Annotated in this window: 102 protein-coding genes, 1 tRNA gene, 1 pseudogene and 1 riboswitch (1 of these 105 running past the window's edge); of the genes and pseudogenes, 62 read left to right on the top strand and 42 right to left on the bottom strand. The window is 71.5% G+C overall.

Going from position 1 to position 113174, the window contains the following annotated elements; translation table 11 throughout:
* From ACZ63F_RS07085 to ACZ63F_RS07045, 9 genes are all read left to right on the top strand, one after another.
* On the top strand, positions 1 to 302 hold the 3' end of the coding sequence (locus ACZ63F_RS07085) for a cytochrome P450 family protein (RefSeq protein WP_469709495.1). The gene continues 952 nt to the left of window position 1, outside the view; 302 of the gene's 1254 nt are visible here — the last part of the coding sequence; its start codon lies off the left edge, out of view; the stop codon is at positions 300 to 302.
* Positions 303 to 523: 221 nt separating this feature from the next.
* Positions 524 to 1531: a transglycosylase family protein gene (locus ACZ63F_RS07080; protein WP_469709493.1), complete on the top strand. Its 1008-nt coding sequence runs from the start codon at positions 524 to 526 to the stop codon at positions 1529 to 1531.
* Positions 1532 to 1725: 194 nt separating this feature from the next.
* Positions 1726 to 1900: riboswitch (cyclic di-AMP (ydaO/yuaA leader) on the top strand.
* Positions 1901 to 1904: 4 nt separating this feature from the next.
* Positions 1905 to 2594 carry a transglycosylase family protein gene (locus ACZ63F_RS07075; protein WP_469709491.1) on the top strand — a complete coding sequence of 230 codons (690 nt, stop codon included), beginning with the start codon at positions 1905 to 1907 and terminating at the stop codon, positions 2592 to 2594.
* 467 nt (positions 2595 to 3061) lie between these two features.
* Positions 3062 to 4348, top strand: coding sequence for a phosphopyruvate hydratase (gene eno / locus ACZ63F_RS07070; protein WP_351957329.1), 1287 nt, complete (start codon positions 3062 to 3064; stop codon positions 4346 to 4348).
* A 126-nt stretch (positions 4349 to 4474) separates the two neighbouring features.
* Complete coding sequence (locus tag ACZ63F_RS07065) at positions 4475 to 4951, top strand: FtsB family cell division protein (RefSeq protein ID WP_351957330.1); 477 nt, start codon at positions 4475 to 4477, stop codon at positions 4949 to 4951.
* A gap of 29 nt (positions 4952 to 4980) precedes the next feature.
* A complete protein-coding gene (locus tag ACZ63F_RS07060) occupies positions 4981 to 5505 on the top strand; it encodes a DUF501 domain-containing protein (RefSeq protein ID WP_469709489.1) in 525 nt (174 codons plus the stop codon).
* 198 nt (positions 5506 to 5703) lie between these two features.
* On the top strand, positions 5704 to 6645 hold the full coding sequence (locus tag ACZ63F_RS07055; protein ID WP_457695461.1) for a Ppx/GppA phosphatase family protein: 942 nt from the start codon (positions 5704 to 5706) through the stop codon (positions 6643 to 6645).
* 441 nt (positions 6646 to 7086) lie between these two features.
* Positions 7087 to 8466, top strand: a complete 1380-nt coding sequence (locus tag ACZ63F_RS07050) for an NAD(P)/FAD-dependent oxidoreductase (protein WP_093502015.1) — start codon at positions 7087 to 7089, stop codon at positions 8464 to 8466.
* Between the two features lie 207 nt (positions 8467 to 8673).
* Positions 8674 to 9972: a class I SAM-dependent methyltransferase gene (locus ACZ63F_RS07045; RefSeq protein WP_469709486.1), complete on the top strand. Its 1299-nt coding sequence runs from the start codon at positions 8674 to 8676 to the stop codon at positions 9970 to 9972.
* 110 nt (positions 9973 to 10082) lie between these two features.
* Here ACZ63F_RS07045 and ACZ63F_RS07040 read toward each other — a convergent pair whose 3' ends face one another.
* Entirely contained in the window at positions 10083 to 12611 is a 2529-nt protein-coding gene (locus ACZ63F_RS07040; RefSeq protein WP_469709484.1) for an ABC transporter permease, read from the bottom strand.
* Positions 12611 to 13375, bottom strand: a complete 765-nt coding sequence (locus ACZ63F_RS07035; protein WP_469709944.1) for an ABC transporter ATP-binding protein — start codon at positions 13373 to 13375, stop codon at positions 12611 to 12613. The genes ACZ63F_RS07040 and ACZ63F_RS07035 overlap by 1 nt, the downstream gene beginning before the upstream one ends.
* 448 nt (positions 13376 to 13823) lie before the next feature.
* On the opposite strand from ACZ63F_RS07035, the gene ACZ63F_RS07030 reads away from it, so the two are divergent.
* From ACZ63F_RS07030 to ACZ63F_RS07015, 4 genes are all read left to right on the top strand, one after another.
* A tRNA-Leu gene (locus tag ACZ63F_RS07030) sits at positions 13824 to 13906 on the top strand.
* A gap of 220 nt (positions 13907 to 14126) precedes the next feature.
* Positions 14127 to 14360 carry a hypothetical protein gene (locus tag ACZ63F_RS07025; RefSeq protein ID WP_469709483.1) on the top strand — a complete coding sequence of 78 codons (234 nt, stop codon included), beginning with the start codon at positions 14127 to 14129 and terminating at the stop codon, positions 14358 to 14360.
* Positions 14361 to 14489: 129 nt separating this feature from the next.
* A complete protein-coding gene (locus ACZ63F_RS07020; RefSeq protein WP_469709482.1) occupies positions 14490 to 16010 on the top strand; it encodes an MDR family MFS transporter in 1521 nt (506 codons plus the stop codon).
* 63 nt (positions 16011 to 16073) lie between these two features.
* Positions 16074 to 16229, top strand: a complete 156-nt coding sequence (locus ACZ63F_RS07015; RefSeq protein ID WP_469709481.1) for a hypothetical protein — start codon at positions 16074 to 16076, stop codon at positions 16227 to 16229.
* Positions 16230 to 16304: 75 nt separating this feature from the next.
* Here ACZ63F_RS07015 and ACZ63F_RS07010 read toward each other — a convergent pair whose 3' ends face one another.
* From ACZ63F_RS07010 to ACZ63F_RS07000, 3 genes are all read right to left on the bottom strand, one after another.
* Complete coding sequence (locus tag ACZ63F_RS07010; RefSeq protein ID WP_469709479.1) at positions 16305 to 16892, bottom strand: TetR/AcrR family transcriptional regulator; 588 nt, start codon at positions 16890 to 16892, stop codon at positions 16305 to 16307.
* Positions 16893 to 17154: 262 nt separating this feature from the next.
* Positions 17155 to 17415, bottom strand: a complete 261-nt coding sequence (locus ACZ63F_RS07005; RefSeq protein WP_351957339.1) for a hypothetical protein — start codon at positions 17413 to 17415, stop codon at positions 17155 to 17157.
* Positions 17416 to 17562: 147 nt separating this feature from the next.
* The gene (locus ACZ63F_RS07000) at positions 17563 to 17964 is read right to left on the bottom strand and encodes a helix-turn-helix domain-containing protein (RefSeq protein ID WP_469709477.1); all 402 of its coding nucleotides are present in this window, start codon (positions 17962 to 17964) and stop codon (positions 17563 to 17565) included.
* Positions 17965 to 18195: 231 nt separating this feature from the next.
* Between ACZ63F_RS07000 and ACZ63F_RS06995 the strand changes: the two genes are divergently transcribed.
* The 6 genes from ACZ63F_RS06995 (at position 18196) to ACZ63F_RS06970 (ending at position 23878) form a co-directional block, all read left to right on the top strand.
* Positions 18196 to 18411 carry a hypothetical protein gene (locus ACZ63F_RS06995; protein ID WP_150134605.1) on the top strand — a complete coding sequence of 72 codons (216 nt, stop codon included), beginning with the start codon at positions 18196 to 18198 and terminating at the stop codon, positions 18409 to 18411.
* A gap of 75 nt (positions 18412 to 18486) precedes the next feature.
* The gene (locus tag ACZ63F_RS06990) at positions 18487 to 18705 is read left to right on the top strand and encodes a hypothetical protein (protein WP_351710579.1); all 219 of its coding nucleotides are present in this window, start codon (positions 18487 to 18489) and stop codon (positions 18703 to 18705) included.
* Positions 18706 to 18793: 88 nt separating this feature from the next.
* Positions 18794 to 20707 carry a zinc metalloprotease gene (locus tag ACZ63F_RS06985; RefSeq protein ID WP_469709474.1) on the top strand — a complete coding sequence of 638 codons (1914 nt, stop codon included), beginning with the start codon at positions 18794 to 18796 and terminating at the stop codon, positions 20705 to 20707.
* A gap of 44 nt (positions 20708 to 20751) precedes the next feature.
* Positions 20752 to 21426: a hypothetical protein gene (locus ACZ63F_RS06980; RefSeq protein ID WP_469709472.1), complete on the top strand. Its 675-nt coding sequence runs from the start codon at positions 20752 to 20754 to the stop codon at positions 21424 to 21426.
* Between the two features lie 220 nt (positions 21427 to 21646).
* Complete coding sequence (locus ACZ63F_RS06975) at positions 21647 to 22825, top strand: 4-hydroxybenzoate 3-monooxygenase (protein WP_469709470.1); 1179 nt, start codon at positions 21647 to 21649, stop codon at positions 22823 to 22825.
* A gap of 195 nt (positions 22826 to 23020) precedes the next feature.
* Positions 23021 to 23878 carry a Bax inhibitor-1/YccA family protein gene (locus tag ACZ63F_RS06970; protein WP_469709467.1) on the top strand — a complete coding sequence of 286 codons (858 nt, stop codon included), beginning with the start codon at positions 23021 to 23023 and terminating at the stop codon, positions 23876 to 23878.
* Positions 23879 to 23960: 82 nt separating this feature from the next.
* On the opposite strand, the gene ACZ63F_RS06965 is transcribed toward ACZ63F_RS06970, so the two are convergent.
* Positions 23961 to 24191, bottom strand: coding sequence for a DUF4287 domain-containing protein (locus tag ACZ63F_RS06965; RefSeq protein WP_093502087.1), 231 nt, complete (start codon positions 24189 to 24191; stop codon positions 23961 to 23963).
* Positions 24192 to 24309: 118 nt separating this feature from the next.
* On the opposite strand from ACZ63F_RS06965, the gene ACZ63F_RS06960 reads away from it, so the two are divergent.
* A complete protein-coding gene (locus ACZ63F_RS06960) occupies positions 24310 to 24621 on the top strand; it encodes a hypothetical protein (RefSeq protein ID WP_469709465.1) in 312 nt (103 codons plus the stop codon).
* Positions 24622 to 24769: 148 nt separating this feature from the next.
* On the opposite strand, the gene ACZ63F_RS06955 is transcribed toward ACZ63F_RS06960, so the two are convergent.
* The 3 genes from ACZ63F_RS06955 to ACZ63F_RS06945 all read right to left on the bottom strand — a co-directional run bounded on the left by ACZ63F_RS06955 (position 24770) and on the right by ACZ63F_RS06945 (position 28425).
* A complete protein-coding gene (locus tag ACZ63F_RS06955) occupies positions 24770 to 25552 on the bottom strand; it encodes a hypothetical protein (protein WP_093502091.1) in 783 nt (260 codons plus the stop codon).
* Positions 25553 to 25845: 293 nt separating this feature from the next.
* On the bottom strand, positions 25846 to 27066 hold the full coding sequence (locus ACZ63F_RS06950; protein WP_351961818.1) for an acetyl-CoA C-acetyltransferase: 1221 nt from the start codon (positions 27064 to 27066) through the stop codon (positions 25846 to 25848).
* A 306-nt stretch (positions 27067 to 27372) separates the two neighbouring features.
* On the bottom strand, positions 27373 to 28425 hold the full coding sequence (locus ACZ63F_RS06945; protein ID WP_352365410.1) for an SGNH/GDSL hydrolase family protein: 1053 nt from the start codon (positions 28423 to 28425) through the stop codon (positions 27373 to 27375).
* 150 nt (positions 28426 to 28575) lie between these two features.
* On the opposite strand from ACZ63F_RS06945, the gene ACZ63F_RS06940 reads away from it, so the two are divergent.
* Positions 28576 to 29967 (top strand): cystathionine beta-synthase, encoded by a 1392-nt coding sequence (locus tag ACZ63F_RS06940; RefSeq protein ID WP_469709462.1) that lies wholly within the window; start codon positions 28576 to 28578, stop codon positions 29965 to 29967.
* A 377-nt stretch (positions 29968 to 30344) separates the two neighbouring features.
* On the opposite strand, the gene ACZ63F_RS06935 is transcribed toward ACZ63F_RS06940, so the two are convergent.
* Complete coding sequence (locus ACZ63F_RS06935) at positions 30345 to 31214, bottom strand: helix-turn-helix transcriptional regulator (RefSeq protein ID WP_469709461.1); 870 nt, start codon at positions 31212 to 31214, stop codon at positions 30345 to 30347.
* A 147-nt stretch (positions 31215 to 31361) separates the two neighbouring features.
* Here ACZ63F_RS06935 and ACZ63F_RS06930 point away from each other — a divergent pair, with 147 nt between their 5' ends.
* On the top strand, positions 31362 to 32123 hold the full coding sequence (locus ACZ63F_RS06930; protein WP_469709459.1) for an SDR family oxidoreductase: 762 nt from the start codon (positions 31362 to 31364) through the stop codon (positions 32121 to 32123).
* Positions 32124 to 32145: 22 nt separating this feature from the next.
* On the opposite strand, the gene ACZ63F_RS06925 is transcribed toward ACZ63F_RS06930, so the two are convergent.
* Together ACZ63F_RS06925 and ACZ63F_RS06920 are read right to left on the bottom strand one after the other, a co-directional pair.
* On the bottom strand, positions 32146 to 32559 hold the full coding sequence (locus ACZ63F_RS06925) for a hypothetical protein (RefSeq protein ID WP_469709457.1): 414 nt from the start codon (positions 32557 to 32559) through the stop codon (positions 32146 to 32148).
* A 72-nt stretch (positions 32560 to 32631) separates the two neighbouring features.
* On the bottom strand, positions 32632 to 33255 hold the full coding sequence (locus tag ACZ63F_RS06920) for a carbonic anhydrase (protein ID WP_469709455.1): 624 nt from the start codon (positions 33253 to 33255) through the stop codon (positions 32632 to 32634).
* 886 nt (positions 33256 to 34141) lie between these two features.
* Between ACZ63F_RS06920 and ACZ63F_RS06915 the strand changes: the two genes are divergently transcribed.
* Positions 34142 to 34786: a ScbR family autoregulator-binding transcription factor gene (locus ACZ63F_RS06915; protein ID WP_469709453.1), complete on the top strand. Its 645-nt coding sequence runs from the start codon at positions 34142 to 34144 to the stop codon at positions 34784 to 34786.
* A 121-nt stretch (positions 34787 to 34907) separates the two neighbouring features.
* On the opposite strand, the gene ACZ63F_RS06910 is transcribed toward ACZ63F_RS06915, so the two are convergent.
* The 4 genes from ACZ63F_RS06910 to ACZ63F_RS06895 are packed head-to-tail and all read right to left on the bottom strand — an operon-like array spanning position 34908 to position 38186.
* Positions 34908 to 35837 (bottom strand): ABC transporter substrate-binding protein, encoded by a 930-nt coding sequence (locus ACZ63F_RS06910; RefSeq protein ID WP_469709451.1) that lies wholly within the window; start codon positions 35835 to 35837, stop codon positions 34908 to 34910.
* A 9-nt stretch (positions 35838 to 35846) separates the two neighbouring features.
* Positions 35847 to 36509 (bottom strand): ABC transporter permease, encoded by a 663-nt coding sequence (locus ACZ63F_RS06905; RefSeq protein WP_469709449.1) that lies wholly within the window; start codon positions 36507 to 36509, stop codon positions 35847 to 35849.
* Position 36510: 1 nt separating this feature from the next.
* Positions 36511 to 37152, bottom strand: coding sequence for an ABC transporter permease (locus tag ACZ63F_RS06900; RefSeq protein ID WP_352365390.1), 642 nt, complete (start codon positions 37150 to 37152; stop codon positions 36511 to 36513).
* Positions 37149 to 38186 carry an ABC transporter ATP-binding protein gene (locus ACZ63F_RS06895; RefSeq protein WP_352365388.1) on the bottom strand — a complete coding sequence of 346 codons (1038 nt, stop codon included), beginning with the start codon at positions 38184 to 38186 and terminating at the stop codon, positions 37149 to 37151. Before ACZ63F_RS06895 ends, ACZ63F_RS06900 begins: the two co-directional genes overlap by 4 nt.
* A 141-nt stretch (positions 38187 to 38327) precedes the next feature.
* Between ACZ63F_RS06895 and ACZ63F_RS06890 the strand changes: the two genes are divergently transcribed.
* From ACZ63F_RS06890 to ACZ63F_RS06880, 3 genes are all read left to right on the top strand, one after another.
* On the top strand, positions 38328 to 39836 hold the full coding sequence (locus ACZ63F_RS06890; protein ID WP_469709445.1) for an aromatic amino acid ammonia-lyase: 1509 nt from the start codon (positions 38328 to 38330) through the stop codon (positions 39834 to 39836).
* Positions 39833 to 40675, top strand: a complete 843-nt coding sequence (locus tag ACZ63F_RS06885; protein WP_352365384.1) for a MurR/RpiR family transcriptional regulator — start codon at positions 39833 to 39835, stop codon at positions 40673 to 40675. Before ACZ63F_RS06890 ends, ACZ63F_RS06885 begins: the two co-directional genes overlap by 4 nt.
* Positions 40676 to 40770: 95 nt before the next feature.
* Positions 40771 to 41373 (top strand): hypothetical protein, encoded by a 603-nt coding sequence (locus ACZ63F_RS06880; RefSeq protein ID WP_469709442.1) that lies wholly within the window; start codon positions 40771 to 40773, stop codon positions 41371 to 41373.
* Positions 41374 to 41380: 7 nt separating this feature from the next.
* Here ACZ63F_RS06880 and ACZ63F_RS06875 read toward each other — a convergent pair whose 3' ends face one another.
* The 5 genes from ACZ63F_RS06875 to ACZ63F_RS06855 form a co-directional block, all read right to left on the bottom strand.
* Positions 41381 to 41755 carry a roadblock/LC7 domain-containing protein gene (locus ACZ63F_RS06875; RefSeq protein ID WP_293994087.1) on the bottom strand — a complete coding sequence of 125 codons (375 nt, stop codon included), beginning with the start codon at positions 41753 to 41755 and terminating at the stop codon, positions 41381 to 41383.
* Positions 41756 to 41771: 16 nt separating this feature from the next.
* Positions 41772 to 42272, bottom strand: a complete 501-nt coding sequence (locus ACZ63F_RS06870) for a roadblock/LC7 domain-containing protein (protein WP_352365378.1) — start codon at positions 42270 to 42272, stop codon at positions 41772 to 41774.
* A 31-nt stretch (positions 42273 to 42303) separates the two neighbouring features.
* Positions 42304 to 43095, bottom strand: a complete 792-nt coding sequence (locus tag ACZ63F_RS06865) for a transcriptional regulator (protein WP_469709437.1) — start codon at positions 43093 to 43095, stop codon at positions 42304 to 42306.
* Positions 43092 to 43481 carry a hypothetical protein gene (locus tag ACZ63F_RS06860; protein ID WP_046731666.1) on the bottom strand — a complete coding sequence of 130 codons (390 nt, stop codon included), beginning with the start codon at positions 43479 to 43481 and terminating at the stop codon, positions 43092 to 43094. The genes ACZ63F_RS06865 and ACZ63F_RS06860 overlap by 4 nt, the downstream gene beginning before the upstream one ends.
* Before the next feature lie 172 nt (positions 43482 to 43653).
* On the bottom strand, positions 43654 to 45045 hold the full coding sequence (locus tag ACZ63F_RS06855; RefSeq protein WP_469709435.1) for a type III PLP-dependent enzyme domain-containing protein: 1392 nt from the start codon (positions 45043 to 45045) through the stop codon (positions 43654 to 43656).
* A gap of 130 nt (positions 45046 to 45175) precedes the next feature.
* Here ACZ63F_RS06855 and hutU point away from each other — a divergent pair, with 130 nt between their 5' ends.
* The 4 genes from hutU (at position 45176) to hutI (ending at position 50815) form a co-directional block, all read left to right on the top strand.
* Positions 45176 to 46840, top strand: coding sequence for a urocanate hydratase (hutU, locus tag ACZ63F_RS06850; protein ID WP_382724490.1), 1665 nt, complete (start codon positions 45176 to 45178; stop codon positions 46838 to 46840).
* Between the two features lie 215 nt (positions 46841 to 47055).
* Positions 47056 to 48258, top strand: a complete 1203-nt coding sequence (locus ACZ63F_RS06845) for an allantoate amidohydrolase (protein ID WP_469709432.1) — start codon at positions 47056 to 47058, stop codon at positions 48256 to 48258.
* The gene (locus ACZ63F_RS06840; protein ID WP_469709429.1) at positions 48255 to 49595 is read left to right on the top strand and encodes a formimidoylglutamate deiminase; all 1341 of its coding nucleotides are present in this window, start codon (positions 48255 to 48257) and stop codon (positions 49593 to 49595) included. The genes ACZ63F_RS06845 and ACZ63F_RS06840 overlap by 4 nt, the downstream gene beginning before the upstream one ends.
* Before the next feature lie 44 nt (positions 49596 to 49639).
* Entirely contained in the window at positions 49640 to 50815 is a 1176-nt protein-coding gene (gene hutI / locus ACZ63F_RS06835; RefSeq protein WP_390640053.1) for an imidazolonepropionase, read from the top strand.
* 129 nt (positions 50816 to 50944) lie between these two features.
* On the opposite strand, the gene ACZ63F_RS06830 is transcribed toward hutI, so the two are convergent.
* The 3 genes from ACZ63F_RS06830 to ACZ63F_RS06820 all read right to left on the bottom strand — a co-directional run bounded on the left by ACZ63F_RS06830 (position 50945) and on the right by ACZ63F_RS06820 (position 53839).
* Complete coding sequence (locus ACZ63F_RS06830; protein ID WP_469709427.1) at positions 50945 to 51073, bottom strand: hypothetical protein; 129 nt, start codon at positions 51071 to 51073, stop codon at positions 50945 to 50947.
* A gap of 48 nt (positions 51074 to 51121) precedes the next feature.
* Positions 51122 to 52654, bottom strand: a complete 1533-nt coding sequence (locus ACZ63F_RS06825; protein WP_469709425.1) for an RICIN domain-containing protein — start codon at positions 52652 to 52654, stop codon at positions 51122 to 51124.
* Between the two features lie 291 nt (positions 52655 to 52945).
* Positions 52946 to 53839, bottom strand: coding sequence for an RNA polymerase sigma factor SigF (locus ACZ63F_RS06820; RefSeq protein ID WP_457695420.1), 894 nt, complete (start codon positions 53837 to 53839; stop codon positions 52946 to 52948).
* A gap of 305 nt (positions 53840 to 54144) precedes the next feature.
* On the opposite strand from ACZ63F_RS06820, the gene ACZ63F_RS06815 reads away from it, so the two are divergent.
* From ACZ63F_RS06815 to ACZ63F_RS06790, 6 genes are all read left to right on the top strand, one after another.
* Positions 54145 to 54567, top strand: a complete 423-nt coding sequence (locus tag ACZ63F_RS06815; RefSeq protein ID WP_352365364.1) for an STAS domain-containing protein — start codon at positions 54145 to 54147, stop codon at positions 54565 to 54567.
* A 176-nt stretch (positions 54568 to 54743) separates the two neighbouring features.
* Positions 54744 to 55262: an ATP-binding protein gene (locus tag ACZ63F_RS06810; RefSeq protein ID WP_351961794.1), complete on the top strand. Its 519-nt coding sequence runs from the start codon at positions 54744 to 54746 to the stop codon at positions 55260 to 55262.
* Between the two features lie 283 nt (positions 55263 to 55545).
* Positions 55546 to 56226, top strand: coding sequence for an LPXTG cell wall anchor domain-containing protein (locus tag ACZ63F_RS06805; protein ID WP_469709422.1), 681 nt, complete (start codon positions 55546 to 55548; stop codon positions 56224 to 56226).
* Between the two features lie 28 nt (positions 56227 to 56254).
* Positions 56255 to 57115 carry a hypothetical protein gene (locus tag ACZ63F_RS06800; RefSeq protein ID WP_469709421.1) on the top strand — a complete coding sequence of 287 codons (861 nt, stop codon included), beginning with the start codon at positions 56255 to 56257 and terminating at the stop codon, positions 57113 to 57115.
* A gap of 83 nt (positions 57116 to 57198) precedes the next feature.
* Positions 57199 to 58212 carry a hypothetical protein gene (locus ACZ63F_RS06795; protein WP_469709943.1) on the top strand — a complete coding sequence of 338 codons (1014 nt, stop codon included), beginning with the start codon at positions 57199 to 57201 and terminating at the stop codon, positions 58210 to 58212.
* A 2-nt stretch (positions 58213 to 58214) separates the two neighbouring features.
* Positions 58215 to 59528 (top strand): hypothetical protein, encoded by a 1314-nt coding sequence (locus ACZ63F_RS06790; protein ID WP_469709419.1) that lies wholly within the window; start codon positions 58215 to 58217, stop codon positions 59526 to 59528.
* Between the two features lie 136 nt (positions 59529 to 59664).
* On the opposite strand, the gene ACZ63F_RS06785 is transcribed toward ACZ63F_RS06790, so the two are convergent.
* A complete protein-coding gene (locus tag ACZ63F_RS06785) occupies positions 59665 to 61161 on the bottom strand; it encodes an oligopeptide:H+ symporter (RefSeq protein ID WP_469709418.1) in 1497 nt (498 codons plus the stop codon).
* A 489-nt stretch (positions 61162 to 61650) separates the two neighbouring features.
* On the opposite strand from ACZ63F_RS06785, the gene ACZ63F_RS06780 reads away from it, so the two are divergent.
* On the top strand, positions 61651 to 62328 hold the full coding sequence (locus tag ACZ63F_RS06780; RefSeq protein ID WP_016436346.1) for a response regulator transcription factor: 678 nt from the start codon (positions 61651 to 61653) through the stop codon (positions 62326 to 62328).
* Between the two features lie 125 nt (positions 62329 to 62453).
* Positions 62454 to 63725, top strand: coding sequence for an ATP-binding protein (locus ACZ63F_RS06775; protein WP_352365355.1), 1272 nt, complete (start codon positions 62454 to 62456; stop codon positions 63723 to 63725).
* A 7-nt stretch (positions 63726 to 63732) separates the two neighbouring features.
* Here ACZ63F_RS06775 and ACZ63F_RS06770 read toward each other — a convergent pair whose 3' ends face one another.
* Positions 63733 to 64236, bottom strand: coding sequence for a GtrA family protein (locus ACZ63F_RS06770; protein ID WP_469709416.1), 504 nt, complete (start codon positions 64234 to 64236; stop codon positions 63733 to 63735).
* Between the two features lie 217 nt (positions 64237 to 64453).
* Here ACZ63F_RS06770 and ACZ63F_RS06765 point away from each other — a divergent pair, with 217 nt between their 5' ends.
* The 4 genes from ACZ63F_RS06765 (at position 64454) to ACZ63F_RS06750 (ending at position 68552) form a co-directional block, all read left to right on the top strand.
* Positions 64454 to 65593: a 5-(carboxyamino)imidazole ribonucleotide synthase gene (locus ACZ63F_RS06765; protein WP_469709415.1), complete on the top strand. Its 1140-nt coding sequence runs from the start codon at positions 64454 to 64456 to the stop codon at positions 65591 to 65593.
* Positions 65590 to 66111 (top strand): 5-(carboxyamino)imidazole ribonucleotide mutase, encoded by a 522-nt coding sequence (gene purE, locus ACZ63F_RS06760; RefSeq protein ID WP_351961786.1) that lies wholly within the window; start codon positions 65590 to 65592, stop codon positions 66109 to 66111. Before ACZ63F_RS06765 ends, purE begins: the two co-directional genes overlap by 4 nt.
* A 21-nt stretch (positions 66112 to 66132) precedes the next feature.
* Complete coding sequence (locus ACZ63F_RS06755; protein WP_469709413.1) at positions 66133 to 67311, top strand: dipeptidase; 1179 nt, start codon at positions 66133 to 66135, stop codon at positions 67309 to 67311.
* A gap of 143 nt (positions 67312 to 67454) precedes the next feature.
* Positions 67455 to 68552: a membrane dipeptidase gene (locus ACZ63F_RS06750; protein ID WP_469709411.1), complete on the top strand. Its 1098-nt coding sequence runs from the start codon at positions 67455 to 67457 to the stop codon at positions 68550 to 68552.
* On the opposite strand, the gene ACZ63F_RS06745 is transcribed toward ACZ63F_RS06750, so the two are convergent.
* Both ACZ63F_RS06745 and ACZ63F_RS06740 read right to left on the bottom strand, forming a co-directional pair.
* Entirely contained in the window at positions 68553 to 68942 is a 390-nt protein-coding gene (locus tag ACZ63F_RS06745; RefSeq protein WP_469709409.1) for a VOC family protein, read from the bottom strand.
* A 13-nt stretch (positions 68943 to 68955) separates the two neighbouring features.
* Positions 68956 to 69315, bottom strand: a complete 360-nt coding sequence (locus ACZ63F_RS06740; RefSeq protein WP_469709407.1) for a VOC family protein — start codon at positions 69313 to 69315, stop codon at positions 68956 to 68958.
* A gap of 411 nt (positions 69316 to 69726) precedes the next feature.
* On the opposite strand from ACZ63F_RS06740, the gene ACZ63F_RS06735 reads away from it, so the two are divergent.
* On the top strand, positions 69727 to 71172 hold the full coding sequence (locus ACZ63F_RS06735) for a DUF7405 family protein (RefSeq protein ID WP_469709405.1): 1446 nt from the start codon (positions 69727 to 69729) through the stop codon (positions 71170 to 71172).
* Between the two features lie 186 nt (positions 71173 to 71358).
* Here the strand turns inward: ACZ63F_RS06735 and ACZ63F_RS06730 are convergent, their stop codons facing one another.
* On the bottom strand, positions 71359 to 72702 hold the full coding sequence (locus ACZ63F_RS06730; RefSeq protein WP_469709403.1) for a UDP-glucose dehydrogenase family protein: 1344 nt from the start codon (positions 72700 to 72702) through the stop codon (positions 71359 to 71361).
* Between the two features lie 178 nt (positions 72703 to 72880).
* On the opposite strand from ACZ63F_RS06730, the gene ACZ63F_RS06725 reads away from it, so the two are divergent.
* Positions 72881 to 74038, top strand: coding sequence for an acyl-CoA dehydrogenase (locus ACZ63F_RS06725; protein WP_352365335.1), 1158 nt, complete (start codon positions 72881 to 72883; stop codon positions 74036 to 74038).
* A gap of 332 nt (positions 74039 to 74370) precedes the next feature.
* A complete protein-coding gene (locus ACZ63F_RS06720) occupies positions 74371 to 74736 on the top strand; it encodes a four-helix bundle copper-binding protein (RefSeq protein WP_469709401.1) in 366 nt (121 codons plus the stop codon).
* A gap of 77 nt (positions 74737 to 74813) precedes the next feature.
* On the opposite strand, the gene ACZ63F_RS06715 is transcribed toward ACZ63F_RS06720, so the two are convergent.
* Complete coding sequence (locus ACZ63F_RS06715) at positions 74814 to 76109, bottom strand: LCP family protein (RefSeq protein WP_469709400.1); 1296 nt, start codon at positions 76107 to 76109, stop codon at positions 74814 to 74816.
* Between the two features lie 119 nt (positions 76110 to 76228).
* Here ACZ63F_RS06715 and ACZ63F_RS06710 point away from each other — a divergent pair, with 119 nt between their 5' ends.
* Entirely contained in the window at positions 76229 to 76777 is a 549-nt protein-coding gene (locus ACZ63F_RS06710) for an acyl-CoA thioesterase (RefSeq protein WP_350783327.1), read from the top strand.
* A 100-nt stretch (positions 76778 to 76877) separates the two neighbouring features.
* On the opposite strand, the gene ACZ63F_RS06705 is transcribed toward ACZ63F_RS06710, so the two are convergent.
* Positions 76878 to 78395: an LCP family protein gene (locus ACZ63F_RS06705; protein WP_469709397.1), complete on the bottom strand. Its 1518-nt coding sequence runs from the start codon at positions 78393 to 78395 to the stop codon at positions 76878 to 76880.
* 126 nt (positions 78396 to 78521) lie between these two features.
* Here ACZ63F_RS06705 and ACZ63F_RS06700 point away from each other — a divergent pair, with 126 nt between their 5' ends.
* Positions 78522 to 79559 (top strand): glycosyltransferase family 2 protein, encoded by a 1038-nt coding sequence (locus ACZ63F_RS06700; RefSeq protein ID WP_352366466.1) that lies wholly within the window; start codon positions 78522 to 78524, stop codon positions 79557 to 79559.
* A gap of 18 nt (positions 79560 to 79577) precedes the next feature.
* On the opposite strand, the gene ACZ63F_RS06695 is transcribed toward ACZ63F_RS06700, so the two are convergent.
* The 5 genes from ACZ63F_RS06695 to ACZ63F_RS06675 all read right to left on the bottom strand — a co-directional run bounded on the left by ACZ63F_RS06695 (position 79578) and on the right by ACZ63F_RS06675 (position 87306).
* Complete coding sequence (locus ACZ63F_RS06695; protein ID WP_469709396.1) at positions 79578 to 81185, bottom strand: LCP family protein; 1608 nt, start codon at positions 81183 to 81185, stop codon at positions 79578 to 79580.
* Positions 81186 to 81311: 126 nt separating this feature from the next.
* Complete coding sequence (locus ACZ63F_RS06690) at positions 81312 to 82922, bottom strand: LCP family protein (protein ID WP_469709942.1); 1611 nt, start codon at positions 82920 to 82922, stop codon at positions 81312 to 81314.
* Between the two features lie 230 nt (positions 82923 to 83152).
* Positions 83153 to 84868, bottom strand: a complete 1716-nt coding sequence (locus tag ACZ63F_RS06685; RefSeq protein WP_469709395.1) for an LCP family protein — start codon at positions 84866 to 84868, stop codon at positions 83153 to 83155.
* A 242-nt stretch (positions 84869 to 85110) separates the two neighbouring features.
* Positions 85111 to 86235, bottom strand: a complete 1125-nt coding sequence (locus ACZ63F_RS06680; protein WP_469709393.1) for an LCP family protein — start codon at positions 86233 to 86235, stop codon at positions 85111 to 85113.
* Positions 86236 to 86550: 315 nt separating this feature from the next.
* A complete protein-coding gene (locus tag ACZ63F_RS06675) occupies positions 86551 to 87306 on the bottom strand; it encodes a TIGR03089 family protein (protein WP_469709391.1) in 756 nt (251 codons plus the stop codon).
* 129 nt (positions 87307 to 87435) lie between these two features.
* On the opposite strand from ACZ63F_RS06675, the gene ACZ63F_RS06670 reads away from it, so the two are divergent.
* The gene (locus ACZ63F_RS06670; protein WP_469709389.1) at positions 87436 to 88785 is read left to right on the top strand and encodes a peptidoglycan recognition protein family protein; all 1350 of its coding nucleotides are present in this window, start codon (positions 87436 to 87438) and stop codon (positions 88783 to 88785) included.
* A gap of 162 nt (positions 88786 to 88947) precedes the next feature.
* The gene (gene manB, locus ACZ63F_RS06665; RefSeq protein WP_352366478.1) at positions 88948 to 90030 is read left to right on the top strand and encodes a mannose-1-phosphate guanylyltransferase; all 1083 of its coding nucleotides are present in this window, start codon (positions 88948 to 88950) and stop codon (positions 90028 to 90030) included.
* A 176-nt stretch (positions 90031 to 90206) separates the two neighbouring features.
* Here the strand turns inward: manB and ACZ63F_RS06660 are convergent, their stop codons facing one another.
* The 4 genes from ACZ63F_RS06660 to ACZ63F_RS06645 form a co-directional block, all read right to left on the bottom strand.
* Positions 90207 to 91220, bottom strand: coding sequence for a DNA-3-methyladenine glycosylase family protein (locus tag ACZ63F_RS06660; RefSeq protein WP_469709386.1), 1014 nt, complete (start codon positions 91218 to 91220; stop codon positions 90207 to 90209).
* A 131-nt stretch (positions 91221 to 91351) separates the two neighbouring features.
* Positions 91352 to 92710 carry a coenzyme F420-0:L-glutamate ligase gene (locus tag ACZ63F_RS06655; protein WP_469709385.1) on the bottom strand — a complete coding sequence of 453 codons (1359 nt, stop codon included), beginning with the start codon at positions 92708 to 92710 and terminating at the stop codon, positions 91352 to 91354.
* Positions 92707 to 93666: a 2-phospho-L-lactate transferase gene (gene cofD, locus ACZ63F_RS06650; protein WP_352366484.1), complete on the bottom strand. Its 960-nt coding sequence runs from the start codon at positions 93664 to 93666 to the stop codon at positions 92707 to 92709. The genes ACZ63F_RS06655 and cofD overlap by 4 nt, the downstream gene beginning before the upstream one ends.
* Positions 93667 to 93699: 33 nt before the next feature.
* The gene (locus tag ACZ63F_RS06645) at positions 93700 to 94200 is read right to left on the bottom strand and encodes a cysteine dioxygenase (protein WP_469709383.1); all 501 of its coding nucleotides are present in this window, start codon (positions 94198 to 94200) and stop codon (positions 93700 to 93702) included.
* A gap of 630 nt (positions 94201 to 94830) precedes the next feature.
* Between ACZ63F_RS06645 and ACZ63F_RS06640 the strand changes: the two genes are divergently transcribed.
* The 3 genes from ACZ63F_RS06640 (at position 94831) to ACZ63F_RS06630 (ending at position 100508) form a co-directional block, all read left to right on the top strand.
* Complete coding sequence (locus ACZ63F_RS06640; RefSeq protein WP_003975777.1) at positions 94831 to 95094, top strand: WhiB family transcriptional regulator; 264 nt, start codon at positions 94831 to 94833, stop codon at positions 95092 to 95094.
* A 204-nt stretch (positions 95095 to 95298) separates the two neighbouring features.
* Positions 95299 to 99015, top strand: coding sequence for a glycosyltransferase (locus ACZ63F_RS06635; RefSeq protein ID WP_469709382.1), 3717 nt, complete (start codon positions 95299 to 95301; stop codon positions 99013 to 99015).
* Positions 99012 to 100508: a DUF5719 family protein gene (locus ACZ63F_RS06630; RefSeq protein WP_469709381.1), complete on the top strand. Its 1497-nt coding sequence runs from the start codon at positions 99012 to 99014 to the stop codon at positions 100506 to 100508. The genes ACZ63F_RS06635 and ACZ63F_RS06630 overlap by 4 nt, the downstream gene beginning before the upstream one ends.
* 38 nt (positions 100509 to 100546) lie before the next feature.
* Here the strand turns inward: ACZ63F_RS06630 and ACZ63F_RS06625 are convergent, their stop codons facing one another.
* The gene (locus ACZ63F_RS06625; RefSeq protein WP_469709941.1) at positions 100547 to 100999 is read right to left on the bottom strand and encodes a metallopeptidase family protein; all 453 of its coding nucleotides are present in this window, start codon (positions 100997 to 100999) and stop codon (positions 100547 to 100549) included.
* A 329-nt stretch (positions 101000 to 101328) separates the two neighbouring features.
* Between ACZ63F_RS06625 and ACZ63F_RS06620 the strand changes: the two genes are divergently transcribed.
* The 9 genes and pseudogenes from ACZ63F_RS06620 to ACZ63F_RS06580 all read left to right on the top strand — a co-directional run bounded on the left by ACZ63F_RS06620 (position 101329) and on the right by ACZ63F_RS06580 (position 110526).
* On the top strand, positions 101329 to 101703 hold the full coding sequence (locus ACZ63F_RS06620) for a DUF3499 domain-containing protein (protein WP_218162383.1): 375 nt from the start codon (positions 101329 to 101331) through the stop codon (positions 101701 to 101703).
* Positions 101672 to 102324: pseudogene (locus ACZ63F_RS06615) on the top strand (L-lactate permease); the annotation flags it as partial. The gene ACZ63F_RS06620 and the pseudogene ACZ63F_RS06615, both read left to right, overlap by 32 nt.
* A gap of 158 nt (positions 102325 to 102482) precedes the next feature.
* Positions 102483 to 103853, top strand: a complete 1371-nt coding sequence (locus ACZ63F_RS06610; RefSeq protein WP_469709379.1) for a phosphomannomutase/phosphoglucomutase — start codon at positions 102483 to 102485, stop codon at positions 103851 to 103853.
* Positions 103854 to 104203: 350 nt separating this feature from the next.
* On the top strand, positions 104204 to 104374 hold the full coding sequence (locus ACZ63F_RS06605; RefSeq protein WP_351961759.1) for a Trm112 family protein: 171 nt from the start codon (positions 104204 to 104206) through the stop codon (positions 104372 to 104374).
* A 65-nt stretch (positions 104375 to 104439) separates the two neighbouring features.
* Complete coding sequence (locus ACZ63F_RS06600; protein WP_469709378.1) at positions 104440 to 105567, top strand: SIS domain-containing protein; 1128 nt, start codon at positions 104440 to 104442, stop codon at positions 105565 to 105567.
* 155 nt (positions 105568 to 105722) lie between these two features.
* Positions 105723 to 106874: a mannose-6-phosphate isomerase, class I gene (manA, locus tag ACZ63F_RS06595; protein WP_469709377.1), complete on the top strand. Its 1152-nt coding sequence runs from the start codon at positions 105723 to 105725 to the stop codon at positions 106872 to 106874.
* Positions 106875 to 107011: 137 nt separating this feature from the next.
* Positions 107012 to 107992 (top strand): cation diffusion facilitator family transporter, encoded by a 981-nt coding sequence (locus tag ACZ63F_RS06590; protein WP_469709375.1) that lies wholly within the window; start codon positions 107012 to 107014, stop codon positions 107990 to 107992.
* A gap of 258 nt (positions 107993 to 108250) precedes the next feature.
* The gene (gene ahcY, locus ACZ63F_RS06585; RefSeq protein WP_469709374.1) at positions 108251 to 109708 is read left to right on the top strand and encodes an adenosylhomocysteinase; all 1458 of its coding nucleotides are present in this window, start codon (positions 108251 to 108253) and stop codon (positions 109706 to 109708) included.
* A gap of 191 nt (positions 109709 to 109899) precedes the next feature.
* Positions 109900 to 110526 (top strand): hypothetical protein, encoded by a 627-nt coding sequence (locus ACZ63F_RS06580; RefSeq protein WP_469709372.1) that lies wholly within the window; start codon positions 109900 to 109902, stop codon positions 110524 to 110526.
* 28 nt (positions 110527 to 110554) lie between these two features.
* Here the strand turns inward: ACZ63F_RS06580 and ACZ63F_RS06575 are convergent, their stop codons facing one another.
* A complete protein-coding gene (locus ACZ63F_RS06575; RefSeq protein WP_469709370.1) occupies positions 110555 to 111454 on the bottom strand; it encodes an RDD family protein in 900 nt (299 codons plus the stop codon).
* A gap of 141 nt (positions 111455 to 111595) precedes the next feature.
* Here ACZ63F_RS06575 and ACZ63F_RS06570 point away from each other — a divergent pair, with 141 nt between their 5' ends.
* Positions 111596 to 112603, top strand: coding sequence for a stage II sporulation protein M (locus ACZ63F_RS06570; RefSeq protein WP_469709368.1), 1008 nt, complete (start codon positions 111596 to 111598; stop codon positions 112601 to 112603).
* Positions 112604 to 113174 lie beyond the last annotated feature (571 nt).

The raw sequence follows: 113174 nt of genomic DNA, 5'->3' as shown, positions 1-113174 counted from the left end.
CCGGTGACCCGGTCCTCGTTGTCCTGGCCGCGGCGGACCGGGACCCGGAGCGGTTCGCCGAGCCGGACACCCTCGACCTCTCCCGGCGGGACAACCAGCACCTCGGCTACGGCCACGGCATCCACTACTGCCTCGGCGCTCCGCTCGCCCGCCTGGAGGGACAGACCGCGCTCGCCGGTCTCCTCACCCGCCTTCCGGACCTGCGACTGGCCGTCGACGACGGGGAGTTGCGGTGGCGCGGCGGACTCATCATGCGCGGACTGCGTACTCTCCCGGTGGAGTTCACGCCCACCGGTCGGTGAGCCCTCGCCGGGCCCTCGCCGGGCCCGCGGCGAGCCTTCGCCGAAGCCACCACCGGCCCGTACGGGCAAAAGGTGACCGGCGTTCAAGTCTGTGATCTTCACGTGATCTGCGCGGCATTAACTTGTGACAAGTGATCGTCTGCCGATACGTTCACCCATCAGCGCGGCGCCCTCGCGGGACCCGCCGCGCTGGTCACCGCTGTCGCTCGAAAGGTTTCCGCATGCTCTCCGGGAACGGTCGTCACCGTCGCCCCCGCCAGGCTCCGGCACTCCTCGTCGCGGCCGGGGTGACCGGCTCCGCCATCGCCATCCCGCTCCTCGGCGCGGTGAACGCCAGCGCGGCCGACGGCTCTACCTGGGACCACGTGGCCGAGTGCGAGAGCGGCGGCTCCTGGAGCGCCGACAACGGCACGGGCTACTACGGCGGTCTTCAGATCTCCCTGGAGGACTGGAGCAAGTACGGGGGCCAGGAGTACGCCTCCACGCCGGACCAGGCGAGCCGTTCGCAGCAGATCGCGGTCGCCGAGAAGATGCTCGCCGACCAGGGCACCAAAGCCTGGCGGACCTGCGCCCTGCTCGCCGGACTCTCGTCCGACGACGCCTCGGTGAACGTCGACACGGGCCTGGGCAGCTCGGGTGGTTCGTCTGGTTCATCCGACTCGTCCGACTCATCGGACTCGTCCTCCGGGCTGTCCGACTCATCCTCTTCCTCCGGTTCTGACGCCTCTTCGGGCACTACGGACTCCGGGGGCGGCTCCGTCACCCCCTCCCCGGGTTCGAGCGCCGGCGGCGACTCCAAGGCTGACGCCTCCGGCAAATCCAGCAAGACGGACAAGTCGGAAACCTCCGACTCCGATTCCGGCTCCGCTGCGCCGAAGGCCAGTGAGAGTCCTGTCACCTCCGGGGCTGACGACTCGGACAAATCGTGGCAGACCGGGGGGTCTTGGAGTCTGGTGGACACGGGAGCCGTCGGTGGCGGCGGTAAGCACCGCGGCGGTTCGGCGGACGAAAGCGTGACAAACGGTCAGAATGTCACCTCCTCCGGCCGGCACGCCTCCGGCGACGGCGGCACCTACGTCGTCCGCGACGGCGACACCCTCGCCTCCATCGCCGACTCCCTTGGTCTGGACGGCGGGTGGCGCGCGCTCTATGACGTGAACAAGGCCGACATCGGCTCCGACCCGAATGCCATCACCCCCGGTCAGACCCTGAAACTCGGCACCGAATAGGACGAAAGGCGGCGGGAGTTGACGCCCTGCTTCGAGCTGAATGTCCGTTTTGGTGAGAGTGTGGGATGAGTCTCAGAAGCCCTGATCATCTTTGAAATTCACCTGATGGCCTGTTTACGGTCGAGGCCGCTCGTCACCACGAGCCCCGGCCGTCGCAACGCCGAGTCCTGCCAGCGGCTGCCCGGGAACAGTCGTCGCGTCATGCGCCGTAGGCAGGAGCGGGGGACCCAAGGTAAGTGCCGGGACCGGTGGTTGAGACCGCCGATCCGGCTCGGGGTGAAGCCGCGCACCGACACACGGGTGTGCGGCCGGGCAACTCAACCGGCCCGAACCCGACAGCTCACCTCGCAGGCGTCGGTGAGGGGATCGATCCATGCTGTTCTCCGGCAAGGGCAAGCACCGTCGTCCGTCCAAGGCCGTCCGCGCCATCGCTGTCGCCGGTGTCACCGGCGTCGCCGTCGCCGCCCCGCTGATGGCGGCCGGCAGCGCCTCCGCCGCCACCGCCTCCGAGTGGGACGCCGTCGCCCAGTGCGAGTCCGGCGGCAACTGGGCCATCAACACCGGCAACGGCTACTACGGCGGTCTGCAGTTCTCCGCCTCCACCTGGGCCGCGTACGGCGGCACGCAGTACGCCGCGCAGGCCAACCAGGCCACCAAGGCGCAGCAGATCCAGATCGCCGAGAAGGTCCTCGCCGCGCAGGGCAAGGGTGCCTGGCCGGTCTGCGGCACGGGTCTGTCCGGCGCCACCTACAGCGGCAGCAGCACCGGCTCCTCCAGCTCCTCGTCGAGCAGCAGCGCCGGCACGAGCACCCGGTCGACCGACACCCAGGCCGCCTCCCGCTCCGCCGAGCGCCCGGCCGCCAAGAAGACCGTCACCACCCCGACCGGCAAGAAGGTCAAGAAGGGCGACGGCGAGTACAAGGTCGTCAAGGGCGACACCCTCAGCTCGATCGCCGCGAAGCACAAGGTCAAGGGCGGCTGGCAGGCGCTGTTCAAGCTGAACAAGGACATCGTCGAGGACGCCGACTTCATCTACCCGGGCCAGCAGCTGCACCTGAAGTAGGGCGCCTGACGCAGCCCGCGGGGCGGCCGCCGAAAGTACCAAGCGGTGCCCAGCTGAACCACAGCTCCCCCACAGCCGTGGTCCCCATAGTGGAGACCACGTGAGGGCCACCCCCGTCCCCCACGAACCCCGCTCCGGTGCGTTTTCCCCCGAACGCACCGGAGCGGGGTTTCTCTTTGCCGCCGCCCGCCGCCCGCCGCCCGCCGCCCGCCGCCCGCCGCCCGCCACCCGCCGCCCTGTGGTCCCCGTCGCCCCGGCGTCCCCTTCTTGGTCCGCTCTTCTCCCGTTCTTCATCGGACCCCCCTTTGTTCCGCACGTGAACAATGAGTACCGTCTGTGTGTCCACGGGCCGGTCGGTCGTGCCGGCCGACGGCCCCGGGACGGTTAGGCTCTAGTCGCAAGGCTGAGCAAGGGCCGACGAGGCCCGCGTGCGCCCCGCACAACCAGCGTCACATCCCAAGAAGGAGATGCTCGTGCCGTCCATCGACGTCGTCGTAGCCCGGGAAATCCTGGACTCCCGAGGCAACCCCACGGTCGAGGTCGAGGTCGGCCTCGACGACGGCAGCACGGGTCGTGCCGCCGTCCCGTCCGGCGCCTCCACCGGTGCCTTCGAGGCCATCGAGCTTCGTGACGGCGACCCCAACCGCTACCAGGGCAAGGGCGTCGAGAAGGCCGTCCTCGCCGTCATCGAGCAGATCGGCCCGGAGCTCGTCGGCTACGACGCCACCGAGCAGCGCCTGATCGACCAGGCGATGTTCGACCTGGACGCCACCGACAACAAGGGCTCGCTCGGCGCCAACGCCATCCTCGGCGTCTCCCTCGCCGTCGCGCACGCCGCCTCCGAGGCGTCCGACCTGCCGCTGTTCCGCTACCTCGGCGGCCCGAACGCGCACCTGCTGCCCGTCCCGATGATGAACATCCTCAACGGCGGCTCGCACGCGGACTCCAACGTCGACATCCAGGAGTTCATGATCGCCCCGATCGGCGCGGAGTCCTTCTCCGAGGCGCTGCGCTGGGGTGCCGAGGTCTACCACACCCTGAAGAAGGTCCTGAAGGGCAAGGGCCTGGCCACCGGCCTCGGCGACGAGGGCGGCTTCGCCCCGAACCTGGAGTCGAACCGCGCCGCGCTCGACCTCATCCTGGAGGCCATCAAGCAGGCCGGTTACGTCCCCGGCGAGCAGATCGCGCTCGCGCTCGACGTCGCCGCGTCCGAGTTCTACAAGGACGGCAAGTACGAGTTCGAGGGCAAGTCCCGCTCGGCCGCCGAGATGACCGAGTACTACGAGGAGCTCGTCGCCTCCTACCCGCTGGTCTCCATCGAGGACCCGCTGTTCGAGGACGACTGGGCGGGCTGGAAGGTCCTCACCGACAAGCTCGGCGACAAGGTGCAGATCGTCGGCGACGACCTGTTCGTCACCAACCCGGAGCGCCTGGCCCGTGGCATCGAGGAGGGCACCGCCAACGCCCTGCTCGTCAAGGTGAACCAGATCGGTTCGCTGACCGAGACCCTGGACGCCGTCGAGCTCGCCCAGCGCAACGGCTTCAAGTGCATGATGTCGCACCGCTCCGGTGAGACCGAGGACGTCACCATCGCCGACCTCGCCGTCGCCACCAACTGCGGCCAGATCAAGACCGGCGCCCCGGCCCGCTCCGAGCGCGTCGCCAAGTACAACCAGCTGCTGCGCATCGAGGAGATCCTCGACGACGCGGCGGTGTACGCGGGCCGCAGCGCCTTCCCGCGCTTCAAGGGCTGAGCCCGTACGTCCCCGTACGGCCCGTAGAGGGTAAGGCTTAGCCAGTCGTACGTACGTCCCCGTACCCGGTCCCGTACCGTGTCCGGGGACGTACGCACGTATCAGGGCGACCAGGGAGGCGGGGACATGGCCGTGAAGGACCGGGACCGGTTCTCCACCGCGACCAGGCTCAAGCTGCTCGGCGAGCAGACGGCGGCCCGGGTCTACCGTTCCCAGACCAGGCGTCAGGCCCGCCGCTCCCGGCTCACCGGCCGCGCCGCGCTGCTCGCGATCGTGCTGTGCACGATGGTCGTGGCGCTCGCCTATCCGATGCGGCAGTACGTCTCCCAGCGCGCCGAGATCTCGGACCTCGAACGGCAGCAGCAGCAGGCCCGGCAGCGGGTCGAGCAGCTGCGGGACCTCAAGGCGCGGTGGCAGGACGACGCGTACGCCGAGCAGCAGATCCGCGAGCGGCTGCACTATGTGATGCCGGGCGAGACCGGGTTCGTGGTGATCGACCCCGGTGCCGCCAAGCAGGCGCACGCCTACCTCGGGGCGGCCGACCGGCCCTGGTACGCGAACGTCTGGGACGGCGTCGACAAGTCCGACGCGTCCGACCAGTGAACCGACAGAAAGCCACACAGAACACAGTCATGCACACGCCTCCGCCCTCCACTCCGCGCACCGAGCCGACCGACGCCGACGTCGAGGCCTTCAAGCAGCAGCTCGGGCGGCCGCCGCGCGGGCTGCGGGCGATCGCGCACCGGTGCCCGTGCGGGCAGCCGGACGTCGTGGAGACCGCGCCGCGGCTGCCGGACGGGACGCCGTTCCCGACGCTGTACTACCTGACGTGCCCGAAGGCCGCGTCCGCCATCGGGACCCTCGAGGCCAACGGCGTCATGAAGGAGATGACGGCGCGGCTGGAGAGCGATCCCGAGCTGGCGGCGGCGTACCGGGCCGCGCACGAGGACTACATCCGGCGCCGGGACGAGATCGAGGAACTGACGGGCTTTCCCAGCGCCGGGGGGATGCCGGACCGGGTGAAGTGCCTGCACGTGCTCGTGGCGCACTCCCTGGCCGCCGGCCCCGGTGTGAACCCGCTGGGCGACGAGGCGATCGCCATGCTGCCTCAGTGGTGGGCCAAGGGGGCGTGTGTGGTGCCCCCGGCCGAGCACTGACCGCCGGAGAGGTCGCCGTCCCGGGGGCTCCGCCCCCGGACCCCCGGGGACCCTCGCCCACCCACCACCCGACTCGGTCGATTGAGCAGGGACCGCCCCGACCGGGTCGGTCGAACGGGCGCCGCCCCTGCTCGGCCGACACGGCTCGGCTCGGCTGGGCCGTGTCGAGCCATCACGAACAGACAAGGAACCCACGCCATGACCCGCGTCGCCGCCATCGATTGCGGAACCAACTCCATCCGGCTGCTCGTCGCCGACGCGAACCCGGAGACGGGGGAGCTCGTCGATCTGGACCGGCGGATGGTGATCGTGCGGCTCGGGCAGGGGGTGGACCGGACCGGGCGGCTGGCGCCGGAGGCGCTGCAGCGGACGTTCGCGGCCTGCCGGGAGTACGCGGCGGTCATCAAGGAGTACGGCGCGGAGCGGCTGCGGTTCGTGGCCACCTCCGCCTCCCGTGACGCCGAGAACCGGGACGAGTTCGTGCGCGGTGTGCTGGACATCCTCGGCGTCGAGCCGGAGGTCATCAGCGGCGACCAGGAGGCCGAGTTCTCCTTCACGGGGGCGACGAGGGAGCTGGCGGGGCGCGAGGACCTCGCCAGGCCGTTCCTCGTCGTGGACATCGGCGGCGGGTCGACGGAGTTCGTCGTGGGCGACGCGCACGTGCGGGCCGCGCGGTCCGTGGACGTCGGGTGTGTGCGGATGACCGAGCGGCACCTCGTGCACGAGGGGCGCGTCAGCGACCCGCCCACCGAGGCCGAGACCGCCGCCATGCGGGCCGACATCGAGCGCGCCCTGGACCTCGCGGAGGAGACCGTGCCGCTGCGCGAGGCACGCACGCTGGTCGGTCTCGCCGGCTCGGTCACCACCCTCTCCGCCATCCACCAGGACCTGCCGGAGTACGACTCCGCGGCCATCCACCACTCCCGCATCCCCTACGCCCGGGTCCGGGAGATCACCGAGTGGCTGCTGCGGTCGACGCACGCCGAGCGGGCGGCGATCCCCTCCATGCACCCCGGGCGGGTCGACGTCATCGGGGCCGGTGCCCTCGTCCTTCAGTCGATCATGGAACGGGTGGGGGCCGAGGAGGTCGTGGTGAGCGAGCACGACATTCTGGACGGCATCGCCTGGTCCGTCGCCTGACCCACAGATCGGCGTGATCCATCCTCGGATGAGCATGCGAATCGACGGGTGAGCGCCCCGAACGGCCTGTGACACGCCGTGCCACGACACCTCGGCGGAAAACTTCGTGAAGTTCTTCACAAGGAATTCGGCGCAGGTGGCGGGTCCGGCGGGCGCTCTTGGGCCGTTCGGGGGCTCAACAGGCCCGAGCGCGTGCTCAGGAGAGCGTTCCGGGACCGTCTCGGGAGGTGCTCGTGCGGGTGACATCGGGTGCCCTCACGGTGCCCCCGGAAGCCTGGAGAGGCAGCTCACACGGCATTGACAACGTGTCGTATCGGAAGTGGGTTCCCGCTGCTGACCATGACCTCGGTCACGTGGGCGGCGGAGTGTAGCACGACCCCGGTGGAAGCTTGTGAAGGGGCGCACGAGCGGCCCCCTCCGGGCAGGTGGATACTCGATGCCATGAGCACCACGGAGCGTCCCAGGATCCTCGTAGTAGGCGGTGGGTACGTAGGCCTGTACGCAGCTCGGCGCATCCTCAAGAAGATGCGCTACGGCGAGGCGACCGTCACGGTCGTCGACCCCCGGTCGTACATGACCTACCAGCCCTTCCTCCCCGAAGCCGCCGCCGGCAGCATCTCCCCTCGGCACGTCGTCGTCCCGCTGCGACGCGTGCTGCCGAAGGCGGAGGTCCTCACCGGCCGGGTCACCACCATCGACCAGGACCGCAAGGTCGCCACGATCGCGCCGCTCGTCGGCGAGGCGTACGAGCTGCCTTTCGACTACCTGGTGATCGCGCTCGGCGCGGTCTCCCGCACCTTCCCGATCCCCGGCCTCGCCGAGCAGGGCATCGGCATGAAGGGCATCGAGGAGTCCATCGGCCTGCGCAACCACGTCCTCGAGCAGCTGGACAAGGCCGACTCCACGACCGACGAGGAGATCCGCCGCAAGGCGCTCACCTTCGTCTTCATCGGCGGTGGCTTCGCCGGCGCGGAGACCATCGGCGAGGTCGAGGACATGGCCCGCGACGCCGCCAAGTACTACAAGAACGTGTCCCGTGAGGACATGCGCTTCGTCCTCGTCGACGCCGCCGACAAGATCCTTCCCGAGGTCGGCCCCAAGCTCGGCCTGTACGGCAAGGAGCACCTGGAGAGCCGCGGTGTGGAGATCTACCTCTCCACCTCGATGGACTCCTGCGTCGACGGCCACGTGGTGCTGAAGAACGGCCTCGAGGTCGACTCCAACACGATCGTGTGGACGGCCGGCGTGAAGCCGAACCCGGCGCTGGCCCGCTTCGGCCTGCCGCTCGGTCCGCGCGGTCACGTCGACACCGCGCCGACCCTGCAGGTGCAGGGCACCGACTACATCTGGGCCGCGGGCGACAACGCCCAGGTGCCGGACGTCGCCGCCCGCAAGGCCGGCGTCGAGAACGCCTGGTGCCCGCCGAACGCGCAGCACGCGCTGCGCCAGGCCAAGGTCCTCGGCGACAACGTGGTCTCCGGCATGCGGGGCTTCCCGCAGAAGGAGTACAGCCACGCCAACAAGGGCGCGGTCGCCGGTCTGGGTCTGCACAAGGGCGTCGCGATGATCGTCCTGGGCAAGACCAAGATCAAGGTCAAGGGCCGTCTGGCCTGGTACATGCACCGCGGCTACCACGGTCTGGCCATGCCGACCTGGAACCGCAAGATCCGCATCTTCGCGGACTGGACGCTCGGCATGTTCCTCAAGCGCGAGGTCGTGTCCCTGGGTGCCATGGAGAACCCCCGCGAGGAGTTCTACGAGGCCGCCAAGCCGGCTCCGGTCGCCGCCCCGAAGGCCGAGGAGAAGGCCAAGGCCTCCTGACCCCGGTCACCGGTCGCTGAACCGTCCGAAGGGCCTCCCGCCATCCGTGGTGCGGGAGGCCCTTCGGCGTTCCCGGGCACCGCCCTGATTACATGGTGGCTACATCTTTTTTGCCCACTCGTAACTCCTTTGCGGGACTGCGCTGCTGCCCTCACGGTGTTTACGTGGTAACCGGCATCCGGGATCGCTGTCTTGGAGGTGTGCGCCATGGCCGACGCCGCGTCGCGGCTGAGGAATGTTGCCGAGCAGGTGCTGGGAGCCCCGCTCCCGGTACGGCTGCGGGCCTGGGACGGATCGGAGGCCGGGCCGCCGGGCGTGCCGACGCTCGTCGTGCGCAACCGCCGAGCCCTGCGCCGCATGTTGTTCAAGCCGGGCGAACTGGGCCTGGCCCGCGCCTGGGTCGCCGGTGACCTGGACATCGAGGGCGACCTCTACGGCGCCCTCGCGGTGATGTCCGGGCTGATCTGGGAGCGCGGCGAGGACGGCCGCACTCTCGCGCAGGCGCTGCGCGACCCCGCCGTGCGGGCCGCCGTCCGGGAGCTGCTGAAGCTCGCCGGGCCGCCCATCCCGCCCGCTCCGCCCCGCGAGGAGGTGCGCAGACGGAGCCACCTGCACACCCGCCGCAGCGACCGGCAGGCCATCAGCCACCACTACGACGTGGGGAACGACTTCTACGGGATCGTCCTCGGGCCGTCGATGGTGTACTCGTGCGCGTACTGGGGGGCCGTCGACGAAGCAGACACCCTGGAGACCGCCCAGCGCGACAAGCTCGAACTCGTCTGCGCCAAGCTCGGCCTGAGCCCCGGTCAGCGGCTGCTCGACGTCGGCTGCGGCTGGGGCTCCATGGCGATCCACGCGGCCCGCGAGCACGGCGTGAGCGTCGTCGGGGTCACCCTCTCCCAGGAGCAGGCCGCGTTCGCCCGTAAACGGGTCGCCGACGAGGGTCTGACGGACCGGGTGGAGATCAGGGTCCAGGACTACCGGGACGTCCGGGACGGGCCGTACGACGCGATCTCGTCGATCGGGATGGCGGAGCACGTCGGGGCCGAGCGGTACCTGGAGTACGCGGAGAACCTGTACGGGCTGCTGAAGCCCGGCGGGCGGCTGCTCAACCACCAGATCGCGCGGCGGCCGCAGCGCGACGAGTCGGCGTACGACGTCGACGAGTTCATCGACGCCTACGTCTTCCCGGACGGCGAGCTCGCGCCGGTCGGCACCACCGTCACCCAGCTGGAGCGGGCCGGGTTCGAGGTGCGGGACGTGGAGTCGATCCGCGAGCACTACGCCCGCACGCTGCGCCGGTGGGTGGCCAACCTGGAGGCCGACTGGCCGCGCGCGGTACGGCTGACCAGTCCGGGCCGGGCCCGCGTCTGGCGGCTGTACATGGCCGCCTCCGCCCTCGCCTTCGAACACAACCGCATCGGCGTCAACCAGGTGCTGGCCGTCCGGGCCTCGGACTCCGGCGCATCGGGGCTGCCCCTGCGCACCCGTACCTGGAACAGCTGACGGCATCCCGAAAGGGGCCCCACGCTCGCCGTGGGGCCCCTTCGCCGCAGACACTGCTGCCTGCTGCCTGCTGCCTGCTGCCTGCTGCCTGCTGTCGTGCCTGCTGTCCGCTACTCGGCCTTGATCGCCGCCAGCACGTTCAGCCTCGCCGCGCGGCGGGCCGGCCACAGGGCCGCCAGGACGCCGACCGTGCCGGCCAGGAGCAGGAAGACCGCCATCCTGCCCCAGGGCAGCACCAGTTCGTACGTCGGCATCCGCGAGCCGACCAGCTGACCGGCCGCCCAGCCGAAGAACACGCCCAGGCCGAGCCCCAGCACCCCGCCGAAGAGGGAGATGACCAGGGACTCCAGGCGGACCATCCGCTTGACCGCCTTGCGGTCCAGGCCGATCGCGCGGAGCATGCCGATCTCCTGGGAGCGTTCGAACACCGACATGGCCAGGGTGTTGATGACACCCAGGACCGCGACGATCACCGCCATCGCGAGCAGGCCGTAGACCATGTTCAGGATCAGCGTGAACGCCTGTGCGATGGAGTCGGACAGGTCCTGCTTGTCCTGGACCTTGATCGCCGGGTTGGAGCCGAGGGCCCTCTCCAGCCGGTCCTTGGCCGCGCCCGACGCGCCGTCCGCCGTCTTGACCATGACCTGCATGTCGGCGGGGTCGGTCTCGTGCGGGGTGAGGGTGGTGCTGTCGAGCATGATGCCGCGGATCACCTGGTTGCCCTCGTAGATCCCGGCGACCGTCAGCCGCTGCGCCTTCCCGTCCTCGTAGTGGACGGTGAAGACGGAACCGGCCTTCCAGCCGTGCGACGCGGCGGTGTCGTCGTCCACGGCGACGTCCGAGCCGCCGACCCTGAAGGAGCCGCTGTCCACCGTGAGGTCGGTGAGCTTGCCGATCGACGAGCCGTCGACGCCGGTCAGGAACTCGGTCTGGCCGTCGATGCGGGAGGCCGCGTTGCTGAGCGGGCTGGAGGCGGTCACGCCGTCGGTCGCCGCGACCTTCTTCGCCACGTTCGGCGAGAGCGCGTTGCCGTTGGCCATCGAGACGATGTAGTCCGCGCGGATCGCCGAGCTCGCCATCTTGTCGATGGACTTCTGCAGGCTGCCCGCCATCACCGTCATGCCGGTGATCAGGGTCAGGCCGATCATCAGCGCGGAGGCGGTGGCGGCGGTACGGCGCGGGTTGCGCACCGAGTTCTGGCGCGCGAGCTTGCCGGCGACGCCGAACCCGCGCAGCAGCGGGGCCGCGGCCGCGATCAGCGGGCGGGACAGCAGCGGGGTCAGGACGAAGACGCCGATGATGAGCAGGACCGCGCCGAAGCCCATCGGGGCCTGGCCGTCGGTGCCGTTCATCGTCGTCGCCGCCAGGATCACCACCACGCCCGCCGCCGAGAACAGGGCACCGATCGTGTTGCGCAGCACCAGCGACTTGGTGGTCGGGGCGGCGTGCAGGGCGCTCATCGCGGCCACCGGCGGGATCTTCGCGGCGCGGCGGCCGGGCAGCCAGGCGGCCAGCATGGTGATGACGACGCCGACCGCGAGGGCGGCGGCCACCGTGCCGGGGCTGACGACCAGCGGGCCGTCCGGGACGGTCGCGCCGAACGAGCCCAGCAGCGAGCGCAGTCCCGCGCCGATGCCGATACCGGCGACCAGACCGGTCACGCCGGCCACCGCGCCGACCACGAACGCCTCGATCAGCACCGAGCGGGTGACCTGGCGGCGGGAGGCGCCCACCGCGCGCAGCAGCGCCAGCTCCTTGGTGCGCTGGGCGACCAGCATGGTGAAGGTGTTGGCGATGATGAACGTGCCGACGAACAGCGCGATGCCGGCGAAGACCAGCAGGCCCGAGCGCAGGCCGCTCATGCTGCTGGAGATCTGCTCCGCCTGGTCGGCGGCGAGCTTGTGTCCCGTGGTGGTCTCCACGAGCTTCTTCGGGAGGGCCGCGTCCAGCTGGGACTTGAGGGCGGCCTGGCCGGTGCCCGCCTTCGCGGTCACGTCGATCTCGTCGTACGTGCCCTTCTTGCCGAACAGCTGCTGCGCGGTCGCCGTGTCGAACAGGGCGAGGCTGCCGCCGGCCGCGACGTTGCCGTCGTCGGTGGTGAAGATGCCGGCGACGGTCGGCTCGAGGACCGGGCCGTTCACCGAGATGCGCACGGTGTCGCCGACCTTGTAGCCGGCCCGCTCGGCGGTTTTGGAGTCGATCAGGACCTCGCCCTCGCCGCTCGGCGCGTGGCCGCTGACCAGCGGGTAACGGGCGTCCTTGGTGCCCCAGTAGTTGCCGCCCTCGGACTGCCAGCCGCCGCCGATCAGCTTGCCGTGCTTGTCGGCGATCGCCGTGAAGCCGGAGACGACCCCGGTGGCGGAGGCGGCCCCGGGGACCTTCGCCACCTTGTCGAGGACTGCCTGGGTGAGGTCGGGCGTCCTGCCGACCTTGTCGCCCTTGGAGTCCTGGTACTTGGCCCGGACGGCCACGTCGACGCCGTCGAAGCCCTTGGCGGAGCTGTTCTGGTAGGCGTCCGAGATGGTGTTGGTGAAGACCAGGGTGCCCGAGACGAACGCGACGCCGAGCATGACGGCGAGCACGGTCATCAGCAGCCGGGCCTTGTGCGCGAGGACGTTGCGCAGGGCGGTGCGGAACATCAGCTGGTTCGACCCTTCGCGTCGAACTGCTTCATGAAGTCGAGGACCGTCTCGGCCGTCGGCCGGTACATCTCGTCGACGATCCGGCCGTCGGCGAGGAAGACCACGCGGTCGGCGTACGCGGCCGCCACCGGGTCGTGGGTGACCATGACGACGGTCTGGCCCAGCTCCCGCACCGAGTTGCGCAGGAAGCCCAGCACCTCGGCGCCGGAGCGGGAGTCGAGGTTTCCGGTCGGCTCGTCACCGAAGATGATCTCCGGCCGGGAGGCGAGGGCGCGGGCCACGGCGACGCGCTGCTGCTGGCCGCCGGAGAGCTGCGAGGGACGGTGGCCGAGCCGGTCCCGGAGGCCGACCATCTCGATCACGCTCTCCAGCCACTGCTTGTCCGGTTTCCGACCCGCGATGTCCATCGGGAGGGTGATGTTCTCCAGCGCGGTCAGCGTCGGCAGCAGGTTGAACGCCTGGAAGATGAACCCGATCTTGTCCCGGCGCAGCCGGGTCAGCTGCTTGTCCTTCAGGGAGCCCAGCTCGGTGTCGCCGATCCGCACGGAACCGGAGGAGAAGGTGTCGAGGCCGGCCACGCAGTGCATCAGCGTGGACTTGCCCGAGCCGGACGGCCCCATGATCGCGGTGAACTCGGCCTGCCGGAACTCGACGGTGACCCGGTCCAGGGCGACCACCTGGGTCTCGCCCTGGCCGTAGATCTTCGAGAGGTCCGTGGCACGTGCGGCCACGGAAGTGGCCCGCCGGTCGGCTGGGGGCACCCCCGGACGAAGTTTGGGGGAGGGTGTGGTGGACACGGAAGGGCGCTCCTGTCGGGACGACGGCGTTCATGGGGACCACACCATCGTCTCGGCCGAACCGGCCCGTGTAGTCAGCCGCAGTTCCGGTTCCGGGGGGCGACCGAGGGGGGACCGGCGGAGTGCCGGGTCATACCTGGGGATGACACCGGACCCCGAGACCAGGATCCGGAACCGGGCGCCCCCAGTCGTCGAGAACGGGTGGAGCCCCCTTGTTCGGACGGTGAAATTCCGTCATTCCGTGTACGCGCCCACCCACCGCGCGTAACGCTATTGGCAAGTGCGGATGGCTCGTTCCGGGTGCTGATGCACCCTCAGACGTCAATAAAATAAGACAACATCGGGTCGCCCGTCCGCTGTTCGGGGGACGCCTCCCGATAGGGTCGGAGCCTCGTAGCGGAGCCCATGGCCTGCCCGGATGGTGGAATGCAGACACGGCGAGCTTAAACCTCGCTGCCCCTCGCGGGCGTACCGGTTCAAGTCCGGTTCCGGGCACTTTCGCTGCCATTGCGCCGTTCCTGCCCATACGGCAGGTCGGCGTCGGTGCTCTCGTGTCCCGCGGTGACACGTGTCCGCCGGTCGTCTTCGGCGCGGCCGAGGTGACGTACGGTCAACTCTGGCTGGACGCCAGGAAATATGCGGCGGCACTGGCCGGTCCGGGGTCGGCCCGAACAGCCGGGTGGCGCTGCTGCTCGGCGACTCGCCCGAGTTTTCGATGGCTACCGCGGCGTGCAGGCGCTCGGTGCGGGTCACGGTCCTCGCGGACGACGCCGGCACCGGAGAGCCGCGCCTCGACGTGCTCGGTGCGGAGATCGTGGCCTGGAGCAGTACGCGGCTCGCCGCGTACGAGTACCCCCGCCGGGTCGAGTTCCTCGATGCCTTCCCGCTCGGTCTCGGCGGGAAGGTCCTGATACGTGAGCTGACGGCTCCGCTCGCCGCCCGGTCCTGATCTTTCCCTGCTGCCTTGCCGCCCTGCCCCCTGCCGTACCCGGCTCGCTCTTTCGCGACATGTGTTGTGCAGACAACACATGTCGTGGAATGCTCTCGAGCTGCAATCCTCGGAAGGGAAGAGACACCCATGAGCATGGACAATGCGGCGCCGCCGACGGCCGCGGCCGACGCCGGGCGCATCGGCCCGGATCTCTGGTGGCTCACCGGCATCCTGGTGCTGGGAGGCTTCGCCACCCTGCTGGACAGTACGATCGTCAATGTCGCGGTCGGCACTCTCGCCAAGGAGTTCGACGCCGGGCTGTCCGCCGTCCAGTGGTCCGTGACCGGCTATCTGCTGGCCCTCTGCATGACCATCCCGCTCAGCGGATGGGCGGTCGAGCGCTTCGGCGCCAAGCAGACCTGGCTGTTCTCGCAGGTGGTGTTCCTCGCCGGATCATTGCTCGCCGGGCTCTCGTGGTCGGTCCAGAGCCTGATCGTCTTCCGTGTGCTCCAGGGCGTCGGCGGCGGTCTGGTGATGCCGGTCGGCCAGTCGCTGCTGGCCCAGGCGGCGGGTACCAAGCGGCTCGGCCGGCTGATGGGCGTCGTCTCGATCCCCGCGATGTTCGCCCCGGTCGTCGGACCGACGCTCGGCGGAGTCGTCATCGACCACATCGGCTGGCGGTGGATCTTCTACCTCAACCTGCCGCTCGGCCTCGCGACCATCGTGTTCTCCCTCATGAAGATCAGCAACGTGGTCGCCCCGGGCAGGTCCCGGCTCGACGTCCTGGGCCTCGCACTCCTCGCGCCCGGCCTCGGCGCCTTCCTGTACGGCCTGTCCGAGGCGGGCGGCGAGGGCGGCTTCGACAACGACGGCACGATCGCCGGACTCGTCGTCGGGGCGGTACTGATCCTCGCCTTCTGCGGGCACGCGCTGCGCACCCGCTTCGCGCCCCTGATGGACCTGCGGCTGTTCAAGGAGCGCGCCTTCAGGAGCGGCACGTCGGCCACCTTCTTCCTGAGCATGGCGATGTTCGGGGCGATGATCCCGCTTCCCCTGTACTTCCAGCTCGTGCGCGGGGCGGACGTCATGGAGTCCGGCCTCCTGCTGATGCCGCAGAGCATCGGCTACTTCCTCGCCATCGTGGTGGTCGGGAAGCTCACGGCCGCGGCCGGGGCCCGTTCGGTCAGCATCGCGGGCGTCTTCCTGGCCGTGATCGGCACGGTTCCGTTCGGGCTGATCACGGCCGACAGCAGCAAGGTCCTGCTCTGCTCGTCCATGGTCGTACGCGGTTTCGGGTTCGGTGCCGCCATGCTGCCGTGCATGACCACGGCCTACTCGGGCCTGAAGTCCGCCTCGGTGCCGCACGCGACCAGCGCCTTCAACATCTTCCAGCGGATCGGCGCGTCCCTCGGCACGGCCGCCCTCGCCGTGGTGCTCCAGAAGCGCGCCACGGACGAACTGGACGGCCGTGCCGCGGGGCTGACCCAGGTCCTGCCGGGCAGCGACATCGCCCACTCGCTGCCGGGCGCCTTCTCGGTCACCTTCTGGTGGGCCCTCGGGCTGACCGTGCTGGCGCTCCTGCCGTGCGTCACGCTGCCGGGCCGGGTGCCGCGCAACGACTCGGCGCCCGCCTCCCGGACCGCGCAGCTGACCGAACCCGCGGTCTGACCCGGAACAGCAAGCGCCAGCGAGGTGTGCCTGCTGCGCCGCTCGGGACACATCGGCGAGGGCGTGGGCCGCAGCACCCGGTGGGCCGCACTGGCCGAGCTCCGTCGGCACGGGGTCCGGTGGCTGACCGAGGTGCGGTACCGCGCCGTGCTGCCGCAGGGGGTGCTGCTGCGGGACGCGCACCGGTCGGCGGGTGGCGCGGCCGACGTACGGGCCTGAACGCGGTGCGGGCGGTGGAGGAGGGCATGCGGGCCGCGCACGCGCCGGCCGGCGAGGAGGAACGGGCCGGCGACCTCAGGAGGCGCGCCGCAGTCCCTCCCACGCAGCGGCCGCCACGGCCTCGGCGGACAGCAGGTCCGGGCTCGTCAGCCATCGGGTGATCAGGCCGACGAAGGCGCCTGCGACGTAGTGCGCCCGCAGGTCGTTCGGCGGCGCTCCGTCGGACCAGGCACTCGCCGCGTCCATCTGCGCCGTGACCTCGTCGGCGAGGAGGTCACGGAGATGGTTGACGAACCTGGCCGTACCGTTCGGTCCCAGCATCTGCCGGTAGAGCCTGGCGTTCGACTCCACATGCCGGAAGAGCTCGACGAGCTCGGCGGGCATCCGGTCCGGCGGGTGGGCGAGCGGGCAGCGCGCGGCCGCGCGGGCGAGAGCGGTGATCTCGCTCTCCATGGCGGCGAGCAGCAGCTCGTCCCGGTCCTTGTAGTGCTGGTAGACCGTGGCCCGGTTCACGGTGGCCCGTTCCGCGATGTCGGCCATCGTGATGGTGTCGGCGTCGCGTTCCGAAGCCAGTTCCAGCGCGGCCGTCCGTAGCAGCGCACGCGTCCTGAGCACCCGAGGGTCGACGCGGCTGCCCGAGGTCCCTGCAGTGGGTTCCAACACCTTGCCAGACTACCGCCTGAACGACACCGAATGGATAAGCAACACGTGTTGCCGTGGCCGCACAGTCCGCGGAGGACGTCGTCGGTCGTCAGATCGTTCGCGGACGTCAGATCGTCCGCGGGCGCCAGTACCGCGTCGAACTGCCGGCGTTCCCAGGTTCCTGTGTCGTCGACGCCGAAGCCGGCGCGCTCCCTCGACGAAAGCGGTGAATCGCGTTCTGGTTTCTCAGGGCGACGTGCACCCCGGCCGCGCACCCAGGGGCTCACCCCTCGTAGACGGTCAGGACCGCCCCGTCCACCTCGATGCGGCGGCCCGCGCGCATGCCGTTGCGGCGCAGGGTGCGCAGGCACTCCTCGAAGAGGGCGAGTTCGGCCGGGTCCAGGATGGCGGCGGCCAGGTCCAGGAGTTCGGTGACCGAGGTGTCGGTCAGGACCTCGGGCAGTTCCCCGGAGAGCAGGACGACGGACTCGCCGTCGGGTTTGCGGACCACGGCCGTCGCCGGCCCGCCGTGCACGAACAACACATGTCCCCCTGAGAGCCCGTGGTCGTGCGGCTCTCGCGTGTCCCGGGCAGTGAGGCAGAGACTAGCGGCGGATCTTGACGCTTTCGTGCGGAGTTGGATTCTTTTTCCGACTTGACGGAAGAGTGCCGGGGAAGGGCCCGGGGGCGCTCACTTCTCGCGGGGCGCGCGGTCCAGCAGCGACTCGACGAGCGCGGTGACGTGCCGGCGGTCGTCGGCCGACAGTTTCTGGACACTGGCGATGAGCAGCGCGACCTCGGGGTCGGCGGCGCCGGCGTCCGCGGCGCCGTCCGCGCCGGCGGCCGGCGCGGTGTCGTACACGTGGATCCCGCAGGCCTCCGCGGCCGCGCGGCGCACCGCCTCGAGCGGGAGCTCCAGGCCCTTGGCCAGGCCCTCCAGGGTGGTGGCCTGGGGCATGCGGACCACGCGCTCGGTGGTGGCCAGGTGGTGGACGGTGGAGCGGGGGATGCCGCCGCGCCGTGCCACGTCGCCGTAGGACCAGCCCTTGCGGTCGAGGTGCTCACGGATCAACTGCTGCAGTGCGTTGGCCACTGACCGTCACTTCCTGCTCGCCGCCTGCGGGGTCCTGCCCTGTCGCGGCCGATTCTACGGGCGGGTAGGCGTTCGGCCGAGAGGGTGATTTTCCGAAGGGGTTGCGCGGCGGGTTCCCGAGCCCGTAGTGTCCAATCTCGTTGGACAGAACGTCCGACCAGATTGGACAGAGTCCGGGGGGAACCTGACTCGTTCCGATCGGAAATGTCTATCCCTGAGGGGGAAATGATCATGATGGACGCCCATGAGCTCGAGGCCGAGTCCGCGGAGCTGCTGCCGGGTCGTGAGGCCCTGGGCCGGCTGAAGTTCGGCTTCGGCAAGACGGTCAACGTCACCAAGCACGTCGCGAACATCAGCGCCCACAACGAGTCCGCCGCGCTGAACGACCACTCGTCGTGGTCGGTGGCCGACTCCGGCGCCGGTCAGACCATCAGCGTCACCCAGTAACACCGCCCTGGCGCACGGCGCCGGCACCGAGATCGACCTCAACCTCACCGCACACGAAACGAAGGGACATCCGTCATGAGCATGGACATGAACGAGCTGGAGAACGAGTCCGCCGAGCTGCTCCCGGGCCGTGAGGCCCTCGGCCGCCTGAAGTTCAGCTTCGGCAAGACGGTCAACGTCACCAAGCACGTCGCCAACATCGAGGCGTCCAACCAGTCCGCCGCGCTGAACGACCACAGCGCCTGGTCGTCCGCCGAGTCGTCGGCCGCCCAGACGATCAGCGTCACCCAGTAGTTCCCAGGAGCGCCACCGCCGTCGCCCCGGCGGTGGCGCTCCCGGCGGTTCGGGGGGAACACATCGGGGATCCGGGGGGAGACCACACATGACGGTGCTCGGGGACGGAGCCGCCGCACTCTACGACACGGGCCCGGTGCCCGGACCCGGCGGCTGGCCGGTGACCTACGAGCAGGTGGCGACGGGCACCCTGCCGGTGGTCGACCCGCCCTCGCCGGTCCCGAGGCTCAGCGCGGGGCTGCGGCTGCACGGCGAGTACCAGGGGTCGGGGTTCACCGAGCCCAAGTACATCGCCCGCCGGGGGGACGGGCAGGTCGTGCAGCTGTCCAGGCTGCTGTACCTGGTGGCGTCGTCGGTCGACGGCGTCCGCGATGCCGAGGCCATCGCCCACCGGGTCAGCGCCCGCTTCGGACGCGAGGTCAGCGGTGAGAACATCCGCTACCTCGTCGAGAAGAAGCTGGAACCGCTGGGGGTGACGGTCCCGGAGGGCCAGGAGGACGACGAGGTCGACGCCCCGCGCTCCGACCTGCTGCTCGCCCTCAAGGGCCACCGGGTGATCTTCAACGAGCGGCGTACGGCGAAGATCGCGCGTTCGCTGGCGTGGCTGCACCGGCCGGCCGTGGTCGCGCTGGTGCTCGGCTCGGCCGTCGCCATGGACGTCTGGCTGTTCGGGTTCTTCGGGGCGATCGAGCCCGTCCTGGAGGTGCTCGACCAGCCGGTCCTGATCCTCGTCGTCTTCGTGCTCACCGTGGCCTCCCTCGTCTTCCACGAGTTCGGACACGCCTCCGCGTGCAGATACGGAGGGGCCCGGCCCGGCTGCATCGGGTGCGGGCTCTTCCTCATCTGGCCCTCGATGTACACCGACGTCACCGACGTCTACCGGATCGGACGGGGCGGCCGGCTCCGCACCGACCTGGGCGGTGTCTACTTCAACGTCGTCTTCATGCTGGCGATGGCCGGCGCCTACTTCGCCACCGGGGCCCAGTTCTTCCTGGCCACGGTGTATCTCGGGCACTTCGAGATCATGGAACAGCTGATGCCGGCCGTACGGCTGGACGGCTACTACATCCTCGGCGACCTGGCCGGGGTCCCGGACCTGTACGGCAAGATCAAGCCGATCCTGCTGAGCCTGGTGCCGGGGCCGAGGGGGGACCGGGCACGTCAGGAGGTCGCCGGGCTGAAGAAGTCGGCGCGGGCCATCGTCGCCACCTGGGTGCTGACGATGGTCCCGCTGATCATCGGCGAACTCGGGTACGCGCTGTGGAACCTGCCGCGCATCCTCACCACGATGACCCGCTCGCTGACCGAGCAGCTCCTCGGCACCGGCGGTGCGTTCGTGCACGGCCAGGTGGTCGAGGGGCTGGTCGGGACGATCGGCTGCGTGATGCTGCTCTGCCCGATGGCCGGTGTCGTCTACCTGTCCGTGAAGATGGGCGGCCGGATCTTCCGGGCCGCGCAGCGCTCCACGGCGGGCCGGCCGAGGCTCCGGCTGGCGATCTGCGCCCTCGCCCTCGCCGGGCTCACCGGGCTCAGCTACGCCTGGATGTCCGGGGTGACCCCGAAGCCGCTGCCCAAGCAGCCGCCGATCGCACCGATCCTCCAGCCGGGGGTGCCGACCACGGAACCGCCGCCGGCGCGGCAGGCCTCGACCCCGGACCGGCCGGCGGACTCCGGCGCCCCCTCGGACACCGTGTCCGGCGGGCCGTCCGGCCAGGCCGGAGCGAGCGCGGGGCCCTCGGCCGGGGAGGCGTCGCGCGGCGCGTCCGCCTCGGCGTCGCCCTCCGCCTCGGTGCCCGGCAGCCCCGGGCAGGTGGGCCCCACCAAGTCGCAGGCGCCGGCCAGCGGGGGACCGGTCACCGAACCGGTGTCCTCGCCGCCGGAGAGCGTTCCGGCGTCGCCGACACCCACTCCGTCGGAGAGCGTCCCGGTCTCCCCGACCCCCAGCCCGTCCCCGCCGCCGGCCACCGACCCGCCGCCGAGCCCGGCCCCGGCCACGTCCTGACGGGCCGTCTCGAACAATCTTCCGCAGGAGCACAGGAGCACTCCATGAGCAGTCACCGAAAAACCCGTACCACCCCAGGTCCGCTCACCCGGCGCGCCGTCCGGATCGGCCTGTTCGCCGCCGGGGTCGCCGGGGCGGCCACCGCCGTACCCGCGCAGGCGGCCACCGCGGCCCCGCACGCCGCGGTCGTCTCCGACCACGTCTTCAGTCACGCCGACCGCGGGCACCACACCCAGATCCGGGACTCCTTCACGGTCCGCCAGTTCGGCACCGTCAATGCCGCCGGCGTCCGCAACCAGGCCAACGCCGTCTCGGCCGGCTGCTCGGCGGACGACCACTGCCGCTCGGTGGCCCTCTCCTTCCAGATCGTCACGATCGCCGGGGAGCACACCCACCTGAACGCCGTGAACCGCAGCGACGCCGCCAACAAGGAGTGCACGGGCTGTCAGACCCTCGCCGGGGCCTACCAGTTCGTGGTCTCCACGCCGACCGCGCTGCGCTTCGACCGGGCCACCCAGGACAAGCTCGACGACATCCACCGCCGCCTCGACGCGCTGACCCGCTCCACCCTGCCCGCCGACGAACTGCGCACGAAGGCGGACGGGCTCGCCGCCGAGGTCACGGCCGTCCTGCACGACGCGGTCGCGAACGCCCCGAAGGGCGACCCGGCCAAGGACGTCACCCTCCACCGCCACCTGGACGGCTGGCCGGGTCACTGACCCGTCCCGCAGGTTCCCGCACACCGGCCGCCGGGCCCACGACCGCCTTCCGCGGACCCGGCGGCCGGCCGCGTGGGCCGCGGCGGCCTCGGGTGTCTCCATTGACATGGAGTAGGAGCGGACGGAGACTCAGGGGAACAGAGTGAACTAAATTTCACCAGACGAACATCACGGTGGGCATCGAGATGCGCGCCGCGACGGACATCGAAGGGAACGACCGATGCGCACCACCGTCGGCATCATCGGAGCCGGACCCGCCGGGCTCCTCCTCGCGCGGCTGCTGCACACCGCGGGCATCGACTCGGTCGTCCTGGAGAGCCGCGACCGCTCCTACGTCGAGCACCGCCAGCGCGCCGGGATCCTGGAGCAGGGCACGGTGGACGTGCTGCGTGCGGTCGGCGCCGCGGAGCGCCTGGACCGTGAGGGGCTGCGCCACGACGGCATCGAGCTGCGGTTCGCGAAGCAGCGCCACCGCGTCGACTTCCCCGGCCTCACCGGCGGCCGGTCCGTGACGGTGTACGCCCAGACCGAGGTCTGCAAGGACCTCATCGCCCTCCAGCTCAAGGAGGGCGGCCCGCTGCTCTTCGAGGCGGAGGCGCTGGCGGTGGAGGGTGCCGAGAGCGAGCGGCCGCGGATCCGGTTCCGGCACGAGGGCCGCGAGTCCGTCCTGGAGTGCGACTACGTGGCCGGCTGCGACGGCTTCTGGGGCGTCGCCCGCGCCGCCTTCCCCGAGCCCCTCTGCCGGGTCTTCGAACGCACCTACCCCTACGCCTGGCTGGGCATCCTCGCCGACGTCGCCCCCTCCCACGACGAGCTGGTCTACGCCCGCCACGAGCGGGGCTTCGCCCTCCTGTCCATGCGCTCCCCGTCCGTGTCCCGCCTCTACCTGCAGGTCCCCGCCGGCACGGATGCGGAGGACTGGACCGACGAGGCGATCTGGGACGAGCTGGAGCGGCGCTTCGAGACCGACGACGACTGGCGCCTGGAGCGCGGCCCGATCACCCAGAAGTCGGTCACGCCCATGCGGTCCTACGTCCACGAGCCCATGCGGCACGGCAGGCTCCTCCTCGCCGGGGACGCCGCCCACATCGTGCCGCCCACCGGCGCCAAGGGGCTGAACCTGGCGGTGGGCGACGTCGTGACCCTCGCCCGCGCCCTGGTCCACGAGAAGGAGACCGGCTCCCCGGAACTGCTCGACGCCTACTCGGCGACCTGCCTGCGCCGCGTCTGGCAGGCCGAGCGGTTCTCGTACGACATGACGAGCATGCTCCACCCCGGTCCCGGCGACACCCCCTTCGACGCCCGGCTCCAGCTGGCCCGGCTCGGCCGGATCGCCTCCTCCCGGGCGGCCGAGACCGACCTGGCGGAGGCGTACACCGGCTTCCCGCTGGACGCCTGAGGGATCTCCGGCCGGTTCCGGTCGTGTTCCGGCTTCGTCATGGAATGAAGCCCTCCGTGGCCGGGAATGAGGGCTCCGCGTAGCGTGTTGCGCAGCACGGTGAGGGAAAGATCCTCCGCAGGTAGTAGGGTCAGTCTTTTGCCAATCCATTACTCTTGACGCCAAGGCCGCGCAGGGTGGCCATGGAGGAGTGAAATGAGGAGCAGCAACCCGGTCTTCTCGCGACGGGGGTTCAGCCGCGACAACGGCTACGCGGGCTTCAACACCGCGCCGCAGGCCGGGTACGCACAGGGCAACCCGTACGCGCAGAACCCGTACGCGAACAACCCGTACGCCCAGCAGGACCTCCAGCAGGGCGCCCCGCCGCAGGCCCCGGCCACCACCGGCCGGATGACGATGGACGACGTCGTCATGCGCTCGGGCATGACGCTCGGCACGGTCGCCGTCGGCGCGATCCTCGCCTGGGCGCTGCTGCCGATCTCGGCCACCAGCTACGGCCTGGCCGTCGGCTCCGCGATCGTCGCGTTCGTCCTGGCCATGATCCAGAGCTTCAAGCGCACCCCGGTGCCCGCGCTGATCCTGGGATACGCCGCGTTCGAGGGCGTCTTCCTCGGCGTCATCAGCGAGATGTACAACAGCCAGTGGAGCGGCGCCCCGTTCCAGGCGGTGCTCGGCACCCTGGCGGTCTCGGCCGCGACGCTGCTGGTCTACAAGGCCGGCTGGATCCGCGTCACCGCCCGCTACGCCCGCATCGGCATGGCCATCGCCATCGCCTTCGTGCTGCTCATGGTGGTCAACCTGCTGCTGGTCGCGTTCGGCGTCGCCGACAACGGCGGACTGCGCAGCTTCGGCCCGCTCGGCGCGCTCGTCGGTGTCATCGCGATCCTGCTCGGCGCGTTCTTCCTGACCCTCGACTTCAAGCAGATCGAGGACGGCATCGCCTACGGCGCCCCGAAGAACGAGGCCTGGCTGGCCGCGTTCGGCCTCACCATGACGCTGGTGTGGATCTACGTCGAGATGCTGCGCCTGGTGGCGATCTTCAGCAGGGACTAGCCGCGCCCGGAGAAGTGAGAAGAAGTGAGAAGGGCCCCGGGGCACCGCCCCGGGGCCCTTCGCCGTCTGTGTGCGTGCGCGCCTAGAGAAGTTTGCGCGCGGCCCTCCTCAGGTCGTACTCGTGGATCAACGCCTTCGCGTGGCCGTACGCGAGGTTGTGCTCGTGGCGGAGCCAGCTGACCTTTTCCTCGAAGCGGAAGAGGGCCGGGCCTTCGTCGACGGTACGCAGCCAGTCGGACACTTCACGACCGGTGCAGTGGGGGATGCGGGCGAGCATGTTGCGATGGGTCTCCTCGGAGAAGACTTGGGACATCGGCGCCTCCGGTGCGCAAAGGGGGTTGTAGCCGGTCCTTCACGTCACCGTGCCTGAGTGTTGGCGTGTTGGCAACAGTCGTGACAGGACAGCCGGTGGCACGCGTTACGCTCACGGCGTGGTTGATACGACGCCTCTGACCCGTGCCGTGGAACACTTCGCCGACAAGTTGAGGGCGGCACCGCAGAGCCGGCTGCAGCGGGGCGCCGCCGCGGAGGCGCTGGGACTGGCGAGGGAGTTGGCCCGCTGGGCGCAGGCCGTCGAGGAGCCGGGCGCGGAGAGCCGGGAGATGCCGGACGCGGGGATGTTCGCGGTGGCCGACCAAATCATGGTGGCCGGGAACGACTTGGCGATGGTGCTGAAGAACGACGCCGAGGTGGGGGATGCGGTGCGGCTGGTGGCGGAGGCGCAGAAAAGAGCGGGGGTGTGAGGCGGCGGCGCGTTGCCGGGTGCGGGTGCGTGGGGGTTGTTCGCGCAGTTCCCCGCGCCCCTAAAAGAACGGTGTGCTGCAGTGCGCCCCGTCAGGGGCGCGGGGAACTGCGCGAGAAGCCCCACGCACCCGCACCCGGCCAAGCACCTCAGAGCGACGCTATGACCCGGTCCGCCAGGATGTACACGTTCTCCTCGCCGCACGCGAACGTCAGCGTGTAGGCGCCGGAGATCCCGGAGCCGCCCAGCAGGTACGGCGTCTCGCCCGCGCCCAGCGCCGCGGCCAGCCGTTCCGCCGTCTCCCGGTGCCCCGGCGTCATGCACAGGGTCGTGCCGTCGGCGAAGACGTAGACGTCCAGCGTGCCCAGCGGGCCGGGACGGACGTCGGAGAGCTCGACCTGGGACTCGGCCAGCTGCTCCAGCGTCGCGACCGTACGCTCGTGGTCGTTCACCACCGGCGACTGCACCGGCACGAAGTCCGGATGGGACGGGTGACGGCGGCGGGCCGCCGCCAGTTCCGGGGACTCCCCGGCGAACTCGTCGCTGTCCGCGGTCGGCTCGGCGACCGGTTCCAGGCCCACGAAGTCCGTCTGCCGGGGCAGGAACGGCTCGCCGTCCGCCAGGCCCAGCAGCGACGGCGCGTCGGAGGCGTCACGCGCCTCCTGCGCGGCCCAGAAGGCACGTGCCTCGGCCAGCTCCCGCTCCCGCTCCTCGGCCAGCGCCTCCGCCACGGCGGCGCGTATCTCCTCGGCGTCGGCATGGCTGCGAGCCGCCGGCATGAGGGCGCGCAGCGTCGCGGCCTGGTTCTGGGCAAGCTGGGTGTGCAGCTCGGCGACCTGACGGCGCAGCTTCAGTACGGTGCGCAGGACAGCGACGCCCACGGCGCCCGTGGCGGCCGTGGTGAGCAGCAAGGCGATCGGCATGGCGCTCACTGACGTACTCCCGGTTCAAAGTCGACCCCCGACTTCCTACATCAGCTTGAAGGGTGGACTATCAAGCTGTCAGTGCGTAACGTCACGAAACGGACAGGACTTTGGCCCTGGCGTTTACCTGGACAGCCACGCTGACCTGCGGTGATACCCCCCAGGAGGGAGATACGTCACATCCTGGGGGAGATTGGATCACAAATCGGCCCGGCGTTCGGGGTTTTCTCGAACACCGGGCCGCGGTGTCACGGTGGGTCCCGTGACGGTCACTCAGGGGTGAAGCGGGGGTCGTACGGGAGTCAGCTGAGGCGCTCGATGACCATCGCCATGCCCTGACCGCCGCCGACGCACATCGTCTCCAGACCGAACTGCTTGTCGTGGAACTGGAGGGAGTTGATGAGCGTGCCGGTGATGCGGGCGCCGGTCATGCCGAAGGGGTGGCCGACGGCGATGGCGCCGCCGTTCACGTTCAGCTTCTCCAGCGGGATGTTCAGGTCGCGGTAGGAGGGGATCACCTGGGCGGCGAACGCCTCGTTGATCTCGACCAGGTCGATGTCGTCGATGGTGAGACCGGCGCGGCTCAGGGCCTGCTTGCTCGCCTCCACCGGGCCGAGGCCCATGATCTCGGGGGAGAGGCCGGTGACGCCCGTCGACACGATCCGGGCGAGCGGGGTCAGGCCGAGCTCGCGGGCCTTGGTGTCGCTCATGATGACGACCGCGGCGGCGCCGTCGTTGAGCGGGCAGCAGTTGCCGGCGGTCACCAGGCCGTCGGGGCGGAAGACCGGCTTCAGGCCCGCGACGCCCTCCAGGGTGACGCCGGCGCGCGGGCCGTCGTCCTTGCTGACGACCGTGCCGTCGGGCAGCGTCACCGGGGTGATCTCGCGCTCCCAGAAGCCGTTCTTGATGGCTTCCTCGGCGAGGTTCTGGGAGCGGACGCCGAACTCGTCCATGTCCTGGCGGGTGACGCCCTTGATGCGGGCCAGGTTCTCGGCGGTCTGGCCCATCGCGATGTACGGGTCGGGGAGCAGGCCGTCCTCGCGCGGGTCGTGCCAGGTGGACCCGGTCGACGCGGCGGTGGCGGCGGTACGGGCCTGGGCCTCGGCGAAGATCGGGTTCGTGGTGTCCGGGAGGCCGTCGGAGCTGCCCTTGGCGTAGCGGGAGACCATCTCGACACCGGCCGAGATGAAGACGTCGCCCTCGCCGGCCTTGATGGCGTGCAGGGCCATGCGACTGGTCTGCAGGGACGAGGAACAGTAACGGGTGATCGTGGTGCCGGGCAGGAAGTCCATGCCCATCTGCACGGCGACGATCCGGCCGAGGTTGTAGCCCTGCTCGCCGCCGGGGAGACCGCAGCCGAGCATCAGGTCGTCGATGTCGCGCGGGTCCAGCTCGGGGACCTTGGCGAGGGCGGCCTGGATGATCGTCGCGGTGAGGTCGTCGGGGCGCAGGTCCTTCAGGGAGCCCTTGACGGCGCGGCCGATCGGGGAACGGGCGGTCGAGACGATGACGGCTTCGGGCATCACGGCTCCAATGAGGGGGTTGGCAGGGCCGCTTCGGAAGTTACCTGTACGTAAGTCATCGGTCACCGGTGTCGGAGTGTGACACTGGCCGCACTTTCTAAGCGCTTGCTTTTTGGGCGCCGAGGGGTGGTGGGCCCGCGCGGCTGGGTGGGGGTTGTTCGCGCAGTTCCCCGCGCCCCTGACGGGGCGCTGCACAGCGGCCTCGTCCGAAGCGCCCCGTAGGGGCGCGGGGAACTGCGCGACCAGCCCCCACCCGCCCGCAGACTGATCACGGCTCGGCTCCCCGCCCGCACCGGTGGCGTCCCCCTACTCGGCCGTACCCGCCCTCGACCTCGCCTCCTCGGAAGCGGGGTCGGACGGGAGTGGCTCCATCGGCCGGCGCCGGCGGCGTTTGAGCAGGGCCCACGGTCCGCGCGGACCCGTCGGCATCGCCGCCGTGACCTCCGTGCCGGCCTCGGCCGCCGCCTCCGCCGCGGCCCGGGCGACCGGCAGGAAGCCCTCGCGGCGGGTGACGTCGGGGCGCTCCTCCTCCGCCGGCCACAGGCCCAGCGCCGCGCAGACCGTCGGCAGCACCGCCATCGCCGCCGTGGCGTACCCCTCCGCCGAGGGATGGAAGCTGTCCGGGCCGAACAGCTCGCGCGGATGGGCCGCGAACTCGGGGCCGAGCAGGTCGCCCAGCGACACCGTGCGGCCGCCCTGCTCCACCGTCCCGATGGTCTGGGCCGCCGCCAGTTGCCGGGATGCCCGCCGGGCCAGCCAGCGCAGGGGCTGCCGTACCGGCTCGATCGTGCCCAGGTCGGGGCAGGTGCCGACCACCACCTCCGCCCCCGCCGTGCGCAGCCGGCGGACGGCCGCCGAGAGGTGGCGGACCGAGCGGGTCGGCGGCATGCGGCGGGTGACGTCGTTGGCGCCGATCATGATCACGCAGACGTCGGGGACGGGCGAGGCCGTGCCCAGCACCAGGGCGACCTGGCGGTCCAGGTCGTCGGACTGGGCACCGGGGAGCGCCACGTTGCTGAGCACCACCGGGCGCTCCGCGACCGCGGCGAGGCCGGACGCCAGCAGCGCACCCGGGGTCTGGGCGGCGCGGTGCACGCCCTGCCCGGCGGCCGTGGAGTCGCCGAGCATGGTCAGCCGGATGGGCGGCTCACCGGAGGCGGCGTAACCGTCGCCGTAGCGGCCGTCCGCCACCGGCACCCGGCCGCCGCTGGTGCCGTTGTGCACCGCCGTCCTGGCCATCCGCACCTCGGCCAGCACCAGGCCCACCGCGGCCGCGCCGACCAGACCGACCCCGCCACCGCCGTACGCCGCCCCGGCCGCGATCCGCCGGGCCACCCGCGCCCTCGACATGTTCGTCATGCGTCGCCGCCACCTCCTCGTTGCCGCTCATCCACTCCTTGCCCCGTACAGCCCGTGCGTCAATCTCAACGGGGAGTGAACCTCCGGAGCGGGGCCTTAGGCTGGCGGCACAAACAGGACCACACCTTTTGCAAGCAACCGGAGACAACGGTGCGATTCCACGACTCGATGATCAGCCTCGTCGGCAACACCCCGCTGGTGAGACTCAACAGCGTCACCCAGGGCATCCAGGCCACCGTGCTCGCCAAGGTCGAGTACTTCAACCCGGGCGGGTCCGTGAAGGACCGCATCGCGCTGCGGATGATCGAGGCCGCGGAGAAGGGCGGCGAGCTGCAGCCCGGCGGGACCATCGTCGAGCCGACCAGCGGGAACACCGGCGTGGGGCTCGCGATCGTGGCCCAGCAGAAGGGGTACAAGTGCATCTTCGTGTGCCCCGACAAGGTGAGCACCGACAAGATCAACGTGCTGCGGGCGTACGGCGCCGAGGTCGTGGTCTGCCCCACCGCCGTCGACCCGGAGCACCCGGACTCGTACTACAACGTCTCCGACCGGCTGGTCCGCGAGACGCCCGGCGCGTGGAAGCCGGACCAGTACTCCAACCCGAACAACCCGCTTTCGCACTATCACTCGACCGGCCCCGAGCTGTGGGAGCAGACGGAGGGGAAGATCACCCATTTCGTGGCCGGCGTCGGGACCGGCGGGACCATCTCCGGCACCGGGCGGTATCTGAAGGACGCCAGCGACGGCCGGGTGCAGGTGATCGGCGCCGACCCCGAGGGTTCCGTGTACTCGGGCGGCTCCGGGCGGCCGTACCTCGTCGAGGGTGTGGGTGAGGACTTCTGGCCGACCGCCTACGACCGGACCGTCGCCGACGAGATCGTCGCCGTGTCGGACAAGGACTCCTTCCAGATGACCCGGCGGCTGGCGAAGGAGGAGGGCCTGCTGGTCGGCGGCTCCTGCGGGATGGCCGTCGTGGCCGCGCTGCGGGTGGCCGAGCGGCTCGGCCCGGACGACGTGGTCGTCGTCCTGCTGCCGGACAGCGGCCGTGGCTACCTCAGCAAGATCTTCAACGACGAGTGGATGGCCGACTACGGCTTCCTGGAGGACGAGGGCCCCAGCGCCCGCGTCGCCGACGTCCTGAGCGACAAGGCCGCCGGGACCATCCCCTCCCTCGTCCACATGCACCCGGACGAAACCGTCGGGCAGGCCATCGAGGTGCTGCGCGAGTACGGCGTCTCGCAGATGCCCGTCGTCAAGCCGGGCGCCGGCCACCCGGACGTGATGGCCGCCGAGGTCGTCGGCTCGGTCGTCGAACGCGAGCTGCTCGACGCGCTGTTCAGCAAGCGCGCCTCCCTGGAGGACCCGCTGGAGAAGCACATGTGCGCCCCGCTGCCGCAGGTCGGCTCCGGCGAGCCGGTCGGGGACCTGATGACGGTGCTGGGCGCGGCCGACGCAGCGATCGTCCTCGTCGAGGGCAAGCCCACCGGCGTCATCAGCCGGCAGGACCTGCTGGCCTTTCTCGCCAAGGGCGGCAAGCAGTAGCGAACGTCCGGTGAACGGCCCGTGACACCGCGGAACTTGCTGTTCCCTGTCCACGTGGTGGACTTCGCGGAAGTGGTACGAGCGTGTCACGTGCGCGCAGCACCCGCTTAACACGGGTCCGGCAGATTAGTGGATGTCGGCAGGGCGGGAGCGGCTCCCCGCCCCGGCCGGCACCGAACGTCCAAGGACCTCCGGAGCGGCTCCCGGACCTCCATGGACGCCCGGACGTGAGACCCGGCCCTGACCCGGTCCATGTCCCTCGCGGGGACCGCCGTCGTCCCGCCCCCCTACTAGGGGGTGCGGCGGTCCCCGCGCACACCCCTTTGCGGCTGAACCGCCGCCGCTCTCGCGGATGTGGTGCTCGCCGTCGTGGTTCCTCACTTGGTGGTGGGGGCCGTCGTCGCTTTCCAACTGCCCAGCAGTGTGAGCCGTTCCGCCGTCTCCGAGCCCGGTTCCGGGGTGTACGCCACGATCGTCTGGTCCGGGTCGGTGGGGACCGTGAGGGTCTCGTAGGGGAGGGTCAGCAGTCCCGCCACCGGGTGCTGGACGCGCTTCGTGCCGTACGCGCACTCCGCGACCCCGTGGTCCGCCCACAGCCGGCGGAAGTCCTCGCTCTTCAGGGAGAGTTCGCCGACCAGTGCGGCCATGCGGGGGTCGTCGGGGTGGCGGCCCGCGTCGATGCGCAGGTTGGCGACGGTCTGGGCGGCGACGGCGGCCCAGTCGGGGTAGAAGCCCGCGGCCGCGGGGTCGAGGAAGACCTGGCGCGGGATGTTCCGCTCGGCCGGGGCCAGGGCGCTGAACCCGTTCACCGCGTCGCCGAGCGCGTTCCAGGCCAGCACGTCCATCCGGCGGCCCAGCACGAACGCGGGCGTCCGCTCCATGCCGTCCAGGAGCAGCTGTACGCCGGGGCGGACGCGGGGCCGGGCCGGGCGCGCGGTGCTGCCCTTCCTGTGCGGCCGGGCCACCGTCAGCAGGTAGGCGTGCTCGGTCTCGTCCAGGCGCAGTACCCGGGCAATGGCGTCCAGGACCGCGTCCGACACTCCCCCGGACTTCGTCCGGGAGGGACCCCCAGGCCCTCTGCCCTGTTCGAGACGGATGTAGTAGTCGACGCTGACCCCCGCCAGCTGCGCCACCTCCTCGCGGCGCAGGCCCGGTACGCGGCGCCGCCCGTGCGAGACCAGCCCCACCTCCTCGGGCTGGATGCGGGCGCGGCGCGAGCGCAGGAAGTCTCCGAGTTCCCCGTCCATGCATTCGATCGTAGGGGAGCCGCGTCCTTCCAGCCTGGTTCTGCCAGACCCAGGAAAAGCTCAGCCCTGGGTAGGCCGCCCGGTCCCGGCGAGTGTGGAGACACGCCACCGGGGCGGTCCCGGTGGCACTACACCAGGGAGCACCTCATGTCGTACGACAACCTGTCCGGCCGTACCGCCGTCGTCACCGGCGCCGCCAGCGGGATCGGGGCGGCCGTGGCCCTCCGGCTCGCGGAGTCGGGTGCCCGGGTGGCGCTGCTCGCCCGGCGGGCGGACCGGCTCGAGACGGTCGTGGCGAAGATCCGGGCGAACGGCGGGGAGGCCCTCGCCGTGGTCGCCGACGTCACCGACGACGCCTCCGTGCAGGCGGCGGCCGACGCCGTGCACGCGGCCTTCGGGCGCGTCGACCTCGTCGTCAACAACGCCGGCGTCATGCTGCCCAACCCCGTCGACGACGGCCGTATCGACGAGTGGCAGCGCATGCTCGACACCAACGTGACCGGTGTGCTGCGCGTGCTGCGCGCCTTCACCGGGGACCTGGTGGCGGCCGCGGCCGAGGGCCGTACCGCCGACCTCGTCAACGTGTCGTCCATCGGCGCCCACCTCGTCTTCCCCACCTTCGCGGTGTACGGCGCCACCAAGGCCGCCGTCACCTTCCTCTCGCAGTCCCTGCGCGCCGAGTTCGGACCGCGTGACGTGCGGGTCACCAACGTCGAACCCGGTCTGACGGACACCGAGCTCGGCACCCACATCGACGGCGAGGAGCTGCGCGAGCAGGTGGCGGGCATGTTCGACGGGATGGGCGCGCTGGCCGCCGAGGACCTCGCCGACCTGGTCGGCTACGTGGTGAGCCGCCCCCGCAACGTCAACCTGCGGCAGGTCGTCGTCCAGCCGACCCGGCAGGTGTGAGGCGGGCCAGGTGCGGTGCCGGTCAGTCCCCCTGGCCGCGGTCGTCCCGCTGGAACAGGCCGGGGTTGAGGCGGACGGCCTGGGTCGCGTTGACGCCGACGATGCCGATCCAGGTGACGATCACGCCCGTCACGCCGCCGAACGCGCCGCTGATCGCGGAGAGCGGGATCGCCAGCACCAGCGACACGATCCCGAAGCCGAAGCGCTCGCCCCAGGAGTCGGTGCCCCTGGTCCTGCCCGCGCCCCGGGCGGCCTGCATCCGCTGCTCGGCCAGGCCGCGGCGCAGCCCGCGCTCCACCGCGGTGTCGATGCGCCGGTCGATCTTCTCCAGGAACGAGTCGACCAGTTCCGACTCGTACTCCGGCCCCAGGTCCCTGCGGGCGTGCAGGGTGGCGGCGAGGTCCTTCTTCAGCTCGGTGTCGTGAACGTCCGTCATGGCGTCCACCGTAGGGGCCCGGAAAGCCCGTCGCACTGGGGAAATCCCCCGCATCCGGCGGGGGGACCGCCCTCAGGGCAGCAGCGACACGAGCCCGCTGCCGGCGTCGAGCCGGGCCGCGACCACCGACGCCCCCGCGAACCCGGGATCCGCCCGGATCGCGTCCCGCGCCCACATCGTCTGGGCCCGCATGGTGTGCTCGGCCCAGTCGCCGGGCAGCGCCCTGGTGCGGCGGGCGGCCGGTGCGATCTCGTCGACGAGGAGTTCCAGGTGACCGGGGACGGGTGCGCCCGTGCGCAGCCGGGCCAGGGTGGCGGCGACGGCCCCGCAGCCCTCGTGGCCGAGGACCACGACCAGCGGGACGCGCAGTTCCTGCACGCCGTACTGGAGGGAACCGAGCACCGCCTCGTCCAGCACCTGACCGGCCGTCCGCATGGTCAGCAGGTCGCCGAGGCCCTGGTCGAAGACCAGTTCCGGGGCGGCCGCGGAGTCCACGCAGCCGAGCACCACCGCGAACGGAACCGCTGCGGCGGCCCGGCCGCGGCGGGCGCGGCCGGTGGCGTACCGCCGGTTGCCCTGGAGCAGTTCGTCAAGGGCCGCGCTCGCCGAGTCGGGGACGACGGCCGCCGGTACGAGCGCGACGGCCGGCGCGCCGACGGCGGTGGCCGTCGGAAGGGCCGTGGGGTTCGGGGCCATGACGCTTCCTCAGGTGCTGGCGCTGATGATGTCCATCACTGTACGCGGCGGAAACGTCACGTTCTGTTGTCGTTTAATGATCCTTGGCCGGATCATCGACCGCGCGATACCCGGCGCCGACACCCGTCGGCCCCACCGTTCTCGCGCGTTCCGGGCGCGGTCAGAGGGCGAGGGTCTCCCGGTTGCCGTGCTCCGCCGTCGACTTGATCGCGTCCAGCAGCCTGCGCCACGTTGCTCACCGGCGAGGGCGGTCCGGGCGGCAGCGGCCGGTAGGCGTCCGGCACCGGTACCTCCACCGCCGGCGTACCGTTGGCCGTGCACCTCGATGCGGAGCCGTCCCCGCTCGGACCGCCCGTCATGAAGTGGGCCGACGCCGCCGCGCCCGAGCGGAGCAGGCCGCCGGCCACGATCTGGTCGAAGTCGTCCAGCGCCGACAGCGCCGGCAGAGGGATGCCCCGCGCCCAGCCGCGTTCGGCGTGCGCGCCTGCGACTCCCACTCGGATCTGTCCGCCATGGTGGAGCCCCTTTCGCATACGGAGAGTTCGGCCGGTCCGGTCGCGCTCAGGCCGGTTGACGAGACGTCAGGCAGGGGCGCTCACCGTCGCGCGGCGCCTCCGCCTGCGCGCGGCCCTGGTGGAGCAGAGTGGTGCGCGAGCCGGCCGTCCGGGCGGAAAGTGGGTTGCTGCGGCAGGGACGGCCGGTCGAGGTGGTGGGACTGACTCAGGGGGAAGACGTTTCTGACCTGCGTATATGCCGAGACGGACGTACTGGCGGCCGGGGGAAGCGTAGCGAAAAACAGTACCAGTTAGTTGGTTTTTTGTGTGGGGAGAGGCAAACTCAGGACGACGCGGCGACAGCCCGGGTCACGTAGTGAAGGGGTTGGACCATGGCCAGGCAGGAACGCGCGGAGGTCACCCGCGCCGCCATCCTGGAAGGCGCGGCCCGCGCCTTCGACGCCGAGGGGTACCACGGCACGACCCTCGGCGACATCGTCAAGGAATCCGGGGTGACGAAGGGCGCTCTCTACTTCCACTTCACGTCGAAGGAGGAACTCGCCCAGGTCCTCATCGACGAGCAGTTCTCCGTCCTGGCCTCCGCCGCGGACATGGGCGGCCCGGGCGTTCAGTGCGTCATCGACATACTCCACCGCATGGCGCGGCAGCTGGTGGAGAACGTCCAGGTGCGTGCGGGCATCCGGCTGGTGACCGACCAGAGTTCCAAGACCGGCATCGTCAGCGAGCCGTACACGAAGTGGATCGAGGTCTTCCGTACGTGCCTGGTCGAGGGCCAGCAGCGCGGGGACGTCAAGGCCGACGTCGACTGCGAGCGGGTGGCCGCGCTGATCGTCGGCTCCTGGACCGGACTCCAGCTCAGCTCCCAGGTGCTGAGCGGCCGCGCGGACCTGCCCGAGCGGACGACCCTCATGTGGCAGTTGCTGCTGCCGAGCATCGTGCCGCCGCGCAGGCTGGCCCGCTTCCACCCCGAGGGCAGCACCCATGTCATCGAACGGACCCCGGCGGTCGGCGCGTAGGGCCGCCCTCGACCCTTTTTGCCTCGCGATGGCGCCGACGGCGGAGGGGTACGCGCGGAGGGGTACGCGGTGTGAGGCACGTCGGGCGCCCGGCCCCGCCCGCCGGTCCGCGCGGTCCCCGTCAGGCCAGACCGTGCTGCTTCGCGTACGCGGCCGCCACGTCCTCCGGGTCCTTCTTGTCGTTGTCCACCTGGCTGTTGAGCTGGGTGAGCTGCTCGGTGGTGAGGACGTTGCCGAGCTCGGCCAGCGCCTTGCGGACGGTGTCGTCGGCCTTGCGGTCGGCGATCAGCGGGACGATGTGCTGGCTGGGGATCAGGTTCTTCGGGTCGGCCAGCACCACCCAGTCGTTGGCGGCGATGTCGGTGTCGGTGGTGAACAGGTTCGCCACGTCCACGTCGCCCTTCTTCAGCGCGCCCTTGACCAGCGGCCCGTCCGAGTCGAGCGACTTGAACTCCTTGAACTGGACGCCGTACACCTCCTGCAGCCCGACCGCGCCCACCCGGCGCTTCTTCACCTCGGGCGCGGCCCCGATGACCAGCTTGCCGTTCTGCCTGGCCAGGTCGGCGAGGGAAGCCAGGCCGTACTTCCGCGCGGTCGCCCGGGTGACGACGAAGCAGTCGGAGTCCGCGGCCTGCCCGTACGGCAGCACCTGGAGACCGGCCGGCAGCGCCAGGGTGAGCGCGTTCTGCATGGTGCCCGGCTCGGCGGAGGCGTCCTTGGGGGCGAGGTAGTTGAGGAGGGCGCCCTGGTACTCGGGCAGGAGGTCGATGTCGCCGGCCTTGAGCGCGGGGATCACGATCTCCCGGGTGCCGAGGTTGGGGCGGACCTTCACCTTCACGCCGGCCTTCTCCAGCACGGCCGCGTAGAGGTAGCCGAGCACCTGGTTCTCGGTGAAGTTGGCGGTGCCGATGGTGATGCCGCCCTTGCTGGAGCCGCCGCCGGCGGTCGAGCCGCTGCTCTCGTTCAGGGAGGTGATGCCGCTGGAGCAGGCGGCGAGGGCGGGGACGGAACCGGCGGCGAGCAGGCCACCGAGGAGGGTACGACGGTTCATGCGGGTTCCCTAGGCAGTGCGGTGGCGGAAGAGGAAGCGCTGGAGGGTGCTCAGGAGCAGGTCGAGGACGACGGCGACGAGCGCGACGAGCACCGCGCCGCCGAGCACCTGGACGAGGTCGCGCTGGGCGAGGCCGTCGAAGACGTAGCGGCCGAGGCCGCCGAAGGAGACGTACGCGGCGATGGTGGCGGTGGCCACGACCTGGATGAGCGCGAGGCGCAGGCCCGTCATGATCAGGGGGAGGGCGAGCGGGAGTTCGACCTGGAACAGGACCTGGTGGCCGCGCATGCCCTGGCCGCGGGCCGCGTCCTTCACGTCCGGGTCGACGGCCGTCATCCCGGCGTAGGTGTTGGTGACGATCGCCGGGACCGCGAGGGCGACCAGTGCCACGTACACCGGCAGCATCGACAGGCCGCCCGCGAGGAAGACCAGCACCACCAGGCCGACGGTCGGCAGGGCGCGGCCGAAGGACGCCAGGTTGATGGCGAGGAACGCGCCCTTGCCGGTGTGGCCGATCAGCAGGCCGAGGGGGAGGCCGATCGCGGCCGCGATCAGGGTCGCGAGGAGCGAGTACTGGAGGTGCTCGGCGAGGCGGTGGGCGATGCCGTCCTGCCCGGCCCACTGGGAGCCGCTGGTCAGCCAGGTGCCGAGGTTCTTGAGGAGTTCGTACATGTCAGGCTCGCCTCCGCCGCCACGGGGTCAGTGCGTACTGGAGCGCCACCAGCAGGGCGTCCGCGACCACCGCGAGCAGGATCGTGAGGACCACGCCCACGATCACCGGGGTCGGGAAGTCGCGCTGGAAGCCGTCGGTGAAGAGCTGGCCGAGGCCGCCGTCGCCGATGTAGGTGGCGACGCTCACCAGCGAGATGGACATGACCGTGGCGATCCGGACGCCCGCCATGATCACGGGGAGGGCGAGCGGGAGTTCGACGGTGAGGAGGGTGCGCAGCGGGCGGGTGCCCATCGCCTTCGCCGCCTCCTTGGTCTTCGCGGGGACCGAGTCCAGGCCCTCGACGGTGTTCCTGAGCAGGACGACCAGCGTGTAGACGGTCAGGCCGATGACGGTCGTGGTCCGGGTCAGGCCGCTGACCGGGAGCAGCAGCACGAAGATCGCGATCGAGGGGATCGTGAAGAGCACGTTGGACAGGCCGAGCAGGAAGCCGCGCAGCGGGCGGACCCGGTGTGCGACCACCGCGAGGGGCAGCGAGATCACCAGACCGAAGAAGACGGCGGTCATGGCGGCCTGGAGGTGGGAGAGGGTGAGGCTCGTGAGGTCGTCGGTGTGGTCGCCGATCCACGACCAGTCGATCGTCATGCCGCCACCACCCGGGCCGCGCTGTGCGCCTGGCCGGCGTGCGCGTGGATGTCGTCGCGGGACGAGACGCCGGTGAGCCTGCCCTCGGCGTCGACGCGGGCGACGAGCCCGGTCGGGGAGGCGATCGACTCGTCGAGCGCCGCGAGCAGCGAGTCGCCGTCGGCCAGCGGCCGGACGGGGAGTTCGGCGTCCTTCGCGGCCCAGTGCAGGGGCCTGCCCGCCGTGTCCAGGACGAGGGTCCAGGTGCCGCCCTGGGGTGCCGGGCCCTGCGGGACCTCGGCGAGGGTCTTCAGGGAGAGCAGCTTCAGGCCGCGTTCGGCGCCGAGGAAGTCGGCCACGAAGTCGTCGGCCGGACGGGCCAGGAGTTCCTCGGGCGGGGCGCACTGGACCAGGTGGCCGCCGGTGCGGAAGATCGCGATCCGGTCGCCGAGCCGGACCGCCTCGTCGACGTCGTGCGTGACGAAGACGATGGTCTTGTTCAACTCCTTCTGCAGCCGGATCAGTTCGTCCTGGAGCTGGGTGCGCACCACCGGGTCGACGGCGCCGAACGGCTCGTCCATCAGCAGGACGGGCGGGTCGGCGGCGAGCGCGCGGGCCACGCCGACGCGCTGCTGCTGGCCGCCGGAGAGCTGGTGCGGGTAGCGCTTGCCGGCGTCGGCGGCGAGGCCGACGGTCTCCAGGAGTTCGGCGGCGCGGGCGCGGGCCTTCTTCCGGTTCCAGCCGAGCAGCAGCGGGACGGTGGCGACGTTGTCCAGCACCGTGCGGTGCGGGAAGAGGCCGGCCTGCTGGATGACGTACCCGATGGACCGGCGCAGTTCGGCGGCGTCCTGCTCGGTGACGTCCTTGCCGTTCACCCTGATCGTGCCGGAGGTCGGCTCGACCATCCGGTTGATCATCCGCAGGGTGGTGGTCTTGCCGCAACCGGAGGAGCCGACCAGGACGGTGACCCCGCCCTCCGGCATCTCCAGCGAGAGATCGTGAACTGCCGTGGTGCCGTTGGGGAAGCGCTTGTGGACCGCGTCGAACTGGATCATGAGATGTCCCTTGCCCGGCTGTATAACGTCATGCAGAGTTCTCGGTAGGTGAATAGGTTGTCAACGGTCTCGCGTTAATCCGAGGTAACGGATGACCGATGGACAAGATCGAGTGTCCGGATTGAGGGAGGTTTGGGCGTGATGTCGTCTCGTATCGTGGACGCTCCTGGAATAGCGCCTTCCGGCCTGGTGGTCCTCGACGGCATCGGCATGGGCGTCGAGGACGTCGTACACCTCGCCGACGGCACCGCCCGCCCGGTCCCGGGCACCGAGGCGATGCGGCGCGCGGAGGAGTCCTGGAACGCCGCCCGGCAGATCGCCGCGACCGGCCGCGTCTACGGCCGCTCCACCGGCGTCGGCGCCAACCGGAACGAGGACGTGCCCACCGAAGCCGCCGCCGGACACGGGCTGCGGCTGCTGCGCAGCCACGCCGGGGCGATCGGCGACGAACTGCCCGCCCGCCAGGTCCGCGCGATGCTCGCGGTGCGCGCCAACCAGCTGCTGGCGGGCGGCGCGGGCCTCAGGCCGACAGTGGTGACCGCCCTGTGCGAGGCGCTGGAGTCCGGCGCGTACCCGATCGTCAACGAGTTCGGCTCGGTCGGCACCGGGGACATCGCGGCCCTCGCCCAGATGGGCCTCGCGCTGGCGGGCGAGCACCCCTGGCGGGGCGCCGGGGCGCCGGCTGCGCAGCCGCTGGACAACAACGACGCCCTCGCCCTGATCAGCAGCAACGCCCTCACCCTCGGCCAGTCCGCGCTCGCCCTGCACGAACTGCGCGGGCTGATCGAGGCCACCCAGGTGGTGGCGGCCCTGTCACTGCTCGCCGTGGACGGCTCCCACGAGGCGTTCGCGGCGCCCGTGCACGCGGCCCGCCCGCACCGCGGCAGCGTCGAGGTGGCCCGCCGGATGCGGGAGCTGATCGGCGCCGCCGACCGGCCGACCCCGCCGCTCGGCCGGATCCAGGACCCGTACGGCTTCCGCTGCCTGCCCCAGATACACGGCCCGGCCCACGACGCGGCCGACGCCCTGGAAGGTGTGCTGGCGATCGAGATCAACGCGGCCGCCGAGAACCCCCTCATCTCCCCCGAGGACCTGGCCGCCTACCACCACGGCGGCTTCTACCAGGCCCAGCTCGCCCTCGCCCTGGACCACTTCCGGCTCGCCGTCACCCAGGTCGCACGCCTGTCCACGTCCCGCCTCTCCTCCCTCAACGAGCCCGCCTTCACCCGCCTGCGCCCCTTCCTCGCCGACCAGGAGCCCGCCTCCTCCGGCGTGATGATCCTGGAGTACGCCGCCGGCGCCGCCCTCGGCGACCTGCGCGCCTTCTCCGCGCCCGCCTCCCTCGGGCACGCTGTACTCTCCCGAGGCGTCGAGGAGCAGGCCAGTTTCGCCTCGCTCGCCGCCCGTCAAACGCTGCGCGCCTGCCGTGCGTACCGTCTGGTGGTCGGCTGCGAACTCGTCGCCGCCGTACGGGCGCTGCGCCAGCGCGAGCTGCGTCCCGACCCCGGGCTCGGGGCCGGGCGGGCGCTGGAGCTCGCCGAGGCGGCGCTGGAGGCGGACCCGGCCGACCGGCCGCTCACCGACGACGTCACCGCGGCGGCCGGGCTGCTCGACCGGTTCACGGACATCTGGAGGGGGAGCACGTCATGAACGTGACCGACAGCCCTGCGACTCGCTTGCAGGCGCTCTTCGAGGGGCACCGGCTCACGCCGACCCAGCGGCGCATCGCGCACAGCATGGTGCGGCGCGCCGCCGACGTGCCCTTCCTGTCCAGCGTGGAGCTGGCCGACCTGGCCGGGGTCAGCCAGCCCTCCGTCACCCGGTTCGCGGTCGCCCTCGGCTTCGACGGCTACCCGGCGCTGCGCAAGCACCTGCGCGAGGTGGTCCCCGCCGAACAGGCGGCCGGAAACGGTTCGTACAACGAGTACCAGCAGGCCGTCGAGGCCGAGATCGAGAACCTGAGGCACCTCGCCGAGGTGCTCGCCGACCCGCGCCCGGTGCAGCAGGCCGGCCGGCTGCTGGCCGCCTCCCGGCCGCTCCCGGTCCTCGGACTGCGCGCCGCCGCCTCGCAGGCGTACGGCTTCGCCTACTTCGCCGCCAAGGTGCATCCGGACGTCCGGCTGCTCCACGAGGGCGGCACGATGATCCACGACCGCATCGACGCGGCCGTCCTCGCCGGAGCCTCGGCGCTGCTGTGCTTCGCACTGCCCCGGCACCCGCGCGAGGTCGTGGACACCCTGGGCTATGCCAAGGAGTCCGGGCTGACCGTGGTGACCGTCGCCGACTCCGCCTTCGCGCCCGTCGCCAAGGTCTCCGACCTGCTGCTGCCGGCCGCCGTCGGCACCGGGCTCGCCTTCGACACGGCGTGCGCGCCGATGCTGCTCGGCCGGGTGCTCCTGGAGGCGATGTGCGACGACCTGCCGGACGCGCAGGCCCGGCTCGAGGAGTTCGACACCCGGGCGGCGGCGCGGGGCCTGTTCGTGGAGTGAACCCGCGCCGAAGGCTTCTTTAATACTCGTCTCACGTTCGCTGGTTAGCGTCCCGCCCTACGGACTGGACCGACACCGGCGAGGAGGCTGCGGACATGGCGCGTGCGGGACGAGAGGGGCGCGGCGGACAGGGCCTGGCCCGGGTGGCCGTGGTCGTACGGGCCGGGGCCGCGCCGCTGTGGTGGTCAGGGGTGTTCGCCGCGGGCGTCGGGGTGCTGCCGCCGGGGTTCACCGGGCGCCGCATCGGCGTCATGGCCGGGGCCGCGCTGTTCATCGTCGGCGCCGCCGTCGTGGCGCTCACCCGCCGCAAGCGGTATACCGCCCTGCTGCACGGGACCGCCCGGGCCGGCAAGCACGACGTGCTCCAGGACCGGGCGGTGACCGTGCGGAACTGGCGCCGGGGGCACCGCTGGTGGCTGCTGCTGGCCTTCGCCGTCGCCCTCGGCTCGGCCTTCGTGGTGCCCGCCGCCGGTGGCATGCTGCTCGCCGGGACCGGCACCGGGCTGCGCCTGAAGGCGGCCTGGCTGGGCCGCCGGGAGAAGGCCGGCGAGCAGCTGGTGTGGCTGCGCGTCGACTGGCTCGACAGGCGTGGCGGCCGCCCGGCCGGCAAGGCCGTCAAGGCGTACCGCGCCACCGGCGTCGCGGCGGGCGACGCGGCCCCGGGCGGGGCCCGCCGCCGCACCGCGGCGCTGGTGTGAGGTCCGGTCAGACCTCCAGGTCCTCCTCGATCCTCTTCAGCTGGTGCCGGGCCATCGCCAGGTTGGCGCGGGCCTGGTCGAGCACCAGGTAGAGGAAGAGGCCGTTGCCGCCCCGGCCCTTGAGCAGCCGGATCAGGTGGTACTGGTTGGAGAGCGTGATCAGGATGTCCTCGATCTCGCCCTTGAGGCCGAGGTGCTCCATGGTGCGCATCTTGGCGCGGATCACGTCGGTGTTGCCGGCCGCGGCCACGTTCAGGTCGAAGGTCTTGCTGCCGCCCATCGTGCCCAGCGCCATCCCGCTGGTGTAGTCGACGAGCGCGACGCCGGTCGCGCCCTCGATGGAGGTGAGGCACTCTTTCAGGGCGGTTTCGGTGTTGGCCATGACTTTCTGGTTCCTTTCAACTGTCGGTTGCGGTGCGCGCGTCGGTGGTGGTGCTGGTCCGAGGCGTGCGCGTGGTTCTGGTCCGTGTGGCTGTGGCGCGGGCCGGGCGCAGGGCCTTGGCGGCGGCCTCGGCGGCGTCGACCATCTCGCCGATCCGGGCGGCGGCCCGGCGGCCCTCCAGGTGGAGCCGGCCGACGTTCACCCGGTCCTCGGCGAGCAGGGTGAGCACGGCGCTGCGCCCGGCGGCGTAGGTGGCGACGTAGCCGTCCTCGCCACGCACCAGCAGCTCCCTGAGCTCGCCCTTGCCGGTGGCGTCGGAGACCCGGACGGCGACGCCGAGTTCGGCCGCGGTGAGCGCGGCGAGGCCCTCCGGGTCGACGCCCGGGCAGTCGTGGGCCACGACGAGGCCGTCGACACCGGCCGCGAGGGCGCCGGTGAGCTGGGGCATCCGGGTGCGCAACCGGTGCAGTTCGTCGAGGACGGCCTCTCTGTCGGAGCTGCCGGGTTCTGCCGCCATCAGCTGTCTCCTCTCGGCGGGGCGGTGCCGTTCAAAGGGCCTCCAGCGCATCCCTGAGCCTCTTCAGCAGCGCGATGTCGGGGTCGGTGACGGGGGGAATCGGGGGCGGGACGGGCGCGGTGTTCCTCGGCGCGAGGAGTCCGGCCGCCGCCAGCCGCCGTACGTCCACCAGCGTGTGGAAGGCCGGTCTGCCCAGCTCCCGGGCGATCTGCGGGGCCGTGCGGACGCCGTCCACCCGGCCCAGGACCGCCCGCTGCCGGGGGGTGACCGGCGGTGGTGCGAGGGGGTCGGCGCGGATCAGCGGGGCGCCGTCCGCCGACGGGTCGGGCCAGATGCGGTGCAGCAGCGCGCGGCGGCGCAGGGTCTCGCGCTCCAGGGCGGCCACGGGGACGGCGGACAGCGGTTCCACGGCGGCCGTGGTGCCGTACCGGAACCGCCCCGGGGTGCTGCTGGGCGCCAGCGCGAAGTAGCCGGCGTCGTACAGGGAGCCGAGCCGGCACACCTCCAGGGCGCCGCGCGGGAGCAGGCCGGTGGCGAGCAGCCGGCGGACGGCGGCGGGTATGTCGTCGGTCCAGGGCCAGACCGCCGCGTCGAGCGTGCCGCGGGCCGTGAGGAGCACGTCGAGGCCGGGTGCAAGGGGGCTCTCGGCGTGCACCACGCGGCCCTCGGCCAGGTGCAGGATGCCGTGCTCGCGGACCAGGACACCGGTGGCCCGCTCCTCGGCGAGGCGTATCAGCATCGGGGAGAGCGCGCCGGGCGCTCTCTCGTGCAGGGCCGTCCGGTCCCGGACCGGCAGCGGCGGGGGTGTCTCGACCACGGTCATCCCAGCACCAGCCGCTCGGCCATCTCGCCGAGCCGGATCCGGGCGAGGGCGAGATTGCCGTCCTCGCGGGTCAGCCACAGGTGCAGGAACACGGTGGCGTCGAAGGACGTGACCACGAACCGCAGCAGGTGGTAGCTGTCCCGGTTGCTGACGATCAGGTCCTCCACCGGGGGGCTCACCTCGGTGTCGTCCTCCGTGCTGAACGCCCCGTGCTCGGCGGCCAGCCGGGCCAGCTCGGCGGCCTCCGCGGCGGTGGTCTCGTGGTCACCGCCGGGGGCCTCCCCGACCGTGCCCAGGGCCAGCCCGCTGGTCCAGTCGACCAGCGCGGCGCCCCGGGCACCGGGCAGGCGCATGGCTTCCAGTAAGCACTCGTCGATTCCGGGCACCGAGGCTCCCCTCCCGCCGCGTGGGTCTCCGGTTGAGTGACGCAGACACTACGCAACGTGTGCGTGAGGGGTGAGGCGTTTGGCATTTTCCAGTGGAACATGCGTCCGGCAGACTAGTGTTGGTCAACTGGGCTGCTTTTCACACCAGTTGATTACTGCTGTCCGAGGTGTCTCAACAGCGCCCGGTTGCGCGCAGGGTGGTGAGCGCGTCGGCGTGCGCCCCTCCGGATTCGGCCACGACCTCGGCGACCGTCTGCGGCTCCCGTACGACGGCGAACGCCACGCCCCCGTCGCCGTCCGCAGCGAAGCCGTAAACCCCCGGCCGGGCAAGGGAGTTGTAGGAGTAGTGGCTGCCGAAGTAGTACGCCCCGGTGTCCAGCGCCGCCGCCAGGTCGCCCTGCTCCAGCGGCGGCAGCAGGCGCTCCTCGGCGAGCAGGTCGCCCGCGAAGCAGGCCGGCCCCGCCACGTCCTGCACCACCGGCGCCCCCTCCTTGGGCCGCCCCTTCGCGTCGTACGCGGCGATCCTGAGCGGCCACGCCCCCGGCACGTACACCGTCCGCGGCGCCACCTGCACCCCCGCATGGGTCACCGCGATCCGCCGCCCGCCGGAGCTCTTCGCGTACTCCACCCGGGCCACCACCGTGCCGTGCCGCGCCAGCAGCGACCGCCCGAACTCCGTCACCAGCCCGTACCGCCCGTCGAACAGCCCCGGCACCGCCTCCGCCAGCAGCCGCGCGTACCGCGCGAACGTCGGGTCCGTCACCTCGGAGGCGAAGTTGACCGAAAGGCCGCCCCCGATGTCGAGGGTGTCGACCTGCCGCCGCCCGACCCGCGCGTTGATCTCCTCGGCCAGCGCGTACGTCTCCGCCACGCCCCGCGCCAGCAGGGACAGTGAGATCCCCTGCGACCCGGTGTGCGCGTGCAGCCGCGTCAGCCACGGCCGCTCCGCGAACGCCTGGACGACCCACTCCCGGGCCCCTTCGTCCCGCAGTCCCACCCCGAACTTCGAGGTCGCGGTCGCGGTGGAGGTGGCCCCGATGGTGCCCGCGCCGATCTGCGGGTTCACCCGGATCCCGAGTGGCGTGGAGGCGGTGGTGCCCGTGCCCACGAGGGCGTCCAGGCGCCGGAGCTCCTGCGGGTTGTCCGCGTTCACGGCGACGCCCAGTGCCAGCGCCTCGCGCAGTTCCGCCGCCGTCTTCGCGGGCGCGTCGAACACGATCCGCTCCGCGGGCACCCCGGCCGCCCGTGCCAGCGCCAGCTCGCCCGCACTGGCGACCTCGGCGCCCAGACTGTCCCCGGCAAGCAGCCGCACCACCGGGACCAGCGGGTTCGCCTTCACCGCGAAGGCGTGCAGGATCGCGGTGCCGGGCGCCGCGACCGACTCGAACGCCCGGCGCAGCTCCGCGGCCGACGCGCGGATGCCCGCCACGTCCAGCAGGCCTACGATCGGCGCGTCCGGCCCCAGCAGTCCCTGCTCCACCGCCGCCCGCACGGCGTCGTCCCGCCGCCCGGCCCGCTCGCCGTCGTCCTCCGACATGTCATCGTCCACACCCTTGAGACCCATACGTCCAGCCAAACATCCGGGACGCGGCCGCGCTGGCGGACCGAATGTATTGACTAGTTCTATTCAGAGAGTCAGGATGTGAATAACAACAGGAACACTCCACTGGCCGGCATTCGCTAGGAGGCAGACCATGTCAGGACCCCGCCCCGTACGAGCACCGCGCGGTACGGAACTGAGCGCCCTGGGATGGCAGCAGGAAGCCGCCCTGCGCATGCTGCAGAACAACCTGGACCCCGAGGTCGCCGAGCACCCCGACAAGCTCGTCGTCTACGGCGGCACCGGCAAGGCCGCCCGCGACTGGCGCTCCTTCGACGCCATGGTCCGCACCCTGCGCACCCTCAAGCAGGACGAGACCATGCTGGTCCAGTCCGGCCGCCCGGTCGGCGTCATGCAGACCCACGAGTGGGCCCCGCGCGTCCTCATTGCCAACTCCAACCTCGTCGGCGACTGGGCCAACTGGGAGGAGTTCCGCCGCCTGGAGGCCCTCGGCCTGACCATGTACGGCCAGATGACCGCCGGCTCCTGGATCTACATCGGCACCCAGGGCATCCTCCAGGGCACCTACGAGACCTTCGCCGCCGTCGCCGCCAAGAAGTTCAACGGCACCCTCGCCGGGACCATCACCCTCACCGCCGGCCTCGGCGGCATGGGCGGCGCCCAGCCCCTCGCCGTCACCATGAACGACGGCGTCGCGATCTGCATCGACTGCGACCCGCGCGCCATCGAGCGCCGTATCGAGCACCGCTACCTCGACGTGAAGGCCGACAGCCTGGAGCACGCCCTCCAGCTGGCCACCGAGGCCCGCGACGCCCGCCGCCCGCTCTCCATCGGCCTGCTGGGCAACGCGGCCGAGCTGCTGCCCCGGATGCTCGCCGAGGGCGCCCCGATCGACATCGTCACCGACCAGACCTCCGCGCACGACCCGCTGTCGTACCTGCCGGTCGGCATCGCCTTCGAGGACATGGCCGACGCCGCCGCCAAGGACCCGGCCGGCTTCACCACCCGCGCCCGCGAGTCCATGGCCCGCCACGTCGAGGCCATGGTCGGCTTCATGGACGCAGGCGCCGAGGTCTTCGACTACGGCAACTCCATCCGCGGTGAGGCGCAACTGGCCGGGTACGACCGGGCGTTCGCCTTCCCCGGCTTCGTCCCCGCCTACATCCGCCCGCTCTTCTCCGAGGGCAAGGGCCCCTTCCGCTGGGCGGCCCTGTCCGGCGAGGCCTCCGACATCGCCAAAACCGACAAGGCGATCCTCGACCTCTTCCCGGAGAACGAGTCCCTGCACCGCTGGATCAAGCTGGCCGGCGAGCGGGTCCACTTCCAGGGCCTGCCCGCGCGCATCTGCTGGCTCGGCTACGGCGAGCGGGACAAGGCCGGCGAGCGGTTCAACGACATGGTCGCGAGCGGCGAGCTGGCCGCGCCGCTGGCCATCGGCCGCGACCACCTCGACTGCGGCTCCGTGGCCTCCCCGTACCGCGAGACCGAGGCCATGCTGGACGGCTCGGACGCGATCGCCGACTGGCCGCTGCTGAACGCGATGGTCAACGTGGCGTCGGGCGCGTCCTGGGTCTCCATCCACCACGGCGGCGGTGTCGGCATGGGGCGCTCCATCCACGCCGGGCAGGTGACCGTCGCCGACGGCACGAAGCTGGGCGGCGAGAAGATCCGCCGGGTGCTGACCAACGACCCCGGCATGGGAGTCATCCGGCACGTGGACGCCGGGTACGACATCGCGGAGTCGGTCGCCGAGGAGCGGGGGGTTCGGGTGCCGATGCGCGAGGGTGACGACGCGTGAATGCCCGTGAGGGGGGACGTAGCGGCAGCGCTCCGGTGGGGGCTGAGGTCCCGTCGCCGCCTGCCGCTCCGGCCGTGCCCGCCCTCCCCCACTCTCAACCTCGTTCGAGCGGGGGGACCCCCATCGCCCTGCGGAACGACTGCCCCCAGCCTGTACGGAGCGAGGACGCGCGGCCCGGTGCCACGCCGGCCGCCGGTGCGGCGTCCTTCCACTCCATGTGGAAGGAGTTGCTCCCGGTCGGCCGGCACGCCGGCTCCCGTGGCTACCGGCGCTTCGCCTGGACCGGGGCCGACGCCGACTGCCGGGCCTGGTTCCGGGAGCAGGCCGAGGCGCGTGGGCTGGCGTACGAGGTCGACCGGAACGGGAACCAGTGGGCCTGGCTCGGCGATCCGGCGGCCGGGAACGCCGTCGTCACCGGGTCGCATCTGGACTCCGTGCCGGACGGCGGGGCCTTCGACGGCCCCCTCGGCGTCGTGTCCTCCTTCGCCGCGCTCGACGAACTCCGGGGGAGGGGAGCCGAGTTCACCCGGCCGCTCGCCATCGTCAACTTCGGCGACGAGGAGGGCGCCCGGTTCGGGCTCGCCTGTGTCGGGTCCCGGCTGACCGCGGGGCACCTGACCGTCGAGCAGGCCCACCGGCTCACCGACGGGGACGGCGTCACGCTGCCGCAGGCCATGGAGGCCGCCGGCTACGACCCCGACGCCATCGGACCCGACCCCGAGCGGCTCGCCCGCATCGGCGCCTTCGTCGAGCTGCACGTCGAACAGGGCCGGGCGCTGGACCTGTCCGGCGACCGGGTCGGCATCGCCAGTGCCATCTGGCCCCACGGACGCTGGCGGTTCGACTTCCGCGGCGAGGCCAACCACGCGGGCACGACCCGGCTGGTGGACCGGCGCGACCCCATGCTGTCGTACGCCGAGACCGTGCTCGCCGCCCGCCGTGAGGCCGCACTCGCCGGTGCCGTCGCCACCTTCGGCAAGATCGCCGTCGAACCGAACGGCGTCAACGCCATCCCCTCCCTGGTGCGCGGCTGGCTCGACTCCCGCGCCGCCGACCAGGCCACCCTCGACACCGTCGTCGGCGGCATCGAGAAGGCCGCCCGGGAGTACGCGGAGGCGCACGGCATCGACCTGGACGTGGTCCGCGAGTCGTTCACCCCGGTCGTCGAGTTCGACCACGCCCTGCGCGACGAGCTGGGGCGCATTCTCGGCCGGGACACCGGACTCACCGTGCCCGTCCTGGGCACCGGGGCCGGACACGACGCCGGGATCCTCTCCGGGAGCATCCCGACCGCCATGCTGTTCGTGCGCAACCCCACCGGCGTCTCGCACTCCCCGGCCGAGTCCGCGGCCGAGGACGACTGCCTGGCCGGGGTGGGCGCGCTCGCCGACGTACTGGAAGGGCTGGCCTGCGGGTGACGACACGGACGACGTACTGGTTGGAGTACGCCTGGCTGGACACGAACGTCGAGCCCGGCGTCGCCGTGGAGGTGGCCGACGGCCGGATCACGGCGGTGCGCACCGAGGTGCCCGTGCCGCCGCCGGGTGCCGAGGTGCTGCGCGGCCTCACCCTCCCCGGCCTGGCGAACGCCCACTCGCACGCCTTCCACCGCGCCCTGCGCGGCACCGTCCAGGTCGGCTCCGGGACCTTCTGGACCTGGCGCGAGCTGATGTACTCCTTCGCCGACCGGCTGACCCCGGAGACCTACCACGCGCTCGCCCGCGCGGTGTACGCCGAGATGGCGCTGGCGGGCGTCTCCTGCGTCGGCGAGTTCCACTACGTCCACCACGCCCCCGGCGGCACCCCGTACGCCGACCCCAACGCCATGGGCGAGGCGCTGATCGCGGCCGCCGCCGACGCCGGAATAAGGATCACCCTCCTCGACACCGCCTACCTCTCCTCGGGGTTCGGCGAGCCGCCCAACGCCCACCAGCTGCGCTTCTCCGACGGAAGCGCGGAGGCCTGGGCCGAACGCTGTTCAGTTCTCAAGGAACGGGATCACGCACGGATCGGGGCCGCGATCCACTCCGTACGGGCCGTGCCCGCCGGGCAGTTGGCGACCGTGGCCGGCTGGGCCGAGGAGCGCCGGGCCCCGCTCCACGTGCACCTGTCCGAGCAGACGGCGGAGAACGACGCCTGCCTGGCCGCCCACGGCCGCACCCCCACCCGGCTGCTCGCCGACCACGGCGTCCTCGGACCGCGCACCACCGGCGTCCACAACACCCACCTCACGGACGAGGACATCGCGCTGCTCGGCGGCTCCGGCACCGGCACCTGCATGTGCCCGACCACCGAGCGCGACCTGGCCGACGGCATCGGACCGGCGGTCGCCCTGCAGCGCGCGGGCTCGCCGCTCTCCCTCGGCTCCGACAGCCACGCCGTCATCGACCTGCTCGAAGAGGCCCGCGCGATGGAGCTGAACGAGCGGCTGCGCACCCGCACCCGGGGCCACTGGACGGCCGCCGCCCTGCTGCGCGCCGCCTCCGCCGACGGGCACGCCGCCCTCGGCTGGGACGACGCCGGCGCCGTCGCGACCGGCATGCGCGCCGACCTGACGACCATCGCCCTCGACTCCGTCAGAACCGCGGGGCCGCTCCCGCGGCTGGGCGCCGAGACGGCCGTATTCGCGGCGACCGCGGCGGACGTACGGCACACGGTCGTCGGAGGCCGTCACGTGGTACGGGACGGCGCGCACACCCTCGTACCCGACGTGCCACAGGCCCTCGCGCGGGCCGTCGAAGCCCTCCGCGCCTGACGACCAGCCCCCACAAGGAATCCCAGGACTCCGACGAGGACACCATGAGCAGCAGCACCGCCATCACCAACATCGCCACGCTGGTCACCAACGACCCCTCCCTCGGTGACAACTCCCCTCTCGGCCTGATCCAGGACGCGGCCGTCGTCATCGAGGACGACCGTGTCGTGTGGACCGGTGAATCCAGCAAAGCACCCGCCACTGACAATCGGGTCGACGCGGGCGGCCGGGCGGTGCTGCCGGGCTTCGTGGACTCCCACTCCCACCTGGTCTTCGCGGGCGACCGCACCCAGGAGTTCAACGCCCGGATGTCCGGCCGCTCCTACACGGCGGGCGGCATCCGGACGACCGTCGCGGCCACCCGCGCCGCCACGGACGAGGAACTGGAGCGGAACCTCACGCACTACCTCGCCGAGGCCCTCCGGCAGGGCACGACCACCTTCGAGACGAAGTCCGGCTACGGCCTGACGGTCGCCGACGAGGCGCGGGCCCTGCGCATCGCGGCCCGGCACACCGACGAGGTGACGTACCTCGGCGCCCACATCGTGTCGCCCGACCACGCCGACGACCCGGCCGCCTACGTCGAGCTCGTCACCGGCGAGATGCTCGACGCCTGCGCCCCGTACGCCCGCTGGATCGACGTCTTCTGCGAGAAGGGCGCCTTCGACGGCGACCAGGCCCGGACCATCCTCACCGCGGGGAAGGCCAGGGGCCTGACGCCGCGCATCCACGCCAACCAGCTCTCCTACGGCCCCGGCGTCCAGCTCGCCGTGGAACTCGACGCGGCCAGCGCCGACCACTGCACCCACCTCACGGCGGCGGACGTGGACGCCCTCGCCAACAGCCGGACGGTCGCCACGCTCCTGCCCGGCGCCGAGTTCTCCACCCGCGCCGAATGGCCCGACGCCCGCCGCCTCCTCGACGCCGGCGCGACGGTCGCCCTCTCCACCGACTGCAACCCCGGCTCGTCCTTCACCTCCTCCGTCCCCTTCTGCATCGCCCTGGCCGTAAGGGACATGCGCATGACTCCCGACGAGGCGGTCTGGTCGGCCACGGCGGGCGGCGCGGCGGCCCTGCGCCGGACCGACATCGGCCGCCTCACCCCGGGCGCCCGCGCCGACCTGCTCCTCCTGGACGCCCCGAGCCACGTCCACCTGGCCTACCGGCCCGGGGTGCCGCTGGTCAGCGGGGTGTGGCAACGGGGCGTGCGGGTCGTGTGACTCGGCTTCCGTCCCCTGGCCGGGCTGGCGCCACCGGCACGTGCCGTGCCGCCGCTTGAGGTCACCCTGCCCGGCGGTGATCGGGTACATCTACGCGGCGATCCGGTTCGAGTCGTTCCTGCACCCCGGCTACGCGGCGGTGGAGTGCTGGGCGGCGACGTCGGGGATGAGCCGCTTGTTCGCCCGGTCGGCCAACGTCAGGAAGGCGTTCACCGACCTCACCGCCGACAGCGGCGGAGTGCGCTGCCTGTTCGACACCGGCGACGGCGCCCCCGAGCACGAACGCGCGGTCACAGCCGTCGCCATTCAGCTCGCCCCCGCCCGCCAGTGCTGGGGCGTCTCGTCGGTCACCCGGTCCAGGGAGAGGCCGTCGTCGCCGGTCGGGGTGAGGGCCGTTTCGAGGGCGATTTCCGGGCGGATCTCGCCGTCGGGGGTCACGGTGAAACGGAGGTTGTCGCCGTGGTCGCCGTCCACCGAGGCGCAGCTCCAGATGCCGACGCCCTTGTCGACCGAACCCCGGCTGTCCAGGCAGAAGTCGGGGTCCGCGGCGGACTGCAGGACGTCCCGCTCCGGGTCGACCCGCCAGCGCTGGGTGGCGGAGCCGGAGCAGGGGGCCGTGATCACGTCGGTCCCGTCGTCGAAGTCGCCGTCGCGGACGTCCAGGCAGCGGGCGGTGGCGAGGTTCACGACCTGGGCGTAGGACGTTCCCGGGGGTTTGGGGGTGGGGCTGGGGGAGGGGGTCGGGGTGGGGCGCCGGGACGGGGTCGGGGCGGTGCTATGTGACATACCACTGGCGCTCACCGTGGGGGACACCCTGGACCGCGCCGGAGAAGAGACCGTCGCCGTCGCCGTCACGGTCACCTGCGGACTCGGTGCGGGCGGGGTGGCCGCGGCCGGGTCGGGGGTGTGGGTGTCCCGGTGCGCCAGGAGGACGAGGAGCAGCGGGACGAGGGCCACGCCCAGTGCCGTGGAGGTCAGGAGCAGGCGCCGGAACGTCGGGCGGCGCTGCCGGGGTGGGGCGGGGTCAGGGGCGGCGCGCGGGACCGGCGGGGCCTCGTGGCGGGTGTACGCCGTTCCGGCCCACGGCAGCAGGCCCTCCGCCAGGGTCTCGCGCGGGGTGTCGCGGAGCGCGGTGAGGTCCTCGAACGCGGCCGTGCAGTGCGGGCAGTGGGCCATGTGCGCGTGCAGGTCGGGGCTGTGGCGGGGGTTCTCCGGGCGGACCGACTCCTCGATCAGGCGGCGGAAGTCCGCGCAGCGCGGGTCGTCCGAGGCGGCCAGCCGGGCGCGCAGGCAGGCCTGGGCCAGGGACTGGAGGGCGGGCGGGATGCCGTACCGGACGTCCTCGGGGGTGACGCCGAGGTAGGTCGCGGTGCGCTCGGCGGGTTCCCGGTCCAGCACGCCGTACCAGAGCAGGCCCTGGGTGCGGGACGGCAGGGACTGGAACGCCGGGAGCAGGGGCGGGGTCGGGCCGCCGGGGGCACCGGAGGAGTTCAGGACGAGCAGGAAGGTGGGGTCCAGGGCGGCGGAGTGTTCGCCGCCGGACCAGTCGGCCGCCAGCCGGGCGGTGAGCAGGAGCAGGTGCTGGCGCAGGGGCACGACCGGCTCGGCGCCGCGCGCGATCTCGCGGGCGGCGGTGGTGAAGGTCTGCGCGGCGAGCCGGCGGGCCGCGGCGTCGCCTGCCGTGCAGAGGCGGGCGTAGGCGAGGACCGCGGGGTGGTGGCGGGCGCGGAGTTCCTGGAGGGCCGGGTAGGCGGTGGAGGTGGGGGTGCGCAGGAGTTCGGTCAGGCGTGCGTCCGGGGGTGGGTCACCCAGTGGGTCACCCTGGATGTCCTGGACCATCGTGCACCCCTTCTCGCGGGCCGTCCTTCCTGACGTACCGGCCAGTTTGGGGTGTGACTCGCGGTAGCGGGGCAGCTTTGGCCAAAGACGCAGCGGGCCGGGGCGGGGGCCGGCGGGGGGATCCCCGTCGCCCCAGCAGCGCGGCGGTCGAGCCTGGCCCTGCTCCTACAGGACCTGCTCCTCCAGGACCTGCTCCTCCAGGACCTGCTCCTCCAGGACCTGCTCCTCCAGGGCCTGCTCCTCCAGGACCTGCTACAGGACCTGCTCCTCCAGGACCTGCTCCTACAGGGCCTACTCGTCCAGGGTCAGCGCCTTGCGCAGCTGCACGAGCGTGCGGGACAGCAGGCGGGAGACGTGCATCTGGGAGATCCCGAGTTCTTCGCCGATCTCCGACTGGGTCATGCCCGCGACGAAGCGGAGGGAGAGGATGGTGCGGTCCCTCGCCGGGAGACCGGCGATGAGGGGCTTCAGGGACTCGATGTACTCGATGCCCTCGAGGCCGTGGTCCTCGTAGCCGATGCGGTCCGCCAGGGCACCTTCGGACTCGTCCTCGTCGGGTTGCGCGTCCAGGGAGGAGGCGGTGTAGGCGTTGGACGCCGCCATGCCCTCCACGACCTCCTCGTTGGAGAGGCCGAGGCGTTCGGCGAGTTCGGCGACGGTGGGGGCGCGGTCCAGCTTCTGGGCCAGTTCGTCGCCCGCCTTGGCGAGGTCGAGGCGGAGTTCCTGGAGGCGGCGCGGGACGCGTACCGACCACGACGTGTCACGGAAGAAACGCTTGATCTCGCCGATGATGGTAGGCATCGCGAAGGTGGGGAACTCGACGCCGCGAGAGAGCTCGAAGCGGTCGATCGCCTTGATCAGGCCGATGGTGCCGACCTGGATGATGTCCTCCATCGGCTCGCTGCGGGAGCGGAAACGGGAGGCGGCGAACTTGACCAGTGCGAGGTTCAGTTCCACCAGGGTGTTGCGCACGTACGAATATTCGTGCGTGCCTTCCTCCAGCGACTCCAGCCGCTCGAAGAGGGTCTTGGACAGGGCTCGCGCGTCGACCGCGTCGACCTCGTCGTAGGGGGGGATCTCCGGGAGTCCGAGGTCGGCGAAGAATCCCTCGATGGCATCCAGTGGTTCCGGTGGGGGTGTCGACGTCGCCGTCAGGGGGTACGAGGCGTCGAGCCGGGGTGACATGGTGTCCTCCATCGTTCTCGGCAATAAGGCTGCCGGAGCCGTGCGTGCACTGCGGTGTGCGGCGCCTCCAAAGCCGGCCGTGTCGGTTACGTGTCTGTACTAGGCCTACCCGCTCCGCCGAGCCACTCGCAAGTCCGTTCTATTATGGTTTGTCCGGTTTCGAGAGGTAGTTCGGGTGTCGGGTTGCGTGCAGAAGGCGTAATGTTCGAGGGCGCCGACACGGCGTTCGGCAGACATCGGTGGGCATCGTCAGACAACGGTCAGACGGTGGCAAAAGCGGTCACGACCTCGGGAGAGAGACGGCAATGGACCACGGGACGGTCGGCAGCGCACAGTCGGGCCGACTTCTGGTGGAAGTGCGGGAAGAAGGCTCCAGCGCCGTCGTGATTCCGGCGGGTGAGCTCGATCACCACACCGCCGACCTGTTGCGCGAGCCGCTCGACGATCTCCTCGACAAGGGGTTCTCACGCCTTGTCGTCGACTGCTCACGCCTGGAGTTCTGCGACTCCACCGGGCTGAACGTGCTGCTGGGTGCCCGGCTGCGGGCCGAGGCCGCCGGGGGCGGGGTCCACCTCGCGGGGATGCTGCCCGTCGTCGCCCGGGTCTTCGAGATCACCGGCGCCGAGGCGGTCTTCACCGTGCACGACTCCGTCGAGGCGGCGCTGGCCGACGAGGACGGCAGGGGCGGCGGAACCGGCAGCGCTCGCAGTACCGGCGGCGAGGGCTGAGCCCCGGCCGGCCCGGCGTCCGGAACCGGGGGGTGTTCCCGTGGATCGCTCGGGCAGGAGAGATTCTGGATCTGTCGCCGCCCGGCCCTGTTCGAGTCGATCGCGTCGGCGGGCCCGTACGAACTGCAACGCGAAATTTTCCATGTGAACCGGTGAATCGGTGAGGTGAAGCGCTGATGAGCACCACCCGGCCTTACCCGCCGGGCGACCGCGGCCCGGAGCCCAGCGGCGCTTCGGGGATGTCCGAGGGGGCGGCGTCCGACGAGCAGCCGGCCTCGGCGGGGGGTCGTCAGGTCCGCAGGCTGCGCCTTCACGGCGAGAGCGGGGTGGTACCGCTTGCCCGCGATTTCACCCGCCAGGCGTTGCACGCGTGGGGGTGGCTGCCGGCCGCGACGGCCGACCGCAGGGCCGCCGCCGAGGACGTGCTGCTCGTCGTCTCCGAACTCGTCACCAACGCGTGCCTGCATGCGGAGGGGCCGGACGAGCTGTTCCTGGCCTGCGACCGGAAGGTGATCCGGGTGGAGGTGTCCGACCGGGGGGCCGGGCAGCCGGCGCCGCGGACGCCGCACCGGGCGGGGCGGCCGGGAGGGCACGGGATGTTCATCGTGCAACGGCTGTGTCTGGACTGGGGGGTTGTGCGCGAGGCCGGGGCGGCCGGGAAGACCGTGTGGGCGGAGCTGGGGGCACCGGCGTAAACGGGCGCCGAGTCGCGTTGCCTTTCGGCTGACGGCCGGCGGGGCTTGTCGCGCAGATCCTCTCCCAGCCTTAGGCCGGGGATACCCCCAGCAGCCTTCGGCCGGGGACACCCCCAGCGCCTCTACGGGGCGTTTCCGGGGTGCTTCGGCATCCCCACACTTCCGCCACGCCCTTTCTCTTCCCTCCTCATGGGCCCCGGCGTACCTTGACGGCCGAATCTGATACCTCGTCAGTAGCGAATGGGGTGGACCGACCGTGTCGTCGTACCCGAAACGTACCGCCGTGCTCGCGTCCGCCGCCGCCCTGGCCGGATCGGCGGTGCTGCTCGCCGCCCCCGCGGCGCACGCCACCGTCGTCAACGTCAACTACCAGTGCAAGACGCCGATCGGCGACAAGAGCGCCGTCTCCCCGATCGACATCAAGGGCGTCAAGAGCGGCAGCGGATACAAGATCACGATGTCCTGGCAGAAGGGCGTCTCCTCCAGCCCCGTCGAACTCGGCAAGGGCGCGATGAACCCGAGCGCCACCATCAAGCTCGGCGGTGCCGACAGCGGCACCCTGAACGTCACCGGCGCCGCCAACCAGGCCGCGATCCCCGCCAACACCCCCATCAAGATCAACGACTTGAGTGGCACCTACACCCCGGAGAAGTCCGGCAAGGTGACGTTCACGGCGGGCACGCTCACCATCAAGGCGCTCGGTACGACGACCACCTGCAACCCCACCAACAACCCCGGCCCGTCCCTGACGTTGGACGTGACCGCGGCGGGCGGCGGGTCGAGCGGCTCCGGCGGTTCCGGCTCGTCGTCCGGCGGCACCGGCACCGACTCCGGAGGCACCCTCCCGAAGACCGGTCCCGAGGACTCGTTCGTCGCCCTCGGCACCCTGGGCGGCACCGTGCTGCTCGCGGGCGCGGCCGGCACCCTCTGGCTGACCCGGCGGAACCAGACCGTACGCCGCTGACCTCCGGGTCCGACCGCTGGAGCCGCCCATGCCGTCCGCCCCGCCCGCCGCCCGGTCCGCCGCCCGTGTCCTCGGCCTCGCCGCGCTGACCCTGCTCGCGGCCGCCCCGCGCGCAGCGGCCGCCGAGGGCTGGTCCCTCGCGCCCGCGGGCGGCGGCCGCCCCTCCCTCTACGCCGAGGGCACCCCCGGATCGGCCCTCCAGGACACCGTGTCGGTGACCAACTCCGGCGGCCACCCCGTCACGGTACGGCTGACCGGCAGCGGCGTCCCCGTCACCTTCGCCGAGCCGACCGTCCGGGTTCCCGCTCGGACCCGCGCCGACGTCCCCTTCACCGTGACCGTCCCGGCGGGCGCGGCCCCCGGCGACCGCACGGGCACGCTCGTCGCGAAGGACGCCGACGGCCGCACCGCCACCGTCCGCGTCCGGCTGCGCGTCGGCGGCCCCGCGCTCTCCGCGCTGACCGTCGAACACGTCGCCGTGCACGGTGACCGCATCACGTACGAGCTGGTCAACCGGGGTACGACCGTGCTCGCACCGAAGCTGGCGGTGCGCGCCCACGGCCTGTTCGGCCGGGTCCTGCTCGACCGGACCGCGCGCACCCTCCCGGTCCGGCTCGCCCCCGGCACCCGCACCGCACTCAGCGAGCCCTGGCCCGGCCACCCCGCCCTGGACGCGGTCGACGTCCGGCTGACGGCGACGGCGGCGGACGGCGCGCACGACACGGCGGACACCGAGGCGCGGTTCGTGCCCTGGGGTGCGGTCGCGGGCGTCGCGGGCGCACTCACGGCGGGGACCGCCGTGACGGTCGTACGACGGCGCGGACGGCGGCCCGGCCGGGCGGCCGAACCCGAGTCCATGGACGTCGCGTTGACGGGAGCAGCGAGGTGAGGGTGCGTGCGGTCCCGAGACCGGTCCCGGTGCTGGCGGCACTGACGGCGCTGGCGGCGGTGTTCTCGCTGCTCCTCGCGCCCATGGCGGCAGCCGCCGGCGGACCGACCGTCAAGGTCGGCACGTCGCAGGCCGGCACCGGCGGTTCGGTCACCGTCAGCGGCACCGGCTGGCGGCCGCACACCCTGCTGATGATGCTGGTCTGCGGCCAGTCCAGCCCGTCCCGGGGCGTGCTCGGCGGCACCAACTCCTGTGCCAACGCCGACGGAAGGGCCGTCACCACCGACGCGAACGGCTCCTTCAGCAAGCAGCTCCCGGTCGCCGAACCGCCGGTCCCGTGCCCCTGTGTGGTGCACGTGGCCACCGTGACCGGTGCCAGTGCCGACGCGGACGCCGCCTTCCAGGTCGCCGGACACCCCGTCAAGGCGCTGCCCGCCGAGTCCACCGGCGGCCGCCTGTCGATGCTCACCGACACCCGCCTCGACGGCTCCTCGGGCCTGCTGACCTGGTTCGGCGCACCCCCCACCCGCACCCTCGTCTTCACCATCGGCAACGCGGGCACCTCCACCCTCAAGGCCCCCGTCTTCCAGGTCGGCACCGCGCACGGCGTGTTCGCCCCCCAGTGGGACGAGCAGCAGTGGCGCGGCACCCTCGCCCCAGGCAAGAAGGCGCAGGTCGAACTGCCCGTCGAACTCTCCGCCGGGGCACACGGCGACTACACCGTCTCCCTGAGGTACGACGGCAGGGTCCTCGCCGAACAGCCCTGGGGCGTCGGCCGCCCCTGGGGCGTGACCCTCTTCTGGCTCCTGCTCTGCGTGGTCGTACCGGCGGCCGTCTTCCGCATCGGCATGGCGGTGGTGGACCGGGTACGACCGCCCCGCGCCGGCGGCATCCGGCACCGGGGAGTGCCCCGTCCGGTCCTCCGCGTGCCGCGCCTGCGCACCGCGGAGTCCGCGCCCCCGGCGACCCCCACCTCTTCGACCCTGCCGTGGTTCACCCCGGACTCCGGTCCGGGCGCGACGGCCGGCCGGCTCTCCGCACCGCGCGACGACAGTTCCGCGAGTCCCACGACTCCGACGACGAAAGGACCGACGTGATCATGCGAAGGAGAGTGACACCGGCACCGGCCAGAGCGGGCGCGGCGGCGGCCGCCCTGGTCCTCGCCGGGGCGGGCGCCCTGCTCGGCACGGCCGCGGGGACCGCCCAGGCGGCCGAGGTGTCGTACGCCACCCACTGCGTACCGCCCGCCGGGGTCGCCGACCCGATCGACGGGACCACCAAGGTCGAGATCACCGCGCCCGCCACGGCGAAGGTCGGTGACACCGTGGACGTCACCTGGAAGTTCGTGCAGGCCGCGTCCAAGAACCCCGACATCATCGACCTGCCCGCGAACACGGTCCAGCCGTCCGGCACGGTCAAGGCGGCCGGCGCCCAGACCGCCGACATCGCCATGCAGGGGCCGCGCGAGAACCCGGCGATCCCCAAGGGCGGCGACATGGTGCTGTCCGACATGACGGGTTCGCTGAAACTGACGTCGCCCGGCGAGGTGACGCTCGCGCCGGACGCGTACACCGTCAACGCGTACGGGACGAACACGGTCTGCACCCCGACGGCCACGGTGGAGAAGGCGGCCACGATCGAGGTGACCGGCAGCGGTTCGAGCGACTCGGCGAGCCCGTCCGGCACCACCTCGGCCTCGACGTCCCCGTCCGGCTCGTCATCCCCTTCCGACTCGGCGTCGGCCTCCACGTCCCCCTCCCCCTCCGCCTCCGCCTCCGACGGCACGGGCAGCGGCCAGACCGACTTCACGGGCAAGGAGGTCGACATCCCCTACGCCTGCAAGACCCCCATCGGCGACAAGAGCGCGACCTCGCCGGTGCAGATCAACGCCAAGAAGGACGGCGGGAGTTTCGACCTCACCGTGCAGTTCAACGGGTCCGTGATGGACAGCCCGGCCGACATCCCGGCGGACTCCGTGAAGCCGTCGATGGAGGTGGTCCTGGGCGGCGCCGACAAGGGCACGGTCCATGTGGAGGGCCCCACCAACTCCTCCGCCATCAAGTCCGGCGACCCGATCGAGATCCCGGACCTGACGGGCACGTACAAGCCGGGGGCGAGCGGCGAGTCGACGCTCTCACCGGGCGTCCTGACGGTCGAGGCCCTGGGTACGACCACGACGTGCACGCCGACGAAGACGGAGGTCTCGCTGACGTTGGACACGACGGAACAGGCGAGCGGAGCGTCGGGCAGCACGTCGACCTCAGGCGGCTCATCGTCATCGAGCAGCGGCGGCCTGGCAGAGACCGGTGACAACAGCAATGGCGCACTGAAGGCGCTGGGTCTGGTGGCGGGAACGGCGATCCTGCTGGGCGGCGCGGTGTTCACCTTCATGCCGAAACGAAGGACGCGATGAGAAACCCAGGGGTGCGGGGCTGTATTTGATGTGCGGCTCCGCCGCGTGGGCGCGCTCAGCCCCCACGAACCGTCAGCCGACAACGTAAGAGGGCCACCGGAATCCGAAGTCCCGGTGGCCCTCCGTCAGAAGACGATCAGTGAACGTCTCCCATGAGCTCCCGAACCTTCTTCCGGTACATCCACACAGCCGCACCGGCAAGCACCGCGAGCGCCGCCTGGAGCGCCACGATCCCCGTCTTGTTGAGGTCGACACCCGCGATGGACAGCAGACCGGTCGTCGCGTCACCCGCGGTCACCGCGAGGAACCACACGCCCATCATCTGGGACGCGTACTTCGCAGGCGCCATCTTGGTCGTCACGGACAGACCCACCGGGGAGAGCATCAGCTCACCCACGGTCTGCACGAAGTAGATCCCGACCAGCCACATCGCCGCGGCCTTGTGACCACCGTCCGCGATCGACAGCGGCGCGAGGAACAGGAAGAACGAGGCACCGATCAGCACCAGACCGCCGGCGAACTTCACGGCGGTGCTCGGCTCCTTGCCGCGCCGCGCCATCGCCAGCCACGCCCAGGCGAACACCGGCGCGAACGCCATGATCATGACCGGGTTGACGGACTGGTACCAGGAGACCGGGAAGTTCCAGCCGAAGATGGTGTTCTTGGCGGACGCGTCGGCGAACAGCGAGACGGTCGAGCCGCCCTGGTCGTAGATCATCCAGAAGACGGCGGCGGCCACGAAGAACCAGATGTACGCGCTCATCTTGGACTGCTCGGCGCGGTCCAGGTCCTTGTCGCGCTTGATGCGGGCGATGACGAAGACCGGGATCAGCAGACCGGCGATCGTGATCGGGACCAGCAGCCAGTTCAGCGTGTAGACGCCGGAGACACCCACGACGACGTAGAAGACCGCGGCGACGGCGGCCCAGAAGCCGGCCTTCGTCAGCGTCGACTTCTTCTCCGCGGCGGACAGCGGCGTCGGCACGATGTCCGAGCGCGAGCTCAGGTGGCGGGTGCCGAGCAGGAACTGGGCGAGACCCAGCGCCATGCCGACCGCGGCGAGCGCGAAGCCCAGGTGCCAGTTGTAGTTCTCGCCGACCGTGCCGATGACCAGCGGCGCGGCGAACGCGCCCAGGTTGATGCCGATGTAGAAGAGCGTGAAGCCACCGTCACGCCGCGGGTCGTCCGGGCCGTCGTACAGGTGACCGACCATCGTGGAGATGTTGGCCTTCAGCAGACCGGAACCTATGGCGACCAGGCCGAGGCCCGCGAAGAAGGTGCCGGCGCTGGGCAGCGCCAGCGTCAGGTGGCCGAGCATGATGATCGTGCCCGCGACGGCGACCGTTTTGCGGGGACCGAGCACACGGTCGGCGAACCAGCCGCCCGGCAGGGCGAGCAGGTACACGAGCGACAGGTACACGGAGTAGATCGCCGTCGCCGCGGCCGCGCTCATGTGCAGGCCGCCGGGAGCGACCAGGTACAGCGGGAGCAGGGCCTTCATGCCGTAGTAGGAGAATCGCTCCCACATCTCGGTCATGAAGAGGGTGGCCAGTCCGCGGGGGTGGCCGAAGAAGGTCTTCTCGGAACCGGGGGTGCCCGGTCGGACCGAGTCCTTCGTCAGGCTGGACGCCATGGTCGTTCCTTGCTGGTCGGAGCGTGCGGTGGGGCTGTGCGCGCCCGTGGGGGGAGCGGCCGGCACCGGCGGGTCGTACCGTCCACCCCACGCCCAGGGGAGCCCGCCCCGGATCACGGGGCGGCGGACGGCGACCACCGGGATCCACGCTTCGTGACGCTGTGTCGCGTCCGGAGCCCGGCCAGAGGTCATTCCTTTCAAGGCTGGCAGGCCAGCCCGCACACAAAAGAGACCTTCAGCGTCGAGATGCCCGCCAAAGGTCCCCGGGTGTACTACAGGCGTTCACGTCACTGTACGTCAGGACACTGCCGGATATGGAAGGACTTGAGACACGGATCACAGGTGTCGGGGGAACCTCGCACCCGGTTTCGAAGGTCCCTCCTACGATCGCACCTCTCGCCCCCAGGTTCGTACCACTGTGCCCCAAGGTAAGAATCCCTGGTGCCGATCACACTCCAGTACTGCGCGTAATCGGACTACCATCACCCCATGACCCGTGTACTGCTCGCCGAGGACGACGCGTCCATCTCGGAGCCGCTGGCCCGCGCACTGCGCCGGGAAGGTTACGAGGTGGAGGTGCGCGAGGACGGACCCACCGCGCTCGACGCCGGAATGCAGGGCGGCGTCGACCTGGTCGTGCTGGACCTCGGGCTGCCCGGCATGGACGGCCTGGAGGTGGCGCGCCGGCTGCGTGCCGAGGGCCACGCCGTGCCGATCCTCATCCTGACCGCGCGGGCCGACGAGGTGGACACCGTCGTCGGTCTCGACGCGGGCGCCGACGACTACGTCACCAAGCCGTTCCGCCTCGCCGAGCTGCTCGCCCGGGTGCGGGCGCTGCTGCGGCGCGGTGCCGCGGAGCCGGCGCAGCCGCCGGCCACGCACGGGGTGCGCATCGACGTCGAGTCGCACCGGGCGTGGATGGGCGACGAGGAGCTCCAGCTCACGGCGAAGGAGTTCGACCTGCTGCGGGTGCTGGTGCGGGACGCGGGCCGCGTGGTCACGCGGGACCAGCTGATGCGGGAGGTCTGGGACACCACGTGGTGGTCGTCGACCAAGACGCTCGACATGCACATCTCGTGGCTGCGCAAGAAGCTCGGCGACGACGCGGCGAACCCGCGGTACATCGCCACCGTGCGTGGTGTCGGGTTCCGTTTCGAGAAGAGCTAGGTCGGCTACGCGCGTTGCGCCGTGGTGGCTCGGGTAGGTTCGCGACCTGCCGTCGTGTGTGGCTGGTCGCGCAGTTCCTCGCGCCCCTGAAGGGGCGCTGAAGTCGCCGTTTCCCGGAGAGTGCCGTGCGTCGTCGTCTGATTCAGTCCACCCTCGCCGTCGTACTCGTCGTCATCGCCGTGTTCGGCGTCTCCCTGGTGATCGTCGAGAGTCGGACCATCAGCAACAGCGCCCAGGAACGCGTCGACTCCGAGGCGCTGCGCCTCGCCAGCATCGTCGACAGCCGGATCCTCGGGGACGAGGACATCACCGCCGACATACTGCGGAGCCAGGTCGGCACGGAGCAGTACGCCGTCATCCGGATCCCCGGCAAGGCGCCGATCGAGCTCGGGGTCAAGCCCGAGGGCGATGTCATCCACTACACGGCCGACGGTGAGGAAGGCGAGACGGTCACCGTCCAGGAGCCGCGGTCCACGGTGACCCGGGAGGTCGGCCGCACGCTGCTGATCATCGGCGCCGTCGCGCTGCTCGCCGTGATCGCCGCCGTGCTGCTCGCCATCCGGCAGGCCAACCGGCTCGCCTCCCCGCTCACCGACCTCGCGGAGACCGCGGAGCGGCTGGGGTCCGGCGACCCGCGCCCGCGGCACAAGCGGTACGGCGTCCCCGAGCTGGACCGGGTCGCCGATGTGCTGGACTCCTCCGCCGAGCGGATCGGACGGATGCTCACCGCCGAGCGGCGCCTCGCCGCCGACGCCTCCCACCAGCTGCGCACGCCCCTGACCGCGCTGTCCATGCGGCTCGAGGAGATCACCCTCACGGATGACCCGGACATCGTGAAAGAGGAGGCGAACGTGGCGCTCACGCAGGTGGAGCGCCTCACGGACGTCGTGGAACGGCTGCTGACGAACTCCAGGGACCCGCGCACCGGCTCCGCCGTCTCCTTCGACCTGGACGAGGTCATCCAGCAGCAGCTCGCCGAGTGGCGGCCCGCCTACCGCAGCGCGGGCCGGGCGATCGTCAGCTCCGGCAAGCGCCACCTGCGCGCGGTCGGCACCCCGGGCGCGGTGGCGCAGGTGCTGGCCGCGCTGATCGAGAACTCCCTGATGCACGGGGGCGGCACCGTCGCCCTGCGGACCCGGGTCACGGGCAACCAGGCCGTGGTCGAGGTGACCGACGAGGGGGCCGGGGTGCCGGCCGATCTCGGCAACCGCATCTTCGAGCGGACCATCAGCGGCCGCAACTCCACCGGGATCGGGCTGGCCGTCGCACGCGACCTCGCGGAGGCCGACGGAGGCCGTCTGGAGCTGCTCCAGGCCCAGCCGCCGGTGTTCGGCCTGTTCCTGTCCCGCACCCCGCCACCGCACAAGCCGGCGGACGACCTGCCGACGGTCCGGTGAGGAGCCGCTAGCGGACCCGCTGCGTGGGCTGCCCGGTGCCGGCGGCCCGCTCCAGGATGGCCTCCGCGTCGGCCACCGCCTCACGCGCCGGCAGCGCCTTGAACACCCACGTGCGGTACGACCAGAAACGGAACAGGGTCGCCACGCCGATGCCGACGAACTTGAAGACGTTGCTCTGCAGCGGGCTGTCCCAGCCGAAGCCGTAGGTGGCCAGGTACAGCAGACCGTTCTCGATCACCAGGCCGACCGCACTGAACAGCAGGAACAGGGTGAGTTCCCTGGTGCGGCCACTTTTCTCGCGGTCCCGGTACGTCCAGTAGCGGAAGCCGAGGTAGTTGAAGACGATCGCGACGACCGTCGCTATGACGCTCGCCCGCACCACCGGCAGGTCGGTGACGTGCCGGACCAGGTTGAAGACGCCGAGATTGACGAGAATGCCGGCCCCGCCGACCGCGCCGAATTTGGCGACCTCGCGTACGAGCCGTTGCAGCCCCGAGGAACCACGTTCCATGGTTGTGCGGGCTCCCGTCCGTAGGTATTGCGACCCAGCCACTCTAACGACCCAGCATCTCCGATGCCTCCGGATGGCGACACAGGACGGGAAAGGCTTGGGAAGAGCTGCGGAAAGGCGCGGGAAAAGCGGGGCAAGAGGAGCCGAAGCGGCGGGTAAGAGCGCTGGTCGCGGGCTCGGAAACCGGCCACCCCGAAGTGGCCGATACCCTAGGGGCGTGACGTTCCCGGTAGTCGGCATGGTCGGCGGGGGTCAGCTCGCGCGTATGACGCACGAGGCGGGCATCCCGCTGGGCATCAGGTTCAAGCTCCTCAGTGACACTCCCCAGGATTCCGCGGCCCAGGTGGTGAGCGATGTCGTCATCGGCGACTACCGCGACCTGGACACGCTGCGTGCGTTCGCGCGCGGCTGCGACGTGATCACCTTCGACCACGAGCACGTGCCGACCGAGCACCTGCGCGCCCTGGAGGCGGAGGGCATCCCCGTGCGCCCGGGCCCGGACGCGCTGGTGCACGCCCAGGACAAGGGCGTGATGCGGGCGAAGCTCGACGCGATCGGCATCCCGTGCCCGCGGCACCGGATCGTGGCCGACCAGGAGGACGTGGTCCGGTTCGCGGCCGAGGGCGACGGCTTCCCCGTCGTCCTGAAGACCGTGCGCGGCGGCTACGACGGCAAGGGCGTGTGGGTCGTCGAGACCGCGGAGGAGGCCACCGACCCCTTCCGGGCCGGCGTGCCGGTCCTCGCCGAGGAGAAGGTCGACTACGTCCGCGAGCTCGCCGCCAACGTCGTACGCTCCCCGCACGGCCAGGCCGTCGCCTACCCGGTGGTGGAGTCCCAGCAGGTCAACGGCGTCTGCGACACCGTGATCGCGCCCGCCCCCGACCTGGAGGAGTCCCTCGCGCTGCAGGCCGAGGAGATGGCCCTGCGGATCGCCAAGGAGCTGGGCGTGGTCGGCCACCTGGCCGTCGAGCTGTTCCAGACCCGCGACGGCCGCATCCTCGTCAACGAACTGGCGATGCGCCCGCACAACTCCGGCCACTGGAGCCAGGACGGCGCGATCACCTCGCAGTTCGCCAACCACGTCCGCGCCGTCCTCGACCTGCCCCTCGGCGACCCGCGCCCGCGCGCGAAGTGGACGGTCATGGTCAACGTCCTGGGCGGCGACTACCCGGACATGTACTCCGCGTACCTGCACTGCATGGCCCGCGACCCCAAACTGAAGATCCACATGTACGGCAAGGACGTGAAGCCCGGCCGCAAGGTCGGCCACGTCAACACCTACGGCGACGACCTGGACGACGTTCTCGAGCGCGCACGTCACGCTGCCGGCTACCTGAGAGGCACGATCACCGAATGAGCCCCCTTGTTGGCATCGTCATGGGTTCGGACTCCGACTGGCCCGTCATGGAGGCCGCCGCCAAGGCCCTCGACGAGTTCGAGATCGCGTACGAGGTGGACGTCGTCTCCGCGCATCGCATGCCGCGCGAGATGGTGACGTACGGCGAGCACGCCGCCGAGCGCGGCCTGAAGGTGATCATCGCGGGTGCCGGGGGAGCGGCCCACCTCCCGGGCATGCTCGCCTCCGTCACCCCCCTCCCGGTCATCGGCGTGCCCGTCCCGCTGAAGTACCTCGACGGCATGGACAGCCTCCTGTCCATCGTGCAGATGCCGGCCGGGGTCCCGGTCGCCACGGTCTCGGTCGCCGGTGCCCGCAACGCGGGCCTGCTGGCCGCCCGGATCCTCGCCGCCCACGACGAGGACCTGCTGCAGAAGATGCGCGACTTCCAGCAGGACCTCAACGACCAGGCCACCGAGAAGGGCAAGCGGCTGCGGGCCAAGGTCGAGGGCTCGAACGGCTTCGGCTTCGGCAAGTAGGACTCCGGGAAGTAACACGCAATGACGTCCCTCGATGAAGCCCGGTCCCTGCTGCGCGAGTTCCCGGTCGTCGACGGCCACAACGACCTGCCGTACGCACTGCGCGAGCAGGTCCGCTACGACCTCGACGCCCGTGACATCGCCGCCCACCAGAACGCCCACCTGCACACCGACATCCCGCGGCTGCGGGAGGGCGGGGTCGGTGCGCAGTACTGGTCGGTGTACGTCCGTTCGGACCTGCCGGGCGCCGTCCCGGCGACCCTCGAACAGATCGACTGCGTACGGCAGCTGATCGCCCGTTACCCGGCCGACCTGCGGGCCGCGCTGACCGCCGCCGACATGGAGGCGGCGCGTGCCGAGGGCCGTATCGCCTCCCTGATGGGCGCGGAGGGCGGCCACTCCATCGACAACTCGCTGGGCACCCTGCGCGGTCTGTACGAGCTGGGCGTGCGCTACATGACGCTCACCCACAACGACAACAACGACTGGGCGGACTCGGCGACCGACGAGCCGAACGTCGGCGGCCTGTCGGCGTTCGGCCGCGAGGTCGTGCGGGAGATGAACCGGCTGGGCATGCTGGTCGACCTCTCCCACGTGGCGGCCACGACCATGCGCGCCGCCCTCGACACCACCGCCGCTCCGGTGATCTTCTCCCACTCCTCCGCCCGGGCCGTCTGCGACCACCCCCGCAACATCCCGGACGACGTCCTCGAACGCCTCCCCGGCAACGGCGGCATGGCGATGGTGACGTTCGTGCCGAAGTTCGTGCTCCAGGCGGCGGTCGACTGGACCGCGGCGGCCGACGACAACATGCGCGCCCACGGCTTCCACCACCTCGACACCACCGAGGACGCGATGAAGGTGCACCGGGCCTTCGAGGAGACCCACCCGCGCCCGGTCGCCACCACCGCCACGGTCGCCGACCACCTCGACCACATGCGCGAGGCCGCCGGCATCGACCACCTCGGCATCGGCGGCGACTACGACGGCACCGCCTTCACCCCCGACGGCCTGAACGACGTCTCCGGCTACCCCAACCTCGTCGCCGAGCTCCTTGACCGCGGCTGGTCCAGGTCCGACCTGGCCAAGCTGACCTGGCAGAACGCGGTCCGGGTGCTGGGCGCGGCGGAGGACGTGGCCCGCGGCCTCCAGGCGACCCGGGGACCGTCCCACGCGACCATCTCGGACCTGGACGGCTGACCCGGCGAAAGCCGGTCGGGCGGGCCGGGCGTTCGGGGAGTACCCCCGAACGCCCCGTCCACCAGGAACCCTCCCGGCCGGGCGTGCGACGGTGAGCTACAGCCCCTTCACGACGTAGCTCACGACGACGTACGGAGCCCTTCATGGCCGACCTCCAGCACGACATCCCCACCACGACCGAGGTCGGCAGGGAGGACTACCTCCCGGACGACCCGTTTCCGATGGAGTCCGGCGCCGCGTTCCTGGAGCGGGCCCACGCGCTGCTGGAGGCGCATCCGGTCGCGGACGGCTACTGCGGGCTGCCCCGCGCGCTCGGGGCGCTGCCCTGGTACGACCTGGAGCTGGGCGAGACGGCCGTCGCCACGGACGTGCCCCGGCTGCGCGAGGGGCACGTGGGCGCGCTGTTCTGGTCGCTGGACCTGCCGGCGCCGGAGTGGGGCGACCGGGCCGTGGGCGCCACCCTGGAGCAGCTGGACCTGGTGCGCCGGGTGGTCGAGATGCACCCGGAGGGGCTCCGCCTGGTGCGTACCGCCGGGCAGGTCATCGACGCCCGCAACTGCGGCCGCGTCGCCGTCGTCCTCGGCCCGGCCTCCGCCGCCGCCGTCGGCGACTCCCTCGGCATCCTGCGGGTCCTGCAGTCCCTGGGCCTGCGCGTGCTCTCCCTGGCCGGTGCCGTGTGGGCGGGCGAGGCGGGGCTGACCCGGTTCGGCGAGGAGGTGGTCCGCGAGATGAACCGGCTCGGGGTGCTGGCCGACCTCTCCGGCGCCCCGGAGGCCGCCCTCGCCCGGGCGCTGGCGCTGTCCAAGACGCCGGTCCTGTGCACCCGCTCCGCCGCCGCGGCCGTACGCGCGCACCCGGCCAACCTCTCCGACGAGCTGCTCGGGCAGCTGGGGGAGCACAAGGGTGTCTGCATGGTGCCGCTGAGCACCGAGCAGACCGGGTCGACCGTCCCGGACGTCGCCGACCACCTCGACCACGTCCGCGATCTCGCGGGCCCCGAGTGCGTCGCCCTGTCCGGCACCTTCGACTCCGGCGCCGCCCACCCCCGGGACCTCGACGACACCTCCCGCTACCCCCACCTGATCGTCGAACTGCTCCGCCGCGGCTGGTCGGAGACCGAACTGTCCCTGCTGACCTGGGGGAACGTCCAGCGGGCGCTGCGCAGCGCCGACTTCACCGCCCGCGCGGCCCAGCGCCGCAGGGACCCGAACCCGCCCCGGCCCGCCGACACCGAGGCCTGATCAGCCGATCCGGCAGAGGCAGAAGGGATGCCCGGCCGGGTCGGCGAACACCCGGAAGTCCTCCGCCACCGGGTCCTCCTCCCGCCGCAGCAGCCGGGCCCCGAGGGCCAGCACCTTCTTCTCCGCCGCGTCGACGTCCTCCCAGGCCGGCCCCGCGTCGAAGTCGAGATGCACCTGCTGGGAGCCGTGGTCGGCGCGCGGCCACTCGGGCGGGGTGTACCCCTCCGCCAGCTGGAAGCACAGCCGCGGCCCGTCCGGCAGCCGCAGCACGACCCAGTCCTCCTCCTCGACCACCGGGGTACCGCCGGCGACGGCCGCGTAGAAGCGGGCCAGCGCGTACGGGTCGGGACAGTCGAGCACCACGTTGCGCAAGCGGGCGATGGACGCCATGGATCCTCCTCGGTCAGCAGGCGCAGAGACAGAACGGGTGCCCCGCCGGGTCGGCGTACACCCGGAAGGTGCGCTCCCGGTCCGCCGCGTCCAGCGGCTTCGCGCCCAGTTCCAGCACCCCCTTCTCGGCCGCGTCCAGGTCGTCCACCATCAGGTCCAGGTGGAACTGCTGCGAGTCGTCGGGCGTGGGCCACCGCGGCGCCACGAATCCGGGTGCCTTCTGGAACGCCAGCGCCTGGCCGCCGGGCAGCGCCAGGTCCACCCAGTCCCCGTCCCCCTCGACGGTGCCGCCCAGCACGCCGGCGTAGAAACCGGCCAGCGCGGACGGGTCGGGGCAGTCCAGGACGACGACACCGAGCTTGGCGAGAGCCATGACTTCCTCCTTGAAGCGGGAGCTACCTCAAGGACTTCCTAACCAAGTTCAGCCCGCCCAATCCGACGGGCGCCGTTGTGCCGGGAGTTGGTTTCCGGCAATGCGGGAACCGGCCGGCCTCGACGATCCGGCGGCGTGTCGGCTTCGATGGGCCGGGGACTCGTGTGCTTCTATCGTGACGGCTCGACGGCGAAAGCAATCGGGCGGTGCGGCCTTGTCATTCACCACCGACCCCTCCCGTTCACGAGGCCGGACTACGGCTGACATCTTTTCCACTGTGAGGGAATCATGGCAGGCGAAGACGAGAATGAGCGTGCGGGGGGATCGCGAGGAGCCCTGAACAGGCGACGCCTTCTCCAGGGGACGGCGGGCACTTTCGGTGCCGCTCTGGCATCGGCCGGCATCTACAAGATGATCGACGCGATCGCGGAACCGCCGGACCGCCAGGCCGCCTCCGGCGGTCCGCCCGTCCAGGAGCAGTACATCCTGCAGAACGAGCAGGTCGTCATGGTCGACGACTCGGCCGTGCAGAGCAGTAGGGGAACGATCGCGGTCCGGGTGCCGGCCCTGCACGATCACATCGTCACCGCGAAGCTGGACGTTCCGGCGAATGCCAAGGCCCTGCAGGAGGCGCAGCACCATCTCGAATCCGCCCTCGTGACTCTGGAACGTGAATTTCCGTCCACTCCCTCGGGAGTCGGCGTCACGGTGGCCTGGGGAATTCCCTATTTCCACCACTACATCCCGGCCCTGGGCAAGGGATCGAATTTCTTCAGGGCGGGAACGCGGTACCCGGCCTATCTGCCGGTCGACCTGGTGACCTCCAAGGCGGAGGGGCGCACCGTCCACGCATTGCAGGACGCCAGGACATTTCCCAGCGACCAGCCTCCGCCCGGCTTCGGGCCGGTCCGCCTGGAACAGAACGACGTGGCGGTGCTGCTCCGCAGCGACAAGCTCGCCCATATCAAGGCGGCCACCGACGCGATCTTCGGCTCCGGAAGCAGTCAGGCGGGCAGCCTGTTCAAGGTGACCAGCATCCGCCAGGGCTTCTCCGGGGGCGGCTTCTACGGGCAGCAGGGCCTGCCGAGCAAGCTGGCGCTGGCGGCCAACATCCCCGGCGCCCAGTCGATTCCCCGGCAGTCGCAGGGCTTCCTGGGCTTCGCCACCACCCTGGTGTCGAACATGGGACCCGACAACATCGCGAATTTCGAGACCCTGCCCGGTTTCACCGACCAATGGCCCGACGGCTACTTCAGGCAGGGCACCACCATGCATCTCTCGCACCTGTTCCAGGACCTGGAGACCTGGTACGAGAAGAGCTATCCCCAGTACGCGGACCGCGTCCAGGCCATGCTCCAACCGGGCCTGAGGCCCGCGCCCGCGCCGGATACGTTCGCCCTGCAACCGCCGGGGCCGACCGAGGCCCAGGTGGCGGAAGGGGTCAAGCGGTACCACGCCTTCGGCCACACCGGGAGCATGTCGCCGGTGGACAGCACCACCAAGCAGGAAACCAGCACCTACGGGAAGTCATATCCCTCGGGGACCACCATCCCGGTGCGCGGCGACTTCGACACGCTGGACAACCCGTTCCACTACACGTCCGATCCGGCGGGCGACCACTACAGCACGAAGCCGGCGGCCGGGCTGCACTTCCTTCAGTTCCAGCCGACGATCGGGGTCTTCAACACCGTCCGGCTCGCCATGGACGGCCACTATCCCGGCAGGACGCTCCCCGTCTCACCGCGCAGCATCCACGCCGGCATCAACTCGGTCCTGAACACGACCCACCGGCAGAACTACCTGGTTCCGCCGCGCCGCCACCGTTCCTTCCCGCTGGCCGAGTTCCTCGCCCCCTAGCGGTAGGTGTATGCGAAGGCAGCGAATGCGCCGAGCCGGTTCACCGGATGCGCACGTGCCGCGTGGTGCAGAATGCAACAAGACACCGGTTCGGCCGACTGAGCCTCGGCCGAACCGGTGTCGTTCGCCTCTTCAGGGGTGCTGGGGGAGGAACTGCGCGCGCTCAGCCCCCACGGACCCGCAGGCTCAGGCGGTCGGACGGCCCATCGCGCGATACGTCCACCCCGCCCGGCGCCAAAGCTCCGGCTCCAGCGCGTTACGCCCGTCGAGGATCACCCGCTCCGTGGCCACCTCTCCAAGCGCCGCCGGGTCCAGCTCCCGGAACTCCCGCCACTCGGTCAGGTGCAGCACGACATGGGCCCCCCGCACGGCTTCCAGAGCAGTCTCCGCGTAGCCCAGCGTCGGGAACAGCCGCAGTGCGTTGGCCATGCCCTTCGGGTCGTACACCGTCACCTGGCCGCCCTGCAGATGGATCTGCCCGGCCACGTTCAGCGCGGGCGAGTCCCGGACGTCGTCCGAGTCCGGCTTGAAGGTCGCGCCGAGCACCGCGACCCGCTTCCCGAGGAAGGACCCGCCACCCAGCGCGTCCCGGGCCATCTCGACCATCTGGCCGCGGCGCCGCATGTTGATGGAGTCGATCTCGCGCAGGAACGTCAGCGCCTGGTCGGCGCCCAGCTCACCCGCACGGGCCATGAAGGCGCGGATGTCCTTCGGCAGGCAGCCGCCGCCGAACCCGATCCCGGCACGCAGGAACTTCCGCCCGATCCGGTCGTCGTACCCGATCGCCTCGGCCAGCCTGGCGACGTCGCCGCCCGCGGCCTCGCACACCTCCGCCATCGCGTTGATGAAGGAGATCTTCGTGGCCAGGAAGGAGTTCGCGGAGGTCTTCACCAGCTCGGCCGTCGGGAAGTCGGTCACCACGAACGGCGTACCTTCGCCGACCGGCGTCGCGTACACCTCGCGCAGCAGCTTCTCGGCGCGTTCGCTGCGCACGCCGACCACGATCCGGTCCGGGTGCAGGGTGTCCTGGACGGCGAAGCCCTCGCGCAGGAACTCCGGGTTCCAGGCCAGCTCGGCCTCGGCGCCGGCCGGCGCGTTCTCGGCGAGGTAGACAGCCAGCCGCTCCGCCGAGCCGACCGGCACCGTCGACTTGCCGACGACCAGCGCGGGCCCGGTCAGATGCGGGGCCAGCGACGCGATCGCGGAGTCGACGTACGACATGTCGCAGGCGTACTCGCCGTGCTTCTGCGGGGTGTTCACACAGACGAAGTGGACGTCGCCGAAGGCGCCCACCTCGGCCCAGTCGGTGGTGAAGCGCAGCCGCCCGGAGGAGCCCTCGAAGCCCGCCACGTGCCGGCGCAGCAGCTCGTCGAGCCCCGGCTCGTACATCGGGGTCTCGCCGCGCTCCAGCATCGCGATCTTCTCGGGTACGACGTCGAGCCCGAGCACCTCGAAGCCGAGCTCCGCCATGGCCGCGGCATGCGTGGCGCCGAGATAGCCGGTGCCGATCACAGTGATCTTGAGGCTCATGGAATGCTCCAGCTCGGGGACATGGGTGCTGCTGCGGGGCCGAGCATAACCGGGCCCCCCTGCGGGCAACTTTCCCGCTGTCGCGTACCTCACGTCACCGTTCCGTGGGCCGCGCTCTAAACTTTGAGTTACTTAACAGTAATTAGCGTCAGCACCACTGCGTCTGGAGTGAGAGACCTTGGCCGGATCGGCTGACTTCGACCTGTACCGCCCGTCCGAGGAGCACGACATGCTTCGGGACGTCGTCCGCGCGCTGGTCGAGGCGAAGATCGCCCCGTACGCCGCCGCGGTGGACGAGGAGGCCCGCTTCCCGCAGGAGGCGCTCGACGCCCTGGTCGCCAACGACCTCCAGGCCGTGCACGTCCCCGAGGAGTACGGCGGGGCCGGTGCCGACGCGCTCGCCACGGTCATCGTGATCGAGGAGGTCGCCCGCGCCTGCGTCTCCTCCTCCCTCATCCCGGCCGTGAACAAGCTGGGCTCGCTCCCGGTGATCCTCTCCGGCTCCGAGGACCTGAAGAAGAAGTACCTCACGCCGCTGGCCAAGGGCGACGCGATGTTCTCGTACTGCCTCTCCGAGCCGGAGGCGGGTTCCGACGCGGCCGGCATGAAGACGAAGGCGGTCCGCGACGGCGACCACTACGTCCTCAACGGCGTGAAGCGCTGGATCACCAACGCGGGCGTCTCCGAGTACTACACGGTGATGGCCGTGACCGACCCCGAGAAGCGCTCCAAGGGCATCTCCGCCTTCGTGGTCGAGAAGTCCGACGAGGGCGTCTCCTTCGGCGCGCCGGAGAAGAAGCTCGGCATCAAGGGCTCGCCGACCCGCGAGGTCTACTTCGACAACGTCCGCATCCCCGCCGACCGCATGATCGGCGCCGAGGGCACCGGCTTCGCCACCGCGATGAAGACCCTCGACCACACCCGCATCACCATCGCCGCCCAGGCCCTCGGTGTCGCCCAGGGCGCCCTCGACTACGCCAAGGGCTACGTCCAGGAGCGCAAGCAGTTCGGCAAGCCGATCGCCGACTTCCAGGGCATCCAGTTCATGCTCGCCGACATGGCCATGAAGATCGCCGCCGCCCGCGCCCTGACCTACCAGGCCGCGGCCGCCTCCGAGCGCGGCGACGCCGACCTCACCTTCCAGGGCGCGGCGGCCAAGTGCTTCGCCTCCGACGTCGCCATGGAGGTCACCACGGACGCCGTCCAGCTCCTCGGCGGCTACGGCTACACCCGTGACTACCCCGTCGAGCGCATGATGCGCGATGCGAAGATCACCCAGATCTACGAAGGCACGAACCAGGTCCAGCGGATCGTGATGGCGAGGAACCTTCCCTAGCGGGGTTCTTGCAGGTGCCGCACTGAGAACAGCCACTGACCTGCACAAACAACACAGCCCCCGGCGTGGTGCCGGGGGCTGTTGTCGTGCGATTGCCTCGCGCACCGGTTCGGGAACGCGGCCGAACGCTCAACTCCCGTACCGGACACGGCAACCAGGACTGATCCACCTGATTGCCTCAGCTGCTGTGACGAGTCTGGTCGGGGAAGACGAACAGGGCTCCTTCCGTGGCCCCGCGCAGCCGTGTCCCGGTGGCGCTACCGGGCGGTCGGGCTTAGGAACGGAAACGTACGGGGCCTGCAGTGGGCCCTCTCCCTTCCCCTGGAGGAGCCATGACCCAGACCGGACCCATGACGGCCATGTCCAAGCAGATGCAGGAGTGCGTCAACATGTGCATGGCCACCCACACGATGTGCGAGGAGACCCTGAGCTCCTGCATGTCGATGGAGGGCGGCCAGGCCCACATGCGCATCATGCGCGCGCTCATGGACTGCTCCGAGGCGACCCGCATGTGCGCCGACATGATGATGCGGCGTTCGCCGCTCTCGCCCGAGATGTGTGCGATGTGTGCAAAGGCGTGTGACATGTGCGCCGAGGCGTGTATGTCCATGCCCGACGACCCGCAGATGAAGCGCTGTGCGGAGGCGTGTCACCGCTGCGCCGAGATGTGCCGCTCCATGGCGACCATGCCCATGTGACGCTCGTCGCGACCGAGCACGGCGATGGGGAAGGGCCCGGGCCCTTCCCCATGTGGTGCCGTTCGCCGCCGCCCGGCCTAGTTGCCGCTGACGGTGACCTTCTGGTCGTTCTTCAGCTCGTCGACCAGCGTCTTCACCTTCGCCTTGTCCCAGACGAGGTTGCCGCCGGTGGAGCCGGAGACCGGCATGTTCATCGAGACGCCGTCGCCGCCGTTGACGTCCTTCATCGCGAAGAACATCGACGCCAGGTCCCACAGGCTCATGTCCTTGTCGACGGTGAGGGAGTCCAGGCCCGCGCCGAGGGTGGGGTAGAGCTTGAAGGGGTTCAGGATCGTCGACGGCGTGGCCACCTGGTGGGCCAGGGCGGCCAGGAACTTCTGCTGGTTCTTGGTGCGCTGCAGGTCGGACGCGGCGAAGGCGTGCCGGGTACGGACGAAGGCCAGGGCCTCCTCGCCGTTCAGGGTCTGCTTGCCCGCCTTGAAGTTCGCGCCCGAGTAGCTGTCCTTGAAGCCCTTGTCGATGGTGATCGTGACACCGCCGACCGCGTCCACTATGTCCGCGAAGCCGGCGAAGCCGATCTCCACGTAGTGATCGATGTGCAGGCCGGTGTTGTACTCGACCGTGCGGACCAGGAGGGTCGGGCCGTCCTCGGCGTAGGCCGCGTTCAGCTTCGTCTGGCGGCCGGTGTTCGGGTAGACCTTGCCGGACGTGGATCCCTTGTAGGAGGGGATCACCACGTTCGAGTCACGGGGGAGCGAGACCAGGGTGTCGCCGTTGTCGCCGACGTGCAGGATCATCATCGAGTCGGTGCGCTGGCCCTCGGCCGACCCCGTGTGCAGCTTCTTCTTCTCCTCGGCCGACATGCCCTTGCGGCTGTCGGAACCGACGATCAGGTAGTTGGTGCCCTTGCCCGCCGCGGGCCGGTCGATCACCTTGGACAGGTCGACGTCCCGGTGCAGCTTGGAGTCGGCCCAGAAGTAGGTCGCGACGGATGTGACGACCAGCACACTCACCACGACGATCGCGGTCCACTTGATCCGCTTGCGCCAGTTGGGAGCCGGGCGCGGTTCGCGCTCACGCGTGCCGGAGGGACCACCGCCCCCCGGGCCGCCGCCGTAGACATGTCCGGTGTTGTAGCCGCTGTCGTAGCCGTCGTACCCGCCACCGTCGTCGTACCCGTTGTTGTACGACGGCTGCTGCGGGACGCCGGCGTAGCCGCCGCCCTGCTGCGGGGCGCCGTACGGCGGTGCCGACGGCTCTCCGCGCCGTACCTGGCGCATCACGCGGGCGCCCTCGGGCTGCGCGCCCGCACTACCGCGGCCGTATTGGTTGCCGCGGTTGCCGTCCGACCATCCCTCGGGCCATTCGTTCATGGGCCCCAGTGTGCAGGCAGCCACGGTGTCTCTTACAAGGGCCGTAGGAAAATCAGGGCACCGCTGTTGCGAACCCGACACAAATTCCGTGATTGTCGCCTCGGCATAAGGTGGGGGCCATGACAGACCAGGCCCCCGAGGCGGAATCCGATATACCCGGCAAGCCGACGTCCGCGTCCCGGACCACGCTGAGCCACATCATGACCCACAGCGACACCAACCTCCTCGGGACGGTGCACGGCGGTGTGATCATGAAGCTCGTGGACGACGCGGCGGGCGCGGTCGCCGGGCGCCACTCGGGCGGTCCCGCCGTCACCGCGTCCATGGACGAGATGGCGTTCCTCGAGCCGGTCCGCGTCGGCGACCTCGTCCACGTCAAGGCCCAGGTCAACTGGACCGGCCGGACGTCGATGGAGGTGGGGGTCCGGGTCCTCGCCGAGCGCTGGAACGAGTCGACCCCCGCCACCCAGGTCGGCTCGGCCTACCTCGTCTTCGCGGCGGTCGACGCGGACGGCAAGCCGCGCCGGGTACCGCCGGTCCTGCCGGAGACGGACCGGGACCGGCGGCGCTACCAGGAGGCCCAGATCAGGCGCACGCACCGGCTGGCGAGGCGCCGGGAGATCCGTGAGCTGCGCGAGCGCAGGGTGGCGGAGGGGTACGCGGACTAGCACGTGCCGAGCCGTCGTGGCCGGCCGCGCAGTGCGCCCCTTCAGGGATGCGGGGAACTGCGCGACCAGCCCCCACCGGGCGGCAGCCGAAACACGACCCTCAGCACACCTTCTCGTCCCCCCGGATGACAGCAGCGGCCCCCTGCGGTGCCGGCTCGTCCACCCGTACCTTCCGCACCGCCCCCTTGAAGTCCGCCCCCACCGTCACCCGCAGCACCGGCCCGAGCCCCGGCACGGCCCGCAGCTCGCTGCCCGGGAGCGCCGCCGCCAGGGACCGGGCCGAGCGGTCCCACCGCGGGTCGAAGGAGACCACCGTCCGCTTCACGTCGCGGTGCGCGGCCGTCACCGGCCGGTGGTTCGTCGCGAAGCCCGTCGCCGCCAGCGCCGCGTCCATCCGCCGCGCCACCCCCGCCGTGGCCGTGCCGTTCTCCACCTGGACCCGGATCGTGGCCGGCGCCACCTCCACCGTCGCCGGCGGCGGCCCCTGCGGCTTCGGCGACGCCGCGGGCGCCGGGGCCGGCGCGGGAGCGAGCGGCTGGTCGTCGCGCAGGGACCGGAACAGCCGGTCGGCCCCGGCCCGGTCCCACTTCAGCGTCGAGCCGATGCCCTTCACGGGGTACGCAAGCTGGCCGATGGGGACGGTCGTGAACTCGGACGAGGACGGGGAGAAGTTGCGCATCGCCCGGCCGAGGTCCAGCAGCTCGTCCGTGCCGAACCCGGTGTCCGCCCGTACCGATCCCAGCACCGCCCGCGTCACGTCCCGGAACCGGATCGGGTTGAGCAGCACGCCGCTCGACGTCGCCCGCTCGATCAGCGACGCCAGGAACCGCTGCTGCCGCTTCATCCGGCCCAGGTCGCTCGCCGCGTCGATGTGCCGGGCGCGGACGTACTGCAGGGCCTGGCCGCCGCCCAGGGTGTGCGTGCCGGGGGAGAGGTTCAGGCCGGTGTAGGAGTCCTTCAACGGCAGGGCGGTGCAGACCTGGACCCCGCCGAGCACGTCGACGGTCCGCATGAACGTGATGAAGTCGACCTCCAGGTAGTGGTCGATCTTCAGGTGGGTCATGTCCTCGACCGTGCGGACGGTCAGCTGCGGGCCGCCCTCCGCGTAGGCCGCGTTCAGCTTGATGGGGTGGGCCGGGTAGGTGCGGTGCGTCGTCTCGTCCACACGGGCGGGGATCTCGGCGTACGAGTCGCGCGGCAGGCTGACCACGGTGGCCCGCTCCCGGTCCGCCGAGATGTGCACGATCATGATCGTGTCGGTGCAGTGGCAGGGCGCCCCACCCAGCCGGTACTTGCGCCGCTCCCGCTCGGTGATCTTGTCGCGGCCGTCGGTGCCGACCAGCAGGACGTTCATGCCGTGGCCGGCGGCGGGCCGGTTCTTCATGTCCTTGAAGGGGTCGACCCGGGCGATGTCCGCGTCCAGGCCGGCCATCACCGAGTGTCCGATCCCGGCCGACGCCAGCACCACCACCGAGAGTGTGGTCACCGCCCGCATGGCCCAGCGCGGCCGCCGGGGCCTGCTGGGTCGTACCGGCGGCCGCGGGGCCTGACGGGTGGGCTGCGGTCTGCGCTGCGGCGGGGCGGGCCGGGCGGGGGACCGGGGCGGGCTGGCGGACAAAGGACACCTCCGGACGAGGCCGTACGTGGGATCCGTGAGCACGGTAGGCCGATACGACCTTCAGCCCGCGGTACCGCCGATGCGGCGCGCACCGGTGTCCCCCGTTCGCGGTAACGTGAGCCTCCTATGAACGCCAAGCCCGACGTGCGGCACCCCGCAGTCTCTGTGATCATGCCCGTCCTCGACGAGGAGCGGCATCTGCGCGGGGCCGTCCAAGCGATCCTCGCGCAGGAGTACGCCGGCGAGCTGGAGGTCGTCATCGCCCTCGGTCCGTCCAGGGACCGCACGGACGAGATCGCCGCCGCGCTCGTGGCCGAGGACCCCCGCGTGCACACCGTCCCGAACCCGACCGGGCGTACCCCGGCCGCGCTGAACGCCGCGATCAAGGCCTCCCGGCACCCGATCGTGGTCCGCGTCGACGGCCACGGCATGCTCTCGCCGAACTACATCGCCACCGCGGTGCGGCTCCTGGAGGAGACCGGCGCGATGAACGTCGGCGGCATCATGCACGCCGAGGGCGAGAACGACTGGGAGCACGCGGTCGCGGCGGCCATGACCTCGAAGATCGGCGTCGGGAACGCGGCCTTCCACACGGGTGGGCAGGCCGGTTCCGCCGAGACGGTCTACCTCGGTGTCTTCCGGCGCGAGGCGCTGGAGCAACAGGGCGGCTACAACGAGGAGTTCATCCGCGCCCAGGACTGGGAGCTGAACTTCCGGATCCGCGAGGCCGGCGGGCTGATCTGGTTCTCGCCGGAGCTGAAGGTGTCGTACCGGCCGCGGCCGAGCGTGCGGGCGCTCGCCAAGCAGTACAAGGACTACGGCCGTTGGCGGCACGTCGTCGCCCGCTACCACGAGGGCTCCATCAACCTGCGCTACCTCGCCCCGCCGGTGGCGGTGTGCGCGATAGCCGCGGGGATCGTCGTCGGGGCGCTGGTCACCCCGTTCGGCTTCGTGGTCCCGGGCGGCTATCTCGCGGCGATCGTCGCCGGGTCGCTCCCGGCCGGCAAGGGGCTGCCACTGAAGGCACGGCTGCAGATTCCGGTCGCCCTCGCCACCATGCACATGTCGTGGGGGTACGGCTTCCTGACCAGCCCCAGGTCGCTGGCGAAGCGGGTCATCGCGTCCCGCCGGCCCGCGGTGCTCAGCCCGTCCTCCACGAACTGAGCACCGGCATTCCGGCGTTCACCAGGTGTAGTCCGGGTCGACGTGCATGCACGCCTTGGTGTCCGAGGCGTTGAGAGCGTTCGCCGACTTTGGGGTGGTGTCGTCGGCGGCGGTGTACTTGCTGCCCGAGCGCCAGTCGGCGCCGACGACCAGCGTGACGCCGTCGACGCCGGTGGACTTCTTCACCTGGTCGGTGGGGATGCCCAGGACCTTCGCGACCCGCTGGGCGTCGCCCGCGAGGTCCGCGCTCGGATAGCGCACCAGCGTCCGGTCCTCGCTCAGCGGCGCCGAGGTGTCGGCCGCCGCCTTCGTGAAGCCCTTGCCGACGAGCAGTTCGGTGACGGCGGCGGCCCGGCCGGTGACGGCGGTCTCCGTGCCGCTCTCCGTGCCGTTCTGCACCTGTACGGCGATCCTGTCGTCGGCGGCCGCCTGGTCGGTGACCTTCGGCGTGGTTGTCGTCGTCTTCTTCTCGTCCTTGCCGTCCAGCGCGACGTCCTCGCGGACCAGCCGCCACAGCTTGGCCGCGTCGGTGGGCTTGGGCAGGACGCGGTTGCCGTCGGAGGAGTACACGAACGGCATCGTCGTCATGGTGATGCGGTCGGTGGGGACCTTCTTCAGCTCCTTGCTCAGGTCGTAGAGCTTGGTGACCGAGCCGAGGCCGGTGTCGACCGTGAGCGCCTTGGTGGCGGTCTCGGCGAGCCCCAGGAGCTTGTCGGGGCTGGCGAGGGTGGCGTTGGAGCGCAGTTGGCGGACCATCGAGTTCATGTACATGTGCTGGGCCTTGGTCCGGGCTATGTCGCTGCCGTCCTCGAAGCCGTAGCGGGTGCGCAGCCACTGCAGGGCCTGCTTGCCCTTGACGGAGGTGGTGCCCTTCCTCAGCTTCAGACCGGAGCCGTGGCCGGTGGAGGTGTGCGAGTAGATGTCGGCGTCCACGCACACCGGCACCCCGCCGATCGCGTCCGCCATGGACACCACGCCCGAGAAGTCGACCATCATGAAGTGGTCGACGTGGATGCCGGTGAGCTTCTCCCAGGTGGCCACCGTGCAGCCCGGGCCGCCGCGTTCCAGCGAGGCGTTGGTCATCGTGTCGTCGGTGGCCGCGTACACCCTGCCGGTCTTGGCGTCGGTGCACCTGGGGATGTCCACCAGGGTGTCGCGGGGCATGGACACCACCGACATGTTGGTGCGGTCGGCCGACACATGCAGCAGCATCTGGACGTCGGCGCGGGCCGCGGTGCCGATGTCCCTGGCGCCGCCCAGCTTCTGGTTCTCGGCGGTGTCCCGGGCGTCGGAGCCGATCAGCAGGATGTTCAGCGGGGTCTGACCGGCCGCGTTCGCCTTTGCTTTCGTGGCGCGGTCCTTGGCGTCCCCGATGTTCAGGGACTCCTTCTTGATGTTGCCGTTGAGGTGCTCGTAGTACAGGTACCCGGCCGTGGCGGCGCCGGCCAGGGCCAGCGCCAGGACCGAGGCCGACCAGCGCACGATCCGGCGTCTGCGGCGTCTGCGGTCACCGCCCGCCGCCTCGCGTCTGCTCCGCCGGCCCCCGCCGTCCCGGGGCTCGGGAGACGTGGTGTCCTCGACCGACACCACGTCGGACACCTCCCCCCGCACACTGCTGCGCACCACCTTGCCCGCCCTCCCGCTCGCACCCGCCACCGCACCCGGAACTCCCGGGCAGCGGGGCACGGCGGCAGTGTCATGCAGAGGTCTAGGAGTCAGCTGTGCCTGCCTGTGCGGACCTGTGTGCTCCCGCTACCAGCGATAGGGCGCGTACACGTCCATGCACTGTTTGGTGTCCGAACCGTTGATCGCGTCGGTGTTCTGCGGCAGGTCACCGGCCTTCGGCGCGGACTGCTTCGGGTACGCCGTCCCCTCCCGCCAGTCGGCGCCGACGACGAGCGTGACGCCTGACACATCGGTGGTCTGCTGCACCTGGCTCGTGGGGATGCCCAGCGCCTTGGCGGCCGCCTGGGCGTCGCCCTCCAGGTCCGCGCTCGGGTACTGGACCACCGTCTTCTCCACCGACTCCGCGGCTCCCGAGGTGTCCGCCGCCGCCCTGGTGTAGCCCTTGGCGGCCAGCTCCTGGGCGAGCGTCCGGGCCCGGCCGGGGACCGCGGCCTCGGTGGCGGTACCGGTGGCGTTGCGCACCTGCACACCGAGGCTGCCCGCGGAGACGGACGGCTCCTTGGCGGGCTGGGCGGTCGCCGTGGTCTTCTTCTTGTCCTTCTCGGCGCCGCCGTTCTTGTCGAACGCCACGTCGTCGCGGAGCATCTGCCACATCTTGTCGGCGTTGGCGGTGTCCGGTACGAGGTGGTCCTTGTTCTGCGGGTCCTGGAGGTTCGGCATCGTGAGCGAGGTGATGCGGTCCGTCGGCACCGACTTGAGCTGCATGCCCAGGTCGTAGAGCTTCTTCGGGGTGCCGATCTCCTCGGAGACCGTCAGCGACTTGGTGGCCGCCTCGGCCAGGTCCATCAGCCTGCCGGTGTCGGTGAAGACGTTCTGCCCCTTCAGCGTCCGGATCATCGAGTTCAGGTACATGTGCTGGGCCTTGGCCCGCAGCGGGTCGCTGCCCCAGGCGTGCCGGGTGCGCAGCCACTGCAGGGCCTTCTCGCCCTTCACCTTGTGCGTGCCGGCCGTCATCTTCAGCCCGGAGCCGCCGGGCACCGCGGCCGTCGGCCGGTCCCACACGTTCTGCTTCACACAGACGTCGACGCCGCCGATGGCGTCCGCCATGTTCACCACGCCCGCGAAGTCGATCGTGATCCAGTGGTCGATGTAGACCCCGGTGAGGTTCTCCCAGGTGGCCAGCGTGCAGCCGGCGCCGCCGCGGGCCAGCGACTCGTTGATGATGGTGTTGGTCGCCGGGTACACCTTGCCGGTCTTCGGGTCCGTGCACTTGGGGATGTCGACGCGGGTGTCCCGGGGGATGCTCACCATCGCCGCGCTCTTGCGGTCCGCCGACAGGTGGATCAGCATCTGCACGTCGCCGAGCGGCGGGCTGCCCCGGTCGTACTTGGCACCGCCGAGCTTCACGTTCTCGTCGGAGTTACGGCTGTCGGAGCCGATCAGCAGGATGTTCAGCGGCGTCTGACCGGCCGCGTTGGCCGCCGTCTTGCGCGCCTTGGCGTCGCCGATGTCGCGCTCGCCCTTGTGGATGTTGCCGTTCAGGTGCTGGTAGTAGAGGTAACCGGCGCCGGCCGTACCGAGGATCACCACCGACAGCACGGTCGCCGACCAGCGCAGCACCCGCCGGCCGCGCTTCCCCCGGCCGCCGTTCGGGCCGCCCTTGCGGGGCCCGCCGCCGCTGCCGCCAGGCGTGCCCGGTGCCTTCGGTGCCCTGTGTGCCTTCGGTGCGAGGGACATCGTGTCCTCGACCGCAGGCACCTCCCCCCGCACATCGCTCTGCGTCAACGCCCTGCCCTCCCCACCCTGCGCCCTGCGCGCACAGGCCCGCCGCCACGCCCCCCGTCGGACGTCACACGGACCACACGGGTCCGCCCCGCGCCCGGTTAGACGCGTGACGGACCCATAGGGTTACCTGCTTATTCGCTGTTACTTGACGCGCGTGCGGCGTAACTCACCGTTGCAGTGACCTACTTGGCGCAGGTCACCTTGTCCGCCGTCGTCTTGCTGTCCACGTCCGGCGCCTTTGTCGGAGTGGTGAGGGAGACCCCAGCCCCCTGGAAGTCCTTGCCCAGGGTCAGGGTGATCGCGGGCAGGCCCTGGGAGTTGATCACGCTCTTGCCGGGCTTCATGGCCGACCCGGACAGCCCCATGAGACTGGCCAGTTCACGCGCCTGGTCGGCCTGGTCGGGCGCGTACTCCAGGGTGGTCCTGCTGAGTTCGGCGTCCGCGTTGCCGGCGTTCTCCGACTTGAGGACGCCCTGCTGGTTCTGCAGCCAGCTGAGGGTCTCCTGGGCGCTGCCGGGCGGGGCCCCGCCGTTGAGGATCCGCACCCGCACCGCGGAGGCCGCGGACTTGCTGCCCTCCAGGCGGGCGGCGGCCGCGTCCTTGCTGGCCTGCGCCTGCTTCTTCTTGACGGCCGTGAAGGAGACGTCGTCCTTGATCGCCTGGAACACGGCGGGGGCCTTCGTCTCGTTGAGCACGACGGTCGCCTTCACCTTCTCCGCCGGGTTGTCCAGCACCGGGATGGTGGTGAAGGTCAGGTTCTTCGGGTTGAGCTTGCCGAGCTCCAGACCGAGGTCCTTCAGCTTGCCGATGCTGTCCAGCTGGGAGTCGACGGTGAGCGCCTTGGTGCCGACCTCGGCCAGCTTCAGCAGCTTGGTCGGGCTGGTGAGCGTCGAGTTGGAGCTGAGCTTGCGCATCAGGGCGCTCAGGAACTGCTGCTGGAGCTGGATCCGGCTCAGGTCGCCGCCGAAGCCGACCGAATGCCGGGTGCGCACGAACGCCAGCGCGGTCTCGCCGGAGATGTTGTGGGTGCCCTTGGACAGCTTCAGGTGCGAGTCGGAGTCGTCGATGTCCTTGGCGAGACACACCTCGACCCCGCCGACCGCGTCGGTCAGGGTCTTGACCGCGTTGAAGTCGGCCACCATGAAGTTGTCGGCCTGGATCCCGGTCAGCTCGGTCACCGTGCGCACGGTGCAGCTGGCGGTACGGCCGTCCTGGCCGAGGCTGGTGTTGAAGCGGACGTTCTCCGTGCCCGCGATGACCTTCTCGCTCCCGTCCGACTGCTGCGTCTGGCAGTCGGGCACGTCGACGATGAGGTCGCGCGGGATGCTCAACGCGGTGGCGTTCGAGCGGTCCTTGGAGATGTGCAGCAGGATCGTGGTGTCGGCGTGCCCGACGCTGCCGGCGTCGCCGTAGCCCTCGTTGCCCGAGCCCGTCCGCTTGTCGGTGCCGATGATCAGCAGGTTGATGGCCTTGTCCTTGCTGAAGCCACCGGTGCTCGCGCCGTCGTCGGAGACGGACGTGATGTTGTCGTTGAGGTGCTTGATGTAGAGGTAGGCGGTGGCCGAGGCCGCGACCAGCACGAAGGCCATCGTCCCGCCGGTCCACAGCAGGACCTTCTTGGCCTTCGACTTCTTCTTCACCGGCTGCCGCCGCGAGCGCCGCCCCGCCGGTGGTTCGGGCTCGGCGCGCCGCCTGCGCTGCGCCGGGATCTCCGGTCCCGCGGTCTCCCGGGTGCCACCCGCGCCGGCGCCCGGCGAGGCCGGCCTGCGCGGTCCCGGTACCGGCGACTGCGGTGCGGAAGGCGTCAGTCGCAGTTCGTATTCACCGGTGTTCGGATTGAGTACCCACTGGTCTGCGGGATCGATGTTGTCCGCCCGCCCACGGCCTTGCGCGTCCACGGTTGTCCGAATCCTCCGTCGGGGCCACGCGGCGCCTTCCCCCCACCAAGGCGCTCGGTCACGTTTCGCGGTGCGCGACCCCAGGACGGACCTCGCGGCCGGATGCACCGGAGCGCTCACACTATCCGCCCAGTTCAGCGTCGAGTGACGCCAGTGACAAATTCATCCTCCCTACAACCGGGCAATCCGTCTCATTTAACTGACAACGAACGGCACGGAAGTTCGCCGCCTTGGCGCGTGCTTTACTCGCACCTGTCCTCGGCGGCGGTGTTGCCGCGAAACGCGGACGCCGAGGAGTCCCCGGCGGAGGAAGTGCTCCTCCTGGCGACCTTCACCGGCCGGTCCGCCCGCAGCAGCGTGAACAGCGCGTCGGCCTTGCCCGCCACCAACTGGTCCCGGTTGGAGTCGTACACATACGGTTCCCGCGGCACGGTGAGGAACTGCACCTGGTCGGTCGGGACGTCCCGCAACCCGCGGACCAGCTGGTACAGCCCGCGCAGACTGGCCAGCTCCGGATCGGTGGTGAGCGCGGACGTCGCGGCGTCCAGCAGCGGGTAGAGCTTCGCCGGGTTCAGCAGTACGTCACTGCTCTGCACCTTGTTGACGAGCGCCCCGAGAAACTGCTGCTGGCGGTCCATCCGCCCGGTGTCGCTGCCGTCCCCGAGCGACTTGCGCACCCGCACGTACCCCAGCGCCTGCTCCCCGTCGAGGGTGACCCGCCCGGCGGGCAGCCGCAGCTTCGCCGCCTTGTCGTCGATCGGCTTCTTCAGGCACACCGGCACCCCGTCGATCGCGTCGACCATGTCCTTGAACCCGCTGAAGTCGACGACGACATGGTGATCGATCCGGATGTCCGTGAGCTTCTCCACGGTACGGATGGTGCAGGCCGAACCGCCCATTTCGAAGGCCGCGTTGAACAACGTGAACGAGGGCTCGGTGCGCCGCCCGTCCGCGCGCAGGCAGCCGGGCACGTGCACCATCAGGTCCCGGGGCAGCGAGACCGCGGTGGCGCTGCGCCGGTCGCGGGCGAGGTGCAGCAGGATGGTCGTGTCGGAGCGTTCGGTGCCCGAGTCCTTGCCGTAGCGGCCGTTGCCGTCACCGGCACGGGTGTCCGACCCGATGAGCAGGATGTTCTGCGCGCCCCGCACCAGCGCGGTGGGCCGCTCCCGCTCGTACCGGGCGAGCTCGGCCTCGGCCGCCTCGTCGGCGGTGATGTTGTGACTCAGCTTGGCGTACAGCGCCCAGCCGCCGCCGACGGCCCCCACGAGCACCACGCCGACCCCGAGCGCCACCCCCCGCACCCAACGCCGACGCCGCCGCCGGGCAAGCCCGGACCCGGTGGCGGATGCCCCTACGACGTCGGTCACTCCTCAACAGTGCCCTGGCACGAGAGCCGAAGCCGGGGTAACTGGTCCACGCGGGTGAGCGGTCCCACCGAGGGGCGGTGGGGTGGCGATGCGGGCGGCTGGCCTCGCCGGGGGCGACAGGGCGCGGAGGCGGGCAACGGGTCTCGTGGAGCGGTTGGCCGCTGGCGGGGGTGTCTGGTCTTGTCGAAGGGGCGGCCGGCTGCTGACGCGGGGGCCTGGTCCCACCCTTTTGGGGGCGCTGGGGGTACCCCTGGCCGAAGGCTGGGGGAGGAACTGCGCGAACGGCCCCCACCCAGCCGCAGCCGAAACACCACCTCAGCGAGCGGAAGCCGTAACCCGCTCACTCTCGATCCGCTTGGCGATCCCTTCCTCCCCCAGCTCGCCAAGATGCCGGCACAGCACCACCGACCCCCCGACGGCGAGCGGCGCGTACAACCCCGCGCTCAGCCCCTCCCACGTGTCGTACCCCAGCCCCGACAGCAACCTCGACCCCGGCCCGGTCAGATCCAGCCCCGCCGCGTCCCCGAGCGCCCGCTCCACGACCTCGGCGCCACTCAGCTCCGCCCCCGCGACGATCAGCGCGGGCTCCTCCGGATCCACAGGGGAGAACGGCACGAACCGGTCCCCCTGACTCGGCACCTCGACGGCATAGTCGACGAACCCCTCCGGCACCTGCGGAAACCGCCCGCCCAGCGGCCGCAGCGCGAGAGCGACCCGCTCCCCGCGGCACGCCCGCGCCGCCTCCAGCGAGTCCGGACCGCTGACGACCACGTCGGCCGCCGCCGGCTCCCCGGCCACGTCCGCGATCGCACCTACCGACGAACAGGCCAGCAGCCACACGGCCGTCTGCCAGTGCGCGGGCAGCAGCAGGGCGACCCGGTCGCCCGGCCCCGCCGCGAGATCGGTCTGCAACAGATTCGCCGTCTTCGCCACCCAATTGGCGAAGGTGGCCACGGACAATTCGACGCGCTCGCCCGTCGCGTCGTCGTAGAAGGTCACCAGGGGGCGTCCGGGATCCGCGGCGAGCGCGGAACGCAGCAGGTCGGCAGGGGTGCGATCGGTGGCGTTCACCCGCGCAAGGGTACGCCGCGCCCGGCGCCCGCACCGGCCGACGGGGCCACCGGTTCGGCGTAGCGGTTGCCGACGGACCGTCAGTTCCCCCAGGGGCACTTTCATCTGACTGTGTTCAAGATCGGTGGCATGCGTGGATTCCTGACTTGCTCGATCGGCGTCACCTGCGCGGCGGCCCTCACCCTCCCGCCGGCCGTGCTGAACGTGCCGTCCGCGGTCGCCGCACCCGCGAACCGGGCCACGACGACCACTGCCCGCCCCGCCACCACGGTCCTCCCCGGCAGCACCCAGTCGCTGCCCCTCACCCCCCGCACGCGCGAGCGAGTCCTCGGCCAGGCCCCCGAACAGGGCGCCTACCGCACCGACGTACGGCGTTTCTCACTCGTCGGCGTCATCTGGGACAAGCCCGGAACCGAATTGCTCGGCCAGGTCCAGGTCCGCACCCGGTCCGCCGCCACCGGCGACTGGTCGGGCTGGCAGGACGTCGAGACGCACAACGCCGACCACGGCGCCGACCCGGACACGGCGGAGGCCTCCTCCGGCCGGGTGCGCGGCGCCACCGCACCCCTGTGGGTGGGCGCCTCGGACGGAGTCGACGTACGCGTACGCGCCAAGGCCGGACCCGGCCCCGGCGTCGGACGCGACCTGCTCCCGGCCGGCCTGCGCCTGGAACTCGTCGACCCCGGCGACGAGGCCCCGTCCGAGGGCCTGCCCGGTGACAGCCCGCGCACCGACACCGGGGCCGACTCGGCGGCCGCGGTCAACGCCGACCTCGTGTCCTTCGCCGCCACCGAGATCCCCGCGCTCAGCCGGGCGGACACCGAACGCGAACTGCGCGAGCTCAACGGCGGCACCGACTCGCTCGCGAAGCCGCACATCGGACCGCGCCCGAGGATCGTCACCCGCCGCGGCTGGGGCGCCGACGAGTCGCTGCGCGAGAAGGGGTTCGTCTACACGGGGAAGGTCAAGGCGGCCTTCGTCCACCACACCGACTCCGGCAACGGTTACCGCTGTTCCGACGCCCCGTCCGTCATCCGCAGTATCTACCGCTACCACGTGGTGAGCATGGGCTGGCGGGACATCGGCTACAACTTCCTCGTCGACAAGTGCGGAACCATCTACGAGGGCCGCGCCGGGGGAGCCGCGAAGGCCGTCAGGGGCGCCCACACCCTCGGGTTCAACAACAACAGCACGGGTATCGCGGTGATCGGCACCTTCGGTTCGCACAAGCCGCCCGCGGCCGCCGTGACCGGCATCGCCAGGCTCACCGCCTGGAAACTCGGGCTCTCCGGGGCCAATCCGAAGGGAAAGACATATCTGAAGTCCGGGGGTGGCAATCTCTACCCAAAGGGGAAGAACGTACGACTGAACGTGATCTCCGGCCACAGGGACGGGTACGCCACCGACTGCCCAGGCGCCAAGCTCTACGCCAAGCTCGGCTCGGCCCGCACCAGCTCCGCGCACCTGCAGGGGCGCTGAGTACGGGGCCGGCGGTCGACGCCGTCGGAGGCAGTCGGGGGAAAACCGCACAGCCGTGCCGCGTGGCACCGCGCGGCCGTCGAGGGCGCCGTCGCACGGTCTGCATACACTGGCCGGCCGACACAGAGTTCGGCCGGTCCCGGCAGGAAGCAGAGACGACAGGTGACAGAAGCGATCCTCCTGGTCGGCGGCAAAGGCACCCGGCTGCGCCCGCTCACGGTCAACACGCCCAAGCCGATGGTCCCGGCGGCCGGCGTGCCGTTCCTGACGCACCAGCTGGCCAGAGCCAGAGCCGCGGGCGTGGAGCACATCGTCCTCGCGACGAGCTACCTGGCGGAGGTCTTCGAACCGTACTTCGGCGATGGCGCGGCACTCGGCCTGCACATCGAGTACGTCACCGAGGAGGAACCCCTCGGCACCGGCGGCGCGATCCGCAACGTGGCCGCCCGTCTCCACTCCGGCCCCGACGACCCGGTCTTGGTCTTCAACGGCGACATCCTGACGGGCCTGGACATCCGCGCCCTGGTGGCCGCGCACGAGTCGGCGTCCGCCGACGTCTCCCTGCACCTCACGAAGGTGACGGACCCGCGGGCGTACGGCCTCGTCCCCACCGACGGGACGGGCAGGGTCCTCGCCTTCCTGGAGAAGCCGCAGACCCCGGAGGAGATCGTCACCGACCAGATCAACGCGGGGGCGTACGTCTTCCGCCGCTCGGTCATCGACACGATCCCGGCGGGCCGCCCGGTGTCGGTGGAGCGGGAGACCTTCCCGGAGCTCCTGGCGGCCGGCGCCCACCTGCAGGGCATGGTCGACTCCACGTACTGGCTCGACCTCGGCACGCCCGCGGCCTTCGTCCGCGGCTCGGCGGACCTCGTCCTCGGCCGCGCCCCGTCCCCGGCGGTCCCCGGCCGCTGCGGCGACCGCCTCGTCCTCCCCACGGCCCGGGTCGCTGCGGACGCCAAGCTGACGGGCGGCACGGTGGTGGGCGAGGGAGCGTTCGTGGCGGAGGGCGCGCGGGTCTTCGGCTCGACGATCCTCCCGGGCGCCGTGATCGAACCCGGCGCCGTCATCACCGACTCCCTCATCGGCAACCGCGCCCGCGTCGGCGAACGCTCGATCCTCACCGGCACGGTGATCGGCGACGGCGCGGTCATCGGCGCCGACAACGAACTGCGCGACGGCGCGCGGGTGTGGTGCGACGCGATGATCCCGGCGGGGGCGGTGCGGTTCTCTTCGGACCGGTAGTCGTGCGGCGGGGTCTGGGGCACCGCTCACGGGGGCTGCGCCCCCGGACCCCGCATGGGGCAGTCGTTTTGCCGCGGGCGCGTGGGGGCTGGCCGCGCAGTTCCGCCCCCAGCCTTCGGCCGGGGGGACCCCCAGCGCCCCTTACGGGGCTACCCCGGCCCCAGCCCACCCGCACCTCACAACCGGCCGATATCCCCCCGCGGCATCCGCGGCGCCCGCCTCGCCGGCGTATGCCCGCTCAGCAGGATCAACCGAGCCGCCCTATGCCGCTGCCCGGCATACGGCTCCAGCAACCGCAGCATCACCTCGTCGTCGGCATGCCGGTCCCCGGCCAGCGCGAACCCGACGATCCCGGGCAGGTGCAGGTCCCCGACCGTCACCGCGTCCGCCGCCCCGTGACTGCGCTGCACGGTCTCCGCCGACGTCCACGGCCCGATCCCCGGCACCACCTCCAGCCGCGCCTGCGCCGCCTCCGCCGCCATCCCCATGGCCTGCTCCAGCCGCGCGGCGACCCGCACCGCCCGCAGGATCGTCGAGGCCCGCTTGTCGTCGACCCCGGCCTTGTGCCACTCCCAGGAAGGGATCAGCGCCCAGGTGCGCGGCACCGGCATCACCCACATCGGCCGCTCGCCGGCTCCCGCCGGGCCCGGCGCGCGCTCCCCGAACCTGCGTACCAGCAACCGCCAGGCCCGGTACGCCTCGTCGGTGGTGACCTTCTGCTCCAGGACCGACGGGATCAACGACTCCAGGACCAGCCCGGTCCGCGTCAGCCGCAGCCCCGGGCGCCGGTGCCGGGCCGCCGCCACGACCCGGTGCCGGGGGACGAACGCGGACGGGTCGTCGGCGGCACCGAGCATCTCCGGCAACTGCTCCAGCAGCCACTCGGCCCCCGGCCCCCAGGCCTCCCCGCGCACCTCACCGCCGTACCCGGCGACCCGCAGCGTCCCCGGACCGGCAGGGGTGAGGCTGGCCCGCCACACGGACCCGTCACGGGTGGCCCGAAAGGTCGGATCCCCGGGCCCCCGCCGCAGCGGCCCCAGGACCAGCCCCAGATCAACAACCCCGTCGGGCTTCCACACCCGCACCCGCCCCGCCGCGACGGCCTGCTTCGGAACACCGCCGGCAGGCACGACGACCTGCCCACCCCGCACCGTCGTACGCGTGGGCCCAGAAGCAAACCGACCAGCCATCCAAAGCATCCTAGGCCTCAGGCGCCCCTGAAAGGGGCGCTGGGGGAGGAACTGCGCGATCAACCCCCACAACCCGCACTCGCCGATGCGCCGATGCGCCGGTGCACCCCGGACCGCAGGCGCAAAGCAGCTCACCGCACCTCGATGAACGCCCCCGCCTCCCTCTCGGCCCTCTCCCGCGGAGCCTGAGCAGCCTTGCCCACCGCGACCGCCCCCATCGGATCCCACTCGGCCGGAAGCGCGAGCACCTCCCGGACCACGTCCCGGCAGAACATCGTCGACGACACCCACGCCGAACCCAGTTGCTCCCCGGCCAGCGCGACCAGCAGGTTCTGGACCGCGGCACCCGCCGCGACCACGAACATCTCCCGTTCGGCCGCGTCCCGCCGTGGGTCCCCGTAGGTGTGCGACCCGTCCATCACGAGGCAGGGCACGACCAGGTAGGGCGCGTTGCGCAGCACGTCCCCGCGCCGTACCCGCTTCGCGATGGACTCCTCCGACTTGCCGTCCCTCCTCAGGTCGGCGATCCACGCGTCCCGCATCGCGTCCAGCAGCCGGACGCGCGCCTCGGCCGACTCCAGCAGCACGAACCGCCACGGCGTCGTGTGGTGCGGCGCCGGCGCGGTCACGGCCGCGGCGACCGCCCGCCGCACCGCACCGGGGTCGACGGGCTCGTCGGTGAACGCCCGTACCGTCCGCCGCAGCGTCACCGCCTCCCGGACTGCCTCGGACGTGCCGAGCCGGAACATGTCGCTGCCCGCGTCCCGGACCAGCGCCCGCGCGCCGTCCCCGTCGTCGCCGGCGTCGGCCACGACATGGGCGAGGCCCCGCACCACGGCGACCGGCATCCCCGTCGCCTTGCCCTTCACCAGGTCGCCGGCGGCGGCCAGTTCGTCGGCGGTGGCGACGACCGTCGCGACCAGCGGGTTGCCGTACGCGTCCACGCCCCCGCGCAGGTCGTCCAGCACCTCCACGCCGGCGGCGCCGATGGTGACGTCAGTGAGCCCCGCGCGCCAGGGTCGCCCGAAGGTGTCCGTGATGACCACGCCGACGTTGACGCCCAGCGCGTCCCGCAGGCCCGCGCGGACGGCGCGGGCCGAGGCGTCGGGATCCTCGGGCAGCAACAGCACGGTCCCGGCGGGGGTGTTGGACGCGTCCACGCCCGCGGCGGCCATGACCAGGCCCTGCCGGTTCTCCACGATCCGCAGGGTCCCGCGCCGGGCCACCACCCGCACCGTCTCGGCGTCGATCGCCGCCTCCCGGTCGGCCGCCTCGACGATCCGGCCCTCGGCCTTGGAGACGATCTTGGAGGTGACGATCACCACGTCCCCGTCGGCCAGCCCCGGCTCGGCCGCGGCGATCAGCTTCGCCAGGTCGTCGCCCTGCTGGACCTCGGGGATCCCGGGCAGCGCCCACACCCGGTACGCGGGCACCGCGTCGGCCGCGTCGGCCGTGCCGGTCGTACCGGCCGTGTCGCTCGCGTCGGTCATGCCCCGCGCACCTCCTCGGCCAGCGCCAGCGCCTCGCGGGCCATCTGCGCGGCCGCGTCCAGGTCGGTCATCATCAGCGGTACGGCCCGGCAGCGGATGCCGGCCGCCTCCACGCGCGCGACGCTGCCCGCGTCCACGGAGTCGACTAGCCAGCCGTCCAGCAGCCCGGAGCCGTAGTGCTCGGCCACCGCCGCCGCCGTCGACTCCACGCCCACCGCCGCGAGCACCTTGTCGGCCATGCCGCGCACCGGCGCGTCCCCGACGATGGGGGAGAGGCCCACCACCGGCACCCCGGCGTCCGCGATGGCCTCCCGGATGCCGGGCACCGCGAGGATCGTGCCCACGGAGACCACCGGGTTGGACGGCGGGAAGAGGATCACGTCCGCCTCGGCGATCGCCTCCAGGACGCCGGGCGCGGGCTTGGACTGCTCGGCGCCGACCGGGACGACCGCCTCGGCGGGAACGCCCGCCCGCAGCCGCACCCAGTACTCCTGGAAGTGCACGGCCTTGCGCTCGCCGTCGACCTCGACGGCGACGTGGGTCTCGACCCGGTCGTCGGTCATCGGGATCAGCTTCACGCCCGGCTTCCAGCGGTCGCACAGCGCCTCGGTGACCGCGCTCAGCGGATACCCGGCGCCCAGCATCTGGGTGCGCACGATGTGCGTCGCGAAGTCCCGGTCGCCGAGCCCGAACCAGTCCGGCCCCACCCCGTAGGCGGCGAGCTCCTCCTTGAGGTGGAAGGTCTCGTCGGCCCGCCCCCAGCCCTGCTCCTCGTTGATACCGCCACCGAGGGTGTACATCACCGTGTCGAGGTCCGGGCAGACCTTCAGCCCGAAGAGGTGGATGTCGTCCCCGGTGTTGCCGATGACGGTCACGTCGGCGTCCGGCACGGCCTGCTGGAGACCGCGCAGGAACCGGGCACCGCCGATGCCGCCTGCCAGAACCACAATGCGCATGCGCCAAGTCTTGCAGGCGGGTCCGACAACGCGTCACGCAGTCACGGGACGGGCCTCGCAGGCGGCGGCCGCGGCCGTGTGCATCGGCATCTCGGTCAGCCCCGGGTAGTAGACGTGCAGGCTCACCGCGGGCTCCAGGGCGTCGTTGACGACCTCGTGCGCGTACCCCGGCGCGAACACCCGTTGCGCGCCGGCGCCCAGCGCGCGCGTGCCGCGCTCGGTGCGTTCGGTGAGCGCGCCCGCCAGGACGGTCAGCACGCCGGAGGAGCGGCCGTGGTCGTGCAGCCCGCTGCCCTGTCCGGGCACCCAGGACAGCAGCCACACCTCGTAGCCGGGGCCGGTGCGCAGCCGGTGGTACCAGCGGCTCGTCGCGTCGTACTGGACGAGGTGCTCCCACTGCGCCCGGTCGGCGGCGATCGCACGGGCCAGGCCGACGAACTCGGCCACGGTGACCGGGTGCTCGCGCGGGGGCTGCAGCAGGTGCGTGACTTCGAGGATGTCGCCGGCGATCTGGAGGTCGTTGTCGCTGTTCATGGGGGTGCGGTGGTTCCTCAGTGAAGGAGGTCAGCGGGGAACGAAATGCGAAGACCGAGTCAGGGGACTCGGTCTGCAGCTGGAGCGGGAGCGGCCGGATGCGGCTGAGGCCACGGCTCAACAGCTGGAACAGCAACAGCTACAGCGAGCACGGGCAGCACCGTGGGACCCGCCGGTGCGGGTCGAGGTGGGTGCCGAGTTCGCGAGCATGCCCACAAGGACATCGGTTCACACCTCCCGTGTCAACTCGACGCCCGGTATGTGGGACACGGTTCACCTCATCCGGTTCACCTCGCTGCCGAAAGGTTTGCTCACCGGGCACCCGGGACACATGGCGCACAACCGGGCGCGCGAGCCACTTCGGAACGCGATCGAACATCTGGGCGTCCTTCTCCGTACAAGCTCTGTATGGGGTCGGAGGCCCCGAGCGGGGCCTCGTCTGCATGTCAAGGTTTATGCCGATTTGAACACTTTCCGCACGGCCTTGGTTCCGCAGAGTGAATAACGGGCCCAATAGCAGATCTCGGCTTGACTCGCCCGGAGCAGCACACTTGTAATTTCACTCGTGTCGTTCAGCCGAAATCGGTAACGGCCACGCACGGGGACGTGAAAGACAGACGAGGGGCGCACATGACCGAGCTGGTGCAGCAACTGCTGGTCGACGACGCGGACGAGGAACTCGGCTGGCAGGAGCGCGCGCTGTGCGCCCAGACCGACCCCGAGTCCTTTTTTCCCGAGAAGGGCGGCTCCACCAGAGAGGCCAAGAAGGTCTGCCTCGCCTGCGAGGTGCGCTCCGAATGCCTCGAGTACGCCCTCGCCAACGACGAGCGGTTCGGTATCTGGGGCGGACTCTCCGAGCGGGAGCGCCGCCGCCTCAAGAAGGCCGCCGTCTGACCCGCGGCGGCTGCCGTCCGAAGCGGACGTCCACACAACGCACACATCCGAGCTGCGCGAACGGCCCGTCTCCCGTGGGTTATCCACAGGCGGCGGGCCGTCGACATGCCCAGCCGATAGTGTGGGCGTTCGTCCGAGACGCCTCGCCGCCACCAGCGGGCGCAGGAGTCCACCGCAGTCCATCGAACCGGGGCCCGTACCTCGATGTCCGTGCACAGCCACACGGCAGCCGAAGCAGGCGCTGCCACAGCGGGGTTTGACCCGACCCGCCCGCCCGAGTTCCCGCGTCACGTGGTGACCGCGGTGCTCGTCTCCCACGACGGCGCCCGCTGGCTGCCCGCCGCGCTCGCCGGGCTGCTCGGCCAGGAGCGCCCGGTCCAGTACGCCGTCGCGGCCGACACCGGCAGCGCGGACGACTCCGCCCAGCGGCTCACCGCCGCCCTCGGCGACGCCAACGTGCTGCACCTCGCCCGCCGCACCGGCTTCGGCCAGGCCGTCGAGGAGGCGAGTCGCACCGCGCCCGTCCTCACCCCGGACGACCTGCCGTACCTGAAGCGGCCCAGCGGCTGGGACCCGGTCACCCGCCAGTGGCGCGACGACGCCTACGACATGCCCGAGCTGCCCCACGGCGAACCGGTCCAGTGGCTCTGGCTGCTCCACGACGACTGCGCCCCGGAACCCGACGCCCTGGCTCAGCTGCTGCGGGTCGTGGACAACGAGATGGAGCTTGGCCGCGACGACGTGGCGGTCGTCGGCCCGAAGCTGCGCGGCTGGTACGACCGCAGGCAGCTCCTGGAGGTCGGTGTCACCATCGCCAACTCCGGCCGCCGCTGGACCGGCCTGGACCGCCGTGAGCAGGACCAGGGCCAGCACGACCACGTGCGGCCCGTCCTCTCCGTCTCCACCGCCGGCATGCTGATCCGCCGCGACGTCTTCGAGGAGCTCGGCGGCTTCGACCGGCGGCTGCCGCTGATGCGCGACGACGTCGACCTGTGCTGGCGCGCGCACAACGCCGGCCACCGCGTCCTGATCGCTCCCGAGGCCGTCGTACGGCACGCCGAGGCCGCCTCCCGGGAGCGCCGCACCGTCGACTGCGCGGGCCGCACCGCCACCTCGCCGCACAAGGTCGACAAGGCCGGCGCCATCTACACCCTGCTGGTCAACGCCCGTACGGCCGCGCTGCCCTGGATCCTGCTCCGGCTGGTCCTCGGCACCCTGCTGCGCACCGTCGCCTACCTCGTCGGCAAGGTCCCCGGACAGGCCCTCGACGAGATCCGCGGCCTCCTCGGCACCCTGCTGCGGCCCGAGCGGATCATCGCCGGGCGGCGCAGGCGCGGCCGCTCCCAGCTCGACAAGGGCGAACTGCGCCCCCTGTTCCCGCCGCCCGGCGCCACCGTCCGGGCCACCGTCGAACAGGTCGCGGGCAACCTCTTCGGCGCCGACGACGAGATCTCCGCGGCCGGCCGGCACGGCGGTGCGGTCGAGTCCGGGCCAGGCGGTGACGACGCCGACTTCCTGGAGATCGAGCAGTTCGCCCGCCTCAAGCGCATCGCCCGCAAACCGGGCCCGGTGCTCTTCCTGGTGCTGCTGCTGTTCTCGCTGGTCGCCTGCCGCGCCCTGCTCGGCTCCGGCGCCCTCTCGGGCGGCGCCCTGCTGCCCGCCCCGGGCACCGCGAGCGAGCTGTGGTCGCGCTACCTGGACGCCTGGCACGCGGTCGGCGCCGGCGGCACCCCCGCCGCTCCGCCGTACCTCGCGATCATCGCCTCGTTCGCCTCACTGCTGTTCGGGTCGACCGGGCTCGCGGTCACCGTGCTCCTGGTCGCCTCGGTGCCACTGGCCGGCTTCACCGCCTACTTCGCCTCCCGCCCGCTGGTCACCTCGCGCCTGCTGCGCGCCTGGGCGGCCATCACCTACGCCTTCCTGCCCGCCGCCACCGGCGCCCTCGCGGGCGGCCGCATCGGCACCGCCGTCCTCGCCATCCTGCTGCCGCTGATCGCCCGCGCGGGCATCGCGGCCAGCGGTCTCACGCACGCCTCCGGGGCCCGCGGCAGCTGGCGCGCCACCTGGGCGTACGCGCTGCTGCTGACCGTCACCACCGCGTTCACGCCGATCGTCTGGCCGATCGCCCTGGTCCTCGGCCTCGCCGTGCTCGTCCTGCGCCGCTCCGACCTGGTCGCCTCCGGCCTGCGGCTGCTGGCCCAGCTCGGCACCCCGCTGCTGGTCCTCGCCCCCTGGTCGCTGACCCTGCTGCCGTCCGGCTTCTTCCGGGAGGCCGGCCTGGAGTACGGCTCCTCGGCCGCCTCCGCCCTCGACCTGCTCGGCGCCAGCCCGGGCGGCCCCGGCACCGTCGACGGGCTCCTGCTCATCGGCGTCGTCCTGGCCGCGCTCGCCGCCCTGCTGCGCTCCGAGCGCCAGTCGGCGGTCCGCACCGCCTGGGCGGTCGCCCTGGTCGGCCTGGTCTTCGCGGTCCTGTCCAACAAGTCCGCCTGGGCCGGCCCCGCGACCCTCGTCTACGGCATCGCGATCCTCTCCGCCGCCGCACTCGGCGCCGACGGGGCACGCTCGCGGGTCGCCGAGCAGAGCTTCGGCTGGCGCCAGCCGGTCGCCGCCCTGATCGCCTTCGCCGCCGCCGCGGGCCCGCTGCTGCTCGCCGCCGGCTGGATGATCGCGGGCGCCGACGGCCCGGTCGAGCGCCGCGACCCCACCCAGGTGCCCGCCTTCGTCGCCGAGGACAGCTCCACCACCGACCAGGTCCGCACCCTCGTCCTGGACAGCGACAGCACCGCGCGCGTGACCTACATGCTGGTACGCGGCTCCGGCGCCCGGATGGGCGACGCCGAGGTGGCCGCCGCCGACGGCGAGAACGCCAAGCTCGACAAGGTCGTCGCCAACCTGGTGGCCGGCTCCGGGGCCGACCAGGCCGACCAGCTCGGCGGGTTCGCGGTGCGTTACGTCCTGGTCCACAAGGGCGCGCCGCGCGACATCACGCGCGTGCTCGACGCCACGCCCGGCCTGTCCCGGCTCAGCCAGCAGAACGGCAGCGCCCTGTGGCGAGTCGACCAGCAGGTCTCCCGCGCGACGATCGTGGCGGCGAACGGCTCCGGTACCCCTGTGTCCGTGGCCGCCGGACCCGTCGACATCCACACCACCGTCCCGGCGGGCGCCGACGGCCGCGTCCTGCGCCTGGCCGACTCGGCCTCCCCGGACTGGACGGCCACCCTGGACGGCAAGCCGCTGACCCGCACCACCGTCGACGGCTGGGCCCAGGGCTTCGAACTCCCCTCCGGCGGCGGGAAGCTGGACGTCACCTACGACACCCCGTTCACCCACACCCTGTGGCTGTGGGTCCAGGGCGCGCTCGCCGTCGTCCTGGTCGTCCTCGCCCTGCCCGGCCGCCGCCGTGACGTCGACGACGACCTTCCCGAGGAGCAGCCGATCCCCGCCCAGGCCACCGAGGGCGAGGGCCGCCGCGCCCGCCGCCTGCGCGCCCAGGCGGAGGCCGAGGAGGAAGCTCAGGAGACTCCCGAGAGCCAGGAGTTCCAGGAGGCCCCGAAGGGCACCGACTTCCCCGCGACGGCCCCGGCGGACGAGACCCAGGCCGCCGTCCCGCACCAGCAGTCCTATGACGAGTGGGACCCGGCGTCCTACCCGCAGGCCGACGGCTACGACACCGGCTACGCCGACCAGTACCAGGGCGCCGGCACCGGCCCGTACCAGACCGGCGGCTACGACCAGCAGACCTACGACCCCTACCAGACCGGCCAGTACGACCCGTACGCCTACGGCGGTCAGCAGGGGCAGGCGGCGTACGACCCGACGTACCAGCAGGGCTATGACCCTGCCTACGACCCCGCCTACGACCCGGCCGCCCAGCACCACCACGGCACCGGCGGCGAGCACCACGACGGGAGCCAGCAGTGAACCGCACCACCCTGTCCCTGCTCGCCGGTACGGCCGCCCTCGCGGCGGTCACCGGGTTCGCCGAGCTCAGCGCGCCGGCCACCACCTCCGCGCACACCGCGGAGGCGGCCGCCCAGCTGCCGGTGGAGCGCTCCACGCTGCTGTGCCCTGCGCCCAGCCTGTCCGACATCGCGGAGACCTCGTACACGTCGTTCACGCCCGTCACCAAGGGCACCACGAGCGACGGCAAGGCCGGACTGCAGGCCGCCACCGAGCAGTCGGCGGACGGGACGGGGAGCGGCGGCGGCAAGAAGAAGGCCGCCAAGCCCGTCCTCACCCCCAAGACGCCCGGCACGCCGGCCACCGGGGACACCTCGGGCGCCGACGGGCCCGCCTACGTCGGCACCGCCGAGGGCAAGTACGCCCCCGGCTGGACGGTCCAGGAGACCACCGAGGTCGCCGCGGGCACCGGGCGCGGCCTCCAGGGGGTCAACTGCACGGCGGCCGACACCGACTTCTGGTTCCCCGGCGCCAGCACCGCCGCGAGCCGCACCGACTACGTGCACCTCACCAACCCCGACGACAGCGCCGCCGTGGTCGACGTCGAGCTGTACGGCAAGGACGGCCAGCTCAAGTCCTCGGTGGGGGAGGGCATCACGGTCCCTCCGCACGCCAGCGAGCCGGTCCTGCTGTCCACGCTCACCGACGAGCGCCAGACCGACCTGACCGTGCACGTGAGCGTGCGCAGCGGCCGGGTCGGCGCGAGCGTCCAGGCCCTCGACGACAAGACCGGCGGCGACTGGCTGGCCGCATCCGCCGATCCGTCCGGCAGCCTGGTACTGCCCGGCATCCCCAAGGACGCCACCGACGTCCGGCTGATCGCCTTCACCACCGGCGACAACGACGCGGACCTGAAAGTGCGCCTCGCCTCCCCGGACGGCACGATCACCCCGGCGGGCAACGAGACACTGCACGTCAAGGCGGGCATGACCACCGCGACCGACCTCGGCGACGTCACCCGCGGCGAGGCGGGCTCGCTGATCCTCACCCCCTCCGACCAGTCCGTTCCGGTGGTGGCCGCGCTGCGCGTCACCCGCGGCAAGGGCAGCAACCAGGAGACCGCGTACATCCCGGCGACCGCGCCGGTCGGCACGCGCGCGACGTCCGCCGACAACAGCGGCAAGAGCACCACCCTCTCCCTGACCGCGCCCACCGCGACCGCCCAGGTCAAGGTGACGGCGTCGGCGGGCAGCGGCGGCGGCACGGCGGTGTCCAAGACGTTCACGATCAAGTCCGGCACCACCCAGAACGTCGACGCCCCGGTCCCGTCCGGACTGAAGGGCACCTACGCCCTGACCGTGGAGACGGTCTCCGGCGGCCCGGTCTACGGCGCCCGCACCCTGGCGGCCACCGAGGGCGGGGTCCCGGGCTTCACGATCCAGACCCTCCCGGACGACCGCGGCACGGTGGCCGTACCGGAGGCGGACCAGGACGTGGCGGTACTGCAGAAGTAGGCGGGCTGCGGGGGACGGGGCGGGCGGCCGCCGGGGACTCAGTCCTCGCCGTAACGGGGGTCGACGGTCTCCGGGGTGAGGCCGAGCAGCTCGGCGACCTGCTCCACGACGACCTCGTGCACCAGCGCGGCCCGCTCGTCGCGGCCCTTGGTGCGGATCTCGACCGGTCGCCGGTAGACGACCACGCGCGCCCGGCGTCCCTCGCGCGCGGGAATGATGCCCCCCAGCGGCACCGCCTCGTCGTCCCAGCTCTCGCTGTGCCGGTCCTGCAGCCGGGGCACTTCGAGCACCAGGAAATCGATGTCGGCCAGCTGCGGCCAGCGCCGATCGAGGCGCTCCACGGAGTCCTGCACCAGGTCTGCGAACACGTCGGCACGGCTCGCGGCCAGCGGCACCTGAGGTGGTGCGATCGGTCCGCGCATGCCCCGCCCGTGGCGGTCGCGTCGACGAGGCCCGGGGCCGGCGGCACGGGGCGGTACACGGTTGTCCATCACTGGTGAAGCGTAGTCCTCGCGGGCTCCGGCCGCGCCGCTCCACGCACCGACACCGCCCGGAACGGCATGTCACAGGATGACCATTCCGGCCAAGGTTGGGCTCGTTTCCGTATCTCCACGAGACCGGCGAACTCAAGGCAATTGACGGTGTTTGTACCGACTCGTGACCGGATGAGGTGCCGACCGTGACCCCGGGCGATCCGTTCCGTGCAGGTCAGCAGGGCGTGTCGGAAGGGGTGTGTGGGGCGTTTCACAGTACGACACGGTGGAGTGACCTGGGGGAGAGTCGTCGCGGCCCGCTCAAGAGTGCGGTACCGTCCAACGTCGTGAGCCCTGTACGTCGCTGTTCGCGAACCGCCTGCGGCCGACCCGCCGTCGCGACGCTGACGTACGTCTACGCCGACTCGACCGCGGTCCTCGGCCCGCTCGCCACCTACGCCGAACCCCACTGCTACGACCTGTGCGCCGAGCACTCCGAGCGCCTCACCGCGCCGCGCGGCTGGGAGGTCGTCCGGCTCCTCGACGGCTCGGCTCCCGCCCGTCCGAGCGGGGACGACCTGGAAGCGCTGGCGAACGCGGTGCGCGAGGCGGCCCGCCCTCAGGAACGGGCGGCCGAAGCGGGCGGCGGCGGCCGCGGCGCGGACCCGATGGAGGTCGCCCGACGCGGCCATCTGCGGGTGCTGCGGTCACCGGACAACTGACGCACGCACCTTTCCCGCCGCCGCCCTGCCACTGCTGATCGTCCTGATCCTGCTCGGCGGGGCCCGCATGAAAGCCCATCTGACGGGCCTGAGCGGCCTTCTGGCAGCCGCCCTCGTCGCACTGCTCGCCTCCGCACGCCGCTCGGCCGGACCGCCTCCAGCGCCGCCCAGAGCGCCGCGTTCGGCCTGTTCCCCATCCTGTGGATCGTCGTCAACGCCCTGTGGGTGCACGGGTGCTGGTCGGCCTGGTCGACGGGGTGCGCGGGCTCCGCGAGACCTGGGTGGCGGCCCTGGCGTGCGGAGTCGCCTTCGCCGTAGCCCAGTTCGCCGTCTCCGACTACGTTTCCGCCCAACTCGCCGACATCTGCGCCGCCCTGGCCGGCACAGCCGCCCGGCTCGCCGACCCGGACGAGCGCGGCTGGCCGTTGCTGGACGTCGTCAACCCGAAGGGCGAACCGGTCGGAGGAAGTCACGGTCGCGGAACGGGCGGCGACCGTAAGCGAGTTGCGGTTCGCGATCCTCCCCGTGACGCCCGTCCTCGCCGTCGCCCACGTCATGAACCGCTTCAAACGGGCGGCGACGATCGGCCACTTCGTGGCGGCGGCGGGCGCGGGCCTGGCGCACCGGGACCGACGGGGCCGTTCCGGATCTGATCCGCATCGGATCACCGCAGATCACAGCCGGGTCTCCGCGACGGACCCGCCGGGGGAGCCGATGCCGGACCCGCACCCGGTACAGGTAGTTTGGGGCGACCAAAAGGATTCCAGGAGGGTTGGCCTGTGGCCGCTGCAGCTGATCTGTCACAGATCGTGAAGGCGTACGACGTACGCGGAGTGGTTCCGGACCAGTGGGACGAGGCGCTCGCCGAACTCTTCGGTGCCGCGTTCGTCCAGGTGACCGGTGCCGCCGCGATCGTCGTCGGCCACGACATGCGGCCCTCCTCGCCCGGTCTGTCCCGAGCCTTCGCACGCGGCGCCGCCGCCCGGGGCGTCGACGTCACCGAGATCGGCCTGTGCTCGACCGACCAGCTGTACTACGCCTCGGGCGCCCTCGGCCTGCCCGGCGCGATGTTCACCGCCTCGCACAACCCCGCGCAGTACAACGGCATCAAGATGTGCCGCGCGGGAGCCGCGCCGGTGGGCCAGGACACGGGCCTGACGGAGATCCGGGAGCTGGCCGAGCGCTGGTCGCAGGAGGGCGCCCCGGAGCCGGCCGCCACGCCGGGAACCATCACCTCCCGCGAGACGCTGCCGGACTACGCGGCCCACCTGCTCTCCCTCGTGGACCTGAGCTCCGTCCGCCCGCTGAAGGTCGTGGTCGACGCGGGCAACGGCATGGGCGGCCACACGGTCCCGACGGTCTTCGAGGGCCTGCCGCTGACCCTGGTCCCGATGTACTTCGAGCTGGACGGCACCTTCCCGAACCACGAGGCCAACCCGCTCGACCCCGCCAACATCGTGGACCTGCAGGAGCGCGTGCGCGCGGAGTCGGCCGACCTCGGCCTGGCCTTCGACGGCGACGCCGACCGCTGCTTCGTCGTGGACGAGCGCGGCGAGCCGGTCTCCCCCTCGGCGATCACGGCCCTGGTGGCCGCGCGGGAGCTGGCGAAGAACGGCGGCAAGGGCACCGTCATCCACAACCTGATCACGTCCTGGACCGTCCCCGAGGTGGTCCGGGAGAACGGCGGCACCGCGGTCCGCACGCGCGTCGGGCACTCCTTCATCAAGGCCGAGATGGCGCGGTCCGGCGCGATCTTCGGTGGCGAGCACTCGGCCCACTACTACTTCAAGGACTTCTGGAACGCCGACACGGGCATGCTGGCGGCCCTGCACGTCCTCGCCGCCCTCGGCGGCCAGCCCGGCCCCCTCTCCGCCCTCGTCGCCCAGTACGACCGCTACACCGGCTCCGGCGAGATCAACTCCACGGTCGCCGACCAGCAGGCCAGCCTCGCCGCGATCCGCGCGGCCTACGGCGACCGCGACGACGTCACCCTCGACGACCTCGACGGCCTCACCGTCAGCGCCGCCGACTGGTGGTTCAACGTCCGCCCCTCCAACACGGAACCGCTGCTCCGCCTCAACGCGGAGGCAAGGGACGAGGCGACGATGACGAAGGTGCGCGACGAGGTCCTGGCCATCATCAGGGCGTGACTTCCGGCGCCCCGACGGGGCCGCTGGGGGTACCCCCGGCCGAAGGCTGGGGGAGGAACTGCGCGCCCAGCCACAACGGCGCCGCGGTCGGCAGAGGACCCATCGCGGCACCCGGGCCTCCGGACCACTCCGCGCCCCGAGCCGTCTCCACCGGTCGAGTCACCCCCTGGCCCTCGCTTCCCGATCGGCCGAGTCGGATGGTGGGTGGGCGAAGGTTCCGGGGGTCCAGGGGGCGCAGCCCCCTGGGCGGTCACCTCGGCATACGGCCGCCCACCACCCACGGCCAGCCCAACCCACCCCACCGGCGGTAACCTGACCGCACGCGAACATCCACCCCGAAGGGAACCCGCATGCCGCTCGAAGCCGGCCTCCTGGAGATCCTCGCCTGTCCGGCCTGCCACGCCACCCTCAAGGAGCAGGGCCCCGAGCTGATCTGCACCGGTCAGGACTGCGGCCTGGCGTACCCGGTCCGCGACGGCATCCCCGTCCTCCTCGTCGACGAGGCCCGCCGCCCGGCGTAAGCGGCGGACCCCACAACCGCGACACACCGCGAAACACAAGGACCCCGGCAACCGGAGGCCGCTCCATGCTCGACGAAACGCTGCTCGACACCCCGGAGGCCCTCGCGGACGCCGACCGCCGAGGCCTGCTGCGCGGCGCAGCAGAGGCCGGCGCCCGCGTCCGTACCGCCGCCCGGCACGCCGTGGAGGCCGGTGTCCAGGAGCTGAAGCCGGACGGCCGCCCCCGCGCCGTCCTGATCGCGGGCCCCGGCGTCGCCGCCACCCACGCCGCCGACCTCCTCGGCACGCTGGCCGGCCCCGGCAGCCCCGTCACCCGGCTCGCCCCCACCGGCGTCGCACCGGCCGCCGGCGCCCTGCGCTGGGAGCTCCCCGGCTGGGCCGGCTCCGTGGACCTGCTGCTGATCGCCACCCCGGACGGCACCGAACCCAGCCTCTCCCTCCTCGCCGACCAGGCCTACCGACGCGGCTGCTCGGTCGCCGCCGTCGCCCCCGCCGACACCCCGCTCGCCGAGGCGGTGGCCGGCGCCCACGGCCTGTTCATGCCGATGGCGACGGCCCCGTACGACCACGGCGAGCCGCTCGCCGGCTCCTCCCCGGGCGTCCTGTGGGCGCTGCTCACCCCGCTGCTCGCGCTCGTCGACCGCATCGGCCTGCTCACCGCCCCGCCGGACGCCCTGGAGAAGGTCGCCGACCGTCTCGACCAGATCGCCGAGCGCTGCGGCCCGGCCATCGTGACCTACAGCAACCCGGCCAAGACCCTCGCCGCGGAACTCGCCGACGCGCTCCCCGTGATCTGGACCGAGGGCGAGTCGGCAGGCCCGGCCGGCCGCCGTTTCGCCGCCGCCCTCGCCGAGCTGGCCGGCCGCCCCGCCCTGGTCGCCGAACTCCCCGAGGCTCTGGCCGCCCACACCGCCCTGCTCGCCGGGCCACTCGCCGCCAGCGCCGACCCCGACGACTTCTTCCGCGACCGCGTGGACGAGCCGCCCGCGCTGCACGCGCGCGTGGTGCTGCTCCGTGACCGCCCCATCGGCGGACTCACCGCCGCACCCGCCGCCCGCGACCTCGCCCTCAGTCACGACACCCCCATCAGCGAGCTGGAACCCGAGGCGGGCGACGAGCTGGAGACCCTGGCGGAACTGATCGCCGTCACGGATTTCGCCGCCGTTTACCTCGCGCTCGCTTCGAGGGCCTGAAGTGGACACCGGCACCGGACCCGCCGGACGAAGGACGACCTGAGGGCCGTACCGAAGGTGAACCGGTGGGGGAACACACGGTGAACACGTGAGCCGTGCCGTGCCACGCCGGTGCCCACGCCCCCGCCCGCAGAGAGAACCCGCAGAGAGAAGTCATGGATCTCCTCGACAACACCGTCCGCCCCTACGCCTGGGGTTCCCCGACCGCCATCCCGCAGCTGCTCGGGGTCGAGCCGAGCGGCGAACCGCAGGCGGAGATGTGGATGGGCGCGCACCCGGGCGCCCCCTCGCGCACCGCGCGCGGCACGCTCGTCGAGGTCATCGACGCGGACCCGAAGGCCGAACTGGGCGAGGAGGCGGTGGCCAGGTTCGGCCCGCGGCTGCCCTTCCTGCTCAAGATCCTCGCCGCCGGCGCCCCGCTCTCCCTCCAGGTGCACCCCGACCTGGAGCAGGCCAGGGAGGGCTACGAGGACGAGGAGCGGCGCGGCATCCCGGTCGACGCCCCGGACCGCAACTACAAGGACGCCAACCACAAGCCCGAGCTGATCTGCGCGCTCACCGAGTTCGACGGTCTGTGCGGCTTCCGTGCCCCGGAGCGGACGGCCGAACTCCTCGACGGACTCGGCGTCGACTCCCTCAAGCCGTACGTCGACCTGCTGCGCGCCCACCCCGAGGAAGCGGCCCTGCGCGAGGTCCTCACCGCGATCCTGACCGCCGACCGCGAGGAGATGGCCCGCACGGTCGCCGAGGCCACGGCCGCCTGCACCCGCCTCGGCGGCGACTACCTGCCCTACGCCGACATCGCGCACCACTACCCGGGCGACCCCGGCGTGATCGCCGCCATGCTCCTCAACCACGTCCGCCTGCAGCCCGGCGAGGCACTCTTCCTCGGCGCCGGCATCCCGCACGCCTACCTCAACGGCCTCGGCGTCGAGATCATGGCCAACTCCGACAACGTCCTGCGCTGCGGCCTGACCCCCAAGCACGTCGACGTCCCCGAACTCCTGCGCATCGTCCGCTTCGAGGCCGGCGACGCCGGCGTGCTGCGTCCCGAGGCGGTCCCGGACGGCGAGGAGGTCTACGAGACACCGATCGACGAGTTCCGGCTGTCCCGGTACGTCCTGCCCGAGGGCACCGCGGCCCACGACCTGACCCTGGCCACCCCGCAGATCCTGCTCTGCACGGCCGGTGCGGTGCGCGTCGGCGAGCACGACCTGGCCCCCGGCCGTTCGGTGTTCGTCCCGGCGGCCGAGAAGGCGGAGGTGTCGGGAGCGGGCACGGTCTTCCGGGCCACGGTGGTCGTCTGAGGGGGCCCGTATCCCCCGTCGCGGGGGCTGCAAGAATGGCCCACCGGCAAAGCACGGGCAAAGACGGGTCCCGGCGACGAGCACCGGTCAGGACGAGTACCGGTGAAGACGAGAACGAGAAGGGGCAACGCGAACTCATGAGCGCGTCAGGCGGCACCAGAGCGATCGTGGCGGCACTCGGCGCCAACCTCGCGATCGCGGCATCGAAGTTCGTGGCGTTCGCGTTCAGCGGCTCCTCGTCGATGCTCGCCGAGGGCGTCCACTCGCTCGCCGACTCCGGCAACCAGTTCCTGCTGCTCATCGGCGGCAAGAAGGCCCAGCGGGAGGCGACACCGCAACACCCCTTCGGCTACGGCCGCGAGCGGTACATCTACGCCTTCCTCGTCTCCATCGTGCTCTTCTCGGTCGGCGGCATGTTCGCCATCTACGAGGGCTACGAGAAGATCAGCCACCCGCACCAGGTCGAACACTGGTACTGGCCGGTGGGCGTCCTCGTCTTCGCGGTCCTCGCCGAGGGCTTCTCCTTCAAGACGGCCATCAGGGAGTCCAACGAACTGCGCGGCAAACTGTCCTGGTCGCAGTTCATCCGCCGCGCCAAGGCCCCCGAGCTGCCCGTCGTCCTCCTGGAGGACTTCGGCGCGCTCATCGGCCTGGTCCTCGCCCTCGGCGGCGTCGGTCTCGCCGTACTCACCGGCGACGGCGTCTGGGACGGCATCGGCACCGTCTGCATCGGTGTCCTGCTCGTCCTGATCGCTCTCGTCCTGGCCGCCGAGACCAAGTCCCTCCTCCTCGGCGAGGCCGCCGGCACCGAGGAGGTCCGGAAGATCGAGGCCGCGGTCGTCGACGGCGACACCGTCACCGGCATCATCCACATGCGCACGCTCCACCTCGGCCCGGAGGAACTCCTGGTCGCCGCCAAGATCGCCGTCCAGCACGACGACACCGCAGCCGAGGTCGCCAAGGCCATCAACGCCGCCGAGGCCCGCATCCGCACCGCGGTCCCCATCGCCCGTGTGATCTACCTGGAACCCGACATCTACAGCGAGGCAGAAGCCGCCAAGGGCCCCGACCCGGAGGCCACCCCGGGCGGCCCGACCCCCCACCCCGCCGGCCACTGACCCCCTCGAACGGCGTGATCTGTTCGGAGGCGGACTGGGGGCGGCCCGCTCCTGCGGTGTAGCTTGGGACGGAGCCAGACGTCGCTGCTGATGGCGGTCGGGCGGTCCCAGGCGGGCCGTCCGAGGGAGAGAGGGCCTCCGACGGACTGCGCTGCGCGTACGCGGGCATGCCTGTGTCCTCTTCTCGGGCACCCCTGTGTCCGCCGCCGCGCAGACCAGCCGTACCCACCCTCGACCCAACCCGAGGAGCAGCTCGCAATGACGACTGTCGACAACCGACAGGACTTCAAGGTCGCCGACCTCTCCCTGGCCGACTTCGGCCGCAAGGAGATCACCCTCGCCGAGCACGAGATGCCCGGCCTGATGGCGATCCGCAAGGAGTACGCCGAGACCCAGCCGCTGGCCGGCGCCCGCGTCACCGGCTCCCTGCACATGACCGTGCAGACCGCCGTCCTGATCGAGACCCTGGTCGCCCTGGGCGCGCAGGTCCGCTGGGCGTCCTGCAACATCTTCTCCACCCAGGACCACGCGGCCGCCGCCATCGCCGTCGGCCCGAACGGCACGCCCGACAACCCGCAGGGCGTCCCGGTCTTCGCCTGGAAGGGCGAGACCCTGGAGGAGTACTGGTGGTGCACCGAGCAGGCGCTGACCTGGCCGGACAGCCCCACCGGCGGCCCCAACATGATCCTCGACGACGGCGGTGACGCCACCCTCCTCGTCCACAAGGGCGTCGAGTACGAGAAGGACGGCAAGGTCCCCTCGGTCGACACCGCCGAGTCGGACGAGCACCGCGTCATCCTCGAACTCCTGCACCGCACCATCACGGACGGCTCGCAGAAGTGGACCCAGCTCGCCTCCGAGATCCGCGGCGTGACCGAGGAGACCACGACCGGCGTCCACCGCCTGTACGAGATGCAGCGCGACGGCGTCCTCCTCTTCCCGGCGATCAACGTCAACGACGCCGTCACCAAGTCGAAGTTCGACAACAAGTACGGCTGCCGCCACTCGCTGATCGACGGCATCAACCGCGCCACCGACGTCCTGATCGGCGGCAAGACCGCGGTCGTCTGCGGCTACGGCGACGTGGGCAAGGGCTGCGCGGAGTCCCTGCGCGGACAGGGCGCCCGCGTGATCGTCACCGAGATCGACCCGATCTGCGCCCTCCAGGCCGCGATGGACGGCTACCAGGTCACGACCCTGGACGAGGTCGTCGACAAGGCCGACATCTTCGTCACCACGACCGGCAACAAGGACATCATCATGGCCTCGGACATGGCCAAGATGAAGCACCAGGCCATCGTCGGCAACATCGGCCACTTCGACAACGAGATCGACATGGCCGGTCTCGCCAAGGTCCCCGGCATCGTCAAGGACGAGGTCAAGCCGCAGGTCCACACCTGGAAGTTCCCCGACGGCAAGGTGATCATCGTCCTCTCCGAGGGCCGCCTGCTGAACCTGGGCAACGCCACCGGCCACCCCTCGTTCGTGATGTCCAACTCCTTCGCGGACCAGACCCTGGCCCAGATCGAGCTGTTCACCAAGCCCGACGAGTACCCGGTCGGCGTCTACACGCTGCCCAAGCACCTCGACGAGAAGGTCGCCCGCCTGCACCTGGACTCGCTCGGCGTGAAGCTCACGACGCTGCGCCCCGAGCAGGCCTCGTACATCGGCGTCAAGGTCGAGGGTCCGTACAAGTCGGACCACTACCGCTACTGAGTCCGGGACCCGGCCACCGGGAAGCGCACCCGTGCACCGACGCGCTCTCCCGGCGGCAGGTCCTCCGGTCCGCCGAGGCAGGCCCCCGCACCCCCGTGCCGGGGGCCTGCCCCTTTGGCCCGTCGACCGCCCGCACGGCCGAACCGCGGGTCGAGCGCCGGACCCACGCCCCGTCAAGCCCCAGGACCCCCATGCCCCGCGGCCGCTATTCGCTCCACGATCCGCACGATCACACCCCCCTCGGCGAAGAACACTTCCAGTGCGCCCCCGGCCCCTCCGGCTGGCGTTACGTCTCCCAAGTGACCACCCCCTCCGGTGACCACAGCGGCTCCGTCGATCTCGCCCTCGACGACCTCGGCCGCCCCATCCGCCTGGAACTCCACGCCGGGGGCTGGCAGGTCCGCGCAGCCGCCCTCGACGGCGTCACCTGGGTCCGCACGGACCCCACCGGAGCCCATGCCACCGAAGGCAATGTGCGCGCCCACGCCTTCACCGGCACGTCCCCCGCGTTCCTCGTCGCCACCGCCCGGCTCCTGCGCCTCACCCCCTCCGCCGCCGCGACCCGCGTACGCCTCGTGGCCTTCACGGACCCGGTCCTCGCGCCACGCACCGTGGACCAGTCCTGGGCCCTGCTGAGAAGAGAAGCACACGCCACTGACAACGGCCCGCTGACCGTGGACGAATACCAGGTCACAGCCCTGGACACCGGCGAACAGCACCCCGTGCACCTCGCCGGCGACGTGGTTCTGGCGGCGCCCGGAATCGAGTTGGAGGACCTGCGGTCACCGCCGACGTTCTTCACCGCCCCCGAGGACTGAGCAGCAGATCCGACGGGCGGGGCCGCGCCTAGGCCGGCGGCACGAACCCGGTGGCCGGGGCCTGCGGGACAGGCGGAGGAGACATGGGTGCGCTGGGCATGGGTGCCGGTGCCGGTGCCGGGGGCGCAGCGGGTGCCGGAGGCGCGTACGCGTTCGGGATGCCGGGGGACGGAGCCGCACGGTCGGCGAAGGCCCGACGGGTCTCCCGGGCCTGCCGTTCCTGCACCACCGCCGCCAGATACGCGGCCGGCGGAATGTCCGGCGGCGCCGGAGTACCCGTCCGCGTCGCGAGATCCCCCGCGAGCTGCACGGCCATCGCCCACGAGACCTGCGGATCCAGCTGCTGCATCCGCGTCAGGTACTGCCGGACGGCGAGCCACAGCGCGTCCGGAACGGCCGACAGGTCCAGCTCGGTGAAACGTCCCGCCAGCCAGGGCGGAGGCGGCGGAACGAAACGGGTCTGCCCGACGGGCACCCGCTCCCGCACGACCAGGGTCCCTGCGAACACGTCCCCGAGCCGCCGTCCGCGAGCCGAGACCAGCGAGGCGATACAGGCGACGACCCCGAACGTCGCCAGGATCTCGACCACTCCGAGAGCACCCCGCACCAGCGCATGCCGGAACCGGATGGGCCCGCCGTCGTCCCGCACGACCCGCAGGCCGCACGCCAACTTCCCGAGCGAACGCCCGTGACTCAGCGTCTCCACCGCGATCGGCGCACCGACCAGCACCAGCAGGAAGGCCGCGATCGCCAGGGCGACCTGCGCGGCGTCGTCCAGCGAGGCCGTGGCCGCCGCCAGACCGATCGACACACCGATGTAGACGGTGAAGGCCACGATCAGGTCGAGCAGTACGGCAAGTGCCCTGCTGGGCAGCCTCGCGGGACGCAGTTCGAGCGCCACCGCCTCGCCCGTCACCAGCTCACTCACGCCCGCCGCCTTCCCCTGGTCTGCCCTGTACGACGCAAGTCTGCCAAGCTGAGGGCGCATCGCGCCGCAGTACGACAAGCTGACAGCTGCGACATTGCTACGACAGGCAGTCGACGACCAGCCTAGGAGCAGGCAGACCCGATGGACCTCGACGTCTTCGTCTCCGCACACCGAGCCGAGTGGGATCGCCTCGACGCGCTCCTGCGCCGCCAGCGGCGCCTCAACGGAGCAGAGGCCGACGAACTCGTCGCGCTCTACCAGCGCACCGCCACCCACCTCTCCCTGATCCAGTCCAGCGCCCCCGATCCACAGCTCACCGGACGCCTCAGCCAGCTCGTGGCACGCGCGCGCAGTGCGGTGACAGGCACCCGCCGCGCCTCCTGGCGCGATGTCGCCCGCTTCCTCGGACAGGGATTCCCGGCCGCCGTCTACCGCTCCCGTCACTGGTGGGTGCCCACCGCGCTCATATCCACCGCCATCGCGATCGTGCTGGGCTGGTGGATCGGCACCCACCCGGACGTGCAGTCGACCATCGCGGCCCCCAGCCAGCTCCGCGAGCTGACCCGCCCCGGCGGCGAGTACGAGACCTACTACTCCAGCCATCCCGCGGCTTCCTTCGCGGCCCAGGTGTGGACCAACAACGCCAGGGCCGCCGCGATGTGCCTGGTCCTGGGTGTCTTTCTTGGTCTCCCGGTCCTCTGGATCCTCTTCGAGAACATGCTGAACCTGGGCGTCGGCTTCGGCCTGATGTCCTCGGCCGGCCGCCTCGACACCTTCCTGGGCCTGGTCCTCCCGCACGGGCTGCTGGAACTCACCGCGGTCTTCGTGGCCGCGGGAACCGGACTCCGCCTCGGCTGGACCCTCATAGATCCGGGCCCACGCAGTCGCCGAACCGCCCTGGCCGAAGAGGGTCGCGCCGCCGTGGCCATGGCGATCGGGCTGGCCCTCGTCCTGTTCGTCTCCGGTGCCATCGAAGGCTTCGTCACCCCGTCCGGCCTGCCGACCTGGGCGCGCATAGGCATCGGAGTGGCGGCTGAGCTGGCCTTCCTGGCCTACGTCTTCGTCCTCGGCGGCCGCGCCGCCCGGGCCGGCGAGACGGGTGACCTCGAGGAGGCAGAGCGCAGCGCGCTCGTCCCTACGGCCGCCTGATGTGCGGAGACCTGCCGTGAGCTGCTAGTCTCCTCTTCGCCCCGGAAGACCCGTTGACACGGGTGGGATGGGGAGGTAGATTCAAACAGTTGCCTAGAACTGGACAGGTTCGGGCCCGATCGTTAGAATCGATCCTGCTTCACAACGGAGAGTTCTCTCCGAGACATTGAAGCCACCCCCGATTTACTCAGAAATGAGTGGCCGGTCAGACCGGCCAGGAACTTCTGATAAAGTCGGACTCGCCGAAAGAGAGCCGAAAGGCAATCGATAAGGCAAAGGCTCTCCAACGGCCACCGGAAATGAATTCCGACCGGAAACGGAACGGAAAACGGATCTGGTAAGGTTGGAAACACCGAAGGGAAGCCCGGAGGAAAGCCCGAGAGGGTGAGTACAAAGGAAGCGACCGTTCCTTGAGAACTCAACAGCGTGCCAAAAGTCAACGCCAGATATGTTGATACCCCGTCTCTCTGAGACGAGGTTCCTTTGAAACAAAACACAGCGAGGACGCTGTGAACGGTCGGATCATTCCTCCGACTGTTCCGCTCTCGTGGTGTCGACCGGATAACCGGTA

The sequence above is a fragment of the Streptomyces sp. NPDC104761 genome, assembly GCF_055583445.1.
This window is presented reverse-complemented; position numbering and strand designations above follow the sequence as displayed.

Excerpts from the sequence above, each read along its gene's own strand:
- ACZ63F_RS06730 (WP_469709403.1), bottom strand. The coding sequence starts at position 72,702 with ATGAGCCTCAAGATCACTGTGATCGGCACCGGCTATCTCGGCGCCACG.
- ACZ63F_RS06825 (WP_469709425.1), bottom strand. The coding sequence starts at position 52,654 with ATGGTCCAGGACATCCAGGGTGACCCACTGGGTGACCCACCCCCGGAC.
- ACZ63F_RS06975 (WP_469709470.1), top strand. The coding sequence starts at position 21,647 with ATGCGCACCACCGTCGGCATCATCGGAGCCGGACCCGCCGGGCTCCTC.
- ACZ63F_RS07055 (WP_457695461.1), top strand. The coding sequence starts at position 5,704 with ATGACCCGCGTCGCCGCCATCGATTGCGGAACCAACTCCATCCGGCTG.
- ACZ63F_RS06870 (WP_352365378.1), bottom strand. The coding sequence starts at position 42,272 with ATGGCGGCAGAACCCGGCAGCTCCGACAGAGAGGCCGTCCTCGACGAA.
- ACZ63F_RS06605 (WP_351961759.1), top strand. The coding sequence starts at position 104,204 with ATGCCGCTCGAAGCCGGCCTCCTGGAGATCCTCGCCTGTCCGGCCTGC.
- ACZ63F_RS06910 (WP_469709451.1), bottom strand. The coding sequence starts at position 35,837 with ATGAACCGTCGTACCCTCCTCGGTGGCCTGCTCGCCGCCGGTTCCGTC.
- ACZ63F_RS06715 (WP_469709400.1), bottom strand. The coding sequence starts at position 76,109 with ATGAACGAATGGCCCGAGGGATGGTCGGACGGCAACCGCGGCAACCAA.
- ACZ63F_RS07060 (WP_469709489.1), top strand. The coding sequence starts at position 4,981 with ATGCACACGCCTCCGCCCTCCACTCCGCGCACCGAGCCGACCGACGCC.
- ACZ63F_RS06655 (WP_469709385.1), bottom strand. The coding sequence starts at position 92,710 with ATGACCGACGCGAGCGACACGGCCGGTACGACCGGCACGGCCGACGCG.
- ACZ63F_RS07075 (WP_469709491.1), top strand. The coding sequence starts at position 1,905 with ATGCTGTTCTCCGGCAAGGGCAAGCACCGTCGTCCGTCCAAGGCCGTC.
- ACZ63F_RS06780 (WP_016436346.1), top strand. The coding sequence starts at position 61,651 with ATGACCCGTGTACTGCTCGCCGAGGACGACGCGTCCATCTCGGAGCCG.
- ACZ63F_RS07050 (WP_093502015.1), top strand. The coding sequence starts at position 7,087 with ATGAGCACCACGGAGCGTCCCAGGATCCTCGTAGTAGGCGGTGGGTAC.
- ACZ63F_RS06905 (WP_469709449.1), bottom strand. The coding sequence starts at position 36,509 with ATGTACGAACTCCTCAAGAACCTCGGCACCTGGCTGACCAGCGGCTCC.
- ACZ63F_RS06875 (WP_293994087.1), bottom strand. The coding sequence starts at position 41,755 with ATGGCCAACACCGAAACCGCCCTGAAAGAGTGCCTCACCTCCATCGAG.
- ACZ63F_RS06600 (WP_469709378.1), top strand. The coding sequence starts at position 104,440 with ATGCTCGACGAAACGCTGCTCGACACCCCGGAGGCCCTCGCGGACGCC.
- ACZ63F_RS07080 (WP_469709493.1), top strand. The coding sequence starts at position 524 with ATGCTCTCCGGGAACGGTCGTCACCGTCGCCCCCGCCAGGCTCCGGCA.
- ACZ63F_RS06770 (WP_469709416.1), bottom strand. The coding sequence starts at position 64,236 with ATGGAACGTGGTTCCTCGGGGCTGCAACGGCTCGTACGCGAGGTCGCC.
- ACZ63F_RS06580 (WP_469709372.1), top strand. The coding sequence starts at position 109,900 with ATGCCCCGCGGCCGCTATTCGCTCCACGATCCGCACGATCACACCCCC.
- ACZ63F_RS07045 (WP_469709486.1), top strand. The coding sequence starts at position 8,674 with ATGGCCGACGCCGCGTCGCGGCTGAGGAATGTTGCCGAGCAGGTGCTG.
- ACZ63F_RS06800 (WP_469709421.1), top strand. The coding sequence starts at position 56,255 with ATGCCGTCCGCCCCGCCCGCCGCCCGGTCCGCCGCCCGTGTCCTCGGC.
- ACZ63F_RS06720 (WP_469709401.1), top strand. The coding sequence starts at position 74,371 with ATGACCCAGACCGGACCCATGACGGCCATGTCCAAGCAGATGCAGGAG.
- ACZ63F_RS06820 (WP_457695420.1), bottom strand. The coding sequence starts at position 53,839 with ATGTCACCCCGGCTCGACGCCTCGTACCCCCTGACGGCGACGTCGACA.
- ACZ63F_RS06750 (WP_469709411.1), top strand. The coding sequence starts at position 67,455 with ATGGCCGACCTCCAGCACGACATCCCCACCACGACCGAGGTCGGCAGG.
- ACZ63F_RS06810 (WP_351961794.1), top strand. The coding sequence starts at position 54,744 with ATGAGCACCACCCGGCCTTACCCGCCGGGCGACCGCGGCCCGGAGCCC.
- ACZ63F_RS06645 (WP_469709383.1), bottom strand. The coding sequence starts at position 94,200 with ATGAACAGCGACAACGACCTCCAGATCGCCGGCGACATCCTCGAAGTC.
- ACZ63F_RS06970 (WP_469709467.1), top strand. The coding sequence starts at position 23,021 with ATGAGGAGCAGCAACCCGGTCTTCTCGCGACGGGGGTTCAGCCGCGAC.
- ACZ63F_RS06710 (WP_350783327.1), top strand. The coding sequence starts at position 76,229 with ATGACAGACCAGGCCCCCGAGGCGGAATCCGATATACCCGGCAAGCCG.
- cofD (WP_352366484.1), bottom strand. The coding sequence starts at position 93,666 with ATGCGCATTGTGGTTCTGGCAGGCGGCATCGGCGGTGCCCGGTTCCTG.
- ACZ63F_RS07065 (WP_351957330.1), top strand. The coding sequence starts at position 4,475 with ATGGCCGTGAAGGACCGGGACCGGTTCTCCACCGCGACCAGGCTCAAG.
- ACZ63F_RS06640 (WP_003975777.1), top strand. The coding sequence starts at position 94,831 with ATGACCGAGCTGGTGCAGCAACTGCTGGTCGACGACGCGGACGAGGAA.
- ACZ63F_RS06745 (WP_469709409.1), bottom strand. The coding sequence starts at position 68,942 with ATGGCGTCCATCGCCCGCTTGCGCAACGTGGTGCTCGACTGTCCCGAC.
- ACZ63F_RS06945 (WP_352365410.1), bottom strand. The coding sequence starts at position 28,425 with ATGACGAACATGTCGAGGGCGCGGGTGGCCCGGCGGATCGCGGCCGGG.
- ACZ63F_RS06995 (WP_150134605.1), top strand. The coding sequence starts at position 18,196 with ATGATGGACGCCCATGAGCTCGAGGCCGAGTCCGCGGAGCTGCTGCCG.
- ACZ63F_RS06670 (WP_469709389.1), top strand. The coding sequence starts at position 87,436 with ATGCGTGGATTCCTGACTTGCTCGATCGGCGTCACCTGCGCGGCGGCC.
- ACZ63F_RS06865 (WP_469709437.1), bottom strand. The coding sequence starts at position 43,095 with ATGACCGTGGTCGAGACACCCCCGCCGCTGCCGGTCCGGGACCGGACG.
- ACZ63F_RS06890 (WP_469709445.1), top strand. The coding sequence starts at position 38,328 with ATGTCGTCTCGTATCGTGGACGCTCCTGGAATAGCGCCTTCCGGCCTG.
- eno (WP_351957329.1), top strand. The coding sequence starts at position 3,062 with ATGCTCGTGCCGTCCATCGACGTCGTCGTAGCCCGGGAAATCCTGGAC.
- ahcY (WP_469709374.1), top strand. The coding sequence starts at position 108,251 with ATGACGACTGTCGACAACCGACAGGACTTCAAGGTCGCCGACCTCTCC.
- ACZ63F_RS07025 (WP_469709483.1), top strand. The coding sequence starts at position 14,127 with ATGGCTACCGCGGCGTGCAGGCGCTCGGTGCGGGTCACGGTCCTCGCG.
- manA (WP_469709377.1), top strand. The coding sequence starts at position 105,723 with ATGGATCTCCTCGACAACACCGTCCGCCCCTACGCCTGGGGTTCCCCG.
- ACZ63F_RS06950 (WP_351961818.1), bottom strand. The coding sequence starts at position 27,066 with ATGCCCGAAGCCGTCATCGTCTCGACCGCCCGTTCCCCGATCGGCCGC.
- ACZ63F_RS06590 (WP_469709375.1), top strand. The coding sequence starts at position 107,012 with ATGAGCGCGTCAGGCGGCACCAGAGCGATCGTGGCGGCACTCGGCGCC.
- ACZ63F_RS06700 (WP_352366466.1), top strand. The coding sequence starts at position 78,522 with ATGAACGCCAAGCCCGACGTGCGGCACCCCGCAGTCTCTGTGATCATG.
- hutI (WP_390640053.1), top strand. The coding sequence starts at position 49,640 with ATGAGCAGCAGCACCGCCATCACCAACATCGCCACGCTGGTCACCAAC.
- ACZ63F_RS06625 (WP_469709941.1), bottom strand. The coding sequence starts at position 100,999 with ATGGACAACCGTGTACCGCCCCGTGCCGCCGGCCCCGGGCCTCGTCGA.
- ACZ63F_RS06785 (WP_469709418.1), bottom strand. The coding sequence starts at position 61,161 with ATGGCGTCCAGCCTGACGAAGGACTCGGTCCGACCGGGCACCCCCGGT.
- ACZ63F_RS06915 (WP_469709453.1), top strand. The coding sequence starts at position 34,142 with ATGGCCAGGCAGGAACGCGCGGAGGTCACCCGCGCCGCCATCCTGGAA.
- ACZ63F_RS06885 (WP_352365384.1), top strand. The coding sequence starts at position 39,833 with ATGAACGTGACCGACAGCCCTGCGACTCGCTTGCAGGCGCTCTTCGAG.
- ACZ63F_RS07020 (WP_469709482.1), top strand. The coding sequence starts at position 14,490 with ATGAGCATGGACAATGCGGCGCCGCCGACGGCCGCGGCCGACGCCGGG.
- ACZ63F_RS06735 (WP_469709405.1), top strand. The coding sequence starts at position 69,727 with ATGATCGACGCGATCGCGGAACCGCCGGACCGCCAGGCCGCCTCCGGC.
- hutU (WP_382724490.1), top strand. The coding sequence starts at position 45,176 with ATGTCAGGACCCCGCCCCGTACGAGCACCGCGCGGTACGGAACTGAGC.
- ACZ63F_RS06845 (WP_469709432.1), top strand. The coding sequence starts at position 47,056 with ATGTGGAAGGAGTTGCTCCCGGTCGGCCGGCACGCCGGCTCCCGTGGC.
- ACZ63F_RS06920 (WP_469709455.1), bottom strand. The coding sequence starts at position 33,255 with ATGGCCCCGAACCCCACGGCCCTTCCGACGGCCACCGCCGTCGGCGCG.
- ACZ63F_RS06990 (WP_351710579.1), top strand. The coding sequence starts at position 18,487 with ATGAGCATGGACATGAACGAGCTGGAGAACGAGTCCGCCGAGCTGCTC.
- ACZ63F_RS06900 (WP_352365390.1), bottom strand. The coding sequence starts at position 37,152 with ATGACGATCGACTGGTCGTGGATCGGCGACCACACCGACGACCTCACG.
- ACZ63F_RS06965 (WP_093502087.1), bottom strand. The coding sequence starts at position 24,191 with ATGTCCCAAGTCTTCTCCGAGGAGACCCATCGCAACATGCTCGCCCGC.
- ACZ63F_RS06815 (WP_352365364.1), top strand. The coding sequence starts at position 54,145 with ATGGACCACGGGACGGTCGGCAGCGCACAGTCGGGCCGACTTCTGGTG.
- ACZ63F_RS06925 (WP_469709457.1), bottom strand. The coding sequence starts at position 32,559 with ATGACGGACGTTCACGACACCGAGCTGAAGAAGGACCTCGCCGCCACC.
- ACZ63F_RS06570 (WP_469709368.1), top strand. The coding sequence starts at position 111,596 with ATGGACCTCGACGTCTTCGTCTCCGCACACCGAGCCGAGTGGGATCGC.
- ACZ63F_RS06895 (WP_352365388.1), bottom strand. The coding sequence starts at position 38,186 with ATGATCCAGTTCGACGCGGTCCACAAGCGCTTCCCCAACGGCACCACG.
- ACZ63F_RS06795 (WP_469709943.1), top strand. The coding sequence starts at position 57,199 with ATGGCGGCAGCCGCCGGCGGACCGACCGTCAAGGTCGGCACGTCGCAG.
- ACZ63F_RS07040 (WP_469709484.1), bottom strand. The coding sequence starts at position 12,611 with ATGTTCCGCACCGCCCTGCGCAACGTCCTCGCGCACAAGGCCCGGCTG.
- ACZ63F_RS06755 (WP_469709413.1), top strand. The coding sequence starts at position 66,133 with ATGACGTCCCTCGATGAAGCCCGGTCCCTGCTGCGCGAGTTCCCGGTC.
- ACZ63F_RS06980 (WP_469709472.1), top strand. The coding sequence starts at position 20,752 with ATGAGCAGTCACCGAAAAACCCGTACCACCCCAGGTCCGCTCACCCGG.
- ACZ63F_RS06635 (WP_469709382.1), top strand. The coding sequence starts at position 95,299 with ATGTCCGTGCACAGCCACACGGCAGCCGAAGCAGGCGCTGCCACAGCG.
- ACZ63F_RS06660 (WP_469709386.1), bottom strand. The coding sequence starts at position 91,220 with ATGGCTGGTCGGTTTGCTTCTGGGCCCACGCGTACGACGGTGCGGGGT.
- ACZ63F_RS06740 (WP_469709407.1), bottom strand. The coding sequence starts at position 69,315 with ATGGCTCTCGCCAAGCTCGGTGTCGTCGTCCTGGACTGCCCCGACCCG.
- ACZ63F_RS06985 (WP_469709474.1), top strand. The coding sequence starts at position 18,794 with ATGACGGTGCTCGGGGACGGAGCCGCCGCACTCTACGACACGGGCCCG.
- ACZ63F_RS06880 (WP_469709442.1), top strand. The coding sequence starts at position 40,771 with ATGGCGCGTGCGGGACGAGAGGGGCGCGGCGGACAGGGCCTGGCCCGG.
- ACZ63F_RS06930 (WP_469709459.1), top strand. The coding sequence starts at position 31,362 with ATGTCGTACGACAACCTGTCCGGCCGTACCGCCGTCGTCACCGGCGCC.
- ACZ63F_RS06855 (WP_469709435.1), bottom strand. The coding sequence starts at position 45,045 with ATGGGTCTCAAGGGTGTGGACGATGACATGTCGGAGGACGACGGCGAG.
- ACZ63F_RS06935 (WP_469709461.1), bottom strand. The coding sequence starts at position 31,214 with ATGGACGGGGAACTCGGAGACTTCCTGCGCTCGCGCCGCGCCCGCATC.
- ACZ63F_RS06790 (WP_469709419.1), top strand. The coding sequence starts at position 58,215 with ATGCGAAGGAGAGTGACACCGGCACCGGCCAGAGCGGGCGCGGCGGCG.
- purE (WP_351961786.1), top strand. The coding sequence starts at position 65,590 with ATGAGCCCCCTTGTTGGCATCGTCATGGGTTCGGACTCCGACTGGCCC.
- ACZ63F_RS06690 (WP_469709942.1), bottom strand. The coding sequence starts at position 82,922 with ATGTCCCTCGCACCGAAGGCACACAGGGCACCGAAGGCACCGGGCACG.